Source organism: Pantoea trifolii (assembly GCF_024506435.1).
Classification (GTDB): domain Bacteria; phylum Pseudomonadota; class Gammaproteobacteria; order Enterobacterales; family Enterobacteriaceae; genus Pantoea; species Pantoea trifolii.
On sequence record NZ_JANIET010000001.1, the window covers coordinates 2,065,355 to 2,180,697 of the forward strand.

Annotated in this window: 102 protein-coding genes and 1 pseudogene (1 of these 103 cut by a window edge); 52 read left to right on the forward strand and 51 right to left on the reverse strand. The window is 55.2% G+C overall.

Annotated features, from left to right (window positions below):
• The first annotated feature begins 95 nt into the window (after positions 1-95).
• The 3 genes from NQH49_RS09610 (at position 96) to NQH49_RS09620 (ending at position 2,800) form a co-directional block, all read left to right on the forward strand.
• Positions 96-1,049, forward strand: coding sequence for a sugar-binding transcriptional regulator (locus NQH49_RS09610; RefSeq protein ID WP_256696468.1), 954 nt, complete (start codon positions 96-98; stop codon positions 1,047-1,049).
• Positions 1,050-1,203: 154 nt separating this feature from the next.
• A complete protein-coding gene (locus NQH49_RS09615; RefSeq protein WP_256696469.1) occupies positions 1,204-1,563 on the forward strand; it encodes a helix-turn-helix domain-containing protein in 360 nt (119 codons plus the stop codon).
• Positions 1,553-2,800, forward strand: coding sequence for a type II toxin-antitoxin system HipA family toxin (locus tag NQH49_RS09620; RefSeq protein ID WP_256696470.1), 1,248 nt, complete (start codon positions 1,553-1,555; stop codon positions 2,798-2,800). Before NQH49_RS09615 ends, NQH49_RS09620 begins: the two co-directional genes overlap by 11 nt.
• Positions 2,801-2,813: 13 nt before the next feature.
• On the opposite strand, the gene NQH49_RS09625 is transcribed toward NQH49_RS09620, so the two are convergent.
• Positions 2,814-3,554, reverse strand: coding sequence for a DeoR/GlpR family DNA-binding transcription regulator (locus NQH49_RS09625; protein ID WP_256696471.1), 741 nt, complete (start codon positions 3,552-3,554; stop codon positions 2,814-2,816).
• Between the two features lie 42 nt (positions 3,555-3,596).
• Positions 3,597-4,859, reverse strand: coding sequence for a DUF1479 domain-containing protein (locus tag NQH49_RS09630; RefSeq protein WP_256696472.1), 1,263 nt, complete (start codon positions 4,857-4,859; stop codon positions 3,597-3,599).
• Between the two features lie 467 nt (positions 4,860-5,326).
• On the opposite strand from NQH49_RS09630, the gene NQH49_RS09635 reads away from it, so the two are divergent.
• From NQH49_RS09635 to NQH49_RS09655, 5 genes are all read left to right on the forward strand, one after another.
• The gene (locus NQH49_RS09635; protein WP_256696473.1) at positions 5,327-7,081 is read left to right on the forward strand and encodes a glycerol-3-phosphate dehydrogenase/oxidase; all 1,755 of its coding nucleotides are present in this window, start codon (positions 5,327-5,329) and stop codon (positions 7,079-7,081) included.
• On the forward strand, positions 7,065-7,904 hold the full coding sequence (locus NQH49_RS09640) for a class I fructose-bisphosphate aldolase (protein ID WP_256696474.1): 840 nt from the start codon (positions 7,065-7,067) through the stop codon (positions 7,902-7,904). The genes NQH49_RS09635 and NQH49_RS09640 overlap by 17 nt, the downstream gene beginning before the upstream one ends.
• Before the next feature lie 60 nt (positions 7,905-7,964).
• A complete protein-coding gene (locus NQH49_RS09645; protein WP_256696475.1) occupies positions 7,965-9,449 on the forward strand; it encodes an FGGY-family carbohydrate kinase in 1,485 nt (494 codons plus the stop codon).
• Between the two features lie 98 nt (positions 9,450-9,547).
• Entirely contained in the window at positions 9,548-10,030 is a 483-nt protein-coding gene (locus NQH49_RS09650; protein WP_256696476.1) for an Xre family toxin-antitoxin system antitoxin, read from the forward strand.
• Entirely contained in the window at positions 10,030-10,530 is a 501-nt protein-coding gene (locus NQH49_RS09655) for an RES family NAD+ phosphorylase (protein ID WP_256696477.1), read from the forward strand. Before NQH49_RS09650 ends, NQH49_RS09655 begins: the two co-directional genes overlap by 1 nt.
• Before the next feature lie 64 nt (positions 10,531-10,594).
• Here the strand turns inward: NQH49_RS09655 and NQH49_RS09660 are convergent, their stop codons facing one another.
• Both NQH49_RS09660 and NQH49_RS09665 read right to left on the reverse strand, forming a co-directional pair.
• Positions 10,595-11,857: an acid phosphatase gene (locus NQH49_RS09660; RefSeq protein WP_256696478.1), complete on the reverse strand. Its 1,263-nt coding sequence runs from the start codon at positions 11,855-11,857 to the stop codon at positions 10,595-10,597.
• Positions 11,858-11,932: 75 nt separating this feature from the next.
• Complete coding sequence (locus NQH49_RS09665; protein WP_008104180.1) at positions 11,933-12,172, reverse strand: hypothetical protein; 240 nt, start codon at positions 12,170-12,172, stop codon at positions 11,933-11,935.
• 250 nt (positions 12,173-12,422) lie between these two features.
• Between NQH49_RS09665 and hpxO the strand changes: the two genes are divergently transcribed.
• Positions 12,423-13,580: an FAD-dependent urate hydroxylase HpxO gene (gene hpxO, locus NQH49_RS09670; RefSeq protein WP_256696479.1), complete on the forward strand. Its 1,158-nt coding sequence runs from the start codon at positions 12,423-12,425 to the stop codon at positions 13,578-13,580.
• Positions 13,581-13,604: 24 nt separating this feature from the next.
• Here the strand turns inward: hpxO and dcp are convergent, their stop codons facing one another.
• The 5 genes from dcp to guaD all read right to left on the reverse strand — a co-directional run bounded on the left by dcp (position 13,605) and on the right by guaD (position 21,618).
• Entirely contained in the window at positions 13,605-15,653 is a 2,049-nt protein-coding gene (dcp, locus tag NQH49_RS09675) for a peptidyl-dipeptidase Dcp (RefSeq protein WP_256696480.1), read from the reverse strand.
• Between the two features lie 72 nt (positions 15,654-15,725).
• Positions 15,726-16,508, reverse strand: a complete 783-nt coding sequence (xdhC, locus tag NQH49_RS09680) for a xanthine dehydrogenase accessory protein XdhC (RefSeq protein WP_256696481.1) — start codon at positions 16,506-16,508, stop codon at positions 15,726-15,728.
• Complete coding sequence (gene xdhB, locus NQH49_RS09685; RefSeq protein ID WP_256696482.1) at positions 16,495-18,861, reverse strand: xanthine dehydrogenase molybdopterin binding subunit; 2,367 nt, start codon at positions 18,859-18,861, stop codon at positions 16,495-16,497. The genes xdhC and xdhB overlap by 14 nt, the downstream gene beginning before the upstream one ends.
• Entirely contained in the window at positions 18,851-20,293 is a 1,443-nt protein-coding gene (gene xdhA / locus NQH49_RS09690) for a xanthine dehydrogenase small subunit (RefSeq protein WP_256696483.1), read from the reverse strand. Before xdhA ends, xdhB begins: the two co-directional genes overlap by 11 nt.
• On the reverse strand, positions 20,290-21,618 hold the full coding sequence (gene guaD, locus NQH49_RS09695) for a guanine deaminase (RefSeq protein ID WP_256696484.1): 1,329 nt from the start codon (positions 21,616-21,618) through the stop codon (positions 20,290-20,292). Before guaD ends, xdhA begins: the two co-directional genes overlap by 4 nt.
• A 384-nt stretch (positions 21,619-22,002) precedes the next feature.
• Here guaD and ydfG point away from each other — a divergent pair, with 384 nt between their 5' ends.
• Positions 22,003-22,749: a bifunctional NADP-dependent 3-hydroxy acid dehydrogenase/3-hydroxypropionate dehydrogenase YdfG gene (gene ydfG / locus NQH49_RS09700; RefSeq protein ID WP_008104194.1), complete on the forward strand. Its 747-nt coding sequence runs from the start codon at positions 22,003-22,005 to the stop codon at positions 22,747-22,749.
• 136 nt (positions 22,750-22,885) lie between these two features.
• Here the strand turns inward: ydfG and NQH49_RS09705 are convergent, their stop codons facing one another.
• Complete coding sequence (locus tag NQH49_RS09705) at positions 22,886-23,212, reverse strand: YnfA family protein (RefSeq protein ID WP_256698409.1); 327 nt, start codon at positions 23,210-23,212, stop codon at positions 22,886-22,888.
• A gap of 133 nt (positions 23,213-23,345) precedes the next feature.
• Here NQH49_RS09705 and NQH49_RS09710 point away from each other — a divergent pair, with 133 nt between their 5' ends.
• Entirely contained in the window at positions 23,346-23,681 is a 336-nt protein-coding gene (locus NQH49_RS09710; protein WP_256696485.1) for a DUF1283 family protein, read from the forward strand.
• A 52-nt stretch (positions 23,682-23,733) separates the two neighbouring features.
• Positions 23,734-24,030: a DUF1161 domain-containing protein gene (locus tag NQH49_RS09715; RefSeq protein ID WP_110866185.1), complete on the forward strand. Its 297-nt coding sequence runs from the start codon at positions 23,734-23,736 to the stop codon at positions 24,028-24,030.
• 31 nt (positions 24,031-24,061) lie between these two features.
• Here the strand turns inward: NQH49_RS09715 and NQH49_RS09720 are convergent, their stop codons facing one another.
• Positions 24,062-25,522, reverse strand: a complete 1,461-nt coding sequence (locus NQH49_RS09720; protein ID WP_256696486.1) for an MDR family MFS transporter — start codon at positions 25,520-25,522, stop codon at positions 24,062-24,064.
• A gap of 387 nt (positions 25,523-25,909) precedes the next feature.
• On the opposite strand from NQH49_RS09720, the gene NQH49_RS09725 reads away from it, so the two are divergent.
• The 4 genes from NQH49_RS09725 to osmV are packed head-to-tail and all read left to right on the forward strand — an operon-like array spanning position 25,910 to position 29,362.
• Complete coding sequence (locus NQH49_RS09725; RefSeq protein ID WP_256696487.1) at positions 25,910-26,626, forward strand: ABC transporter permease; 717 nt, start codon at positions 25,910-25,912, stop codon at positions 26,624-26,626.
• A gap of 16 nt (positions 26,627-26,642) precedes the next feature.
• Complete coding sequence (locus tag NQH49_RS09730) at positions 26,643-27,569, forward strand: glycine betaine ABC transporter substrate-binding protein (RefSeq protein WP_256696488.1); 927 nt, start codon at positions 26,643-26,645, stop codon at positions 27,567-27,569.
• A 9-nt stretch (positions 27,570-27,578) separates the two neighbouring features.
• Positions 27,579-28,226, forward strand: coding sequence for an osmoprotectant ABC transporter permease OsmW (gene osmW, locus NQH49_RS09735; RefSeq protein ID WP_008108902.1), 648 nt, complete (start codon positions 27,579-27,581; stop codon positions 28,224-28,226).
• Positions 28,226-29,362: an osmoprotectant ABC transporter ATP-binding protein OsmV gene (osmV, locus tag NQH49_RS09740; RefSeq protein ID WP_256696489.1), complete on the forward strand. Its 1,137-nt coding sequence runs from the start codon at positions 28,226-28,228 to the stop codon at positions 29,360-29,362. Before osmW ends, osmV begins: the two co-directional genes overlap by 1 nt.
• Before the next feature lie 144 nt (positions 29,363-29,506).
• On the opposite strand, the gene NQH49_RS09745 is transcribed toward osmV, so the two are convergent.
• The 4 genes from NQH49_RS09745 to NQH49_RS09760 all read right to left on the reverse strand — a co-directional run bounded on the left by NQH49_RS09745 (position 29,507) and on the right by NQH49_RS09760 (position 34,115).
• Positions 29,507-30,880, reverse strand: a complete 1,374-nt coding sequence (locus tag NQH49_RS09745; RefSeq protein ID WP_256696490.1) for a nucleobase:cation symporter-2 family protein — start codon at positions 30,878-30,880, stop codon at positions 29,507-29,509.
• Between the two features lie 179 nt (positions 30,881-31,059).
• Entirely contained in the window at positions 31,060-31,761 is a 702-nt protein-coding gene (gene bioD, locus NQH49_RS09750; RefSeq protein WP_256698410.1) for a dethiobiotin synthase, read from the reverse strand.
• Between the two features lie 105 nt (positions 31,762-31,866).
• Positions 31,867-33,084, reverse strand: coding sequence for a sugar metabolism global transcriptional regulator Mlc (mlc, locus tag NQH49_RS09755; protein WP_256696491.1), 1,218 nt, complete (start codon positions 33,082-33,084; stop codon positions 31,867-31,869).
• A gap of 134 nt (positions 33,085-33,218) precedes the next feature.
• Positions 33,219-34,115, reverse strand: a complete 897-nt coding sequence (locus NQH49_RS09760; protein ID WP_256696492.1) for a LysR family transcriptional regulator — start codon at positions 34,113-34,115, stop codon at positions 33,219-33,221.
• 94 nt (positions 34,116-34,209) lie between these two features.
• On the opposite strand from NQH49_RS09760, the gene NQH49_RS09765 reads away from it, so the two are divergent.
• From NQH49_RS09765 to NQH49_RS09775, 3 genes are all read left to right on the forward strand, one after another.
• On the forward strand, positions 34,210-35,466 hold the full coding sequence (locus tag NQH49_RS09765; RefSeq protein WP_256696493.1) for a multidrug efflux MFS transporter YnfM/SxtP(Kp): 1,257 nt from the start codon (positions 34,210-34,212) through the stop codon (positions 35,464-35,466).
• 168 nt (positions 35,467-35,634) lie between these two features.
• The gene (locus tag NQH49_RS09770) at positions 35,635-35,892 is read left to right on the forward strand and encodes a hypothetical protein (protein WP_154156201.1); all 258 of its coding nucleotides are present in this window, start codon (positions 35,635-35,637) and stop codon (positions 35,890-35,892) included.
• Positions 35,893-36,257: 365 nt separating this feature from the next.
• Positions 36,258-37,442: a sugar transporter gene (locus NQH49_RS09775; protein ID WP_256696494.1), complete on the forward strand. Its 1,185-nt coding sequence runs from the start codon at positions 36,258-36,260 to the stop codon at positions 37,440-37,442.
• A gap of 83 nt (positions 37,443-37,525) precedes the next feature.
• Here the strand turns inward: NQH49_RS09775 and bhsA are convergent, their stop codons facing one another.
• A complete protein-coding gene (bhsA, locus tag NQH49_RS09780) occupies positions 37,526-37,783 on the reverse strand; it encodes a multiple stress resistance protein BhsA (protein ID WP_256696495.1) in 258 nt (85 codons plus the stop codon).
• Positions 37,784-38,078: 295 nt separating this feature from the next.
• Between bhsA and NQH49_RS09785 the strand changes: the two genes are divergently transcribed.
• Positions 38,079-38,732, forward strand: a complete 654-nt coding sequence (locus NQH49_RS09785) for a TetR/AcrR family transcriptional regulator (RefSeq protein WP_256696496.1) — start codon at positions 38,079-38,081, stop codon at positions 38,730-38,732.
• Positions 38,733-38,800: 68 nt separating this feature from the next.
• On the opposite strand, the gene rhaM is transcribed toward NQH49_RS09785, so the two are convergent.
• The 4 genes from rhaM to rhaB are packed head-to-tail and all read right to left on the reverse strand — an operon-like array spanning position 38,801 to position 42,679.
• Positions 38,801-39,115: an L-rhamnose mutarotase gene (rhaM, locus tag NQH49_RS09790; RefSeq protein ID WP_008108878.1), complete on the reverse strand. Its 315-nt coding sequence runs from the start codon at positions 39,113-39,115 to the stop codon at positions 38,801-38,803.
• A complete protein-coding gene (gene rhaD / locus NQH49_RS09795) occupies positions 39,105-39,947 on the reverse strand; it encodes a rhamnulose-1-phosphate aldolase (RefSeq protein WP_256696497.1) in 843 nt (280 codons plus the stop codon). Before rhaD ends, rhaM begins: the two co-directional genes overlap by 11 nt.
• Positions 39,948-39,957: 10 nt before the next feature.
• On the reverse strand, positions 39,958-41,214 hold the full coding sequence (locus tag NQH49_RS09800; protein ID WP_008108874.1) for an L-rhamnose isomerase: 1,257 nt from the start codon (positions 41,212-41,214) through the stop codon (positions 39,958-39,960).
• A complete protein-coding gene (gene rhaB, locus NQH49_RS09805; protein ID WP_256696498.1) occupies positions 41,207-42,679 on the reverse strand; it encodes a rhamnulokinase in 1,473 nt (490 codons plus the stop codon). Before rhaB ends, NQH49_RS09800 begins: the two co-directional genes overlap by 8 nt.
• Positions 42,680-42,969: 290 nt before the next feature.
• On the opposite strand from rhaB, the gene rhaS reads away from it, so the two are divergent.
• Together rhaS and rhaR are read left to right on the forward strand one after the other, a co-directional pair.
• Entirely contained in the window at positions 42,970-43,791 is an 822-nt protein-coding gene (gene rhaS, locus NQH49_RS09810; RefSeq protein WP_256696499.1) for an HTH-type transcriptional activator RhaS, read from the forward strand.
• Between the two features lie 15 nt (positions 43,792-43,806).
• Complete coding sequence (gene rhaR / locus NQH49_RS09815) at positions 43,807-44,673, forward strand: HTH-type transcriptional activator RhaR (RefSeq protein WP_256696500.1); 867 nt, start codon at positions 43,807-43,809, stop codon at positions 44,671-44,673.
• A gap of 25 nt (positions 44,674-44,698) precedes the next feature.
• Here the strand turns inward: rhaR and rhaT are convergent, their stop codons facing one another.
• Positions 44,699-45,733 (reverse strand): L-rhamnose/proton symporter RhaT, encoded by a 1,035-nt coding sequence (rhaT, locus tag NQH49_RS09820; protein WP_008108866.1) that lies wholly within the window; start codon positions 45,731-45,733, stop codon positions 44,699-44,701.
• Positions 45,734-46,099: 366 nt separating this feature from the next.
• Here rhaT and NQH49_RS09825 point away from each other — a divergent pair, with 366 nt between their 5' ends.
• From NQH49_RS09825 to aldA, 3 genes are all read left to right on the forward strand, one after another.
• Positions 46,100-46,423, forward strand: coding sequence for a hypothetical protein (locus tag NQH49_RS09825; protein WP_008108864.1), 324 nt, complete (start codon positions 46,100-46,102; stop codon positions 46,421-46,423).
• A gap of 14 nt (positions 46,424-46,437) precedes the next feature.
• Positions 46,438-46,536, forward strand: coding sequence for a YoaK family small membrane protein (locus NQH49_RS09830; protein WP_008108862.1), 99 nt, complete (start codon positions 46,438-46,440; stop codon positions 46,534-46,536).
• A gap of 202 nt (positions 46,537-46,738) precedes the next feature.
• On the forward strand, positions 46,739-48,175 hold the full coding sequence (gene aldA / locus NQH49_RS09835) for an aldehyde dehydrogenase (protein ID WP_256696501.1): 1,437 nt from the start codon (positions 46,739-46,741) through the stop codon (positions 48,173-48,175).
• A gap of 370 nt (positions 48,176-48,545) precedes the next feature.
• Here the strand turns inward: aldA and NQH49_RS09840 are convergent, their stop codons facing one another.
• Positions 48,546-49,820, reverse strand: a complete 1,275-nt coding sequence (locus NQH49_RS09840; RefSeq protein ID WP_256696502.1) for an MFS transporter — start codon at positions 49,818-49,820, stop codon at positions 48,546-48,548.
• Positions 49,817-51,238: a M20 family metallopeptidase gene (locus NQH49_RS09845; protein WP_256696503.1), complete on the reverse strand. Its 1,422-nt coding sequence runs from the start codon at positions 51,236-51,238 to the stop codon at positions 49,817-49,819. Before NQH49_RS09845 ends, NQH49_RS09840 begins: the two co-directional genes overlap by 4 nt.
• A 148-nt stretch (positions 51,239-51,386) precedes the next feature.
• On the opposite strand from NQH49_RS09845, the gene NQH49_RS09850 reads away from it, so the two are divergent.
• Entirely contained in the window at positions 51,387-52,313 is a 927-nt protein-coding gene (locus NQH49_RS09850) for a LysR family transcriptional regulator (protein ID WP_008108854.1), read from the forward strand.
• Between the two features lies 1 nt (position 52,314).
• Here NQH49_RS09850 and NQH49_RS09855 read toward each other — a convergent pair whose 3' ends face one another.
• Positions 52,315-53,910, reverse strand: a complete 1,596-nt coding sequence (locus tag NQH49_RS09855) for an ABC transporter substrate-binding protein (RefSeq protein ID WP_256698411.1) — start codon at positions 53,908-53,910, stop codon at positions 52,315-52,317.
• Between the two features lie 126 nt (positions 53,911-54,036).
• Here NQH49_RS09855 and pepT point away from each other — a divergent pair, with 126 nt between their 5' ends.
• Positions 54,037-55,263 carry a peptidase T gene (gene pepT, locus NQH49_RS09860; protein ID WP_154156221.1) on the forward strand — a complete coding sequence of 409 codons (1,227 nt, stop codon included), beginning with the start codon at positions 54,037-54,039 and terminating at the stop codon, positions 55,261-55,263.
• Positions 55,264-55,335: 72 nt separating this feature from the next.
• Here pepT and NQH49_RS09865 read toward each other — a convergent pair whose 3' ends face one another.
• Entirely contained in the window at positions 55,336-56,115 is a 780-nt protein-coding gene (locus tag NQH49_RS09865; RefSeq protein WP_256696504.1) for a transporter substrate-binding domain-containing protein, read from the reverse strand.
• Between the two features lie 16 nt (positions 56,116-56,131).
• Positions 56,132-57,298, reverse strand: a complete 1,167-nt coding sequence (locus tag NQH49_RS09870) for a methionine aminotransferase (protein WP_256696505.1) — start codon at positions 57,296-57,298, stop codon at positions 56,132-56,134.
• A gap of 126 nt (positions 57,299-57,424) precedes the next feature.
• Between NQH49_RS09870 and NQH49_RS09875 the strand changes: the two genes are divergently transcribed.
• On the forward strand, positions 57,425-58,267 hold the full coding sequence (locus NQH49_RS09875; protein WP_256696506.1) for a LysR family transcriptional regulator: 843 nt from the start codon (positions 57,425-57,427) through the stop codon (positions 58,265-58,267).
• On the opposite strand, the pseudogene NQH49_RS09880 reads toward NQH49_RS09875, so the two are convergent.
• Positions 58,264-59,932, reverse strand: a pseudogene (locus NQH49_RS09880) (methyl-accepting chemotaxis protein). The gene NQH49_RS09875 and the pseudogene NQH49_RS09880 overlap by 4 nt on opposite strands.
• A 212-nt stretch (positions 59,933-60,144) precedes the next feature.
• The gene (locus tag NQH49_RS09890) at positions 60,145-61,662 is read right to left on the reverse strand and encodes a carboxylesterase/lipase family protein (RefSeq protein ID WP_256696508.1); all 1,518 of its coding nucleotides are present in this window, start codon (positions 61,660-61,662) and stop codon (positions 60,145-60,147) included.
• 192 nt (positions 61,663-61,854) lie between these two features.
• Here NQH49_RS09890 and NQH49_RS09895 point away from each other — a divergent pair, with 192 nt between their 5' ends.
• Entirely contained in the window at positions 61,855-62,289 is a 435-nt protein-coding gene (locus NQH49_RS09895; protein WP_256696509.1) for a DoxX family protein, read from the forward strand.
• Positions 62,290-62,340: 51 nt separating this feature from the next.
• Here NQH49_RS09895 and hglS read toward each other — a convergent pair whose 3' ends face one another.
• Together hglS and NQH49_RS09905 are read right to left on the reverse strand one after the other, a co-directional pair.
• Complete coding sequence (gene hglS, locus NQH49_RS09900) at positions 62,341-63,678, reverse strand: 2-oxoadipate dioxygenase/decarboxylase HglS (protein ID WP_256696510.1); 1,338 nt, start codon at positions 63,676-63,678, stop codon at positions 62,341-62,343.
• 88 nt (positions 63,679-63,766) lie between these two features.
• Positions 63,767-65,101: an MFS transporter gene (locus tag NQH49_RS09905; protein WP_256696511.1), complete on the reverse strand. Its 1,335-nt coding sequence runs from the start codon at positions 65,099-65,101 to the stop codon at positions 63,767-63,769.
• A gap of 322 nt (positions 65,102-65,423) precedes the next feature.
• On the opposite strand from NQH49_RS09905, the gene NQH49_RS09910 reads away from it, so the two are divergent.
• On the forward strand, positions 65,424-66,344 hold the full coding sequence (locus NQH49_RS09910) for a LysR substrate-binding domain-containing protein (protein WP_176971919.1): 921 nt from the start codon (positions 65,424-65,426) through the stop codon (positions 66,342-66,344).
• On the opposite strand, the gene smrA is transcribed toward NQH49_RS09910, so the two are convergent.
• Positions 66,341-66,907, reverse strand: coding sequence for a DNA endonuclease SmrA (gene smrA, locus NQH49_RS09915; protein ID WP_154156237.1), 567 nt, complete (start codon positions 66,905-66,907; stop codon positions 66,341-66,343). The genes NQH49_RS09910 and smrA overlap by 4 nt on opposite strands.
• 297 nt (positions 66,908-67,204) lie before the next feature.
• Between smrA and NQH49_RS09920 the strand changes: the two genes are divergently transcribed.
• Positions 67,205-67,957, forward strand: coding sequence for a fumarate/nitrate reduction transcriptional regulator Fnr (locus tag NQH49_RS09920; RefSeq protein ID WP_008106391.1), 753 nt, complete (start codon positions 67,205-67,207; stop codon positions 67,955-67,957).
• Between the two features lie 118 nt (positions 67,958-68,075).
• Positions 68,076-69,032: a universal stress protein UspE gene (uspE, locus tag NQH49_RS09925; RefSeq protein WP_008106394.1), complete on the forward strand. Its 957-nt coding sequence runs from the start codon at positions 68,076-68,078 to the stop codon at positions 69,030-69,032.
• Positions 69,033-69,109: 77 nt separating this feature from the next.
• Here uspE and pntB read toward each other — a convergent pair whose 3' ends face one another.
• Together pntB and pntA are read right to left on the reverse strand one after the other, a co-directional pair.
• Complete coding sequence (pntB, locus tag NQH49_RS09930; RefSeq protein WP_256696512.1) at positions 69,110-70,498, reverse strand: Re/Si-specific NAD(P)(+) transhydrogenase subunit beta; 1,389 nt, start codon at positions 70,496-70,498, stop codon at positions 69,110-69,112.
• Positions 70,499-70,509: 11 nt separating this feature from the next.
• Positions 70,510-72,039 carry a Re/Si-specific NAD(P)(+) transhydrogenase subunit alpha gene (gene pntA, locus NQH49_RS09935; protein WP_256696513.1) on the reverse strand — a complete coding sequence of 510 codons (1,530 nt, stop codon included), beginning with the start codon at positions 72,037-72,039 and terminating at the stop codon, positions 70,510-70,512.
• A gap of 539 nt (positions 72,040-72,578) precedes the next feature.
• On the opposite strand from pntA, the gene ydgH reads away from it, so the two are divergent.
• Together ydgH and NQH49_RS09945 are read left to right on the forward strand one after the other, a co-directional pair.
• Positions 72,579-73,535: a DUF1471 family protein YdgH gene (gene ydgH, locus NQH49_RS09940; protein ID WP_256696514.1), complete on the forward strand. Its 957-nt coding sequence runs from the start codon at positions 72,579-72,581 to the stop codon at positions 73,533-73,535.
• A 224-nt stretch (positions 73,536-73,759) separates the two neighbouring features.
• Entirely contained in the window at positions 73,760-75,151 is a 1,392-nt protein-coding gene (locus NQH49_RS09945) for an amino acid permease (protein ID WP_008106401.1), read from the forward strand.
• Here NQH49_RS09945 and NQH49_RS09950 read toward each other — a convergent pair.
• Complete coding sequence (locus NQH49_RS09950) at positions 75,148-75,561, reverse strand: hypothetical protein (protein WP_008106403.1); 414 nt, start codon at positions 75,559-75,561, stop codon at positions 75,148-75,150. The two genes, NQH49_RS09945 and NQH49_RS09950, sit on opposite strands and share 4 nt — an antisense overlap.
• Positions 75,562-75,737: 176 nt before the next feature.
• Here NQH49_RS09950 and rstA point away from each other — a divergent pair, with 176 nt between their 5' ends.
• The 6 genes from rstA to NQH49_RS09975 all read left to right on the forward strand — a co-directional run bounded on the left by rstA (position 75,738) and on the right by NQH49_RS09975 (position 80,998).
• Positions 75,738-76,463, forward strand: a complete 726-nt coding sequence (rstA, locus tag NQH49_RS09955; RefSeq protein ID WP_008106404.1) for a two-component system response regulator RstA — start codon at positions 75,738-75,740, stop codon at positions 76,461-76,463.
• Positions 76,460-77,770 carry a two-component system sensor histidine kinase RstB gene (gene rstB / locus NQH49_RS09960; RefSeq protein ID WP_008106406.1) on the forward strand — a complete coding sequence of 437 codons (1,311 nt, stop codon included), beginning with the start codon at positions 76,460-76,462 and terminating at the stop codon, positions 77,768-77,770. The genes rstA and rstB overlap by 4 nt, the downstream gene beginning before the upstream one ends.
• 12 nt (positions 77,771-77,782) lie before the next feature.
• A complete protein-coding gene (locus NQH49_RS09965) occupies positions 77,783-79,270 on the forward strand; it encodes a carboxypeptidase M32 (protein ID WP_256696515.1) in 1,488 nt (495 codons plus the stop codon).
• Positions 79,271-79,440: 170 nt separating this feature from the next.
• Positions 79,441-79,914 (forward strand): acid resistance repetitive basic protein Asr, encoded by a 474-nt coding sequence (asr, locus tag NQH49_RS09970; protein ID WP_256696516.1) that lies wholly within the window; start codon positions 79,441-79,443, stop codon positions 79,912-79,914.
• Positions 79,915-79,994: 80 nt separating this feature from the next.
• The gene (gene ydgU, locus NQH49_RS23565; protein WP_455843913.1) at positions 79,995-80,075 is read left to right on the forward strand and encodes a small membrane protein YdgU; all 81 of its coding nucleotides are present in this window, start codon (positions 79,995-79,997) and stop codon (positions 80,073-80,075) included.
• A gap of 116 nt (positions 80,076-80,191) precedes the next feature.
• On the forward strand, positions 80,192-80,998 hold the full coding sequence (locus NQH49_RS09975) for a trypsin-like serine peptidase (RefSeq protein ID WP_154193524.1): 807 nt from the start codon (positions 80,192-80,194) through the stop codon (positions 80,996-80,998).
• A 49-nt stretch (positions 80,999-81,047) separates the two neighbouring features.
• Here NQH49_RS09975 and hrpA read toward each other — a convergent pair whose 3' ends face one another.
• Positions 81,048-84,944, reverse strand: coding sequence for an ATP-dependent RNA helicase HrpA (hrpA, locus tag NQH49_RS09980; RefSeq protein WP_256696517.1), 3,897 nt, complete (start codon positions 84,942-84,944; stop codon positions 81,048-81,050).
• Positions 84,945-85,174: 230 nt separating this feature from the next.
• Here hrpA and NQH49_RS09985 point away from each other — a divergent pair, with 230 nt between their 5' ends.
• The 3 genes from NQH49_RS09985 to NQH49_RS09995 all read left to right on the forward strand — a co-directional run bounded on the left by NQH49_RS09985 (position 85,175) and on the right by NQH49_RS09995 (position 87,329).
• Positions 85,175-85,774, forward strand: coding sequence for an FMN-dependent NADH-azoreductase (locus NQH49_RS09985; RefSeq protein WP_222182197.1), 600 nt, complete (start codon positions 85,175-85,177; stop codon positions 85,772-85,774).
• A 110-nt stretch (positions 85,775-85,884) separates the two neighbouring features.
• Entirely contained in the window at positions 85,885-86,622 is a 738-nt protein-coding gene (locus NQH49_RS09990) for a GNAT family N-acetyltransferase (protein ID WP_305961183.1), read from the forward strand.
• 47 nt (positions 86,623-86,669) lie between these two features.
• On the forward strand, positions 86,670-87,329 hold the full coding sequence (locus NQH49_RS09995; protein WP_256696519.1) for an SDR family oxidoreductase: 660 nt from the start codon (positions 86,670-86,672) through the stop codon (positions 87,327-87,329).
• Between the two features lie 5 nt (positions 87,330-87,334).
• On the opposite strand, the gene NQH49_RS10000 is transcribed toward NQH49_RS09995, so the two are convergent.
• The 4 genes from NQH49_RS10000 to NQH49_RS10015 are packed head-to-tail and all read right to left on the reverse strand — an operon-like array spanning position 87,335 to position 91,821.
• Positions 87,335-88,648, reverse strand: a complete 1,314-nt coding sequence (locus NQH49_RS10000) for an MFS transporter (RefSeq protein ID WP_256696520.1) — start codon at positions 88,646-88,648, stop codon at positions 87,335-87,337.
• A gap of 37 nt (positions 88,649-88,685) precedes the next feature.
• On the reverse strand, positions 88,686-89,006 hold the full coding sequence (locus tag NQH49_RS10005) for a YdbL family probable chaperone protein (RefSeq protein WP_008106428.1): 321 nt from the start codon (positions 89,004-89,006) through the stop codon (positions 88,686-88,688).
• Positions 89,007-89,017: 11 nt separating this feature from the next.
• A complete protein-coding gene (locus NQH49_RS10010; protein WP_008106429.1) occupies positions 89,018-89,206 on the reverse strand; it encodes a YnbE family lipoprotein in 189 nt (62 codons plus the stop codon).
• Positions 89,203-91,821, reverse strand: a complete 2,619-nt coding sequence (locus NQH49_RS10015) for a YdbH family protein (protein WP_256696521.1) — start codon at positions 91,819-91,821, stop codon at positions 89,203-89,205. Before NQH49_RS10015 ends, NQH49_RS10010 begins: the two co-directional genes overlap by 4 nt.
• A gap of 171 nt (positions 91,822-91,992) precedes the next feature.
• Between NQH49_RS10015 and NQH49_RS10020 the strand changes: the two genes are divergently transcribed.
• The gene (locus NQH49_RS10020; protein WP_256696522.1) at positions 91,993-92,985 is read left to right on the forward strand and encodes a 2-hydroxyacid dehydrogenase; all 993 of its coding nucleotides are present in this window, start codon (positions 91,993-91,995) and stop codon (positions 92,983-92,985) included.
• Between the two features lie 16 nt (positions 92,986-93,001).
• Here NQH49_RS10020 and NQH49_RS10025 read toward each other — a convergent pair whose 3' ends face one another.
• Entirely contained in the window at positions 93,002-93,274 is a 273-nt protein-coding gene (locus tag NQH49_RS10025; RefSeq protein WP_061718809.1) for a putative hemolysin, read from the reverse strand.
• 189 nt (positions 93,275-93,463) lie between these two features.
• Here NQH49_RS10025 and NQH49_RS10030 point away from each other — a divergent pair, with 189 nt between their 5' ends.
• The 3 genes from NQH49_RS10030 (at position 93,464) to ttcA (ending at position 98,917) form a co-directional block, all read left to right on the forward strand.
• On the forward strand, positions 93,464-94,120 hold the full coding sequence (locus NQH49_RS10030) for an MgtC/SapB family protein (RefSeq protein ID WP_008106437.1): 657 nt from the start codon (positions 93,464-93,466) through the stop codon (positions 94,118-94,120).
• Positions 94,121-94,258: 138 nt separating this feature from the next.
• On the forward strand, positions 94,259-97,786 hold the full coding sequence (gene nifJ, locus NQH49_RS10035) for a pyruvate:ferredoxin (flavodoxin) oxidoreductase (protein WP_256696523.1): 3,528 nt from the start codon (positions 94,259-94,261) through the stop codon (positions 97,784-97,786).
• Between the two features lie 195 nt (positions 97,787-97,981).
• Positions 97,982-98,917: a tRNA 2-thiocytidine(32) synthetase TtcA gene (gene ttcA, locus NQH49_RS10040; RefSeq protein WP_008106443.1), complete on the forward strand. Its 936-nt coding sequence runs from the start codon at positions 97,982-97,984 to the stop codon at positions 98,915-98,917.
• Between the two features lie 51 nt (positions 98,918-98,968).
• Here ttcA and NQH49_RS10045 read toward each other — a convergent pair whose 3' ends face one another.
• The 3 genes from NQH49_RS10045 to NQH49_RS10055 all read right to left on the reverse strand — a co-directional run bounded on the left by NQH49_RS10045 (position 98,969) and on the right by NQH49_RS10055 (position 102,095).
• Positions 98,969-99,115 carry a hypothetical protein gene (locus NQH49_RS10045; protein WP_008106445.1) on the reverse strand — a complete coding sequence of 49 codons (147 nt, stop codon included), beginning with the start codon at positions 99,113-99,115 and terminating at the stop codon, positions 98,969-98,971.
• Positions 99,116-99,370: 255 nt separating this feature from the next.
• Positions 99,371-100,354: a zinc transporter ZntB gene (zntB, locus tag NQH49_RS10050; protein ID WP_256696524.1), complete on the reverse strand. Its 984-nt coding sequence runs from the start codon at positions 100,352-100,354 to the stop codon at positions 99,371-99,373.
• A 121-nt stretch (positions 100,355-100,475) separates the two neighbouring features.
• Positions 100,476-102,095, reverse strand: a complete 1,620-nt coding sequence (locus NQH49_RS10055; RefSeq protein WP_256696525.1) for a peptide ABC transporter substrate-binding protein — start codon at positions 102,093-102,095, stop codon at positions 100,476-100,478.
• 210 nt (positions 102,096-102,305) lie between these two features.
• On the opposite strand from NQH49_RS10055, the gene mpaA reads away from it, so the two are divergent.
• Complete coding sequence (gene mpaA, locus NQH49_RS10060; protein WP_256696526.1) at positions 102,306-103,019, forward strand: murein tripeptide amidase MpaA; 714 nt, start codon at positions 102,306-102,308, stop codon at positions 103,017-103,019.
• Here mpaA and ycjG read toward each other — a convergent pair.
• Positions 102,988-103,974, reverse strand: coding sequence for an L-Ala-D/L-Glu epimerase (gene ycjG, locus NQH49_RS10065; RefSeq protein ID WP_256696527.1), 987 nt, complete (start codon positions 103,972-103,974; stop codon positions 102,988-102,990). The genes mpaA and ycjG overlap by 32 nt on opposite strands.
• A 154-nt stretch (positions 103,975-104,128) precedes the next feature.
• On the opposite strand from ycjG, the gene tpx reads away from it, so the two are divergent.
• The 3 genes from tpx (at position 104,129) to NQH49_RS10080 (ending at position 108,330) form a co-directional block, all read left to right on the forward strand.
• Complete coding sequence (gene tpx, locus NQH49_RS10070) at positions 104,129-104,632, forward strand: thiol peroxidase (RefSeq protein WP_256696528.1); 504 nt, start codon at positions 104,129-104,131, stop codon at positions 104,630-104,632.
• A gap of 285 nt (positions 104,633-104,917) precedes the next feature.
• Positions 104,918-106,297, forward strand: coding sequence for a glycoside-pentoside-hexuronide (GPH):cation symporter (locus NQH49_RS10075; protein WP_256696529.1), 1,380 nt, complete (start codon positions 104,918-104,920; stop codon positions 106,295-106,297).
• On the forward strand, positions 106,294-108,330 hold the full coding sequence (locus NQH49_RS10080; RefSeq protein ID WP_256696530.1) for a glycoside hydrolase family 31 protein: 2,037 nt from the start codon (positions 106,294-106,296) through the stop codon (positions 108,328-108,330). The genes NQH49_RS10075 and NQH49_RS10080 overlap by 4 nt, the downstream gene beginning before the upstream one ends.
• A 146-nt stretch (positions 108,331-108,476) precedes the next feature.
• On the opposite strand, the gene tyrR is transcribed toward NQH49_RS10080, so the two are convergent.
• The 7 genes from tyrR to pspA form a co-directional block, all read right to left on the reverse strand.
• Positions 108,477-110,042 carry a transcriptional regulator TyrR gene (gene tyrR, locus NQH49_RS10085; RefSeq protein WP_256696531.1) on the reverse strand — a complete coding sequence of 522 codons (1,566 nt, stop codon included), beginning with the start codon at positions 110,040-110,042 and terminating at the stop codon, positions 108,477-108,479.
• Between the two features lie 213 nt (positions 110,043-110,255).
• Positions 110,256-111,329, reverse strand: coding sequence for a YcjF family protein (locus tag NQH49_RS10090; protein ID WP_256696532.1), 1,074 nt, complete (start codon positions 111,327-111,329; stop codon positions 110,256-110,258).
• Positions 111,326-112,723: a YcjX family GTP-binding protein gene (locus tag NQH49_RS10095; RefSeq protein ID WP_256696533.1), complete on the reverse strand. Its 1,398-nt coding sequence runs from the start codon at positions 112,721-112,723 to the stop codon at positions 111,326-111,328. Before NQH49_RS10095 ends, NQH49_RS10090 begins: the two co-directional genes overlap by 4 nt.
• On the reverse strand, positions 112,704-112,952 hold the full coding sequence (gene pspD, locus NQH49_RS10100) for a phage shock protein PspD (RefSeq protein WP_007888070.1): 249 nt from the start codon (positions 112,950-112,952) through the stop codon (positions 112,704-112,706). The genes NQH49_RS10095 and pspD overlap by 20 nt, the downstream gene beginning before the upstream one ends.
• A 47-nt stretch (positions 112,953-112,999) precedes the next feature.
• On the reverse strand, positions 113,000-113,347 hold the full coding sequence (gene pspC / locus NQH49_RS10105) for an envelope stress response membrane protein PspC (protein WP_256696534.1): 348 nt from the start codon (positions 113,345-113,347) through the stop codon (positions 113,000-113,002).
• On the reverse strand, positions 113,344-113,571 hold the full coding sequence (gene pspB / locus NQH49_RS10110) for an envelope stress response membrane protein PspB (protein WP_256696535.1): 228 nt from the start codon (positions 113,569-113,571) through the stop codon (positions 113,344-113,346). The genes pspC and pspB overlap by 4 nt, the downstream gene beginning before the upstream one ends.
• A 60-nt stretch (positions 113,572-113,631) precedes the next feature.
• On the reverse strand, positions 113,632-114,297 hold the full coding sequence (gene pspA / locus NQH49_RS10115) for a phage shock protein PspA (protein WP_256696536.1): 666 nt from the start codon (positions 114,295-114,297) through the stop codon (positions 113,632-113,634).
• 164 nt (positions 114,298-114,461) lie between these two features.
• On the opposite strand from pspA, the gene pspF reads away from it, so the two are divergent.
• Positions 114,462-115,343, forward strand: the 5' portion of a protein-coding gene (pspF, locus tag NQH49_RS10120; RefSeq protein WP_256696537.1) for a phage shock protein operon transcriptional activator. 117 nt of this gene lie beyond the right edge of the window; only the first 882 of its 999 coding nucleotides appear in the window; the start codon lies at positions 114,462-114,464; its stop codon lies beyond the right edge, outside the window.

A 115,343-nucleotide genomic window follows, 5' to 3' on the forward strand; every position in this document is an offset into this window, starting at 1 on the left:
TGTCCGCGCAGGCTGCTCGATCGGCTCCTTCTCCCGCCTGCGGGAGAAGGTTGGGATGAGGGCCAAAGTGCACATTTTAAACCAAAGGACAACCCATGAAACCGGCACCAACCTCGACTGAACGCGACGAATCTCTGGCGCTGCGCGCCGCCTGGCTTCATTACGTCGGCGGTTTGACGCAGGCGGAAGTGGCGAAACGACTCGGGCTGCCATCGGTGAAAACGCACCGCATGATTGCGCGCATGGTGGCGGAAGGCGCGGTGAAGGTGTCTATCGATGGCGATATTGTCGCCTGCGTCGCGTTAGAAGATCGGCTGCGGGCGAAATTCGCGCTTAACTTCTGTCATGTCGCGCCTGACCTTGGTGAAGAAGGTTTGCCGGTACGTGCGCTGGGCATGGCGGGCGCGGATTATCTGCGTAATCTGCTCACCGCGTCGCCTTCTACCACGCTAGGTCTGGGACACGGCCGCACCCTTTCCGCCGCCATCCACCAATTACCGCGTATCGATGCGCCGCACATGCGCTTTGTCTCGCTGCTCGGCTGTTTAACTCGCAACTACGCGCTCAATCCCCACGACGTCATGCATCGCATCGCCGAGAAAACCGGTGCGCAGGCTTACATGATGCCGGTGCCTTTCTTTGCGAATACTCAGGAAGATCGTGAAGTGTTGCTGGCGCAGCGTGGCGTGAGCGAGGTGTTTGCCATGGCGGCGCAGAGTGAAGTCAAACTGGTGGGCATTGGCACCGTGGAACCCGCTGCTCAGTTGGTTGAAGCCGGCATGATTGATGAAGCGGAGATCAATGATATCTCCTCATCCGGAGCGGTCGGTGAACTGCTGGGCCACTTCTTCGATGCCAATGGGCAGATGATTCACACCAACCTGACGGCACGCACCTTGTCGGTGGATCTCGATCTTTCGCATCGCGCAGAGATTGTCGCCCTGGCAGGCGGCGCCAGTAAAGTCGCGGCGATTCGCGCCGTGCTGGCCAGCGGTCTGGTGACCGGTTTGATCACGGATGAATTGACGGCGCAGGAATTGGTGGGTTAAAAAAAGAGTAGTAAGATGTTCTCTATATAGTACCAATGATGCTTATTGGTACTATATAGAGAACATCCACGCCAGCATGCAGCATTGGAAAAAACATACGCTTATGTTTAAAATGTTCCACATAGAGTACATATAACCCTTATTGGTACCATGCATGGAACAGATGATGACCTCTTTCACTTCACCTACCTCACGTTATGCGCAGGAAGCGATTGCCTTATTGGCTTCCTTGATTCGTGCTGAACGTATTGAGAAGCAAATTCCGGTATCCGAATTGGCTGAAAGAGCTGGCATTTCGCGTGGGACTTTACATCGTATTGAGCAAGGCGATGTGAAATGTCAGATTGGCAGTTATTTTGAGATTGCGGCCATCCTGGGTATTCCCCTGTTTGATACAGAGGTGAGTTTGCCCTCATTGGTCAGTCATCGAAATCGTGTTGAGGAAAAGCTAAAGCTGTTACCTAAACACACCAGCAAAATAAAGAGCAGCAGGAAGGTGAAGGATGACTTCTGAAGCGCGTTTAAGAGACGCTTACGTATGGATATGGCTTCCAGGTGAGATATCGCCAGTGGTGGCGGGCAGGATAGAGGCTGAAGGCGATACGCTGTTTTTCAACTATGGTCGTAGTTATCTACAGCGAGAAAACCGCATCCCGCTCAATCCCAATGAACTTCCTCTGCAGACTGGCGTTATACCGCCGCTGAATGGGTTAAAGATTGCGGGCTGTATTCGTGATAGCGCGCCTGATGCCTGGGGACGACGTGTCATTATCAACCGTCGAATGGGACGGAAAGGTGCCAACGTCGATACCGGAATACTCGATGAGCTAACGTATCTCATCGAGTCTGGTTCAGATCGCATTGGTGCCCTGGATTTCCAGCACTCGGCAACGGAGTACATTCCGCGATCGGCTGCGAATGTCACCCTTCATGAATTACTGGAGTCTGCTGATCGGGTCGAAAAAGGCGTGCCGTTAACACCTGAATTGGATCAGGCGCTTTTCCATGGGACGTCGATCGGTGGCGCGCGGCCCAAAGCGCTGATCGAGGCTGAGGGAAAAAAATACATTGCTAAATTTTCTGCCAGTGCGGATATCTGGAATGTAGTAAAAGGCGAATTCCTGGCGATGCGATTGGCGCAGTTGGCAGGTTTGCATGTCGCCCCGGTCAAGTTAGTCAAAGCAGCTGGACGCGATGTGATCATGATCGAGCGTTTCGACCGCGAACAAAAAGCTGATGGATGGACACGAAAAGTAATGCTTTCGGCGCTGACCTTGTTTGAACTCGACGATATGCTGGCGCGCTATGCCAGTTACGAAACACTCGCTGAAATTATTCGACAGCGATTTGCGTCGCCCAAAGAGACTTTGCTGGAACTGTATAAACGGCTTTGCTTCAATATTCTCTGCGGCAATACCGATGACCATGCCCGCAATCATGCTGCATTCTGGGATGGTAAAAGCTTCAGTCTTACGCCTGCTTATGATATTTGCCCGCAGGGCCGCGCTGGCAACGAAGCCTCGCAGGCGATGCTGATAAGCGGCAACAATAATTTAAGTCGCATGAGCAGCTGCCTGGATGCAGCTCACCACTTTGCTTTGAGCCGCACTGACGCGCATACGCATTTCATGATGTTAAAAACGGCTATCGAAACCTATTGGCATCATGTTTGTGATGAAGCCGAATTGAGCCAGGTGGATCGGGAAAGTCTGTGGAACAGGCAATTCATCAATCCTTTTTCACTTGAATAACTGATCGCGTAAATTAAACCAAACTTACTTCCACGCCCATCTCACGCAGCGTTTTTAGATAGCTCGCCTCCAGTTCGGCATCGGTGATCAGCTGCTTAAACGGCTGAAGCGGTGCCAGCGCAAACGGATGAATCTGGCCAAACTTTGAGGAATCCGTCAACGCGATGGTGTGCGTGGGTTTTTCCATGATGGCGTTGACCACGTCACAGCGCAACATATCGCGGCCGGTAAAGCCGGTGACGACATCCCAGCCATCAATGCCGATGAACGCCTTGTGGAAATTGAGGTGCTGAATACACAAACGCGTCAGCGGCCCCACCACCGATTCACTGCTTTTTTGAAACAGGCCGCCGAGGATGATCACATCGCCGCCCTTTTCACGCAGCAATCCGGCGATGTAATGGCTCACGGTAATGATGGTGATGTCGTTGCGTTCACTCAGTTCACGCGCCAGCAAGGCGTTGGTGCTGCCGCCTTCGATAAACACCGTTTCACCGCTGTTCACCAGCGACGCTGCGTATTCGGCCAGACGCTTTTTCACGCCGAAGCGGGTTTGCATACGTGCGCCGACGTCATCACTTTCTGGCGCCACGGCGGAACCGTGCACGCGGCGCAGAAAGCCGCCTTTCTCGAGGAGATTGAGATCCTGACGCACGGTCACTTCCGAGACGCCGGTGGTGTGCGCCAGCTCATTAACGCTGACGCTGCCGCGCTCGCTAACCAATTGGATAATCTGCTGATGACGTGCGTTCATAACATCCGCTGCCGTGAAATTTTTGCCAAGCTTACCAGAAATTTAGCCCAATCCCAGACTGCGGCGACCGTTGACATTGAGCGCATCAAGGGTAAAGCGATCGCGCCACTGCGATTCGTAATCCTCCTGCGGGAAATCGCCCGGTGATGCGCCAGTGGCCAGCGCTTGTGCCACTTTGTTCGCATAGGCGGCATTTTTCTCGCACAGCGGCGCGGCGGGAATGTACATCACATTGCCCCAGCCTTGCTGATCGTCTACTGGCGCAACCGAATGGATCACATCGCAGTGCCACCATACCGAATCGCCAGCCTGCAGCGCAGGAATCGAACACAAGCCGTCAATCAGTTCCGGATGCCACTGCGCCGATACCGGCAACACTTTGCCCGGCGCGACGCCGCACAACTCATCTTCCGGCACATCTTTCAGCAACGGACGCAGCAACAAATAGGCCATCGCTTCCGGCACAGGCACCACATGCAGCAAGCCCTGACCAATCTGCATATCCGACAGCGCAGTCCAGCCCTGAAAAGTCCGGAATACCGAGCACTTGGTGGTGGTGCCCGATTGATACTCATTCACTTCTGTGCGATGCGCCGCATCCCAGGGATCGTATTGATCAAACTGGTTGGTGAATATTTTGCTGAACACCTGCTGATACGCCGGCAATAACCAACGCTCCAGCGCGCCTGAATCGGTGTGCGCGCCGAGACCTTTGGAGGTGGTGCCCGGCAAGCGGCGACGAATGCGATCGGGATAAATAATGCTGACGTCAGGTTCAAACCAGCGTGTGCCGCGTGACTCAAAGGTCCACAAGCGATTGAGGAAAGATTGCGTCTGTGCCATGGCATCGCTTTGGCGCGCTGACATCTGCGCATCACTCCAGTAAATCGGATAGATTTCCGGACGGGACGCATCAAGGTTGCCGAAGAAGTTATCGCCCGGCCCCTTATAAACGTTGTCGAAATCGTTGTCATCAAGGTACTTGAGCATCGACTCATCCCAGGCCAGCGCTTGATCGCGCGGGAAAGTCTGCTTAACCACGACACAACCGCGTCGACGGATATGATCCTTCACCTCATCGCTAATACGTCCCGCTGCAATATCCTGCTGGCTGACCTGCGGCCACGCGCTGCCGTTTTGCGCCTCTTCCGCACGAGCGGCGGCAATTTCGCTGACGATTTTGCTTCTGACTTGTTCAAACAGACCTTCGACATCACCGATCTGCTCTCTCAGCACCCTTTTCATCACACGAACGTTTTGTTTGAAATCATCAGGTTGTTGCAATGAAGTGAAAGTATTATTCATGACATGCTCCGATTCATTAACTTGCGTATTTCATTCGAAACTAAATTACACTTCATTCATAACAAATGCGCAGCAATAAACAATGCCACAACCGCCGAATCCGGAAGTTGATCACATTAAGAATGAAAAATAGCTTTCAGGTGAAAGTGGCGACGAGTTGAACGCCACCACTCAACGATCAGGATTTTGACGTTTTCGGTAACGCTTGCAGAATGGCATCGACGCACTGCTGCGCCGAGAGCATTGCGCTATCCAAGTTGCCAGCCCTTAATCTCTCCTTACCGCTTCTCACCCTGTAATTGGATAACGCCTTCGCTTAATACAGATCCGTCAGTCTTCCAAAGACCAGTTAAGTGACCAGCCTCTCAACTCTTATTCCTTCTATTAACAATTCCTTCACCTTTCGTCCTCCAGCACAGCTCCAGCGACTACGATCTCATCCTGGCGTACTGGAACTGGAGCATCTCATGGATAACATTAAAACCCGCGAACAACGCCTGAGCGCTCTGCGCCTGCGGTCGTCGACACCGGTGTTGATTGTCGGCGGCGGCATCAACGGCATCAGTACATTTCGCGAACTGGCATTGCAGGGCATTCCGGCGATTCTGGTGGAAAAAGGCGACTGGTGCCAGGCGGCCAGCGGCGCGCTGTCGCGCATGATTCATGGCGGTTTGCGGTATCTGGAAACCGGTGAGTTCACGCTGGTCAAAGAGTCGGTCACCGAGCGCGACCGCCTGCTGAAAAATGCCTCGCATTATGTCTTCCCCTTACGCACGACGGTGCCGATCGATAATCTCGCTGGCGGCTTAGTCAATGCAACCCGCCGTTTTCTGCGCCTGAGCGATAAACCGACACGACGTGGTGCGTTGCTGATTAAAACCGGGCTCAGCCTGTATGACATCTACACCCGCCAATATGGATCGATGCCGAAGCATCAGGTGCGCAATGAAGCCGCCACGCGCGATCGCTGGCCGGGATTCGCGCCCTGGGTGAAATACAGCGCCAGCTATTACGATGCGTGGATCAGCGCGCCGGAACGGCTGGGGTTCGAGTTGATTGATGATGCTGAAAAAGCCTGCCCGGAGGCGCTGGCACTCAATTATCTGCTGCTGGTCAGCGCCGAGGGCGAAACCGTTATTTTGCAGGATGCGTTAAGCGGCGAGCGTTTTAGCCTGCAACCGCATGTGCTGGTCAATGCCGGTGGCGCATGGATCGACCAGCTTAACCAACGCATCACCGTCAGCCGCGATCTGCCCAAGCTGATTGGCGGCACCAAAGGATCGCACCTGATCCTCAATCACCCCGAATTGCTGCATATGCTGGATGGCGAAATGGTCTATTTCGAGAACCAGGAAGGCCGCGTTTGCATTATGTTCCCGTGGTTTGGCAAGGTGCTGGTGGGTTCCACCGATATCCGCGTGGACGATCCCGACGAGGCGGTGTGCGATGAGGAGGAAAAGGATTACATCCTCGAGTCACTGCGTTTCATCTTTCCGCATATCGAGGTACCGGATTCCGCCATCGTGTATACCTTCTGCGGCGTGCGTCCGCTGCCCGCCAGCGAGGCCAAACTTAACGGCCAAATCTCACGTAATCACTCGTTAGTGGTGTTGCCGGCTGACGCGAATCGCGCCTGGAGCACGCTCTGTTTAGTCGGCGGCAAATGGACTACTTTCCGCCAGTTCGGTGAAGAAGCGGCGGATCGCGTGCTGCGTCTGCTCGGCGAAAAACGTCAGGTATCAACCGGTGATGTGCCGATTGGCGGCGGGCGTGACTTCCCCAAACCTTCAGGACAAACCGCGTGGCTGGCGCAACTGGCGCAGCGTTATGGCGTGCCGCTGCCGCGCGTGATGCAGCTCGCCAAACGTTACGGCAGCCGCGCCCTGCCGCTGCTGGCGCTGATCCAGCAGCACGGCGAGCAAATGTTGCAGAATCACGCCGCCTACAGCGATGTCGAATTACGTTATCTGATTGAACATGAACAGGTTTGTCAGCTGGAGGATTTGTTGGTACGTCGCACCTCGCTGGCGATTTGCGGTGAACTTAGCGTGCCGCTGGTGCAGGAGATCGCCGAAATCATGGCTGCGACGCTCGGCTGGAGCGATAGCGAACGCGCGCAGCAGCTGCAGCGCTGCTGCGCCAATCTGGCGCGTTTGCACGGACTTACCGGCCTTTACCCCACGGTTTTTCAGGAGGAAACACAACATGTTAGTAACCAATAAAGTGCGCATGCAGCGCCTGTTTCAGCACGGCAAATGTCTGGATGTCGCCATCGATCACGGTATCGCCAACGAGCCTGATTTCCTCATCGGTCTGGAGAATATTGCAGATGTGATGGATAACCTGATCGCCGCACAGCCGGATGCGATTCAGGTCAACTATGGTCAGGCCGATCTGCTGCAGCGTGTGGCGGGACGTAAACCGGCGCTGGTGATGCGCACCGATGTGGGCAATGCCTACAACGCGGCGCGTCACCGGGAAATGTGGGCGGTGCTGCACAATCCTGATGAACCAATCCTTGCCGCGTTGCAGATGGACGCCGCCGCAGTGGTAGTTAATCTCTATCTGATCCCCGATGAACCGGGCATTTTCCGCATGTGCGTTGAAAACATTGGCCGCCTGCGTCAGGCCTGCGATCGCTACGCCATGCCGCTGATGATTGAACCACTTGTGATGGCCCCCGCCGGACAAGGCGCGGCTTACGGCTCGCTGGGTGATGTGGAGAAGATGGTGCCGCTGGTACGGCTGGCACGTGAGTTGGGTGCAGACATCATCAAAGCCGATCCCACTGAGAACGTGGAAGATTTTCATCGCGTGGTGGAAGCGGCGCGCTGTCCCACGCTGGTGCGCGGCGGCGGCAAAGGTGAACTGGCGGATGTGCTGACCAAAAGTGCCGCGCTGATGGCGCAAGGTGCCAGCGGCATGGTGTATGGCCGCAATGTTTATCAGCACGATAATCCGTCCCGCGTGGTGAAAGCGCTGATGGCGATTATTCATCAGGGCGCCAGCGGCCCGGACGCATTGGAAATCTATCAGCAGGGTTGAGCCTTACCTGCACCGGCGCTTATGCGGTGCGCCGTCTTCGCCAGTTGCACGGAGTCGGATATGAAGATAGTCGGTATTGATGCCGGAAACACCATGATCAAAGCGGTGCTGTTTGATCTCAGCGGGCGCGTATTGTCGGTGGCCGAGTGCGCGGGAGAAACCCATCGTCCGCAGGAAGGTTACGCCGAACGGCCGGTGGCGGATATCTGGCATGGCGTCAGTGATGCGGTGAGCCGTTGCCTGCAACAGGCGGGAACGCCAGCTAGCGATGTGATTGCGGTTGGCGCGACCGGTCACGGCAACGGTTTGTACGCGCTGGATAAGCATCAGCAGCCGCTGTTTGGTATTCAGTCTATCGATCATCGCGCTTGTGATACTGTGCACGCGCTGGAAATCAGCGGCGCGGATAAGCGCATCTACCCGATTTCGCTGCAAAAACCCTGGCCAGCGGCAACGCCAGTGTTGATCAGTTGGATCAAACAACATCAACCCGAACGCTGGGCGCAAATCGGCCATTTACTGTTAGCGAAAGACGTTATCGCCCATTTTCTCAGTGGCGCGATCAGCGCAGATTTCTCGGATGCCGCCGGAGCGGGTTTGATTGATTATCGTGCGCGCGGCTACAGCCGTGAATTGATGGCGCTGTACGGCATCGAAGAGGCGCTCGCCCTGCTGCCCGCACTGCGTGAATCCTGCGAGGTGGTTGGCCATGTCACACAACGTGCTGCCCAGCTCACTAGGTTACCCGCGGGCATTCCGGTAGTTGCGGGCATCTTTGATGTGGTGGCCAGCGCCGTCGGTTCTGGCGTGGTGAACACCGGCGAAGCCTCGATTGTCGCCGGGACGTGGAGCATCAATCAGGTGGTAGTGGATAAACCCGATTATCTGCGCCCGGTATTTATGAACTCCATTATTGAGTCCGACCGTTATATGGCGATTGAGGCCAGCGCCACCTCGGCGGCGAATCTCGACTGGTTCCTGCGCGAATTTGACGACGGTCGCGGCGGTCAAGGCGCGGCGCGCAGCAGCGATAGCGTGGCGCACGTGCAACCCAATGCCCAGCTACCGCTCTATCACCCTTACCTCTATTCCGGACGTAAATCAGAACCGGCCAAAGCCGGGTTTTATGGCTTAGGCGGCTGGCATACGCGCGCCGATATGCTGTTCGCGCTGTTTGAAGGCGTGACCTTTGCCCATCGGGCGCATATCGATCGCCTGCGTGCGGCGGGCATTCCTTTTACACAGGCCATTTTGTCGGGCGGCGCGGCGCGCAGTTGCGTCTGGCCGCAGATGTTTGCTGACGTGTTAGACATACCGATTCGCGTTGCGGAGTGCAAAGAAACCGGCGCGCTAGGCGCAGCATTGTGTGCCGGTGTGGGCGTCGGCGCGTGGCGTAATCTCGCCGAGGCCGCGCAGCGGGCGGTGCAGATCAATCCCGGCGCGCTGCTGCCGCGAGCGGATCGCGTTGCGTTTCACGATACGCGTTATCGGGTGTTTAAGAAGCTGGAGCTGGCGATGCGCGAGATGTGGCAGGAAGCCGGTTGATTTTACTGGCTTGATCGTACAAAAAATGACAACCTCTGCGCAGTGATGTACACTTGAACTATCAAAATGTTCAAATGAACATTACTCAGGAGGTTGTGATGACAACTGCATCCCCATTAAATCACGGCAATGCCGCACGCGTCTTCGACCCGACGCTGATTCAGCACGCTCGGAAATCTTTTATGGATCAAATGGGCTTGCCGCGTAATCCGCTGAAAGCACATCAGTTGATCACCGAAGGTCTGGACGTTGGCATCGTTGAACGCGCGGCCACGGTGCTAAAAGCAACACCATTGGATGTTGCCCAGATGGTCTCGATCGATCGCAATACCTATCGCCGCCGTGAGAAAGCTGGATCGCAACTCTCGGTGGAGCAAGGTGCGCGGGTGTATCAGGTGTTCGAAATTCTGGATGCCGTATTGCAATTATTTGCCGGTGACGTTGACGCTGCCATGCACTGGATGTATCAACCTGCGTTGGCACTGGACGATGCATTGCCAATGGAGATGCTGAGCACGCCTGCGGGCTGTGATGCGGTGTTAACGCTGATTGGTCGCCTGGAACACGGAGTGATTGTGTAATGACGCAACGGAAGGAACCGGATGCTCCCCATCGATTATTTTATCGTTTAGTGAAAGAAGAGTATGCCAGCGAGGCGTTTAGCGGCGCTGGCGCTGAAAAATGGGGCGGACGCTGGAATCCGCCCGGTATTAAGACGGTTTACCTCAGTAGCTCAAAGGCGCTCGCCACGCTGGAACTGGTGGTGCATGCCGGTAAAGCGATGCTGGAGAAGAGCCGATTTGTGATTTTTACCCTGCCGATCCCTGAGAGCGAAATCATGGCGCTGGACAGCAGTAAGCTGCCCAGCGATTGGCAAAAGTATCAGCAGCAGGAAGAGACGCAGGCGATCGGCGCCGCGTTCCTCGATTTGCAAGGCGGCTTACCTTTGCTGTTGACGGTACCCAGCATTTTGACCGGCGAAGACAACGCCATCCTCAATCCCGACCATCCCGCCGCCGCCGCCCTCTTTGCACAAGCCACTTCAGCGCCCTTCACGCTTGATCGCCGGATTAAAGCGTGACGAGCGTTTTCGTAGGGTGCGCAGTCATACCGTCATGCGCACCTGGTCACCATAAATGACGACCCTACAAAGTCGGTTTCGCTAAAGCAAACGCCGCCGTTAAATCAACACGTTGCCAGAATGACTGATCCGCACTGTTGCCGGACAGCGGATAACCGTTTGGCAGCGCGCTTTTCACCATCAGACGGCGAATCTGAGCATCAGACAGCTGCGGCAACGCGGTTTTCAGCAGGATCTCCGCGCCCTGCGGAACTTTGACAGGCGTGTTCTGCACATTGGCTTTTGGCAGGTTGTAACTCATGGTGAAACGATAGAACTGCTTCATTGCTGGTGAACGATAAGGATCATCCTTGCCATCGCTGCGCGCACACTCGGCCAGCGACGTGCCGCACTCTTTCTCCAGCGCGGCACGCAGTTGATCGCGCGCTTCACTAAACAGCGCCTGATAGCGCGCATCGTTGAGATAGTTTGCCACGTTGCGTTGCGCCACCATGCGCGAACCCATCACATCCAGCGGGTAATGCACGCCCAATACTAAACGCGAATAACCGTAGCGCGCGCCGCGCGTTACCAAGGCTTCAAAACGTTCTGGCACCATTTCGGCCAGCAACAAGGCATCGGTGTAACCGGTGTTGGTATGGCCGCTCGGGAAAGAACCGCCGTCGGCGGTGTAACGCACGTTGTCTGTTACCACCACATCGTCTGGCACCAGATGAATACTGTTGCCCTCACGCAGGAACGGTCGCGGATAGTTAAAGTGTTTCTTGGCTGCGCTGGTGCTGACTTCACTGGCTTTGATCAACGCCGCCGCTTTGCCGATCTCACCTTTATCGTAAGCCGCGAGGAAGGCTTTGCCGAGACGCGGGCCGAGCGCATCAGAGAGGAAATAGAGATAGCTGATCGCTTCCGCATCGGCCAGTGCCTGATGACGCACATTTTGCGTGGCGTTCAGGTTGATATTGGTAACGGTGGCCTGGCTGGCATCAAGCACGCTGGCGGGCAACGCGCTAAAGCCGGACAGCAGCGCAATTCCGGCCTGCTGGTTCTCTTTAGTTTTGAAATCGTAGCCGCTGTTTTTCAGCCACTGTTTGTCAGCCTGTTTCGCGGTCTGTTTGGCTTTTTCCAGTTGCTCACGCGTCAGCGTGCTGCTGTCGCCTTGCAGCGCCCGACGTTCAGCCTGTAAAGATTGCTGCTCGATATCGCTATAAGCGGAGGTGGAACCGGTGGAGGTTAAGCCTGCCAGCGCGGCCGCATCGGGCAGTGAAACCGCATGTGCCTGCTGTGCCAGCAGAAAAACCGTTGCAATCAGTGTGAAGCGGGTTTTCATTATTTTCCCCTGTTATCAAAATATTACCTTGCCGGGGAAACACGCTAGCACTCGATTATGACAGATTTATTTCACTTAACGACACTGACTGGCACAGTTTTGTACGCAAATTTGTGCTAACGAGCCGCAGCCGCCGTTATTGTCGTTTTTGCACTGTGATTGCTGCACATAGCAGTTCTGCTGACAGGCTGAAACATCGCACTTGGCGGCAATCGGCGTCAGTTGGACCACCGGCGCTTTTCGTTCCGGCTGCCATTGGGGTTGTGCCAGCACGCTAATGCTGAACAGCAAGGCTAATGCCATTATCCATTTCATGATTGAGTCCTCGCGGGAAGGGTGTAAAGAGTATGGCTGCTGCGGCGCCAATTACCATGCTGAAACAATCGATTCAACCTTTGTCACAAATTGCCCTTCTACAGTGCATAGATGTGCGCCACTGTAGTGCAGAACAGCAAAGCCAGATGCTGCTGTGCCAATGTAAAATCAAAGAGATAACCGCAAGTCGGCTTCCACGCGAATCTGGTACAAAAGTTGCAGTCCCTTATGCATAGCAAAGGAGACGGATATGAAAGCAATTGTGATTGGCGCGGGCATTGGCGGTATGAGTGCTGCGATTGCGCTGGAGAAAGCGGGTTTTGACACGGCGGTGTTTGAAGCAGTGAAAGAGATGAAGCCGGTGGGTGCGGCGATCTCCATCTGGCCCAACGGCGTAAAATGCATCAACGCGTTGGGTATGAAAGAGCCGCTGCGCGCGCTGGGTGGCAACATGGCGTTTATGGCCTACAACGATGCGCACAGCGGCAGCACACTCACCCGCTTCAGCATGGAACCGCTGGTGCAACAGGTGGGTGAATATCCTTATCCAGTGGCGCGCGCCGAATTGCAGGCGATGCTGATCGATACCTACGGACGTTCGCGCATTAGCTTTGGCAAACGCGTCACGCAGGTTGAACAAACTGAGCACGGCGTCACCGCCTGGTTTGATGACGGTAGCCAGGCCGAAGGTGATTTCCTGATCGCCGCCGATGGCACGCACTCGGTGATCCGCCACTATGTACTGGGCGAAAGCATCGAACGTCGTTACGCCGGTTACGTCAACTGGAACGGCCTGGTGACGATTGATGAGGCTATTGCGCCCGCCGATCAATGGACCACTTTTGTTGGCGAAGGCAAACGCGTGTCGCTGATGCCGGTCAGCGATAACCGCTTCTACTTCTTCTTTGATGTCCCATTGCCAAAAGGCTTGTCGGAGGATCGCGCCACGCTGAAAAGTGACCTTAAAGGCTACTTCAGCGGCTGGGCCGAACCGGTGCAGCGCCTGATAGAACGTCTTAACCCGGAAACCACCAATCGCGTGGAAATCCACGATATCGAACCCTTTAGCCGTTTTGTTAAAGGTCGCGTGGCGTTGCTGGGCGATGCCGCGCACAGCACTACGCCGGATATCGGGCAAGGCGGTTGTGCGGCGATGGAAGATGCAGTGGTGCTGGCGCAGACGCTGGCGTCACACTCTTTGGGGATTGAGGATGCGCTGTTGCGCTATGAAAGCCGTCGCGTGGAGCGCACCAAAGATTTGGTGTTGAAAGCCCGTAAGCGCTGTGATGTTACCCATGCGAAAGATGCGGAAGTGACGGCGGCATGGTATGCGGATTTGAAAAATGAAACCGGCGAGCGAGTGCTTGCCGGTATGTGCGATACGATTGAAGGCGGTCCGTTCGGTTGAACCAGGTCGCCATCAATGGCGACCCTACGACTCTAATCCACGGTTTTTCAGCATTGGGCCGATTTCCGGCTCTTTGCCGCGCCACGCCAGCCACAGATGCTGCAAATCGGTGCTGTTTCCGCGAGACAGAATATGCTCGCGGAACTGCTGACCGTTTTCTCGCGTTAATCCCCCGCGTTCGACAAAGGCTTGATAGCCGTCATCGGCCAGCATCTGCGTCCAGATATAGGCGTAATAGCCAGCTGCATAACCGCCGCCCCAGATATGACGGAAATAGCTGGAGCGATAGCGTGGTGGAACCGCCGCCAGCGCAATGTTTTCGGCCGCCAATGCCTGTAATTCAAAGTGGCTGACGTCCTGCGGATTGTCGTGCGTGGTCAGTGAATGCCACTGCAAATCCAGCAGCGCGGCGGCGAGCAGCTCGGTCATGTCGTAGCCTTTGTTGAACTTCGCGGCACGCACCATCTTGTCGCGCAGCTCAGCCGGCATCGCCTCACCGGTTTTGTAGTGGCGCGCATAGTTGGCAAACACCGCTTCGTTGCTGGCCCAATGCTCATTAATCTGCGACGGAAACTCGACAAAGTCGCGCGGCGTGGCGGTGCCCGATAAGCTCGGATAGCGTTGCGACGCGAACAAGCCGTGCAGCGCATGACCAAACTCATGGAACAGCGTGATCACCTCATCCCAGCTCAGCAGCGCCGGCTGACCTGCCTGCGGCTTGGTGTAGTTGCACACGTTGTAGATCACCGGTTTGGTGCCGAGCAGCGTGGTTTGGTCGACGAAATTACTCATCCACGCGCCGCCGCTTTTGTTATCACGTTTGAAGAAGTCGGTGTAGAACAGCGCCAGCGGCGTGTCGTCGGCATCGAAAATCTCGTAAACGTTGACGTCGGGATGATAAACCGGCAGATCGTGGCGTTGGCTAAAGCGGATGCCAAACAATTGGCTGGCCGACCAGAACACGCCCTTCTCCAGCACATTATTCAACTCAAAGTACGGGCGGATTTGGCTCTCATCCAGCGCGTATTGCGCTTTACGCACCTGCTCAGCGTAGAAATTCCAGTCCCAGACGCGCAGCGGGAAACTGTGATGTGAGGCTTCAATCGCCTGCTGAATATCGGCAGCTTCGCGTTCGGCGCGGGCCCGCGCGGCGGGTACGATATTGCGCATAAAGGCAAAAGCCGCCTCCGGCGTTTTCGCCATCTGATCCTGCATGCTCCACTCGGCATAGGTTTTGAAGCCGAGCAGACTCGCCTGCTGGGCGCGCAGTTGCGCCATACGTAACACGATGTCGCGCGTGTCGTTATCATCGCCCTGCTCGCTGCGCGTTAGCGCCTGCTGGAACAGCGCTTCACGCGTGGCGCGCACTTCAAGGGCTTGCAGCGCCGGTTGCTGCGTGGTGTTTTGCAGCGCAATCAGCCACTCGCCGTGCAAACCACGCGCTTCGGCCGCCGCTTTGGCGTGCGCCAGCTCTTCCTCGCTTAATCCCGCCAAGGCCGCCACATTGCTCACCACATAAGCACCGGCTTTGGTGGCTGCCAGCAACTTGTTGCCGAAACGGGTGCTGAGGCTTGCTAATTCCTGATGGCAGGCACGCAGCTGGGTTTTATCCGCGTCGTTCAGGCTGGCGCCTGCCAATTGGAAATGCTGCCAGGTGACTTCCGCCAGACGCATCGCTTCAGCATCCGGACACTGCGAGCCGCGATGCTGGTAAACGGTATCGAGGCGAGCAAATAGCTGGCTGTTCAGGTAGATTTCATCATTGAGCGCGGTGAGTTGCGGGGTAATCAGTTCATCGATTTCCTGCAGGCGATCGCTAGTGTTGGCGGAAGTCATGGCACCAAACACCAGATTCACGCGCTTCAGCAACTGGCCGCTGCGTTCCAGCGCCTCAAAGGTGTTGGCAAAGGTTGGCGCGTCAGGATTGCTGGCGATCGCCGCCACTTCGCGCCGTTTCTCTTCAATCCCCGCTTCCAGCGCCGGCAGAAAATCCTCTTCCTGAATCTGGTCAAATGGCGGGGTTTGATACGGCAAGGTGCTGGCGGTGAAAAACGGATTGGCTCGTGAATTCATTATCGCTCCTGATAATCAGCAACGCCGCACGGTGGCGGCGGGATGGTTCTATCCTGGCAGTTTCCTCGTCACTCAACAACTTATCGCCTGCTGCTGATAAACGCTGATGATTTCTCCCGCCACCGCCACGGCAATTTCCGCCGGTAACTTGCCCTTCACATCCGCCAAACCAATCGGGCAGCGCAAACGTGCGAGGGAATCTGCCGCAATGCCTTTGCCCTCTAAGCGATAGCGAAAGCGCTGGGCTTTAGTGGCAGAACCAATTACACCGGCATAGCGAAAATCGCCCCGGCGCAAGATCGCTTCGCTGAGCGCCAGATCGAGAGGATGATCGTGCGTCATCACCACAAAATAGCTGTCGGGCGCGGCTTCCTGCACGCAGTCAATCGGATCCTCAACCTGACGCACCGTCACGCCGGGCGGCACGGCGCGAAACTGCGCGGCGCGGCTGTCAATCCACGTGATGCGGCACGGCAAAGTGGCAAGCAGATTTACCAGCGCCTGGCCAACGTGACCTGCACCGTACACCTGGATTTCCGGCTGCTGCTGCATCAGCGGTTCAAACAGCAAAGTGGCGTGACCACCGCAGCATTGGCCGAGACGCGCAGCCAGCGCAAACTCTTCACTGCGCGGCTGGGTGCAGCGCTGCTGCAGCATCTCGCGCGCCTGCGCAATGCATTGATATTCGAGATGGCCGCCGCCAATGGTGAGAAAAGTGTCAGTGGCGCTGACCACCATTTTGCTACCGCGATCGCGCGGCACGGAGCCCCGCTCGCTGAGCACGGTAATCAGTACACAGCTTTCGCGTTTTTCCCGCAGGCTGTGCAATACGCCGATCCAGTCATGATAAATCATGTTCCGCTCCCGATAAGCGCTGAATCCCCCAGAATACCCGCTCCGGCGTGGCGGGTGCGTCCAGCTGCGGATGGCGACGATAGTTATCAACGCTGGCAACCGCATCCTGTAGCGCGCACCACACGGCGATGCCCAACATGAACGGCGGTTCGCCGACGGCTTTGGAGTGGAACACCGTGTCCTGCGGGTTTTTGCGGTTCTCAACCAGCGTGACGCGCAAATCACTCGGTACATCGCTGATCGCCGGGATTTTGTAGCTGGCCGGGCCATCGGTGAGCAATTTGCCCTTGTCGTTCCACACCAGTTCTTCGCAGGTGAGCCAGCCCATGCCCTGCACAAAACCGCCCTCAACCTGGCCGATATCAATGGCCGGATTCAGCGACGCGCCCACGTCATGCAAAATGTCGGCGCGCAGCAAACGGTATTCGCCGGTCAGCGTATCCACCAGCACTTCACAGCAGGCCGCGCCGTAGGAGAAGTAATAGAACGGTTTGCCGCGTCCGGCAGCGCGATCGTAATGAATGCCTGGCACTTTGTAGAAACCGGTGGCAGAAAGCGGCACCTGATTAAGCCAGGCTTGCTGCGCAACCTGAGCGAAGGTGAAGTGTTTCTCGCCGACGCGCACAATGCCGTTGCTGAAATGCACCGCTTCTGCCGCGCATTGATGTTGCTGACACAGCATCTCGGTTAAGCGATCGCGCAGGATTTGCGCCGCATTCTGCGCCGCTTTGCCGTTAAGATCGGCCCCGCTGGACGCCGCAGTTGGCGAGGTGTTGGGCACTTTGCCGGTATCGGTGGCAGTCACCTGAATCTGGCTGATATCAATCTGCAGCACTTCCGCCACAATCTGCGCCACCTTGGTGTTTAAGCCCTGACCCATTTCGGTGCCGCCGTGGTTGAGCTGCACCGTACCATCGGTGTAAATCAAAATCAGCGCACCGGCCTGATTGAGGAAGCTGGAGGTAAATGAGATGCCGAATTTTACCGGCGTCAGCGCCAGTCCGCGTTTCATAAAACGGTTGCTGGCGTTAAACGCGCTGATTTCACGACGCCGCGCGGCGTAATCGCTGCTGGTTTCTAGCTGCGCGGTCATCTCATCCAGCAGATTGTCTTCCACCTGCTGATGGTAATGGGTGATGTTGCGATCGGTTTTGCCGTAATAATTGCGTTTGCGCAGTTCGAGCGGATCTAATCCGAGCTCGCGTGCGACGTGATCCATGATCTGCTCAATCGCCACCATGCCTTGCGGCCCGCCGAAGCCACGATAGGCGGTGTTCGAAGCGGTATGCGTGCGGCAACGATAGCCGGTAATCAGCGCATCGCCGAGGTAATAGGCGTTATCGGCGTGGAACATCGCGCGATCGACTATCGATCCGCTGAGATCGAGCGAATAACCGCAGTTGCCGGCCAGATCGATCTTCACGCCACAGAAACGACTATCGTCATCGACGCCAACATCGTAGCGGACAAAAAACGGATGGCGTTTGCCGGTGATCTGCATGTCGTCGCGGCGCGCCAGGCGCATTTTTACCGGTTTACGCAGCTGACGCGCGGCAATGGCACACAAACACGCCACGCCCGCCGCCTGCGTCTCTTTACCGCCAAAGCCGCCGCCCATGCGCCGCATATCAATGGTGACTTTGTTCATAGTGATGCTCATCACTTCCGCGACCAGCTTCTGCACTTCGGTGGGGTTTTGCGTCGAGGAGAACACCTGCAAGCTGTCATCTTCGCCGGGGATCACCAGCGCCATCTGGGTTTCCAGATAGAAATGTTCCTGACCGCCGATGTGAAATTCGCCCTGAATACGACGTGATGCACGCGCCAGCGCGGCTTCGGCATCACCGCGTTGGTGAATGTGCGGCTGCTGCACAAAGAAGCGCTGTTCCAGCGCTTCACGCACGTCGAGCACCGCGGGCAGCGCTTCATACTCAACAATTGCCGCTGCGGCACCGGCACGCGCCGCTTCCGGAGATTCAGCCGCCACGGCTATCACGATCTGACCGAAATATTCGATTTTGTCCTGCGCCAGCAGCGGATCACCGGGTTCCAGCGGACCCACATCATTGAGGCCCGGCACATCGCGCCACGTCAGTACGCTGACCACGCCAGGCACCGCGTAACACGGCTGCACATCCAGTTTTTTGATGCGCGCATGCGCGTGCTCGCTCAGTCGTGGACAGAGATGCAGCAATCCCGGCAGATCGGGCTTGTCGTCGATATACAGCGCTTCACCGGAGACATGCTTGTCGGCACTTTCGTGTTTGTTACTGCGCCCCACGCCCGTTTGCATGCCGGTGGCGAACTGGGTTTTCAGCAGCGTTTCGTTCAGTTCCGGACGGTTATGAGACATAGCGCGATACCTCAGTAAGGGTCAGCTCGCCAGACGCTTGTGCGTAATAGCGGCGCAACAGATTGCGCGCCACCTGCAGGCGATAGTTGGCACTGGCGCGAAAGTCGCTCAGCGGCTGAAAATCCTCGCTCAATGCAGCGCAGGCTTTTTCAATGGCGCTAAGATTCAGCTGCTGACCCAGCAGTTGGGCTTCAGCCGCCAGCGCACGCTTCGGCGTGGCGGCCATGCCACCAAAAGCCAGTCGCGCTTCCACAATCACACCTTCCTCGACTTGCAGATTGATGGCGGCGAACACGGCGGAAATATCATCATCCAGCCGTTTCGCCACCTTCCACGCTGTAAAGTTGGGTGACACCGTCACTTTAGGGATGGAGATGCTGCGAATGAATTCCCCCGGCAGCAAGACCGTTTGGCGATAGGCAGTAAAGAATTGATCAAGCCGGACTTCTCGCTGCTTATCGCCCTGCTGCAAAACCAGACGCGCATTCAGTGCCAACAGCATCGGCGCGCAATCACCAATCGGCGATGCGTTACCAATGTTGCCGCCGAGCGTGCCCTGATTACGGATTTGCAACGAGGCAAAACGCTCTAGCATGCTGCTAAACGCCGGAATGTACTGCGCTAAAAACTGATAGCAATGATGCAATGAGGCGGCAGCGCCAAGATAAAGATGTGTTTCATCTTCGTGGCAGACCTTCAACTCATCAACCTGCTCCAGCGCAATCAGCAGCGGCAGACGCTTATATTGCTGGGTGATTTGCAGCGTCAGATCGGTGCCACCGGCCACCAAACGGGCATCGGGATATTGCTGATAAAGATCGGCGAGCTGCGCGAGCGTTTTTGGCAGATAGCAGCGGCTGCCTGCGGCTTCAATAATCTGGACTTCGGTGTTGCTGAGCGCCTGTAAACGCTGCACTAACGCGGGTGCATTGGCACTGAAGGCATCCGCAACAGGTTGTTCGCATGCCTGCTGCGCCGCATCCATGATCGGACGATAACCGGTACAGCGACACAAATTACCTGCCAGCGCCTGTTCCGCCTGATGACGATTCCAGCCAGCGCTGTTTTTCTGCAGGGTAAACAGCGACATCACGAAACCCGGCGTGCAGTAACCGCATTGCGACCCGTGGCAATCCACCATCGCTTGCTGCACGCTGTGCAGTTCGCGGCCCTGCTTGAGATCTTCCACCGTAATCAGCTGCTTGCCTTGCAGGCTGCTTACCAGCGTCAAACAGCTGTTGACCGCCTGATACTGCATCTCGCCATCCACCACTTTACCGAGCGTGACGGTGCAGGCACCGCAGTCGCCCGAGGCACAACCCTCTTTGGTGCCGCGACGCTGCTGCTGGCCGCGCAGGTAGTTAAGCACAGTGAGATTGGGATCGAGCTCGCGTTCGGTAATTAAACGATCGTTGAGTAAGAACTGGATCATGCGATTTGCTCCTCACTTTCGCGCTGCCAAACCGGCTTGCCGCTCACCCAGGTTTGCGCAATGTTGCGGTCGTCGCCAAGTGTCATCATCACAAATAGCCGCTCCCAGATATCTTTGCTGTTGGCGTTTCGCAGCTTTTGCAGCGGCGACATCGCCGGATCGAGCACCACAAAATCAGCCTCTTTACCGGGATTAAAGTTGCCGATGACGTCATCGAGGTCGAGCGCGTGTGCACCGCCCAAAGTGGCGTGATAGAACGCTTCGCAGGCGCTGAGTTTGTACTGCTGTAGCTGGCCGACTTTGTAGGCTTCGCCCAGCGTTTGCAGCAGATTAAAGGTGGTGCCAGCCCCCACGTCGGTGCCAATGCCCATGCGCACGCCCTGCTGCCAGCAGCGTTTGATGTTGAATAAGCCGCTGCCGAGGAACAGGTTTGACGTTGGACAAAAGGCGATCGATGAATCGGTGTCATGCAGGCATTGCCACTCTTGATCTTCCAGATGCAAACAGTGCGCAAACACGCTGCGTTTGCCGGTGAGTTGGTGGTGATGATAGACATCGAGATAGCCCGCCCGCTCCGGGAATAACGCTTTCACCCAGGCGATCTCCTGCTGGTTTTCACTTAAGTGCGTGTGCATCCAGACATCAGGGAACTCCTCACGCAGTTGGCGCACTTTGTCCAGCAGTTCGGGCGACGAGGTCGGCGCGAAACGTGGCGTGAGTGCGTAGCTCAGACGACCGCGTTGATGCCAGCGCTCAATCAGTTCACGCGTGTGCTGATAGCTCTCTTCCGGCGTTTCGGTCAGGTATTCCGGTGCGTTGCGATCCATCATCACTTTGCCAGCGATGAGCCGCATATTAAGCTGCTGTGCCGCGCTGAACAGGGAATCCACCGACTGCTTATGCACGGTGCCGAACACCAGCGCGGTGGTGGTACCGTTCGACAACAGCTGATGCAGGAAAAACGCCGACATTTTTGCCGCGTGGTCGGGACAGTGATATTGGCTCTCCACCGGGAAAGTGTATTGGTTGAGCCACTCCAGCAGCTGTTCGCCAAAGGCACCGATCATTTCGGTTTGCGGGTAATGGATATGGGTATCGATAAAACCGGGCACGATCAGTTTGCCGCGCAGATCGGTGACGCGCGTGTGATCGACGCGCCCTTCCGCGATTTGCCAGCTCTCAAGGCTGACCACTTTGCCGTCACGCAGCGTTAATAAGCCATCTTCGAGATAGCGCGCGTTGGCAGCGATGTCGTCTGGCTGCGCGGCCAGAGCGGTGAAATCAAAGAAGCTGGCGCGCAGCAGCGTTTCGGGTGCGTAAGGCATAATGGTTCCTTGGTGCTTTTTTATTAGTGCAGGTGATTGCCTTAAAGATAGTTTGCAAAGCGCATGCCAATGCAAAGAACAAAAAATACTGTTTACTTTCAATATAATAGATTGATTTGGCGGGTTTTCGTGTCAAGCCTGGCTAGCAAACGTATGCGCAACCGGTTGCCTGGGTTCGCAAACGGTTGCGATTTAACATTGCGCTAAGTTTTACCTGACATGGCGAGTTGATCGCCCGCAAACGTGCGCCTTTGTGGTGCGCTGATGCACTCGCGATGTGCAGGAAAGATCCTGCAACACGCTGCCTTTGGTTTTCATGAGCATGGGTTCGAGGTTAATGCTAAGGTGTGGCTGATAACCTGAAATCGTTTAAGGAACAGTGAGATGATTATTTTTGTTACTGGCGCAACCGCTGGTTTTGGTCAAAGTATCACCCGCCGCTTCATTGCTACAGGTCATAAAGTGATCGCCAGCGGACGTCGCGCTGAGCGCTTAAAAGAGTTGAAAGATGAGCTGGGCGATAATCTGTATACCGTTCAGCTGGACGTGCGTAATCGCGCCGCCATCGATGAAGTGATTGCCTCCCTGCCCGCTGAATGGCGCAATATTGATGTGCTGGTGAACAATGCTGGCCTGGCGCTGGGTGTGGAACCGGCGCACAAAGCCAATATCGAAGACTGGGAAAATATGATCGACACCAACAACAAAGGGTTGGTGTACATGACGCGTGCGGTGCTGCCTGCGATGGTGGAGCGCAACGTCGGTCATATCGTGAATATCGGTTCGATTGCGGGCAGCTGGCCCTATTTGGGTGGCAACGTGTATGGCGCGACCAAAGCGTTCGTGCGCCAGTTCAGCCTGAATCTGCGTACCGACCTGCACGGCACCGCGCTGCGCGTGACCGATATCGAGCCAGGTTTGGTGGGCGGCACCGAGTTCTCCAACGTGCGCTTCAAGGGCGATGATGATAAAGCGGGCCAGGTTTACGAAGGCACCACCGCGTTAACGGCGGAAGATGTGACCGAAGCGGTCTATTGGGTAACGACGCTGCCTAAGCACGTCAACATCAATACGCTGGAGATTATGCCGGTGACGCAAACCACTGCAGGATTGAAAGTGCATAAAGGTTAATCGCGGTTATACGCTGTTTGATCGAGATACCCGGGGATACCCGGGGCGACCATCCCGTGAGGCGCTCCGGCGGCTTTCGCCGCTACGACCTCATCGGGATGTTTCCCCTAATATCCAATGCCTGTGTTGCCGGTTATTACACCCGGCCCCAACCTGTCACGATAATCAACATGCCGCTAAAGGCGACCAGCGCACCGACCCAATCCCATGTACTGAGTTTTACGCCATCCACCACGCGCAGCCAGATCAGCGCGGTTAACACGTATACGCCGCCATAGGCTGCATAGACGCGCCCGCTCGCGGCGGGATGCAGCGTCAACAACCAAACAAACAGCGCCAGACTTGCTGCGGCGGGCACCAGCAGCCAGGCCGTCATGCCCTTCTTCAACCATAGCCACGGCAGGAAACAGCCAACAATTTCCGCTATCGCAGTGATAAAAAACAGCAAGGCGGTTTTTACCAGCATAGAAAATATCTCACTAAGCTAAACAAAGCGCTCACCGCTGGTGAGCAAAGAAGCAGCGATGATATACTAGCGCCCATGGTTGTTACAGCCGCGATCCCGGCTGTGCTGGTGTTAACTGAAGGAAATGACGATGAAAAAACTGTTATCCGCCCTGTTGGCGACCGTGGTGACGTCGAGCCTGTTAATGGCTGCGCCAATTGCGTGTGCCAAAACCGATCGCCTGATCATTGAAGATGGCAGCAGCGCCTCCAGCAATGAAGCCGCGCGCCAGAGCAAAGAGCAGTGGAACGATACTAAAAATCTGCGTAACAAGGTCAATACCCGCGTCGAGAAAGAGTTCGATAAAGCGGATAAAGCCTTTGATACCCGCGACTCCTGCGAAAAGAGCTACAACGTTAACGCCTATTGGGAACCGAATACGCTGCGTTGCCTTGACCGCCGCACCGGACGTCCAATTGCACCTTAATCGTTTATCACTGCTATAGTTTTGACAGGATTTCTGACCAAAGGAGTGAATGATGAAAAAACGTAATGCAGTACTGCTGATGGCGATGTTGTCGCTGCCGGTATTGGCGCAGGCGTCTTGTGAAAGCGTCAAAGCGGACATCAGCAAAAAAATCATTAACAACGGCGTCGCCGAATCGGACTTCACGCTGGATATCGTGGCCAATGATCAAGCCGATCAGGTCGGCGGCCAGGTTGTGGGTCATTGTGAGAACGACACACAGAAAATCGTCTACAAGAAAAATGGCCGTGATGGTGACAGCACCGTGCCAGACAGCGCGGGCAGCTCTCAGGATACGCCAGCGCAGTAAACTTTCGGGCGGCTCTCTGGCCGCCCTGCTTTTACTCCACTTCCGGCCTTTGCCGCGGCATTATCCACGCCACCCACAACGTTAGCAGCGCAATCAGCAACGACACTACAAACACCCAATGTAAAGAACTGGCGATTTGTCCGGTCCAGTCATGCAATGTCGCCTCCGACAGCGTCTGACGGCTTTCAGGCGCCATGATTTTCTGCATCGGATCGTCGGCCTGCGGCAGACGCAGCGACAAGTTGAGGTTCAGCACCGCGCCCAATAACGCGGTACCAATCGCCGAACCGATCATGCGGCTGAACATGATTGAGGCGGTGCAAATGCCGCGAATGTCGTAATGCGCATGGTTCTGTACCGATACCAGAAACGTGGTGCTGGTCATGCCCATGCCGGTACCAATCACAAAGGCGGTGAATCCGGCCTGCACGATTGAGCTGTCGCTGCGCAGTAGCAGCAGCAACGCGCTGCCAGCAATCAGCAGCAGCGCGCCCAACTGCGCGGTGAAGCGATAGGAGGTGATAAGCATCAACCTACCGCTCAATGTACTGGCCAGCGGCCAGCCAATCGACATCATCGCCAGCGCGCTGCCGGCCTGCAGCGGCGTGCCGCCGGTGATGCCCTGAATCCATGTCGGCAAAAACGCGCTGATGCCCATCATGCTGGCACCGATAATCAGGTTGCCGATGTTGCCAGCAACGATGAGCCGACTGCGCCAGATTTCCAGCGGAAACAGCGGTGCATCAGCACGCTGTTCATGATGTTTTAAACGCCAGGCGGCGATGACTGCTAGCAGCAGGAATGGCAGCAGCCAGAAGCCGAGCACTTCGGCCTGTAACAGCGCGACTAATAATGCCGTCACGCAGATCATCAGCCAACAGCTGCCGGTAAGATTGAGCGTGGTGGCCTGATTTTGCTCACGCGATGGAAGGAAGCGCGCCAGCAGCAACATGGCGATCGCGCCAATCGGTACGTTAACCCAGAAAATCACCGACCAGCTAAAGTGCTGTACCAGCCACGCGCCGCTCAGCGGGCCAATAATTGCCGCCACGCCCCAGACGCTGGAGAGCCAGCCTTGTACGTTGGCGCGTTCACGCGGCGAATAGACGTCAGCCACAATGGTGGAGGTCAGCGGCATAATCGCGCCGGCACCTAAACCCTGAAAAGCGCGAAACAAAATCAGCCACGTCATGCTGTGGGCGAATCCACACAGAATCGATCCCAGCAGGAACAGCGATACGCCTATAAACAGCAGCCGTTTGCGGCCCCACATGTCTGCTAATCGGCCATAGAGCGGCACGCTGACGGCTTGTGTCAGTAAATAGATGGAAAATACCCAGCCAAACTGCGAAAAGCCGCCAAGATCGGCAATGATGGTCGGCATCGCGGTGGCCACGATGGTGACTTCAATCGCCGCCATAAACATAGCGAGCATGCAGCCGATAAGAATCCAGTGGCGATGTTCCGTGTTCAATTCTGCAGTTTCAGTCATACGTCTCCCTAATTTCTAACAAGGCTAGCTGAAAATTCACCAGACCAGTTTCCTCTGCGTGCGCCCCATCTGTGACGAGGTCACTTATTTCGATGAAAATTTTTTATTGTCGTATGATGCCTTATTCCATGCGGGTTAGCTGCGGTTTTTGATTATTTCTATCTGACTGATTTTGCCGCAGAAACTGGCACTTATCGACAAGCATTGCTATAGGTCTAAGCGGTGCTTTCCAGTTATTCACTGAAAAAGCATCTGCTAATAGTCATTTTAACTGCAATTTAACGGGGTGAAGGATTTTCGTATGTGTGCGTTTTTGACACTGCGCCGCCATCCTGGGAATGACATCACCACATCGAACGATTTTTTTGAATCAGGGAGACACTGGCTATGCAAAATGCATCGCTCGCCCGCCGCGCTGGGCTGGCTCTGCTCGCGATTGTTGCGGTGATTGCCCTGCTGGTTTGGGGGCTGGGGCTGAACACGCTGCGCGACCGTCGGGAAGATTTGATCTATCTCGGGCAGCAGCATCTGTTTTTGGTGTTTTGGTCAATGTTCTTTGCGCTGCTGGTGGGCATCCCCAGCGGGATCTTGCTGAGTCGTCCGTTTGCCCGTCGCTGGGCAGAGTACGTGATGCAAATCTTCAACGTGGGTAACACGCTGCCACCACTGGCGGTATTGGCGCTGGCGATGGTGATTGTCGGTATCGGCGATCGTCCCGCGTTGATTGCCCTGTTCCTCGCCTCGCTGCTGCCGATTGTGCGTAATACTTTTGCCGGTTTAAGCGCGGTACCGCCGTCGCTAATCGAAGCCGCCAACGGTATAGGTATGACTAAGTTTCAGCGTTTGCGTCAGGTGGAAATTCCCAATGCGCTGCCGGTGATTCTGACAGGCGTGCGTATCGCCACGGCGATTAACGTCGGTACCGCGCCATTGGCGTTTCTGATCGGCGCCAGCAGCTTTGGCGAGCTGATCTTCCCTGGTATCTACCTCAACGACTTCCCTACGCTGATCCTCGGCGCTGTGGCCACCGCGCTGGTTGCGCTGTTGCTCGACATGCTGCTTGCAGCATTGGGACGTTATCTCAGCCCGCACTCTGCGGCTTAACACAAGGAGTTTTGTGATGGCCACTGCCAACAAGCTGGCGCGCTGGGTAAAACGTACTGCGCTGGCACTCACCGCGACGCTGGCAATCAGCCAAAGCGCCGCTGCTGCAACACCCATCACCATGGCAACCAAGAGTTTTACCGAGCAGCACATCCTCTCCGCGATGACGGTGATCTGGTTGCAGAAGAAAGGTTTTCAGGTGATCCCCAAGACCAATATCGCCACCACCATTGGTCGTAACGCGATGATCAACAAACAGATTGATATGACGTGGGAATACACCGGTACTTCGCTGATCATCTTTAACCACATCAATAAGCCGATGTCGACGGAAGACGCTTATAAAACGGTAAAACAGCTGGATGCGAAGTTGGGGCTGGTCTGGCTCAATCCTGCACCGATGAACAATACCTATGCGTTTGCTATGCAACGCGATCGCGCGGACAAAGAAGGCATTAACACCATGTCGCAACTGGTGGCGAAGCTGGAAGAGGTACGCAAGAACGATCCGGATCATAACTGGAAACTCGGTTTGGACCTGGAGTTCTCGGGCCGTTCCGATGGCCTGAAGCCGCTGCAGAAAGCCTACAACATGCCGCTCGATCGTCCGCAGATTCGCCAGATGGATCCCGGCTTAGTCTACAACGCGATTCGCGATGGTTTTGTTGACGCGGGTTTGATCTATACAACCGATGGCCGCGTGAAAGGTTTTGAACTCAAAGTGTTAGAAGATGATAAGCACTTCTTCCCGAGTTACAACGTCACGCCGGTAGTGCGTCAGGATGTGCTGGAGAGTCATCCAGGTCTGGATAAGGCGCTTAATCAGCTTTCCGCATTGATTAACGACGAAGCGATCACCGAGATGAACAAGCGAGTCGATATTGATCATCAGTCGCCGCAACAGGTGGCGCGTGATTTCCTTCAATCTAAGAACATGCTGTAAGGAGGCGCTGTGGATACCTTGCATTACATCATGAATAACTGGCACACCTTGATGTCGCTCACCTGGCAACATACCTGGCTGGTGCTGGTAGCGGTAGGTTTCGCCATTATCGTTGGCGTGCCGCTGGGCATTTTGATTGTGCGCTTTAAGTGGCTGGCCACGCCGGTGCTCGGCATCGCCACCATTGTGTTAACCATTCCTACCATTGCGTTGTTTGGTTTGATGATTCCATTGTTTTCTATGATCGGTCAGGGCATTGGCGCCCTGCCCGCGATTACTGCGGTGTTTCTCTACTCGCTGCTGCCGATTGTGCGTAACACCCACACCGCGCTGGAAAATCTGTCTCCCGGACTGCGCGAAGCTGGTCGTGGGATTGGCATGACTTTCTGGCAGCGTCTGCGCTGGGTGGAAATTCCGATGGCGCTGCCGGTGATTTTTGGCGGTATTCGTACGGCGGTGGTGATGAACGTTGGCGTAATGGCGATTGCCGCCGTGATTGGTGCAGGCGGTTTGGGCCTGCAACTGCTCGACGGTATCAGCGGCAGCGATGTGCGCATGCTGATTGCCGGTGCCTTGATGATTTGTTTGCTCGCGATTGTGCTTGATTGGCTGCTGCACCGTTTGCAGTCGGCGCTGACTCCTAAGGGGATTCGATAATGATAAAACTGGAAAACCTGACGAAAACCTTTACGCAAAAGAACGGCACGTCTCTCAATGCCGTGGATAACGTCAGCCTGGAAGTGCCTGCCGGGGAAATGTGTGTGCTGCTCGGCCCATCGGGTTGTGGCAAAACCACTACGCTGAAGATGATTAACCGCCTGATTCCTTCTTCAAGCGGCAGGATTTTGATCAATGGTGAAGACACCAGCGGACAAGATACCGTTACCCTGCGCCGCAATATTGGTTACGTGATCCAGCAGATTGGTCTGTTCCCGAACATGACCATCGAGGAGAACATTACCGTGGTGCCGCGCATGCTGGGCTGGGATAAGAAGCGCTGCCGCGAACGCGCCACGGAATTGATGAGCATGGTGGCGCTCGATCCGACCAAGTTCCTGCATCGCTATCCGCGTGAAATGTCCGGTGGTCAGCAGCAGCGTATCGGCGTGATTCGCGCACTGGCCGCTGATCCACCGGTTTTGCTGATGGATGAACCTTTCGGCGCGGTCGATCCGATCAACCGTGAAGTGATTCAGAACGAGTTCCTGGAAATGCAGCGTCAGTTGAAGAAGACCGTGATGCTGGTTAGCCATGATATTGATGAAGCGCTGAAGCTCGGCGACCGCATTGCCGTGTTTGGTCAGGGCAAAATTGTGCAGTGCGCCAGCCCGGATGAGCTGTTAGCCAAACCGGCGAACGACTTTGTGGGCTCCTTTGTCGGTCAGGACCGTACGCTGAAACGTTTGTTGCTGGTGCAGGCTGGCGATGTCACCGATCAGCAGCCCACCATCACCGTGCAGCGCACAACGCTATTGCAGGACGCTTTCGCTTCCATGGACGATAACGATATGCGCTCGGTGACGGTGGTTGATGAAGATGGCAAGCCGCTGGGATTTGTGAAGCGTCGTGAAGCGCGCGGATCCACGGGCCGCTGCGAAGAGATGCTGCATACTTTTAAAGTGACCGGCAAAGCAGAAGAGAACCTGCGCGTGGTGCTGTCGAAGTTGTATGAGCACAACACGGTATGGATGCCGATCGTCGATGAGGAAGGTCGTTATAGCGGTGAGATATCGCAGGATTACATTGCCGATTATCTCAGTTCTGGACGTACGCGCCGTCGTTTGAATCCATAAAACCGTAAGCAGTCGCCGAGGGGCATATGGCAGATCGTAAAGTCGCCATAAATCATCCCTGAGGCTCAGCCCGCGCCTTCCCTGGCGCGGGATGCTTTACTCCTCTGCCATATGCCCCTCGGCTATTTGACTCCGTGCGCTTTGTTAGCGTGATTCCTCAGCCGTTTTTGCCGCTACAGCTTCGCTGCGCTCTGAAGGCAGTACTACATTCAAAATAATCGCCAGCATCCCACCGGTGGTGACCGCGTGACCAAACAGGTTGCTAATCAGCGTGGGAAATTGTTTCAGCACATCAGGCACTGCTTCCACACCCAAACCGATACCAAACGATACGGCAACAATCAGCATCTCGCGACGGCCAAGCGGCGTTTGCGTCATCACGCGAATACCTGCCGCCACCACGCTACCAAACATCACAATGGTCGCGCCGCCCAACACCGGCGGTGGAATCTGCTGCAGCATATAGCCAATTGCCGGGAACATACCGAGCAGCACCAACATCACGCCGATCACCATGCCAACGTAACGGCTGGCGACGCCGGTCATCTGGATGACGCCGTTATTTTGCGCAAAGGTGGTGTTGGGAAAGGCCGAGAATACGGCGGCGAGCAAACAGCTGATGCCATCGGCAAAAATACCGCCCTGCATGCGGCGCTCAAACGCTTCGCCTTCAATCGGCTGCTGCGACAACATGCAGTTCGCCGTAAGATCGCCCACCGCTTCAATCACGGCAATCACCGATACCAGGGCGATGGGAATGAAGATGGTCCAGTCAAAGGCAAAACCAAAACGGAACAGTTCTGGCAGAACCAGCCACGGCGTATCGCCCATTGGTTTGAGGGTGAGATGACCGGTTAACGCTGCGGCGATACAGCCCGCTGCAATGCCAGCAACCACGGCAACCAGCCGCGTCCAGCGATTTTGCGAACGGTTAAGGACGATTATCACCAGCAGGGTCAAGGCGCCGAGCGCCAGATTACCCGGTGCGCCAAAATTGCTGGCGTTATGGCCACCAGCCCAATCGGTGATGCTGACTTTGATCAGGCTGATGCCAATCAATGTGATCACGGTACCGGTGACCACCGGCGTCAACACTTTGCGCAATGGCGCGATGCAGCGGCTGATTAGCATCGGAATCATCGCCGCCACCAGGTTGCAGCCAAAGATCATCGCCATGATCTCTTCCGGCGATCCACCGCGCGCTTTGACCATCAATCCGCCCGACAAAATCACGCCCAGAAAGGCAAAACTGGTGCCCTGCAGGCAGATCATGCCGGCGCCAATGCCCATAAAGCGGCGCGCCTGCAGGAATGTACCCAAACCGGAAACCAACAGCGACATGCTGATCAGATAAGGGATCCATGCCTGCAATCCCAAAACGGAACCAATAATCAGCGGCGGCGTAATTATGCCGACGACGCTGGCCAGCACATGTTGCAGTGCGGCACAAAATGCAGGCAATGGACCGATGCGGTCATTCAGCCCATACAACAAACCTTTCTCATCTGATTGCGACATACAGGTGCTCCGGCAAGATATTCATCAGAGCAGCTGATGCATGAATCACGCCAGAGAAGAGAATGCAATAAAATACAGGGAGTAAAGGATTGAATAATAGAGGAATTAATTCGTTAAAAAGGATGGCTGAATCTGAATCATTAGATTCAGCCATTGATAATTTGCGGCACTTTGTTTCATCAGGCCGCAGGCTTTGCACTGTTGTCGTGCGTAATATTGTCATCGAGCAGCGAAATATCCAGATAACCGCTCAGTTCCCGCTGCTCTGCACGCGGCAGGTAAGGCAACTCGCCTAATAAAGGTGCACCTAGCTTCTCGCTCAAAACATCAATAATTTCAGCGTAATGCGCCAGGCCGGGATTAATACGGTTTGCTACCCAACCCGCCAGTTGCAATCCATCCTGCGCAATGGCCTCGGCGGTCAGTAAAGCGTGGCTGATGCAACCTTCCTTAATGCCTACAACCAACACAACCGGCAAATGCTCCTGCCGCACCCAATCGGACAAAGGCTGCAAGTCGTTCATTAAACTGCGCCAACCGCCGGTGCCTTCCACCACCACGCGCGCGGCGCGCTGCTGCAAATCGTTCAAACTGCGAGTGAGTAACGGATAATCAATGCGCTGCGTCGGGCTGGTGCTGATTTCGTCCTCTTCCAGGGCGATAGGATTGACGGCGGAATATGTGAGAGTGAGGCCCGAAACTTGCTGTAACAGCAGTGCGTCTTTGTTACGTAAGCCTTCGGTTGTGCGCTGCGCACTTTTGGCGACAGGTTTGAAACCTGCGGCGCAGAGATCTGCCTTGGCAAAGCACTGCAATAACGCGCGGGATACCACGGTTTTACCCACCGCGGTGTCGGTACCGGTGACAAAAAGCGTTTTCACCATTCTCCTCCTTCATTAAAGCGATGTGTAACGTGCGAAGGAGGCAGTTTAAGGAAATGTTTTCGCAGGCAGATTGCGTTAGGACAAACTTAAGGCGAGCTGTCATTATCCCTGCAACAGTTTTACCAATAAATGGCCGCTATAGAGCGCGTCTTTTATCAGCGCTGCACCGCCAAAAGTACCGGGATCGCTGAACGCCGTTGGTGTGAGCTGGATTTCACTGCTGTAAGCGGGCAACGCCTGCTGACGAATGGTACTGCTCACCGCAGGGAACAGCACATCGGCGGCCTGATTAAGCGGCGAACCGATAAGGATTTGTTGAGGATTAAAGATGTTTACCATCATCGCCAGCATGCGGCCAATATGATGTCCGACGCCAGCAATCACATCACGCGCCAGACGATCGCCCTGCTGCGCGGCAGCGCATAAGCTCTCAATCGTCAGCGGTGCCTGATGCAGCAAACTGTCTGGCTGCGACGGCAAACGCTGGGCGGTGAGAGTAAGCAAGCTTCCGATGCTGGCGACGGTTTCCAGACAGCCATTATTGCCGCAATAACATTGCTGGCCGTAAGGATCGATTTGCGTATGACCAATCTCCACCAGCGTACGACCATTTTTATGCAGCAGTTGTCCGCCGCTGATCACGCCCGCACCGACGGTTTCATCGATCACAATCTGAATGACATGTTGTGCGCCGCTGGATGCGCCAAACAGTGATTCGGCTAACGTCCAGGCAGAAATATCATGCTGCACGAACACCGGCAAACCGGTGCGCTGCGCCAGCGTTTCTCCCAGCGGCATATCCTGCACGTCGTAACCCGGCATACGATGTACCACGCCAGAAGCCGCGTTGATCAATCCCGGCAAAGTAATGGCGATGGCGGTCAAACGCTCCAGCTTGCTTTGATGACGAATAAAGAAGTCATTTACCAAATCCAGCAAGGTTTGCAGCAGCGGTTTTTCGGCGCTGGCGTACAGCGGCAAGCGATCTTCCTGCAGCGCGCGGCTGCTGAGATCGCGCAGCGTTAGCGTAATGAATCCGGGCTGAATGCGTACGGCGAGATAGTGCCAGGCGAGCGTATCGAGGATCAAACCAATCGCTGGACGACCGCGACTGCCGGGTTCCTGAAACTCGGTTTCCTGTACCAGATGGGCATCGAGCATTTCACGCACGATTTTGGTAATGCTGGCGGGTGCTAACTGGGCACGTTTAGAAAGCTCAATACGCGAAATCGGGCCGTAAAGGTCAATCAGTCGGTAAACCACACCTGCGTTGGTCTGTTTTATCTGATCAATATGACCAGGTTGACTGTACAGATTCACGCCCTGCTCCCATTATTTTCGCGCTTCTAAATAAACAGCAGCTATGGTGATGCAGATTGACCAGCAGCGTCAAATATTTGATTAGAAATGTGATTTATCGCACATAAAGTTTATGTCCTGCTTCACCAACTGGTTCAATTCTCCGCGTTTTGTAGCATCAGCGACATCATGTTGGTCATTTGTGCCGTCGGTTCTCGGGTCGCCGACCAGACCAGCCAAACCTCAGAAATCGCGTCGTTCTCCTGCAAAGGGATCCACACCACATCGGCCAAACGTGCACGGCGGAACGACGCCGGCAGAATTGACACGCCAAGACCGGTTGCCACCAACCCCAGAATAGTCATCGCCTCGCCCACTTCCTGAGTAATAAACGGTTTGATTTGATAACGATGCAGCAGCGCCAGAATTTCACCGTACAACGCGGTGCCGCCTTGCGGATCGAAAAATACAAATGGCTCGTTAGCTAATGCCTGAATGGAAATCGACTCTGCATCGGCCAGCGGATGCGCCCAATGCACTACCGCGCATAGCGGCTCCCGCAGTAGCACGCGGTGCTGCAGATCGCTGGGCAGCGGCGTATTGCGCATCACACCGAGATCGAGCCGGTCGTCATGAAGTGGCGCAAGTTGCTGCCGCGTGTTGTTCTCCTGCATCTGAATGTGCACTTCTGGCCAACGCTGGCGGAATTGGTACAGCGCGTCAGAAACCAGACCGGTAAACGGCGCTGAGGAGGTAAAGCCGATACGCAACTCGCCCTCCTGCCCGCTATGCACGCGTGCGGCGCGGCGGGCGGCCTGCTCGACCTGTAACAAAATGGCACGCGCATCCTGCAAAAACAGCGCGCCAGCGGGCGTGATCTGCACGCTGCGGTTGGTGCGGGTAAACAGCTGCGCACCAATTTCCTGTTCCAGCTGCTGAATCTGCTGACTCAACGGCGGTTGTGAAATATTCAGGCGCTGCGCGGCACGACCAAAATGCAGCTCTTCAGCGACGGCAATGAAATAGCGTAGATGGCGCAATTCGACATTCATATTTTAAACGTCTCATTTAAGATTATTAATATATTGTACAACCTATTAACCCTTTCCTACAGTAACCCCATGATGGTTCTAACTAGGATGTTCCGTGAGTCGCTCTTCCCAGGCAGTGATACTCGATGAAGACGAGTTGTCCGTAAAGCCTGCTTCAACTGCAACCCCTTCAGAGTGGATTGAACGCGGATCGCCGCAGTTTATGCGTGTAACGCTGGCGTTGTTCTCCGCCGGTCTTGCCACTTTCGCTTTACTGTATTGCGTGCAGCCGATTCTGCCGGTGCTATCGCAGCAGTTTGGCGTTTCTCCGGCGCAAAGCAGTATTTCTCTCTCGCTCTCTACCGGCTTAATGGCGTTGGGATTGCTATTTACCGGGCCGCTATCGGATGCCATTGGGCGTAAATCGGTGATGGTTACCGCACTGTTGCTCGCCGCCATCTGCACTTTGATTTCCGCTACCATGAGTAGCTGGCAAGGCATTTTGCTGATGCGCGCGCTGATTGGCTTATCGCTGAGCGGCGTTGCGGCCGTTGGCATGACCTATCTGAGTGAAGAGATTCATCCACGCGTTATCGCCTTTTCCATGGGGCTGTATATCAGCGGTAACTCGATTGGTGGCATGAGTGGAAGATTGTTAACTGGCGTACTGACCGATTTCTTCTCCTGGCGCGTTGCGGTGGGCGTCATTGGGTGCTTCGCGTTGGCGGGTGCGCTGATGTTCTGGAAAATTCTGCCTGCATCCCGACATTTTCGTCCGGCGTCGCTGCGACCGCGCAGTTTATTGATCAACTTCCGTCTGCACTGGCGCGATAAAGGTTTGCCGCTGCTGTTCGCGGAGGGCTTCCTGCTGATGGGCGCGTTCGTCACGCTGTTCAACTACATCGGGTATCGCCTGTTAAGTGCGCCGTGGTCACTGAGTCAGGCGGTGGTTGGATTATTGTCGGTGGTGTATCTGACCGGTTCATGGAGTTCACCAAAAGCGGGCGCGATGACCAGCCGTTTTGGACGCGGTCCTGTGATGATTGGCGCGACTGCAATTATGCTGGCGGGATTGCTGCTGACGGCGTTTAACTCGCTGTGGCTGATTTTGCCCGGCATGATGCTGTTCACCGCCGGATTCTTTGCGGCACACTCGGTTGCCAGCGGCTGGATTGGCCCGCGCGCGCGTCGTGCTAAAGGCCAGGCATCGTCACTTTATCTGTTCAGTTATTACGTCGGTTCCAGCGTGGCCGGTACTTTAGGCGGCGTGTTCTGGCACAGCTACGGCTGGATGGGCGTAACGCTATTCATTAGCCTGCTATTATTAATGGCTTTGCTGGTTGGCTGGCGTTTGCAGTGCCGAAAACTGTAATACCTTTCATCTGTTAAACGGGGCGAATACGCCCCGTTCTCATCTCAAGTGGACGCCACACGGCGATCCCACAGTCCCAGATAAAACAAAATGGCTATTCGTCGCTATAATTCATTCCATTCCAACAATAGTTAGACTTTTTTTATTTCACAGCAATGAGGTCGTTAGATGGGACTCTATTATTACGTCGATAAGCACGCCGGCTATAACGACAACCATGTAGTACATGCAACGGGATGCCCGTTCTTACCCGCCGATGAGGCACGCCGTTTTCTTGGGACTTTCTACACGCCAAATGCCGCCATCCAGCAAGCACGTAAATTTTATGCCAGCGCGCTGGGCTGCGAGCATTGTTGTCCGGTTGGGGTAAAAAAAAACATGACGACTCAAAATAGCGTGGCACTAAAACACATGGTGAGACTCTGATAATCATGATTTGAGCGTGGTAGGGTAACCCCGCTGTTTTGTTAAGCACCGCTGAGGCGTTTCAAAATAACTATAATTTTACGTGTAATAATAACTGGACCTTAAGGCGTTCATTAGGGCGTCAGGTCCAGTCGCCTCTTCCCTCATTTCACCATTCCTGATTATTCTCGGCTTGATGCCAGAAAGCGTAATAACCTCAGGCTATTAACCACGCCTCCCAAGATAAAAAATAATCAGTAATAAAAGCCCGACAAACGGTTTCCCTTCGTTCATTAATGCTCCACAATAGCGGGAATTTGTGACCTCGGTCACTTTCTGGGGTGCCTTTTCGCCCTTTCACTCGCCGTCTGACAGATTTGAACTCCATGCAATCTACTACTGTTTCCCGTAAAACGGCCTGGCTACGCGTTGTATTGCTGGCTATTGCTGCTTTTGTCTTTAACACCACAGAATTCGTGCCTGTCGGTTTGCTGTCAGATATCGCTGCCAGCTATGACATGAAGACTGCCGATGTTGGCATCATGTTGACCATCTATGCGTGGGTCGTCGCACTATTGTCGCTGCCGTTGATGCTGTTAACGCGCAATATTGAGCGTCGGCTGCTGTTAGCCGTGCTGTTCATCGTGTTTGTCGCCAGTCATGTGCTCTCGTCCGTGGCATGGGATTTCACTTCGCTGGTTATCTCGCGCATCGGTATTGCCTTGGCGCACGCGGTGTTCTGGTCAATTACCGCTTCGCTGGCCATTCGCGTGGCGCCTGCGGGTAAGAAAACTCAGGCGTTAAGTATGCTGGCAACCGGTACCGCGCTGGCGATGGTGCTGGGCGTGCCGATTGGGCGTATCGTCGGTCAATATCTTGGCTGGCGTACCACCTTCGGCATGATCGGTTTGTCTGCATTGGTGTTGCTGATTTTGCTGATGCGCATCCTGCCGCGTCTGCCGAGCGAGCATACCGGTTCATTGAGCAGCGTACCGATGCTCTTCCGCCGTCCGGCGCTGGTAGCCATGTACATTCTGGTTACCGTGGTGGTGACGGCGCATTACACCGCTTATAGCTACATCGAACCCTTTATGCAGGTGGTCGCTAATGCGGATGACAATTTCACTACCCTGCTTTTATTGCTGTTTGGATCGGCGGGTATTATCGGCAGCGTGCTGTTCAGTACGCTGGGCAATAAATTCCCGTCAGCGATGCTGATCGCTGCTATCGCGATGATCACCTTAAGCATGGGCTTGCTGGTGTTTGCCGCAGTGCGTCCCGCTGCAATCACCGTGCTGTGCATCGTTTGGGGCATGGCAATGATGATGATTGGTCTGGCGATGCAGGTGCGCGTGCTGGCGCTGGCGCCGGATGCTACCGACGTCGCAATGTCGCTGTTCTCTGGTATCTACAACATCGGTATCGGCGCGGGTGCGCTGCTGGGAAATCAGGTCAGTTTGCATATGCAAATGTCGGACGTCGGTAACGTCGGCGGCATTATTGGCCTTGGAGCACTGTTCTGGTGTATCGCTATCTTCCGCCGCTATCCTCAACTGCGTTCTAACGGATAAGAAAAAAGGCTTCAGAAGGATTATCTTCTGAAGCCTTTTATTCACTTCTTACAGAATGCTTCATCGCACTCCGATCAACTCTCTTAGTTATAAATTACTGCTGTGCCATTTAGCTTGTTGTTGCCAGAGGTCGAAGTGATGCGGAATGACTTTGCTCCGGCAGCATTGGCCTTTTCCGCTAGCTGATTCTCCAGCGATGTCAGGTTGGTGCTACCTGATGCGCTAACCACACCAATTTGTTGTTGATTTAGCGGCGCTTCGTTTACTAAGTCTGCAGCCATGCTACCAAAAGCGATTGAGGACAATGCTACAGCAGCCAGGGTCAGTTTGATGCTTTTCATAATTTTGCTCTCTTAAACAGATGAATTAGGGTCGGTCGCGATTAAGTTAACAACCGTTAATTAAATGCTACTGCCGAAAGGGCGTGCTCGTCAATCATTTTATTAACGGTCATTATTTTAATCGAAAGTGGCGTGATTATGGGCTTCCCAGCCCTTTTCAACTTACCCATTTGGGTGCTTTGACCAGCGAAAAGCACAAACGGGCAAAGACGAACAGGCTCATTCCGGGCTGCGCTTGCATATTTATTTAATGATCGGTAATTTAATTGGGTGTTTCTACGCTTTGAGGTGCCCAATGACTGAAGTTATCGATGTGGTGAACAGGAAAACGCGCGGTCGCCCGAAAGTGTTTGACCGCAATGATGCCCTGGACAAGGCATTGATGTTGTTCTGGGCGCATGGTTATGAAGGCACGTCGTTGTCCGATTTGGTTAACGCTACCGGTGCGAAAGCCCCAACCCTTTATGCTGAATTTGAGAATAAAGAGGGTTTATTTCGTGCGGCGATGCAGCGATACATTGAAACCTTCAGCGCACAACGTAACGCAGTGCTGAACGATGATGCATCAGACGTGAAAACGGCAATTGAAGCCTATTTTCGGGCAACCGCCGCGTGCTTTACTGAATGTGATAAGCCAGCAGGCTGTTTCTTCATTTGTACGTCGAGCGCGCTCTCTTCCGGCTCGGAAGAAGTGGCGCAAATGCTGGCGCAGCAGCATCATGCGCAGGAATCAGCGTTAAAAGCATTCCTTGATACCCGGCAGCAGCGCGGTGAATTACCGCAATGTGCCAATAGTGCAACCCTGGCCAGCTATCTGGCGTGTTTACTGCAGGGAATGTCGGTACGTGCGCGTGAAGGGGCCAATCGAGAGGATCTTGACCAGATTGTGGATACGCAGATGGCAATCTGGCCCGCTCTGGCGGGATATTGTGAGTTGAGCACCAAATAAAATTTCAGACCGACTTCCCTGTCGGCCTGAAATTACTGCCTCTATTCGAGCGGTGAGGCGAGCGAGCGTTAAGGCAGGAAAAACATCGGTTTTAACGCCGCACTCACCGGACTGTTATCCGGATTGGATGGCATTAAATCCTTCATGGATGCCCACCAACGCTGACACACCTCCGTTTTTGCCACGGCTTCCCAGCGCGCTTCAGACTCAATTTCCACGCTGGCAAACAGCAGATTACGTTCAGCATCCAGCCAGATAGCGTAATTGTGCGCGCCATGCGCTTTTAACGTCTCGGCCAGCTCCGGCCAAATTGGCGTGTGACGGCGCAGATACTCATCGTGGCAGTGTGCATGCACCTGCATCACAAAGGCTTTACGCAACATCGCTGCGCTCCGCCTGCAGAGCGGCTTGCCACGGCTTAACGTTGAAGCGCTCACCCAGCGCGATCAGTTGCTCAGTGGTGATGCTTTGACGAATGCCACCCATCGACAGCGCTTTCACCACCACTTCGGAGGATTTCTCCGCAGTGTCGATCAGGCCAAAAGTCTCATCGAGGTTTGGACCGGCGCCAAAGATGCCATGGAACGGCCACATCACAATGCTGTGTTTTGCCATCGCGTCTGCTGTTGCCTGGCCGATTCCGTCAGTGCCTGGCACCATCCACGGCAGAATACCGACGCCATCCGGGAACACCACCAGACATTCGGTGCTGCCTTCCCACAGCAGGCGTGTGAAGCGTGCGGAATCCAGATCGACCACATAGCTCAGTGCCATAAAGTTGGTGGCGTGGCAGTGCATGATGACGCGATCAACGCCGTTTGAGACCTGCTTACGCACGCTGTGTGACTGGAAGTGAGCTGCCAGCTCTGACGTTGGCAGGCCGCCGTTACTCAAACCCCAGTGGATTTTGTATGACAAGCCTTTGTCATCGACCTGCAACAGCGCCAGACAATCAGCCGGGTCGATCTGTACGTTACGGAAAAACTTACCCGATCCGGTAACCAGGAACCAATCATTGGCCAGCGCTGGAGCAGGCTTGGTCAGCTCAATACAGCGCGGCTCAGCATAGAAATCACCGGCGAAATCTTTAACTTCTTCCGGCAGTAAACGTAAGCTGACGTTGCCGCCGTTACGCTCATCCCAGCCCTTCAACCACATGTCGCTGGTCGCTTTAACCATTCCCTGAACAAAAGCGGAAGAGAGAATATTTTGCATGGTGTGTCCCTTAACGTTGACGCAGTGTTTGTTGTTCATAATGACGGACTTCGCTCAGCCAGCTGGCATCAGCAGGGACATCGTGGCGCAGACACCAGGCTTCCCACACCGCTTGCCACGGCAACGATTTTTGCTCTTCCAGCATTGCCAGGCGACCGGTGTAATCCCCTTCGTTCTCTAGCTTGCGTAACTGATCGGTAGGTTCCAGCAGCGCGCGTAGCAGTGCTTTTTTGGCATTGCGTGTACCAATTACCCACGCCGCGATGCGGTTAATAGACGCATCAAAGAAGTCGAGACCGATATGCACCTTGTCGAACAGCTTGTGGCGCGCGATCTCGGTGGCGATGGCCTGGGTTTCATCATCAAGAATCACCACGTGGTCGCTGTCCCAGCGTACCGGACGGCTTACGTGCAGCAGCAGGCGCGGCACATAAAGCATCGCCGTGGAGATCTTGTCAGAAATAACTTCGGTTGGGTGGAAGTGGCCGGCATCCAGCGTTAGTGCGGTCTGGCGGCTGCTGGCATAGCCCAGGCAGAATTCATTGGAACCCACGGTGTAGCTTTCTGCACCGATACCAAACAGTTTGCTCTCTACCGCATCGATGTGGTGCGCGGGATTGAGTTTTTCACTGATCACTTCATCAAGCGCACTTGCCAGGCGTTGACGTGGTGCGAGGCGATCGACGGTGAGGTCTTTCATGCCGTCCGGCACCCAGATGTTCATGACGGATGCGGTACCCAGTTGCTCACCAAAGTGCGCCGAGATGCGACGGCTGGCCTTGCAGTGATCGATCCAGAACTGGCGAATCCCTTTGTCGGCGTGCGACAAGGTAAAGCCATCGGCGCTCAGTGGGTGGGAGAAGCAGCTTGGATTAAAGTCGAGGCCCAACTTGTGCGTCTTAGCCCATTCCACCCAGTTGCTGAAGTGTTTCGGTTCAATCGCATCACGATCAACCGGCTTATCGCTCTCCAGATAGATCGCATGCAGGTTAAGACGCTTGGCACCTGGAATGAGTGACATCGCTTTTTCAACATCAGAACGCAGCTCATCAGCATTACGCGCGCGGCCCGGATAGTTGCCGGTAGCCTGAATACCGCCGGTCAGTTCACCGTTCGGATTCTCGAAGCCGCGCACGTCATCACCTTGCCAGCAGTGCATCGAGACCGGAATGCCATCCAGCTGTGCCATTACCTGTTCCACATCTACACCGATGGCAGCGTAGCGTTGTTTGGCCAGTTCGAAGGCCTGTTCAATCAGCTTAGTCATATGCAAGTTCCTTAGCAGGTTGGCTGAGCGCGGCAAAGCGTGCCTGATGGGCAGCGAAGGCGCTGTTGTTCAACGGTTCAAATTTTTCTAACGGGAAGTTTTGGCTAATGCAGCGGCGTAAATCGCTGACGTCACGCAGTTCGCCTAAGGTAATGAGCTGGCAGCCGACGTTACCGAGCGTCGAAGCTTCAATCGGCCCGGCCAATACCGGCAGCTGGCAGGCATCGGCACACAATTGGTTTAACAGCGGATTCTGGCTGCCGCCGCCCACCACATGCAGCTGACGCAGCGGTGCAGCGCGTAATGTGCCGAGTTCACCAATCACCTGGCGATAGAGCAAGGCCAGACTGTCAAAGATGGTGCGGGCCAGCGCGGCAGGCGTCTGCGGAACGGGCATGTTCTGTTCGACGCAGGCGTTCTGAATCTCCTGAACCATGCTGTCTGGATTGATAAAACGACTGTGATTGGGGTTAACCAGCGCACGACAGGCAGGTTCTTTTTCAGCGTCTTTGATCAGCGAGCAGAGATCGGTGATGTGCAACTCGGTGCAGACACGTTGCAGCAGCCACAAACCCATAATGTTTTTCAGAACACGATAGCCTTCTGCTCCACCTTCATTGGTGATGTTGGCATTGAGCGCCGCCGTGCTGACACAAGGCTGCAAACTCTCAATCCCCATCAGCGACCAGGTTCCTGAGCTGAGATAAGCGGCATCATCCTGCATTAACGGTGTGGCCAAAACCGCACTCGCTGTATCGTGCGTCGCAACCGCGATCACCGGAATGTGGTTGCCGCTGGCGCTGGTCCAGTAACCAACGGTATTGCCTGGCGACGTTGGTTTGCCGAACCATTTAGCCGGCACGCCAGCCCAGGTGAGCAAATCGCTGTCCCATTCGCCGCTGTGAATATTTAGCAGTTGTGTGGTGGTGGCGTTGGTGTATTCCCAGTTCATCTGCCCGGTAAGGCGATAATGCAAATAGTCTGGAATCATCAGCGCATGCTGCACTTGTTCCTGCCAATCTGGCTGCTGCTGATGCAGTGCGTGCAGTTGATAGAGCGTGTTAAACGGCAAGAACTGAATACCGGTGCGCTGATAGATTACGCTTTTGCCGAGGTCATTAATGGCCTGAGCCATATGCCCTTCCGTGCGCTTGTCACGATAGCTTACCGCCTCGCCGACGCGCTCGCCGTTGGCATCCAGCAACACCAAATCAACGCCCCAGGTGTCGATTCCAATGCTGTCCGGCACGATGCCTTCATCATCTAGCTGAGCCAGTCCTAAACGAATCTCCTGCTCCAGTCGCTCCAAATCCCAACAATCATAATCTGCACGGCGCACACGCTGATTGGTGAAGCGACGAACTTCGCGCAGGCTGATTTGCTGATTCGCTGAACTCCATTGTGCGAGCATTACGCGCCCGCTGGATGCGCCTAAATCAATGGCAACAATGTTACGCATACTCATGGCGTGTTCTTCCTGTGATGAGATGACAACAGATTAGAAATCCCTGCTTTTTGCCACCTTCCCCTTACTGCCAGTGCGTAATAGTCACTGGCACGCTAACAAAGAAGTTCGTGAGAAAGCTCACAGAACCACACAAGAAGAGAGATGTGAGCCTTGCCGCATTTCCGTCAATCGCTGGTGAGATCTTGAAAAATTAGCCATTTTCCTGCGTCACTAAGGTGAAAATTCAAGGTAAGGTGCGGGGCGCCTGCGTAGACTCGGCAACAGTTGAACAAATAAAGAGGCGAATCATGACCGTTTTACATAGCGCAGATTTCTTCCCGGAAGGGAATTACGCCATCGCCATTGAGCCGCGCGTGCCACAGCAGGCATTTCCGGAGCATCATCATGATTTCCATGAAATTGTATTGGTGGAGCAAGGTTCTGGCATTCATGTGTTTAACGGTCAGCCACAGGCTTTATCCGCAGGGTGCGTGTGCTTCGTGCGCGATCACGATCGCCATCTTTATGAGCAAACGGAGAATTTATGTCTGACAAACGTGCTGTATCGCAGTCCGGCGGCATTCCGTTTTCTCTCGGGTTTGCAGGATCTTCTGCCGCGCGAAGAAGAGGACCACTACACATCGCACTGGCGCATCAATCACAAAGTGATGGCGCAGGCGCTGCAAATCGTTACGCAGATGAAGCAGCAAGATGCGTGGTCGCTGGAACGGCACGCACGTCAGGAACAACTTTTTCTGCAACTGTTGGTGTTGTTGCGCGAAGCGGCTCACAACGATCAATCACAGGATCAGGAAGCCCGCTTACATCGGTTGCTCGACTGGCTCAATGAGCACTACAGTGAAGAGATTGTGTGGGATGCCTTAGCCGATCGTTTTTCATTGTCGCTGCGTACCCTGCACCGCCAGATGAAGCAGCAAACCGGCAATACACCGCAGCGTTACCTGAATCGGCTTCGCCTGTTACAGGCGCGGCATTTACTGCGTCATAGTGATATGCGCATAACAGACATTGCCTACCAGTGCGGATTTGGTGACAGCAACCACTTCTCCACACTGTTCCGGCGAGAATTTGGCTGCGCGCCCAGAGCGGAGCGCCAGCAGATGTTATAACGGGAGCGTTTCCTCATGTCGCTAATCTTAACGCGCGAAGACTATTTTCCGGCCACCAATCTGCCGATTGCTGTGGCCGAGCGCATGCCACAGCCCTCCTTCCCTCCGCATCGTCATGAATTCAGTGAAATCGTTATCGTCTGGCGCGGCAACGGCCTGCATGTGTTGAACGATCGTCCATGGTTGATAACCTGCGGCGACGTTTTTTACATTCACGATAGCGACTGCCACAGCTACGACAGCGTCAACGACCTGGCGCTGGATAACATTCTTTACTGCCGCGATCGCTTTCGTCTTGGCCTCGACTGGAGTCAGTTGCTGCCGCCGCAAGAAGAAGATTCCCCGGGCTGCTGGCGTTTGACCACGCGCGGGATGGCGTTGGCGCGTGGCGTGATTAGCCAACTTGAGCGCGAGAGCCGCAAAAGTGATTCGCTATCGATTCAACTCTCCGAAGCGCTGTTTTTGCAACTCGCGCTGATTTTGCGTCGTCACGGTTATGCTGCCGATCGGCCCTGGGCATTGCCTGAAGGTGAGCAACTGGATCTGCTGATGTCGGCGCTGCAAGGTGCCATCAGCCGTCCATTCGATTTGGCGGTGTTTTGCCAGCAGAATCAGTTAAGCGAGCGCGCGTTAAAACAGCTGTTTCGCCAGCAAACCGGTATGACCGTGGGTCACTATTTGCGGCAGCTCCAACTGTGCCAGGCGAAGTATCTGCTGCGGACGCAGGATTGCTTAATCAGTGAAGTGGCCGCACGTTGCGGTTTCGATGACAGTAACTACTTTTCGGTGGTATTTACGCGGGAAACCGGTTTAACGCCGAGTGCGTGGCGGCAGCGCTTCCTGCCGCATCGTGAACTCTCATCTGAGAAAGTTAAAGCCTGACGCGAGGTGTGCGTCAGGCTTTTTATTAGTTTGCTAACCCTAATCCGACAATGTTGGCGGCAATGATGATCACCACACAACCCAGTGACAGCACGCGCACCGGACGTTGACCCGCTGATTTCCACTCTTTCAGCACCAGACCAACCAAGCCACCGCACAGCACGTAGAGACTCATATGCAGCATCCAGCTGACAAAGTCGTACTGTGCTGGGATTTTAGCGTGGCCCCAGGCGTAGAAGAAGAACTGCAGATACCACATGGTGCCGCCGAGCACGGCAAACGCGATATTGGCCAGCAGCATCGGTTTGGCGACGGAGAAATCACGGCGTACTGAGAGATCGGTTTTTACCGCCAGACGGATGAAGCAATAAGCCAGATTGACTAATGCACCGCCGCCCATGATCACCACATAGCTTGGCAAGGCCACATACAACGGATTGATACCCAGATTGGCTGCGGCTTCATGCATCGGCTTGGCGGCATCCATTGCAAACGACATGCCAGCCGAGAAGATGCCGCACATTACGGCCAGAATCAGCCCTTTCTTGAGGTTGAACTCTTCAGCGTTGATGCCCAGCGCCCGCTCTTTCAACAGGCCGGCACGTGAAACAATCGCCACACCAATCAACGCAACAAACACGCCGAGCAGCGTCATACGTCCACCGGTCGAGTTGAATAGCTCAACAAAGCGTCCCTGCAGCAGCGGCGTCATCAGGGTTCCCACCACTAAAGTGATACCGATAGCAATCCCAATGCCCATCGACATGCCGAGGTAGCGCATGGTCAACCCGTAGTTGATGTTTCCGATGCCCCACATAGCACCAAACAGAAACACCGGCATCAGTTGAGAGAAACTAAAGCTGCCGTAATACGCCCAGAAATTCGGCAGTAATACCGCACTCACCGCCCAGGGAAGAATCAGCCACGACATAATGCCGCCCACCGACCACATCGTTTCCCAGGACCACTTTTTCACCTGCTTAAATGGAGCATAAAAACAGGCGGCACTGGCGGCACCCACCAGATGCCAGAAAATACCTGCAATGATGGCACTGTTCATTGTTATTCCTTCGTAAGGTTGAGGCCAACAGGAAACCGGCGGTCTCCCGATTACCGGCAGTCTACGGTGGGCCGCTTTTCGTCAGCCTTTGGATGGCTGCCGGAAAGCGGATGTTGCTGGCAAAATTCGGTGGGTCGTCAACATAAGGATCACAAAATCGCATTTGCAGGCAGGCAATGAAGTGTTTTTTATAAGTGGCTTATTATTCAGCATATTTTTCTATTATGCTGTGTAGATCAGCACAGTTTTTGATTCACTGCCACTGCAACCGTTAACATGGCAGTCACACAAAGCCGCGCACCAGACTTTCCCCGCAGGCGTTTAATCCGTATAACGTTGGGAAAATCATCAGGACGAAGGATTGAGATGAATACCAAAAGATTGCGGCTACTGCTGTCACAATCGGTGAGCCGCGTGATGCTGGATGACATCCGCGCCATCGTGCCGGCGCAGGCGCTTAACGTCTTTATTAATGGATTAGATGAGACGCACTACGCCACGCTGGATTGCGTGCAGAGCGAAGAGAATTGCGCCCTGCTGGCGTCGGTGATTGTGGTCTGGCGCCAGCTGGGTCACATTCATGCGATTCATTATCAGAAAGGTGAGCATCTGCGTCAGGTCGATGACGCCACGCAATTCCAGCTGTTCAGTATGATGAAAACCCATCGCGCGATCGTGCAGATCGCTTAACTCACGGAATGACTATGAAAATCGGACTGCTTTTCCCTATTGCCATCATCATTGCTGGCGTCAGTTTTTTGGCGTGGTTTATTGCCAGCGGCGCGGCGATGCCGGGTTCCTGACATTTATTTAACATAGCTTGAATCGCTTCTAAGCCGCTGAAAGCGCGGCATTTCGCCAGGAATGCTGCGTCTGTCGTGCTGTTCTTCCCTTCTTTGCCATCCCTCAAGTCGCATTGGCAATAACAAAAAGGTGCCACACCGCGATCTGTTTCACTCTGCACTTCACAAATCTTTAACGAAACCGATCGCGGAGAACCTGCACATGACAACACACCATCAACATTACATTAATGGCGCGTTTGTTGCCGATCAGAACGACAAGTGGATAGAAGTGATTAACCCGGCAACCGAGGCGTTACTGTCGCGCGTGCCGGAAGGCAGTAAACACGATGCCGCGCAAGCCATCGACGCTGCTGAAGTGGCGCAGCCGGGTTGGGAAGCGCTTCCCGCGGTTGAACGCGGCAACTGGCTGCGCAAAATTGCCGTTGCGATTCGTCAGCGTGAGCCGGAACTGACCGCCACTATCGTCGCCGAAGGCGGAAAAACCCAGGGACTGGCGCAAACCGAAGTGCTGTTTACCGCCGATTACCTTGAGTACATGGCCGAATGGGCTCGCCGTTATGATGGCGAGATCATTAACAGCGATCGTCCCAACGAAAACATCTTTGTGTTCAAGAAAGCGATTGGCGTCACCACCGGCATTCTGCCGTGGAACTTCCCCTTCTTCCTGATTGCACGTAAAGCCGCGCCCGCGCTGGTAACCGGCAATACCATTGTTATCAAGCCAAGTGAGCTGACGCCTAACAATGCGGCGATTTTTGCGCAAATCATCCATGAAATTGGTCTGCCAAAAGGTGTGATCAACTTTGTTTATGGCTATGGCCCGGAGATTGGCCAGGAACTGGCAGGCAACCCGAAAGTCGGTCTGGTCAGTTTGACCGGCAGCGTCAACGCCGGTATCGCCACTATGGAAGCGGCGGCGAAAAACGTCACCAAAGTCTCGCTGGAGCTGGGCGGAAAAGCGCCGGCTATCGTCATGGATGATGCCGATCTCGATCTGGCGGTTAAAGCAATCGTCAGCTCCCGCGTAATCAATACCGGGCAAGTGTGTAACTGCGCAGAGCGCGTTTACGTGCAGGAAGGCATTTACGACCGCTTTATCAGCGCGCTGACTGCCGCCATGCAGCAGGTGAAGTTTGGTAACCCGGCTGAGCAAAATGATATTGATATGGGTCCGCTGATCACCGCGGCCGCGCTGGAGCGCGTTGAGCAGAAAGTGGCAAATGCGGTCGCGGATGGCGGCAAAGTGCTGCTGGGCGGCAAGCGAGCAGGCAGCAAAGGCTTCTATTTTGAACCAACTATCATCACGGGCGTGCGTCAGGATATGGAGATCATGCAGCAGGAGATTTTTGGTCCAGTGCTGCCAGTGATGACCTTTAAAACCCTTGATGAAGCCGTAGCGCTGGCAAATGACTGCGAATACGGTCTGACTTCATCGATTTACACCCAGAACCTCAACACCGCGATGGTGGCCCTGCGTAAGTTGAAGTTTGGAGAAACCTACATCAACCGCGAGAATTTCGAGGCGATGCAAGGTTTCCATGCGGGCTGGCGTAAATCGGGCATTGGCGGTGCCGATGGCCGTCATGGTTTGGAAGAGTTCTTGCAGACGCACGTGGCATATTTGCAGTTCTCGTAGCGCCATTCATGGCGTAATGCTTGTCAATTAAGCCAACGACGAGGGCGCAGGCCGGTGGCACTTTTGCCAGAGACTCTGGCGCGTCTGCTGCGGCAAAAGGGCTATCCGCAGCGCTGAGGCTTTTACGTTGGGCCAGGAGCCTCACGCATGGATGCGTGAGGCAGTTCGGGGCGGCCAGGACGGCCGATCCGCGAACGGTCCGTTGGCACGACGTGGAAGCCGAAGGCACCGCGTTAGCGGCGCGAGGACGGCCCATGACGCAGCAGATGTGTCAGAGCCCGCACCAGATTTAAAGCAAAATGGTTTCTTAACTGGCAAGTATGACGCCATTCATGCCGACCAGGTGCGCATCCTTGCGCACCTGAAACCTTTATGAAACGCGCTTCTGGCTGCGCAGCAGCGCCAGGCCGCTTAACACCGACATCGCCATCAGATAATAGCCGGGCGCCAGACTGGTGCCGGTCGCGCTAATCAGCAGTGTACAAATCAGCGGTGCAAAGCCACCAAATACGGTAACCGCCACGTTATAGCTGATCGCCATGCCGCTGGCGCGCGTACCAATCGGGAACAGATCCGCCATCACCGACGGCACTGTTGAGAAATAGATCGACTTCAGTAGCGCCATCCAGCACACCAGTAAAATCAGGGTAGTCGGCGTGGTGTGATCAACCACCAGCTTAAATGCCGGATAGATAGTCACGATCAGCAGAATCAACGATCCCCACATCAGCGGCACGCGCCCTACGCGCTCTGCCCATAACCCCATGATTGGCGTGACCACCGTCAGAATCACGCCCGCCAACAAGGTGGCGGTAAACGCTACGCTGCCTGACAAGTGCAGGTTTTTAGTGGCGTAAGTCGGCACGTAGTTGAGCATGTAGTTCACCGCAGTCGAGATCACCATCAGGCCAATTGCCAACAGCATCAACTCCTTCTGGCGGCCAAACAGACTTTTTAGCGGCGCGGCTTCCGGTTTGTGCTCAGCAAAGCTCGCCGGTTCATGTACGTGACGGCGGATATAGATCCCCAGCGGACCTATCAGCAGGCCGAAGGCGAAGGGAATACGCCATCCCCATTCCTGAATCTGGCTTTCGCTGAGAATCTGCGTCAATCCAAGGCCAAACGCCGACGCCATCAATGTACTGGCGCCCTGCGTGGCGAACTGCCAGCTGGCGATAAAGGCTTTACGCTCCGGGAAATGCTCAACCAGGAACGCCGTCGAGCTGCCAAATTCGCCGCCGGCAGAGAACCCCTGCACCAGACGCGCCAGCAAAATCAGCAGCGGTGCCATCAGCCCAATGCTGCTGTAGCTCGGCATAAAGGTGATGACCGCGCCGCCGAGCATCATCAGGTTAATCGATAACAGCAGCGCTTTTTTACGACCGTGACGATCGGCATAGTTGCCCAGCACAATCGCGCCCAGCGGACGAATCAGGAATGACACACCAAAGCTGCCAAAGGTCAGCAACATCGAGACCGACGGATCGCTGGTGGGAAAGAAGGCATGCGCAATATAGCTGGCAAAAAAGCCGTATACAGCGATATCAAACCACTCCAGCGCATTACCAATACAGGTGGCGAACAGCGTTTTGTGCAGATTGGGTTTTGCCGCGCTCAACGGCATCGCCGTATTCAATGTACTCATTGGCCACCTCCAACGTGCGCACGATGCTGCGCCACCAGTTCTGTTCCCTGCTCGCCCAGATCCCACAGCAGACGCGTCATAATCTGCAAACCCTCGCGGGCAATCGATTTCAACAGATGCTCGTTAACGCCATGCTGGCCGCAGGCCGGATACGAGTGCGGCACCCACAAGGTGGGCAAGCCGAGAATGTCCGAGAACACTTCATTGGGCAGCGAGCCGCCGAGATTAGGCAGCAGCGCCGGTTTCTTGCCGCTGGTTTCCGCCATGCTGGTCAGCACCCAATTGACCAGCGGATCGGTGGGATCAAGGCGTGTCGCGGGCGATCCGCGCATAAACTCCACGTCCACATAGTCAAAACCGTGCTGATGCAGATGGGTGCGCACATGCTGGGCGAGGTTTTCCCAATCGGTGCCCACCACAAAACGCAGCTGACAAACCGCCGTAGCGCTGCCCGGAATCGCATTCATTGGACGCGCCGGATTGCCGGTCAGGAATGACAACACTTCCAGCGTGTTCCAGCCATACAGGCGTTCGGTTGGCGTCAGTCCCGGTTCGCCCCAGTTCACGTCAATATCGGGATCGCCCGGCATGCCGCCGACCTCGATATCGCCGAGAATATCGCGTACCTGCGGCGTCAAAGAGTTGGGTTTTAGCGCCTCAACCTGCAACACGCCCTGCGCGTTGACCAGCGAGGCGATGGCGTTGGCCAACTGCGTACCCGGATTGCTCAACAATCCGCCCCAGTTGCCAGAGTGATAAGCGTTGTCACGCGCGTTGACAGTCAAACGGAAGTTAACCGCGCCGCGTGAGCCCAGGAACAGCGTGGGACGAATCGCGTTGAGGCGCGGACCGTCTGAGGCGATAAACAGATCGGCTTGCAGCAGCTCGCCATGCTGCTGGCATAACTGCGCCAATCCCGGCGAGCTGATCTCTTCGCCCATCTCGAACAGCATTTTGCAGTTGAAGCCCAGGCTTCCACCGCGCAACTGATACACCTGCTCCAGCGCCGCCAGATTGACGCAGTGCTGGCCCTTGTTATCCGCGCTACCGCGCGCATACCAGCGATCGCCCTCTTCAACCATCTGCCACGGCGATAAGCCGTCGCGCCAGTTTTCATCATCACCAAACACCACATCGCCGTGACCATAGCTGAGCAAGGTTGGCAGCATTGGGTCTTCGATGCGTACCGCCACGAGGAACGGTCGATTAGCGGCCTCCGGGTTGTCGATGAAATGCAAGGTAAAGCCCAGTGCAATCAGCTGCGGGCCGATCTCATCCTGCAAATAACGCTGTAGTTCGCTGTCACGATCCTCGCGCTGGCTTTCGGTGCGTTGCGCCACGCGACGCGCCAAAATACGTTGAAATTCCCCGCTGTCAAAATACGCGGTGGCCTGTTGAACCGCCTGTTGTGCTGTCATGTTTGCCCTGTCTTTTATTGTTTTGTCGTTGATTCATCTTTGCGGAAACGCTGCTTTGCCACAATTATCAATTTATCGAGTAAGATTTGCTTTTATGGCAAAGCTAGCCTGCCCAATTTCGAGGCATGCACCACCATGAGGCACCCGCATGTTAAGCAGTGAAATCCGCTATTTTCTCGCCGTGGCCAATACCGGCTCGCTCAGCGCCGCCAGCGAACAGCTGTTTGTGGCGGTGTCGGCGATCAGTCGGCAAATTCAGCGGCTGGAGAATCAGGTTGGCGTGCCGCTGTTTGCACGTCATGCGCGCGGCATGGTGTTGAATGAAGCGGGCGAGATTTTCGCGCATCACGTACGTAAGAACCTGCTGGATATGGAGTACGCGTTGGCGGAGATTAAGGGGCTGAAAGCGGTGCGCCGTACATTGATTCGCGTCGCCTGCACCGATGGGCTGGCGTTTACGCTGCTACCCCGTTTAATCGCGGATTTTCGCAATGATAATCCGGGCGTGCTGTTTGATGTGAAAGTCGCCAGCACCCAAGGCGTGGCGGAAGCGCTGCGCAACGGCGAGTGTGACGTAGCGCTGCAGTTTAGTCTGCACGCGGAACGCGGCGTCGAAGTGATGGGTTCGTGGCCGGCACCGGTATTAATCGTTATGCATCAAACGCATCCGCTGGCTACTGCGCCGCAGGTCACGCTCGCCGATCTCAGCCACTATCCGCTGGCCTTACCGCAGCAAAACACCACCGTGCGGCAACTGTTTGAGCTTGCCAGCCACATGAATGGCAGCCTGGTTGAGCCGGTGATGACCTGTGATACCTTCTCGATGCTGTTTCAATTCCTGCTGCGTACGCCGCAGGCGGTGACCATTTGTAGCGCCTTTACTGTGCTGCAGGAGGCTGAAACGCACGGTTTGATTTTGCGCTCAGTGGGCATCGATCAGCTGAGCCAGCGCACTTTGCAACTGCAGACGCAATCAGGGCGACCTCGCAGTGCCGCCCTGAATGTGTTTCTCTCTTTTTTGCTGCAACAGCTGGACGCGTTAGAGGAACCGCTGCGCCAGCGTTGGAAGCCGTAACTCAGTTCTTGATATCCACCGGATAGAAGATGTGTTTACCGAACGGATCGACCTGATAACCGCTCACCGACTTGCGTACCGGCTCAAAGATGGTTGAGTGCGCAATCATCACCGCGGGCATTTGGTCATGCATGATCTGCTGCGCTTGCTGGTACAGCACTACGCGTTTGTCGTGATTCTGCTCGGCACGCGCTTCGGTGATAATCTTCTCGAACGGCTGATAACACCATTTCGATGAGTTGGAGCCGCCATTCGCTGAAGTGCAGCTGTAGAGCGGGCCGAAGAAGTTATCCGGATCGCCGGTCGCGGTGGTCCAGCCCATCAGCGCCGCCTGATGTTCGCCGCCTTTCACGCGCTTAAGGTATTCGCCCCACTCATAGCTGACGATATTGGCTTTGATGCCCACTTTGGCCCAATCCGCCTGGATCATCTCTGCCATTCGTCGCGCATTCGGGTTATACGGTCGCTGAACCGGCATCGCCCACAAGGCGATTTCGGTGCCTGGCTTAATTCCAGCTTCCTGCAGCAGCGCTTTGGCTTTCTCAGGATCGTAGTCGTAATCCTTAAGATCTTTATCCGCACTCCACACGTCCGGCGGCAGGATGTTTTTCGCCACCGTGCCGGTGCCTTTAAAGATGGCATCGATAATAGCTTGCTTGTTGATCGCCATCGCCAGCGCCTGACGCACCTTCACGTTATCCAGCGGCGCTTTGGTAGTGTTGAACGACAGGAAACCGGTATTCAGGCCCGATTTCTGTTGCAGCGTTAAATCGGGATTGGTGCGCATCTTCTCCAGATCGGCCGGATTGGGGAACGGCATAATCTGGCATTCGTTTTTTTCCAGCTTGGCGTAACGCACCGAGGCGTCCGGCGTGATGGAGAAGACAATGCGATCGAGCTTCGCCTTGCCCTGCCAGTATTCCGGGAAGGCTTTGTAGAGGATGCGTGAATCTTTTTGATACTGCACCAGCTCAAACGGTCCGGTGCCAATCGGCTCCATATCGACCTTCTCCGGCGTGCCGGCTTTTAACATCTGGTCGGCGTATTCTGCCGAATGAATCGAGGCAAAATACCACGCCAAATCGGCGAGGAATGGCGCTTCAGCGTGAGCTAAGGTGATGCGCACAGTATTGTCATCGACTTTTTCAATGCTGGTGATCAGCTTGGCCAGCTCAAGGCTTTCAAAGTTGGTGTAGTTACCACCAGAGACATTGTGGTACGGGTTTTTGGGGTCCATCTGGCGCATAAACGAGAAGATCACGTCATCGGCATTAAAATCGCGCGATGGCTTAAACAGCTTGTTGCTCTGGAATTTCACCCCTTTGCGTAGATGGAAGGTGTAGACCTTGCCATCCGGGCTGATATCCCAGCTCTCAGCGAGGCTGGGCACCAGTTCGGTGGTGCCGGGCGTAAAGTCCACCAGGCGGTTAAATATCGGCACTGCGCTGGCATCGACGCTGGTTCCCGAGGTGTACAACTGCGGGTTGAAGTTCTCTGGCGATCCTTCAGAACAGTAAACCAACGTTTTTGCCGAAACCCCGCCCGCAACCGCCAAGCCGATTGCCGTGAGAGTGAGATTTGCCATCATTTTTTTCATCATGATCCTCGCTTTTTATTGACTTCCATGAGTCTGCTTCGTTATTTAATGTTCATCTGATTAATAAATAACATGATTTAACCAGCACGCGTACTACAGACGCCGCAATGCTAATAAGGAATTGTGATGACAGACCAACTTGCCAGCCAATTGACCCAGCGTTTCTACCGTTATCTGGCGGTTTCCAGCCAGAGCGATGCCAAATCAACTACGCTGCCGAGTACGCCGTCCCAACATGCGATGGCGGAGTTACTGGCAAAGGAGCTGGGCGAACTGGGATTGCAGGATATTGTGATTGACCAGCACGCTACGGTCACGGCGGTGAAACCCGGCAATCGTCCCGATGCGCCGCGTATCGGTTTTATCACCCATATCGATACCGTGGATGTTGGCCTCTCGCCGGATATCCATCCGCAAACTCTCACGTTCACCGGTGAAGATCTGTGCCTTAACAGCACGCAGGACATCTGGCTGCGCGTGGCGGAACATCCGGAAATCAAGCCCTATCTTGGTCAGGAGATTATCTTCAGCGACGGCACCAGCGTGCTGGGCGCCGACAACAAAGCCGCCGTCACGGTGGTGATGACGCTGCTGGAGAACCTGCGTGGCGATCACGGTGATATCGTGGTGGCATTTGTGCCCGATGAGGAGATTGGCCTGCGCGGCGCCAAAGCGCTCGATCTGGAGCAGCGCTTTAACGTCGATTTCGCGTGGACTATCGACTGCTGCGAGCTGGGTGAAGTAGTGTATGAAAACTTCAATGCCGCCGCCGCTGAGCTGGTGTTTACCGGCGTACCAGCGCATCCGATGTCGGGCAAAGGCGTGTTGGTCAATCCGCTGCTGATGGCGCATGACTTCATCTCGCGCTTTGATCGCTTAAAAACCCCTGAACATACCGAAGGCCGCGAAGGCTATATCTGGTTCAATGATATGAATGCCAACGCCAGCCGCGCGGTGTTGAAAGCCTCGATTCGTGATTTTGATTTGCAGGGCTTTGATGCGAAGAAACAGCAACTGGTGGAAGTGGCCGACGAAATTGCTGCGCGTTATCCCACCGGCCATGTCGCGCTGACGATTAACGATACTTACAGCAATATCAGTAATGCGATTGGCGAGGATCGTCGCGCGATTGATTTGATTTTTGCCGCGCTGCAGCAGGTGGGCGTGGAGCCGAAAGTGATCCCGATGCGCGGCGGCACCGACGGTGCTGCGCTGTCAGCCAAAGGATTACTGACGCCGAACTTCTTCACCGGCGCGCACAATTTTCATTCGCGCTTTGAATTTTTACCGGTTCCCTCGTTTGTGAAGTCGTATCAGGTGGCAGAAGCGTTGTGTTATTTAGCCGCGAAATAAAAGAAAAAGGTCGTCATAAATGACGACCTTACGGTTGGATTGGGGTCGCCAAACATGGCGACCTTTTTAACGTTATTTGCTGGCTGAAACATCAATCCCAGGGAAGAATTTCGCCGCCAGCTTGGTGACGGTGCCATCGGCTTGCACCTTGGTGATCGCCGCATCCAACTCTTGTTTCAGTTTGTCATCGCCTTTACGCAGGCCAAAACCGATACCGGTGCCGAGAATAGTGTCATCTTCTACCGGCTTGCCGGCAAAGGCGAAACCTTTACCCTGCGGCTTTTCGAGGAAGCCCGATTGACCGGCAGCTGACATCACCAGCGTGCCGTCAAGACGACCGGCAACCATGTCGTTGTAAACCTGGTTCTGATCCTGATAAGAGGTCACTGTAACGCCCTGCGCTTCCCAGTGCTTCTTGGCATAGGTTTCCTGGATCGAACCCTGCAGCACCCCGATGTTTTTGCCTTTCAGTGATTCGGCGGTTGGCAGCAGCTTCTCGCCCTCTTTCACGATCAGCATGGTCGGAATGCGGTAGATCGGTTTGGTGAAGTCGATGCTTTTTGCACGCGCTTCAGTGATGTTCATCGCTGAGTTGATAGCATCAAATTTTTTCGCCTGCAGAGCCGGAATCAGGGCATCAAAGCTGCTTTCCACCCATTTACAGTCGAAGTGACCTACCTGGCAAATCGCTTTACCCAGTTCGATATCGAAACCTTCCAGTTCGCCCTGCGCGTTGCGGCTCTCAAATGGCGGATACTGCGATTCCAGACCATAGCGTAAGGTTTCCTGCGCCAGCGCGTGCGCCGAGGTCAGCATGCCCAGAGCGACAAACAGTGCGTTCAATTTTTTCATTATATTTACCCCTAAGTTACCCTTTGACCTGGCAGAGCGCTTCTGCACCGGCCTGAAGTGTTGCGTCGTCTTTTGCGAATGACAGGCGAATTAATTTATTGTCAGTGCCGTCCATATAAAACGCCGACAACGGAATGGTGGCCACACCGTGATCGACGATGAGACGTTTTACCATTTCGCTATCACTTTCGTCACTGAAATGTCCGTAACTGGCCAATATAAAGAACGAACCGGCACTCGGTAGCAGCTTAAATGGCGAATCCTGCATCAACGTCAGCAGGCGATCGCGTTTTTCCTGATAGAACGGCGACAGCTGCAGATAGTTTTGCGGGTTTTGCAGATAGTGAGCAAAACCGACCTGCATCGGCGTATCGGCGGCGTACATCATGAACTGATGGACTTTGACGATCTCTTCCATCAGCGCTGCCGGTGCCAGCGCATAACCCACACGCCAACCGGTTACGTGGAAGGTTTTGCCGAAGGAGGAAACCACCACGCTGCGCTGCGCCAGTTCCGGATGCGTTGCCATGCCGCAGTGCTTACGGCCATCAAACAGAATATGTTCGTAGACTTCGTCAGACAGCACCACGATATCGGTGTTGCGCGTCAACGCGGCTAACTGATCCAGATCCGCCGCTGACAGCACTTGCGCGCTAGGATTGTGCGGCGTGTTGATGATGATCATGCGGGTGCGCGGCGTAATGGTGGCACGCAGTTCGTCCCAGTTGATGGCGAAATCAGGTACCTGCAACTTCAGACCAATCGGCGTAGCGCCTTGCAGACGGACCACCGGCGCGTAGCTGTCAAAAGCCGGTTCGAAGAAAATCACCTCATCACCCGCATGCACCAGTGCGGAAATCGCCATGTAAATGCCCTGGCTGGCACTGCCGGTGATCAGCACTTCGCTACCGGCATCATATTGCTGGCCATAAAGTGTGTGCACTTTCTGCGCCAGCGCTTCTCGCAGTGACGGCAGGCCGGTCATTGAGGCGTATTGGTTATGACCGTCGCGCATCGCCTTACTCACCAGCTCAACCAGGTGCGGATCGCACGGGAAGTTGGGTGCGCCCTGCGACAGGTTGATGGCTTTGTGTTGCGACGACAGCTGACCGATGACGCTAAAAATCGTCGTGCCGACATCGGGCTGTTTGGATGAGAGGTTAACACTGCTATTCAGGGTCATCGGTGCCTCGTGAGGTTGCATAACCACGTATCGAAAGTAGATTTCTATTCAACGGCGTGCGGCTTGAGTCGACAAGCGAATTGTTGTCATAATAGCCATGATTAAAAATCATAGCTTGAGGTTGTTATGTCCCGCTCTGCTCTGCCGCTCAATGCCATTCACGCGTTTCTGGTGACCGCGCGCCATCTCAACCTGACGCGAGCCGCCAGCGAACTGTGCATCACCCAAGGCGCAGTGAGTCGTAAAATCGCCACGCTAGAAAGCTGGCTGGGATTCGCGCTTTTTATCCGTCACGCTCGTGGCCTGCATCTCACCGAACAGGGCGCGGCGCTGTTGCCGGAATTGAAGCAAGGTTTTGCCATGCTGGTGAATGCCACAGAAAAAGCCAGCCGCAGTAACGCCGCCATTCGCCTGAAAGCGCCCACCTGCGCCATGCGCTGGCTGGTGCCGCGTCTGGTGGCGCTGGAACAGCAGCGTCCGGATATTCACGTGGCGTTGACCACCACGCTCGATCATGGCTCGCAGTTGGATAATTTTGACGCGGCGATTGTGTTTGGCCCAACGCCCGCCGGATCGATTTGCCTGTTTGAGGAGCGTTTAACGCCGGTGATGGCCAGCAGCGTCACGCCGCCGAGCCAGATTGGCGAACTGGCGAAGTTTACTTTTTTGCATCCAACGCAGGATTCACGCGACTGGCAGCTTTGGCTGGCCGAATTGGATGCCGCATTACCGATGGCGCGCAATCAGCATTTCGCTACCATGGATCTAGCCATTAGTGCCGCGATTCAGGGATTTGGCGTCACGGTGGCGGATGTGACTTTAGTGCAGAACGATGTGTTGAATGGCCGACTGATTGCGCCATTTGCCGCCAGTGTGGCCACCGGCGCGAGCTACAGCCTGTTACAGCAGGCAGAAAAAGATGCGCCACCGTTCCTGCCGGAACTGGTGGCGTGGTTATCAGAGGTTTAGAAAGAGACCCATTCGTCAGAGGCCGGTTTCGGCTGCGTAGGAACTGCGCCTGCCAACACCGGACGACGCAGCGCGGTTGGCGAAACCACGGCCTTGTTCACCGGCGCGCTGTCCGACAAGCGGAATTTCGCCACCGAAGCCTGCAGCTCCTGCGTTTGACGCTCCAGCGCGCTGGCGGCGGCAGAAACCTCTTCAACCAGCGAGGCGTTCTGTTGGGTGACGCTGTCCATTTCGGTGACGGCGGTGCCGACCTGCGAAATGCCTTTGCTCTGCTCTTCCGACGCTGCGGCAATGTGCTTCATGATCTCATTCACATCCTGCACCGACTTAAGAATGTTGTGCATGGTGCTGCCCGCGCTGCTCACCAGCTCCGACCCTTTTTCCACGCGCTGCACGGAATCCTCAATCAGTGTGGCGATCTCTTTCGCCGCACCGGCGCTGCGCTGTGCCAGATTGCGTACCTCGCTGGCTACCACGGCAAAACCACGGCCCTGTTCACCGGCGCGTGCGGCTTCCACCGCAGCGTTCAGCGCCAGGATGTTGGTCTGGAAGGCGATGCTATTAATCACGCTGGTGATTTCCGCGATCTTCTTCGAGCTGCCTGAGATGCCTTGCATGGTGGTAACCACCTCACCCACCAACTTGCCGCCCTGCTGCGCGGTGCCGGTGGCAGTTTCTGCCAGCGAACTGGCCTGACGCGCGTTGTCGGCGTTGAACTTCACGGTGGCGGTCAACTGCTCCATACTGGCCGCCGTTTGCTCCAGTGCGGCCGCCTGCTCTTCGGTGCGCGAAGAGAGATCGTTGTTGCCGGAGGAGATCTCCGCCGCGCCGCGATAAATGTTTTCGGTTCCACTGCGAATCGCGCTTACCGCTTCGCGCAGGCTGTCCTGCATGGCACGCAGCAGTGGCACCAGTTTGCCGACGCAGTTACGGCCAAACTCTTCCACCGGCTGGCTCAGATCGCCCTGCGCAATAATAGAGAAATGGTTGCGGATGCGTTCCAGCGGTTTCACCAGCATCGCCACCAGATAGCGATCGGTAAACAGCAGGATGAACAATCCAATCACTACCGCCACCAGAATGATCACTTTGGTGATGCTGGTGAGCTTATCAACAATGACGCGCGTCTCATCCAGCTTGCTACCAGCGGCTTTATTGAAGGCTTCAGCGCTGGCACCAAACGCGCGGCTCAGCGGCGGCGTGACGTTATTGGCTTGCGCGCCGATAGGCTTCAACCGTGCCCTGCTGCGCCAACGAAACCTGCGGGGCGATACCTTCATCCAGCAGTTTTTGCCAGTTGGCAATAACGCTATTGGCGGTCTCCGCGTCCATCGGACCCGGCGCCATGGCTTTAAACTGCGCCAGCAGGTTTTTCATATTGTCGAGCGCTTGCTGTACCGGCGCGAATGCATCAGCACTGACTGCATTGCCCGCAGCACGACCTTCCATCACACGCGACAGACGCGTAACCACACGAAAATATTGATCGTTTCCTTTGCTCAAAACCGTCATTTGATTAACCAGCTGGCGGTCAATCTCGTTGCCCTCGCCGAGGGCGTTCAGTGAGTGGACGCTAAACAGCCCAACGGCACACCACAGCAGGCAAAACAGCCCAAGAATGGTGAGCAATACGGCGCGGATGGTGAAATTTTTTAAGATACCCATACATAATCCCGTGGTGTGAAACGCGAAGGAGGCCCGAAAAATCGGGCATATTGCGTTTATCGGCATCGGATGGGGAAAATGTAACGGTTTTGTAAGCTAATTAATTGCTTACTGACGCAGGTGAGGAAAAGGCGCTTTTGTGATTAATCAGCAAGATAGGCGAGAATTTGGCTTATAAATTCATTTGCCTGCTTACACCATTAGCAGGCTCATCAAAGCTTAACGTGGCTGCGCATCATTAAACGGAACAAACGCAGCCGTCCACGCATAAACCGCGCCTTTACCACCGCCTGGGCTTTGCCCTGATCGCCTAACGCCAGCGTCAGATCGTTGCCCGGTCGCCAGACTGGCCAATCAACCTCGCCGGGCAAGTGCGCGCTGAACTCGCTGGCTTCCCGCGCGAAGGTGACCCAATAGGCGCTAACTGCGCCGGCGAACGCTTTATCCTGCTCGCTGTAGCTGCGTTCCGCTGACGGCGTTAGCGTATCCAGCGTGTTGAAGACATAGGGAATTTCATTGCCGTGCCAGGTACCGTGCGGATAGAGATCGCGCACATTTTCAGAGACGTAATCGAACCAGTAACGCCATGCGGGCATGCCGATATTGTGCTGCGCCTGAGCGACCATAAACGGTAACACCGTGAACGCCATATCGCGCGCCACCGCGCGTCCCAGCAGCGCATCATCATGAATGTCGTACAGCCACTTCATCAGACGATAACTGACGCGGTTCTTACTGCGCATCTGCCGCAACACCGCCGTGGCATCCACGCCAAAATAGTCCAGCACGCTGGCTTCATCACTGTTGCTGCCGATCATTAACGGGATGCGATGCTGCTTACCGCTCATGAAGGTGGTTAGCATCGGTTTTGGCAACACCGCATCGCCGCTGATGGGCACCGGGCCGAGCGCCAACGGGCGTTCTAACGGCCAGAATTGTTCGGCGGGTAGCTCGCGCAGCTGCTCGGCGCTGGCATCTTCGGGTAAAGAAAAATGCGCCGCCACCTGCAAACCGATTTGCTGTGCCTGCTTTTGCGGGATGTCGGGCAAGCTGTAGGCGCTTTGTACAATGCCTTTGTGAAACAACGCCTCGGAGAGTGGCGAGCAGCACAGCGATAACACGCTGCGCGCGCCGGAGGATTCACCAAATAGCGTCACGTTATTACGATCGCCGCCAAAGGCAGGAATGTTGCGCTGAATCCATTGCAAGGCGGCAATTTGATCGAGTAAGGCAAAGTTGTTGATCACGCGCCCGGCGGGATATTGCGCATCCAGCGCCGGATGAGAGAAGAAGCCGAAGTGGCCAAGGCGATAGTTGAGCGTTACGACGACGACGCCTTGCGCCGCCAGCGCTTTGCCACGATAGGGATCGAGATGGCCCGCGCCGATGGCAAAACCGCCGCCGTGCAACCAGACCATCACCGGCAACGGCCGCGATGGCTCGACATCCGGTGTCCAGATATTGAGGTAGAGACAATCTTCACTGAAGCGACCGGGATCGCCACCGCCAGCGGCCACGCAATAGTCACGGTTCTGCCAGCTTGCCGCGCCCCATTCAGTTGCATCTCGCACATCCTGCCACGGTTGCACCGGCTGCGGCGGTCGCCAGCGTAAAGCGCCTGTGGGTGCGGCTGCGTAAGGTATTCCTTTGAAGACAAAAAGATCTTCGTCCATCAGGCCTCTGAGTTCACCTTCTGCGGTCATGATCCTCAGACGTCGTTCATTTTTCATCTCGGGTTCCCTGATAATGCATCGTTCCATTATTTGCAGGCCTTGGACGAATGTCCATGTTCTCAAAGCATTTGCAGATTATGCCGAACCGTGGCGCGATTCTTTGAACAACTCCATCAAATATTTTGGCTAACCCCATTGAGACCAATTGTTTTAAGGTTGCAAGTTAACCTGGCGCGACGGAGAAACACCATGTTGGGTGGCATTAACCAGATGTTCAACCGGATGAGCGATCACCCGGATTTCGGCAAACTGCTGTTACGCCTGACGTTTGGCGGACTGCTGCTGTTTCATGGGGCGTTCAAGGTGGTGCATGGTGTGGGCTGGATAGCGCACATGCTCGCCGTCAAAGGGATGCCAGGTTTCATCGCTTACGGTGCTTGCATCGGGGAAATAGCGGCACCTGTAATGGTGATCATCGGATTACTGACGCGCCCTGCGGCGTTCATTATTGCGGTGAACATGATTGTTGCGACTCTGCTGGTAAAAATGGGCGCTGTCTGGCATCGCACAGATGTCGGAGCCTGGGCGCTGGAGACAGAAGCTCTTTACCTGCTGGGCGCGCTCGCCATTATGTTTTTGGGTGCCGGGAAGTACACGCTGGTGCGTGACGCGCGCTTGCAATAACCACAAGAAAAGCAGCCGGTCTGCTGAATTTCAGACCGGCTGTAACATTTCTTACGCTACGCCACAGCGCTCAAGACTGCGCTGCTGCATCTGCTGATACAACGCCATCTCATCCTGCACCGCTGTACCAAGCGCGCTTTCAAAATCCGCCCGGCTGGCATTACCTGCGCTGCGCGTTTGCGCCACATCGCCCAGATTTGACTGGAAAATCCCCGCTGCGCTCACCGGCAGGAAATCCTCGTAAACGATCGGTTCGGCGCTCAATCGCCCTTCTGCCAGCAACTGCGTCACGCTTTCGCCCGCGCGTGGCGGCAGATGCTCGCCTTTGTCGGTCAGGCGATAGCGGAACCAAGCCAATTGCTGTTCGCGCAAGGTCTCCTCGTCATCGGGGAAGTCACCAAACACCGCGCTGAGATGTTGCTGGTGATGTTGGTTATCGCTGCCGGTACCGGCTTCGGCCAGCAAACGATCGTAAAGTTCGCGCCCTTTCGGCGTGAGCGCTGCGCCGCGCTGTTCAATCTCACCAAAGCGCGCGGTATGCGTGCCCGGCGTGCCATCATTAAAGTGCACCGCTTCTTCCAGGGCTTTGAAGCTGGTCTGGCGCAGTAGAATCGGCACTTTGCGCTGCGGCGGGCCTTCAATCAGGGTTTTGGGATCGATACCGCGTGACGGCATCAGTGATTGCACGCGATCGATATCTAGCGTGCGCGGCGTTAAATGATTGATGTGGCAACCGCGGAAACACACCACATCGGCAATCAGACGATGCTGCTGGCTCAATGCGCGATAGGTGGCGCTGTCTACGGTGGTGTGCGCATGCCAGCGGAAAGTTTCCAGCGCTTCCTGCACGAAAGTCGCCGCATCCGCTGCGTTTAAACCGCCCTGCTGCTGATGCTTAGCGATCAAGGCACGGCAACCCGGCGTAAAGATATCGCGCGCGGCGAGAATCGTAGCGGCCTTCTCACGCAGCGCCGCATCATCAATCAGTTCGAGACGCAGCAGCGAGGTGAACACGCGGAACGGATTGTGGCGCAATGCGCGGTCGCTGACCGGACGAAACGCCGTGGAGTGCACCGGCACACCGGCTTGCGACAGGTCGTAATATCCCACCGCTTCCATGCCCATCACGGCAAACATCTGGCGCAACGTTCTGAGTTCATCGGCCTTGCCGACACGAATCGCACCGTGACGCTCGACGCTGAGGCGACTCAGCTCATCAGCAGCCGACAAGCGGTTTTTCAACTCGGGATTGGCTTCCAGCGTACGTTCATTAACGGCGGTGACCAACTGCGTCAGCGTGCCGTATTGCGGCACTTCCTGCTGATACATGGCCGACATTGCCTGCGAGAACAGCGTGCGGATGGCATCGCTGCTGAGAAAGTTTGGCATCATCATCACCTTGGGCTTACGGGTTGATGCTACTGTAGATCAACCCTTTAGCGGCGGGTAACAATTTCGTGGAACTGTGATCGCCTTGTCACTCAGTGAGGTTTGACTGGTCACCAAAACGACATTTCAGCACCAGCATGAGGGTGGTTAATACCGCAGGAATCGCCAGCAGCAGGAAGATCTGACTGAACGTCCAGCCGAGCGTTAACAACTCAGCTCCGACAAAGGCGCTGATGATGGCGCCGATGCGGCCTACGCCGTGCATCCAGCTCGAGCCGGTGGCTCGGGCGTGTGTGGGATAATAACTGGCGGAGAGCGCATTCATGCCGGTGTTGGCACCGTTGAAACAGAAGCCGCTGCAGAAAGCGATAGCGCTCATTAAGCCAACCTGCGCAGGAGAAAAACCCAGCGCCACAATGGCAATGCCGCCGCAGAAATAGATCACCGCCAGCGCCAGATTGGCGTTGATGCGATCCATCAACCAACCGGCAAACAGCGAGCCAATGGTTCCACCGGCCTGATACATCGCCGTGACAATCGCCGCTTCCGTCACCGACATGCCAAGCGTGCTGATCAGCGAAGGCATCCAGCTGCCAATCAGGTAAACGAGGAACAGCCCCATAAAGTAGCCGCCCCACAACATCAAACTGCCAAACAGATAGCGGCGCGACAACACGGTTGCCACGGAACCTTTACGCGCGGTGGGCAGCTCAGTGCTTTGGTAATGGCTACCCGGCTGCACGGTGCCGGGCAGCATACGTTCGAGGATGGCGTGAATATGTGCGGCAGGCGCACGACGGCTAATCAGGAAACGTACCGATTCCGGTAAGCCGCGCACTAAAAAAGGCAGCACCAGCAGCGGCAGCACGCCGCCCATCAGCATGACGGAGTGCCAGTCATAGCGCGGCAACAGCCACGAAGCGGCAAAGCCACCGGTTGCGGCTCCAAAGGTAAAGCCACAGAACACCACGGTAATAATGAAGGAGCGACGACGTTCGGGCGCGTATTCGGCCACCAAAGTGCCAACGTTAGGCATGGCGGCGCCAAGCCCTAAACCGGTGAGAAAGCGGAACAGCATCATCTGTTCGATGTTCTGCGCCATCGCCGTGGCCAGCGTCCACAGGCCGAAAAACAGTACGCTGATCAGGATCATCACGCGGCGACCATAACGATCGGCCAGCGGCCCGGCGACCATCGCGCCCAGCGCCAGACCAATCAACGCTGCGCTGATCACCAGGCCGAGTTGATGGTTAGTCACGCCCCAACTGGCTTTCAGCGTCGGCGCGATAAAGCCCATTAGCGCAATGTCCATGCCGTCCAGCGCCACTACCACGAAGCACAGCGCGATTAAGCGCTTCTGCCAGCTGCTAAGCGCACTCTTATTGATAAGCTGGCGAACATCTACTGCTTCAACGCTGGTCACGTAACGACTCCTGCACTTTTAACCGTTTAGGGCATCAGTTTTAGTAAAAAAAACGGCGCTTATCATAGCTCATCGTTAACAATAGCGGGCACTGTTTTTGGATGTAATTGAGAATTATTCAGCTTTTATCGAATTATGTTGTTGATTTTACGTAAGCTGAATATTCGACAAAAAGTGTCATTTGCAGCATTACGCTTAAATTCAGCAGGTTAGGCATAAAGGTTGTGTCGCGGCGTTTTTGTTAATATAAATTTGCAGGCAAGTTAACATAATTAACGTTTCCTCATTGCTGCTTCTCGTCATAACTCATTATGTTGGGCGTATGGACAAAAATATCCTTTTCAATCAGCGCATTCGCTTGCGTCATTTACATACCTTTGTGGCGGTAGCGCAGCAAGGCACGCTCGGTCGTGCCGCTGAAACGCTCAATCTGAGCCAGCCTGCTTTGTCGAAAACACTGAATGAGCTGGAAGAGCTGGCAGGCGCGCGGCTGTTTGAGCGCGGACGGCTCGGCGCGCAGCTCACCACGCTGGGCGAACAGTTTCTGATTCATGCGGTGAAAGTGCTGGATGCGCTCAATCATGCGGGTCAGAGCTTTAACGCACCGCAGCCTGGCCGGCCGGTGGTGATTCGACTCGGCGCGCTGACTACCGCTGCGATGGGCATGCTGCCGCAAATTCTTGATCGCTTCCATGAACAGCAACCTAACACCACGGTGCAGGTCGCAACGTTGCACAATAACGTGCTGTTGGCCGGTTTACGTGCGGGTGAGTTTGATGTTGGCATTGGTCGGATGGCGGACAGCGACATGATGGCCGGGTTAACCTATGAATTGCTGTTCCTGGAATCACTTAAACTAGTTGTGCGCCCGGATCATCCGCTGTTAAGCGAAAACGTTATGCTGTCGCGCGCGATGCAGTGGCCGGTGGTGATTTCTCCGGAAGGCACCGCGCCACGCCGTATCGCGCAGCATATGCTGAATGAGCAAGGTTGTACCTTGCCAGCAAACTGCGTCGAAACCTCATCGACATCGCTGGCGCGCCAGCTGGCGCTGCGTTACGACTATGTGTGGTTTGTGCCTTCCGGCGCCATTAAAGAAGATTTAAATCACGATGCGCTGTGTGCGCTACCGATTGCCTCGCCGGGGCCAGGCGAACCGGTTGGCATTATTACGCGCAGCGGCAGTCCGCTAAGCCTGAGCGCCGAAGTGTTGATGGCGACCATCCGCAAATTCCACAGCTAGCGACTGTGTTTCGCATGACGTTCACGGTTCTCGAGGCGCGCCTGTTCGGTTTTACGTAAGCCGACATAGAGCGCGCCCGCCCCGCCATCTTTCGGCTGCGCCGTGCAAAAGGTCTGCACTTCTGCAAACTCCTGCAACCATCGCGCCACATAGCTGCGCACAATATTGGCGTGCGACTCATCGTCACGACCTTTGCCATGAATGATCAGCAGATTGCGCAATCCATGTTTGTTGGCTTGTTGCATAAAGCTGAACAGCGCCTGACGACAGGTTTCAACCGGTTGACGCAGCAGATTAAGGCTGGCTTCCGGCGGATATTTGCCTAGCCGCAGCTTATCCAGCACGCCTTGCTGTACGCCCTCAACCTTAAATTCCAGCGGTGTTGTCAGTGGAACGATGTCGAGAAAGCCACGCGTAAGGAAATTTTCCTGCTCGTCACTTTCCTGCGGCGCGCGTGGCGCTTTAGGCGAAGGGGCGCGTAGCCATTGGGTGTTAGCGCAGTTTTTTAATGGTGTTACATCACCCATGGCATCGCGGAAAAGGTCTTCATCATCAAGGTTCATGGTGTTTCCTCTCGCCTGGTGTTTACCTGAGCGTCCAAATCGACGCCAAAGCAAAAGAGTAGCAAAGGATTATTTGCAAAACATCTGTCACTTTTTGCGCTGTATTAAGCCATGTCTAACTGTAAACCTGGCAACAAAACGTTCCAGATCAATAAATGCCCTTAGGTCAGACCAGCGCAAACCCTGTAATACCTGACATTTGTGGGGTTTTAAGGACATTTACTGCTCGGATGAGTTCCCTTCGCTTCGAAAAATGTTAAAATTGACCGCAGTCAATAATCATCGAGCGTAACTAATATGATCCAGGAAAAACGCAGCATTCGACGTATTCAGTCTGGCGGTTGTGCCATCCATTGTCAGGATTGCAGTATCAGCCAATTGTGTATTCCCTTCACGCTGAACGAGCACGAACTGGATCAGCTGGATAACATCATTGAGCGCAAAAAGCCGATTCAAAAAGGCCAGACGCTGTTCAAAGCCGGTGATGAACTGAAATCGCTCTACGCAATCCGCTCCGGCACCATCAAAAGCTACACCATCACTGAACAAGGCGACGAGCAAATTACTGGCTTCCATCTGGCAGGCGATTTGGTTGGTTTTGACGCCATTGTCGGTGCAAAACATCCAAGCTTTGCGCAAGCGCTGGAAACCGCAATGGTGTGCGAAATCCCGTTTGAAACCCTCGACGATCTCTCTGGTAAAATGCCAGCGCTACGTCAGCAGATGATGCGTTTGATGAGCGGTGAAATCAAAGGCGATCAGGATATGATTCTGCTGCTGTCGAAGAAAAATGCCGAAGAGCGTCTGGCGGCGTTTGTCTGGAATCTGTCGCGCCGTTTCGGCCAGCGCGGTTTCTCACAGCGTGAATTCCGTCTGACCATGACGCGCGGCGATATTGGTAACTATTTGGGACTAACCGTAGAAACCATCAGCCGTTTGCTGGGTCGCTTCCAGAAAAGTGGCATGCTGGCGGTTAAAGGCAAATATATCACCATCGAGAACCACGCTTTGCTGGCAGAATTAGCTGGCCAGACCGAACAAGCCGCGTGATTTTGTGCCGGGTTAATAAAAGTTATTTTATTGATCCGGCAACAACTTTTCCGCTTCTGCCCTGTCCAAACTTAGGCTATCTTTAATCCAACTTGCTTTGGTTTTAGGAGATCGGCCTATGTCCCGGTACCAAAATATTCTGGTGGCTATTGATGCCCAGCAGGACGATCAGCCCGCGCTGCGTCGTGCGGTTTATCTCAATCAACGTATCGGCGGAAAAATCAAAGCTTTCCTGCCTATTTACGACTTCTCATATGAAATGACCACGCTGCTGTCGCCCGATGAGCGCTCCAATATGCGCAAAGGGGTGATCAGCCAACGTACCGAATGGATTCGCCAACAGGCCCAGGCATATATTGAGGCTGGCGTTGAAATTGAAATCAAAGTGGTTTGGCATAACCGTCCGTATGAAGCCATCATTCAGGAAATTATGGCGCATCAGCATGATTTAGTGCTGAAAATGGCACACCAGCACGATCGCCTGGAAGCAGTAATCTTCACCCCGACGGATTGGCACCTGCTGCGGAAATGCCCTTGCCCAGTGTGGATGGTGAAAGATCAGGCGTGGCCTGAGGGCGGCAAAGCGGTGGTGGCGGTCAATCTCGCCAGCGAAGAGCCGCATCACGATGAGCTTAACCAGAAGTTGATTCGTGAAACTACGCTGCTGGCCGAGATGGTGAATCACACCGAAGTGCATTTGGTCGGCGCTTATCCCATCACACCCATCAACATTGCTATCGAACTGCCGGACTTTGATCCTAGCGTCTACAACGACGCGATTCGCGGACAGCATTTAGTGGCGATGAAAGCGCTGCGACAAAAATTCTCAATCGGTGAAGAGTTCACCCATGTGGCGAAAGGTTTGCCTGAGGAAGTGATTCCGGATATCGCTTCGCATCTGGACGCCGGCATTGTGGTGCTCGGCACCATCGGCCGTACCGGTTTGTCAGCAGCGTTTCTGGGTAACACTGCGGAACAAGTGATCGATCATCTGCGCTGCGATTTACTGGCGATCAAGCCAGATGATTTCAAATCGCCGATTGATTACGATGACGAAGAAGATGAAGACGATTGATTAAAAAAGGGCGGCTCGCAATGGCCGCCCTTTCACTATCTACTCAGGGCGGTGAGTCACATCACCGCCCTGCTTTTTTACAGCGCGCGCAGAATGCCTTCCACGCTCGCTTTCGCATCACCAAACAGCATCTGCGTATTGCCTTTAAAGAACAGCGGATTTTGGACGCCTGCATATCCGGTGCTCATCGAGCGTTTAAACACAATCACGTTCTGCGCTTTCCACACTTCCAGCACCGGCATGCCAGCGATTGGACTGCGCGGATCTTCCAGTGCGGCTGGGTTAACGGTGTCATTCGCGCCGATCACCAACACGGTATCGGTATCGCTGAAGTCATCGTTAATTTCGTCCATTTCCAGCACCACATCGTAAGGTACTTTCGCTTCCGCCAGCAGCACGTTCATGTGGCCCGGCAGACGACCGGCAACCGGGTGAATACCAAAGCGAACTTTAATACCGCGTGCGCGCAGCTTTTCGGTAATCTCAGCCACCGGATACTGCGCCTGCGCCACCGCCATGCCATAACCCGGCGTGATCACCACAGAAGATGAGGCTTTCAGCATTTCTGCTGTTTCTTCCGCCGTAATTTCACGGTGCTCGCCGACTTCATCGCTTTCGCCGCCCACGCTTACGTCGGTACCAAAACCACCGGCGATCACGCTGATAAAGGAGCGATTCATCGCTTTACACATGATGTAAGAGAGGATGGCACCGGAAGAACCGACCAGCGCGCCGGTAACAATCAGCAAGTCATTACTCAGCATGAAGCCCGCCGCCGCGGCGGCCCAACCGGAGTAAGAGTTCAGCATCGAAACCACAACCGGCATATCCGCACCGCCGATCGACGCCACCAGATGCCAGCCAAACACCAACGCAATGATGGTCATCAGCAGCAGCGCAAACACCTGCGCGCCAGTGCTATCGGTTTGCACGAACCACAGCATCAGCAGGAAGGAAACCACCAGCGCCGCAAGGTTCATCTTATGACGATGCGGCAGCATCAGCGCTGAAGAGGAGATCTTGCCGCGCAGTTTGCCAAATGCCACCAGTGAACCGGTGAAGGTCACCGCACCGATAAAGATGCCGAGGAACACTTCGGTCAGATGGATATTTTCCATCACCGGCGCGAGGCCTGGCGCGTGGTCGATGTAACTGTTGAAACCCACTAACACCGCCGCCAAACCGACAAAGCTGTGCAGAATGGCAACCAGCTCTGGCATTTCGGTCATTTCGACTTTCTTCGCCAGGCGCAAGCCAATCGCACCACCAATCACCATCGCCACCAAAATCCAGGCAACGTTACCGGTATTCGGGCCAAAAATGGTGGCCAGCAGCGCAATGGCCATGCCGCTCATGCCAAAAATATTACCCTGCTTCGAGGTCTCGTGTTTCGAGAGACCAGCAAGGCTGCAAATAAACAGAATCGCGGCAACAATATATGCTGCAGTAACTAATCCGCCAGACATGTTGCTACCCCTTAATTCTTACGAAACATTTTCAGCATGCGCTGGGTGACGGTGAAACCACCGAAGATATTGATGCTGGCGATCAGCACGGCGATAAACGACAGAATCGTTACCCAACCGCCGTGGCCCATTTGCAGCACCGCACCCACCACAATAATGCCGGAAATGGCGTTGGTGACGGCCATCAACGGCGTGTGCAATGCGTGACTCACGTTCCACACCACGTAATAGCCGACCACGCAAGAGAGCGCGAAGACGGTGAAGTGCGACAGGAAGTCCGCTGGCGCCACGTTCGCCAGGCAGGCAAACAGTACCACTGCCAACGCCAGTAGCAGATACTTACGCCACGGCGAAACCGGCTTGGCTTCGGCCTTCGGCAGCGGCTGGGCTGCGGGTTGCGCTTTCGGCGCGGCGGAAACCTGAATCGGCGGCGCTGGCCATGTCACTTCGCCATCACGAATTACCGTCACGCCACGCACTACCACGTCTTCGAAATCAACGGTGATTTCGCCGTTTTTCTCTTTGCACAACAGTTTCAGCAGGTTGACGAGGTTGGTACCGTAAAGCTGTGAGGATTGCGTAGGCAAGCGGCTTGGCAAATCGGTGTAGCCGATAATCTTCACGCCGTTGGGGGTTAAGGTCACCTGATCGGCAACCGTCAATTCGCAGTTACCGCCGGTTTGCGCCGCCAGATCGACGATCACGCTGCCCGGCTTCATGCTGGCAACCATCTCGGCAGTAATCAGCTTCGGTGCCGGACGGCCTGGAATCAGCGCGGTGGTGACAATAATGTCGACGTCTTTTGCCTGCGCGGCAAACAGCTCCATTTCCGCCTTGATAAAGGCTTCAGACATCACTTTGGCATACCCATCGCCACTGCCCGCTTCTTCTTCGAAGTCCAGCTCAAGGAACTCGGCGCCCATACTCTGCACCTGCTCTTTCACTTCCGGACGCGTATCGAAAGCACGCACGATGGCACCTAAACTGCCTGCCGCACCGATGGCTGCTAATCCCGCGACGCCCGCTCCAATCACCATCACTTTGGCTGGCGGTACTTTACCGGCAGCGGTGATTTGACCGGTGAAGAAGCGACCGAACTCGTGCGCGGCTTCAACGATGGCACGATAACCCGCGATATTCGCCATTGAGCTCAACGCATCCAGCGCCTGGGCACGAGAAATGCGCGGCACCGAATCCATCGCCATCACGGTGACGTTGCGTGCTGCCAGTTTCTCCAGCAACGCTGGATTCTGTGCAGGCCAGATAAAGCTCACCAGCGTGCTACCGGCGCGCGTCAGTTCGATCTCTTGGTCGTCAGGCGCATTCACTTTTAACACGATGTCAGACTGCCACACATCTTGGGTGTTGCTGATGGTGGCGCCGACGGCGATAAAGCTCTCATCATCGAAGCTGGCGCGAAGTCCTGCGCTCTGTTCAACGGTGACGCTAAATCCCAGCTTGATCAGCTGCTCAACGGTCTTTGGCGTGGCGGCCACGCGCGACTCATTGGCTAACCGTTCTTTGGGTATCCCAATTAACATACTGTTTCCCTTCAACAATTAAAGGATGAGGTTCTGTGAGTGGCAAAAAGCTCAAAAGCCGAAACCGTGTTTCAGCTTTTTATGAGCAAAATGCACAATGTAACAAAGTCTTTATAACCTACTGAAAATATGAAGAGTGATCCACAGCGATAACGCCTGGTTATGACATTCACACAAATATTCAGACGCAAAGATTGAATGCCACGTTTTGCTACTGCATTTGATGTTTATTAAAAAATATTCTGCTGCGCAAAATCGTGTCATGTCGAATTAAGTATTATCAAAAACCTTTATTTAACAATGCGATAACTATTATGGCATTAAGTGTTACCAGAATAAGTGGTTATCTGTGCAAAAAAGAGCCGTAACAGGAGTCAATGACAGGCCGATGAATAAATGGCAGAGATTGTCAATGTTATGCGCTTAAATTGGCTGAGACAGGCCGATTATTACATGCAATAATCAGCGGCTAATCTGTTATACATCAAGAGTCCAGCACGTTTTCGTACTCATTTTGCGTAAGGCGAAGGATCATTTTTATGAAGCTGAAGAACACCATTCTGGCGTCAACCTTGTTATCACTGCTGGCGGCAAATGCGTTTGCTGCTAAAGAGTTAACGCCAGAGCAAGCGGCCGCGTTGAAACCATTCGAACGTATTAATATCAGCGGCCGTTTCAATGCGATTGGCGATGCAACTGATGCCATCTCTAAAGAGGCTGATGCGAAAGGCGCTGACTCTTTCTATGTACAGGGCATCAATGATACCAACGGCAACGGCGGTAACTGGCGCGTAACGGCGGACTTGTATAAAGCCAACGCACCAAAAGCAGATGACTCCACTAAATACCGCACCTTCTCCGGCGTGAAAGAGTTGCCGAAAGCAGAAGCGTATCGCCTTGAGCCGTACGATACCGTATCGGTGAATGGTTTCTTCTCAAGCCAGCCAGATGTTAATGAAGCGATTGCCAAGGCAGCCAAAAATAAAGGCGCGGCATCCTTCTTTATCGTGCGTCAGGTGGATGCCAACAACGGCGGCAACCAGTACGTCACCGCTTACATCTATAAAGCTGATGCACCAGAGCGCAAAGTTCAGAACACCTCTGATTCGATCCCAGCGGATTCTGAAGCCGGTAAAGCAGCACTGGCCGCTGGCGGCGCCGCCGCCACTAAAGTAGCGATTCCTGGCGTGGCCTCTTCCGATACGCCAAGCCGTAACGTTGGTCGTTTCTTCGAAACCCAGAGCTCAACTGGCCAACGTTACACGGTTAAAACCGCCGATGGCCGTAGCGTGCAGGAAGTGAATGCGATTACGGCTGCGCAGATGCAACCGTTTGATACCATCACTTTCTCCGATCACTTCGGTACTCCAACCGAAGTCTCTGAAGCGGTTGGCAAACGTGCCGTAGAAAAAGGCGCTAAGTACTATCACATCACGCGTCAATGGCAGAACCAGAGCGGCGGCAACCTGACCGTCACTGCCGATCTGTTCAAGTAATTCCGATTAAGGGCGGCGTCCGTCGCCCTTTCCAAAATCTCCTTCATACTGACTGCATAATCTGTGCGCAGATTTGCATAGTCTTGCATTGCCTTCCCCCTTTGCACTCCGTAAAATCTGCCGCCTGTTTTTAGGGGATTCCGTTTCAAAATTGGCTAACTGCCACGCGAGACTCCAGCGGAATCGTCACCACCCAGCATACTCTGCTGCTTAGGATGGGCGTTTTGGATAAAAAATTAGGTCTTAGTGCGCTCACCGCGTTGGTGCTCAGCTCAATGCTGGGCGCTGGCGTGTTCAGCCTGCCGCAAAACATGGCGGCGGTTGCCGGCCCGGCGGCGCTGCTGATCGGCTGGCTGATCACCGGCGTTGGCATCATCTTCCTGTCACTTGCCATGCTGTTACTGACGCGGCTTAAACCCGAGTTGGATGGCGGCATCTTTACCTATGCGCGCGCCGGCTTTGGTGAGCTGATGGGCTTCTGCTCGGCGTGGGGATATTGGCTTTGTGCGGTTATCGCCAACGTCTCTTATCTGGTGATTGTCTTCTCGGCGTTGAGCTTCTTTACCGACACGCCGGATCGCGTGGTGTTTGGCGATGGCAATACGTGGCAGGCGATGCTCGGCGCATCGGTGCTGCTGTGGCTGGTGCATTGCCTGGTGCTGCGCGGCGTGCAAACGGCGGCCAGCATTAATTTGCTGGCAACGCTGGGCAAGCTGGTGCCGCTGCTGCTGTTTGTGGTGCTGGCGCTGCTGGCGTTCAACTACGATCGCTTCCGCTTTGATTTCAGCGGTGTCGAACTCGGTCAGCCGCTGTGGCAGCAGGTGAAGCAAACCATGCTGATCACCTTGTGGGTGTTTATTGGTGTGGAAGGCGCGGTGGTGGTTTCTGCGCGTGCGCGAAATAAGCAAGATGTCGGACGCGCCACGCTGATGGCGGTGCTGGCCGCGCTGCTGGTCTATTTGCTGGTTACGCTGCTGTCGTTAGGCGTGATTCCGCGTGCCGAACTGGCGCAGATGCGCAATCCTTCCATGGCCGGTTTGATGAAGCATCTGCTGGGTCATTGGGGCGATGCGGTGATTGCGGTTGGGTTGATTATTTCGGTGTGCGGCGCCTATCTGAGCTGGACAATTATGGCCGCTGAAGTGCCGTTCCTCGCTGCGCAACAAGGTGCCTTCCCACGCAGCATTGCGCGCCAGAATCGCCACAACTCCCCTTCGGCCTCGTTGTGGCTGACCAACGGCAGCGTACAGGTTTGCCTGATCTTGATCGCCTTGACCGGCGCGGATTACAACACGCTGCTGACCATCGCCTCAGAAATGATTTTGGTGCCCTATCTGCTGGTTGGTCTGTATCTGATTAAGGTGGTGCGCGGGCAAAACAAACCCTGGGCGATGTTTACCGGCATCGGCGCCAGCGCGTATGGCATTTGGCTGCTGTATGCGTCCGGTCCCTTGCATCTGCTGCTTTCAGTGGTGCTTTATGCGCCTGGATTGCTGCTGTTCCTGTACGCACGACGCGGCGGCCGTGGCGACAAGATGTTGTCACAGCTGGAGCGCATCGCGATTGTGTTGTTGATGGCGGCGTCACTGCCAGCCTTGTGGCAGCTAACGAATTAGTGCGGCTGAACGGGAATGGAAACGCACAGCAGGTCATCCTGCTGTGTCAGATTGAGCGGCTTTCGGTATTCCTGATGAATAGCGTCAAGCTGCTCGGCTGACAGCGGATATGGCAGCTGAATATCAAAGCGACTGATGTGCTGTTGCTCGGCCAACGTGATGAGGCGCGCGATATTAATCTCGTCGCTCACCTGCGTTGAAATGATTTGTAATGCTAATTCTTTGAGATGATCGTCGCTGGCCTGAAGGTTATGCGCCGATTTACGCGTCACCATGCCAAAAATAGGCATCACGCCATAAATGGCATCGACAAAACTCCAGCGTTTTTTGCAGGAAGCGGAGAGAAAATCACTGTAATTGAAGCAGATGCGATCACTGTATCCGGCTGAAGCCAGCTCTTTATCAGACACTCTCGCACTCCTCCTGTTTTTCGTTACGGTTCCGAACCTTGCGCTACAACGCGCCGCTAATGATGGCACATTTCACGGTATACATACCAGTAACGCAGGGATATTTCGTGCGGTAACGTAGAGCTCAGGACCAGGAAAAGCTATGCTGCTGGCATTCTCATCCGTCACAGTGAATTATGAACAAAATCGTCTATGTGGAAGATGAGCCAGAAGTAGGCGAATTGATCGCCGCTTACCTTGGCCGCCACGATATTGAAGTTATTGTTGAAACGCGCGGTGACCGCGCCGAAGCCACCATCGCCCTGCACGATCCCGATTTAGTGATGCTGGATATCATGTTACCCGGCAAGGATGGCATGACATTGTGCCGCGATCTGCGTGCCAGCTGGCAAGGTCCGATTGTCTTGCTCACCTCACTCGACAGCGACATGAACCACATTCTGTCGCTGGAAATGGGCGCTAACGATTACATCCTCAAAACCACGCCGCCAGCGGTGTTGCTGGCGCGCCTGCGTTTGCATCTGCGTCAGGCGCATGTTGGGCAGCCGGAAGTGACGCCCGCTATTCAAAGCTCGCAGCGCGTGTTGCGTTTCGGTTCACTGACCATCGACTCGCTCAATCGTCAGGTGACGCTGTTTGAGGAGAATATTGTACTGTCCACCGCCGATTTCGATCTGCTGTGGGAGCTGGCGAATCATGCCGGGCAAATCCTCAATCGCGATGCGCTGCTGAAAACCCTGCGCGGCGTCACCTACGATGGCATGGACCGCAGCATTGATGTGGCGATTTCTCGGCTGCGTAAAAAATTGTACGACAGCGCTACCGAGCCGTTTCGCATCAAAACCATCCGCAACAAAGGCTATCTGTTCGCGCCGCAGGCCTGGGATACCCGTTCCGCATGAGAAAGCTCTTTATTCAGTTCTATTTGCTGCTGTTCGTCTGTTTTCTGGTGATGACATTGCTGGTTGGGTTGGTGTACAAATTCACCGCCGAACGCGCCGGACGCCAGTCAATGAACGATTTGATGGCCAGTTCGCTGTTTTTGATGCGCAGCGAACTGCGCGAGATCCCGCCGCGCGACTGGAGCAAAACCATTCGCAGCCTCGATCTCGATCTGTCGTTTGATCTGAATATTGAGCCGATGAGCAAATATCAGCTGGGTGATGCCGACATGAAGCGCCTGCGCGCTGGCGAAATCGTGGCCATTGACGATCAGTACACCTTCTTACAGCACATTCCGCGCAGCCATTACGTGCTTTCCGTCGGCCCAATCCCTTACCTTTTCTATCTGCACCAGATGCGCATTTTGGATATCGCGCTGCTGGCGTTTATTGGTATGTCGCTGGCGCTGCCGGTATTTATCTGGCTGCGTCCACACTGGCAAGAGATGCAGCGGCTGGAGAAAGCCGCCGAACGTTTTGGTCGCGGCGAACTCGACGTGCGCACTCATTTTGAAAGCACCTCCAGCCTGCACAGTCTTGGCGTGGCGTTTAATCAGATGGCGGAGAACATCAACACGCTGGTTGCCAGTAAGAAACAGCTGATTGACGGCATCGCGCACGAGTTGCGCACGCCGCTGGTGCGGCTGCGTTACCGGCTGGAGATGAGCGATAACCTCACCGATGCGGAATCCGCCGCGCTAAACCGCGATGTGGGTCAGCTGGAGAGTTTGATTGAGGAGTTGCTGACGTATGCGCGCCTCGATCGCCCACGCGTTGATCTCCATCTGCAATCCTTCGATCTGGCGCAATGGCTGCGTGTGCATATCGAAGATGTGCAAACCATGAACCCGCAGACGCAGATTGCGCTGGATATCCCGCAGCTGGAGAACGTTGGCAGTGCCGATACACGCCTGATGGAGCGCGTGCTGGATAATTTGGTGAATAACGCCCTGCGCTATGCGCAACAGCGTTTGCGCGTCAGCTTATGGTTTGATGGCGCGCTGGGCTGTTTGCAGGTGGAAGACGACGGTCCGGGCATTCCGCAGGAAGAGCGCGCACGCGTGTTTGAACCTTTTGTCCGCCTCGATCCGAGCCGCGATCGCGCCACCGGCGGCTGTGGTTTGGGTCTGGCGATCGTGCACTCTATTGCGCTGGCGATGCAGGGAAATGTCTCGATTGAGAGCAGCCCGCTCGGCGGCGCCAGCGTTCGCTTTTGCTGGCCGGTTGATCTACCCTTGCGGGACATTGCGCCACGCTTACCGTCATAAGGAGCTTTTTACGTGACTTCAGCTTATCAAGAACTTAGCCGCACTTTTCAGCGTCTCTCCCGCTTTGGTCATTTAGGTGCCATTGCCGGTGTCGATATGCAAACCACCATGCCGCCGGGCGGCAGCCAGGCACGCGGTGAAGCGATGGCCGAACTGAGCGTGTTCATACACGAAGTGCTGACCGATAAACGCCTCGGCGGGCTGTTTGATGCCGCGCAGCAGGAATCTCTGAATGATGTCGAGCAGGTTAACCTGAGCGAGATGCAGCGCGCCTGGCAACAAGCCACGTTGTTGCCAGCGTCACTGGTGGAAGCCAAGTCGCTGGCCGGTTCGCGCTGTGAGCACGCCTGGCGTCAGCAGCGTCCGGCAAATGACTGGCAAGGTTTCTCCGCCAATCTGAAAGAAGTGGTGAAGCTGAGCCGTGAAGAGGCGCAGCTGCGTGCCGATGCGCTCGGCGTTTCGCGTTACGATGCGTTGCTGGATGTATTCGAACCCGGCATGACCAGCGCCCAATTGGACCAAACCTTTGGCGATTTGAAAAGCTGGCTGCCCGACCTATTGCAACAAGCCGTGGCGAAGCAGCAGCAAACGCCGATCGCGCAGCCGGTGGGTCCGTTTGCTATCGAATCACAGAAGCAGCTCGGCCTGAGCGTGATGAAAACGCTGGGCTTCGATTTCAATCACGGCCGGTTAGATGTGAGTGCGCATCCATTCTGTGGCGGCGTGCCGGAAGATGTGCGCATTACCACGCGTTACAACGAGAACGACTTCCTCAGCGCCATGATGGGCGTGATTCATGAAACCGGCCATGCGCGTTACGAGCAGAATTTGCCAAAACAGTGGCGCGGTCAGCCAGTGGCGCAGGCGCGTTCTACCGCGATTCATGAATCTCAAAGCCTGTTTATGGAAATGCAACTGGGGCGCAGTAAAGCCTTCCTGCAGCATATCCATCCACAGGTGGTGGCGCTGATGGGCGATCAGCCTGCGCTGGCGTTAAACAATTTCATCCGTCAGACGCAGCGCGTGAAGCCGGGCTTTATTCGCGTCGACGCCGATGAGTTGAGCTATCCGGCGCACGTGATCTTACGTTACGAGATCGAGCGCGCGCTGATTGAGGGCGAGATTGAAGTGGATGATATCCCTGCGTTGTGGGACGAGAAGATGCAGCAATCGTTGGGCATTGATACACGCGGTAATTACCGCGACGGCTGCATGCAGGATATTCACTGGACCGACGGCGCGTTTGGCTATTTCCCAACCTACACCTTGGGTGCGATGTACGCGGCCCAGCTGTTCCAGGCGGTTAAGCGTGCGATTCCACAGATCGAAACGCTGATCCAACAAGGCGATTTGCAGCCGGTGTTTGACTGGTTACAGCAGAACATCTGGCAGCACGGTAGCCGTTTCCCGACGCAGCAACTGCTGATCAATGCCACCGGCGAAGCGCTGAATCCGCACTATTTCCGTCAGCACCTTGAACAACGTTATCTGTCTGAGTAAACTGCGCGGCGGCCCATGCGGCCGCCCTTTTCACTTCCTTTACCCCACTTTGTACAATCCGTTACACGCCGATACCAATGCCTCACGGAAAGCCTGAATTGTTTTTCATATAGTGTTTTCACCGGCCCCGCAGTGGGCTACACATGAAAAAATAGTTCGAGGATTTTGCAATGAAAAAATTATTTGCACTGGTGATCGCCGCTGCTATGGGTATGTCTTCTGTTGCTTTCGCTGCTGAAACAACTGCTGCTCCAGCCGCTGCTGCAACCACAACTGCTGCGCCAGTTAAACACAAAATGGCTCACCACAAAAAACCAGCTGCTCAAAAAGCGCAGGCTGCTAAGAAACACAAGAAAGTAGAGAAGAAAGCGCCAGCTGCACAGAAAGCTCAGGCCGCTAAAAAGCATCACAAAAAAGCAACCAAGCCAGCTGCACAGAAAGCCCAGGCTGCTAAAAAGCACCACAAAGCAACCAAGCCAGCTGCACAGAAAGCCCAGGCTGCTAAAAAGCACCACAAAGCAACCAAGCCAGCTGCACAGAAAGCTCAGGCTGCTAAAAAGCACCACAAAAAAGTAACCAAACCCGCTGCGCAGAAAGCTCAGGCAGCTAAAAAGCATCACAAAGTGAAAAAAGCAGCTAAATAAGATTCGCTTAGCGCCAACACCGTATTGATGATTGAAAACACCCGGTTATGCCGGGTGTTTATTTACTGGAGTAGCGAAAAATGGTGCGTCGCTATCGCTTCGAAATTATTCTGATTGTGATGATCCTCTGTGGCATAGTTGCAGCCAGCTTTTTTATCTAGTCGTTGTAGCGTGCTGATTACTCCAATATTTCTCCCTTTTTCACCGCTCACCGACTATAGTTATCGCTCAAGCGTGATGACAACAACTTCTACTTATTCTCGCCATTGAGAGAACTATGCGCCTGGCTATCCTGTTACTTGTTGGTCTTTTCAGTTTTAACCACACAGCACATGCCGATGATGAAGATGGGCCTAGCCCGGAAGACATCAAAACGTTGTTCTTTGGCAAAGATCATCGCCAGGCGATTAGCGACGTGAGCGCCGCGCCCTGGGATGCCATCGGTCAGTTAGAGACCGAAAGCGGTAATCTCTGCACTGCCACCCTGATTTCTGCTCATCTGGCGTTGACCGCCGGACACTGTTTATTGGCTCCGCCCGGCAAGTTTGATAAGCCAGTGGCGCTGCGTTTTATGGCCAGCGCCAAAGGCTGGCGTTACGAGATTCATGATATTGATGCGCGCGTTGAACCCTCTTTAGCGCGCCGGTTGCAGGCGGACGGCGAAGGCTGGATCGTGCCGCCGGGCGCCGCGCCCTACGATTATGGGCTGGTTATCTTGCATAATCCGCCGTCCGGTATTGTGCCGATTCCGTTGTTTGAGGGGTCGCGTGGCGATTTAACCGCCGCCTTGAAAACCACCCAACGCAAAGTAACGCAGGCAGGTTATCCGGCCGATCATCTGGATACGCTCTATTCGCACAGCGATTGTTTAGTGACCGGTTGGGCGCAGCGCGCAGTGCTGTCGCACCAGTGCGATACCTTGCCAGGCGACAGCGGTTCGCCGCTGCTGTTGAAGAACGGTGATGAGTGGCAGCTGATTGCGGTGCAGAGTTCGGCGCCCGCGCCGGCCGATCGTTATCGTGCCGATAACCGCGCGATTGCGGTGCCGTCCTTTAAAGATAAGCTGGAAGAGTTAGCGCAATAATCACGTAGGGTCGCCATTCATGGCGACCTCCATCACATCACACTTTTGATTAACTCAACTGCTCCATCGCCTGCAAAATACGCTTATCCGAAATCGGATAAGGCGTGCCCAGCTGCTGCGCGAAATAGCTAATCCGCAGCTCTTCCAGCATCCAGCGAATCGCCTGTACTTCGGCATCATCCTGACGCTGCGGCGGCAATTTATTCCGCCACGTCTGCCAGGCCTGCTCCACCGCTTGCACTTTCAGCATGCGCGCACGATCGCTGTGTGGATCCACCGGCAGCTTCTCGAGGCGGCGTTCAATACCTTGCAGATAGCGCAGCGTATCACCGAGACGCGACCAGCCGTTGCCGGTGACGAAGCCGCGATACACCAAGCCATTCAGCTGCGCTTTGATATCGCCTAACGCCAACGCCAGCGACATATCTACGCGTCCCTTAAGGAACTTGTTGATATTGAACACGCAGGTCAGAATCTGTTCGACCTGCTTGGCGATGGTGACCACGGTTTCATTCAAATCAGCACGCACTTTGTCGCGCAGCTGTTCGAAGTTCTCCTGTTGCCATGCCGGACCGCCGGCATCCGCCATCAGCTTATCCACGCCGCAGGCGATGCAGTCATCGATCAGTTCCAGCACTTTGCCGTACGGATTGAAGTACAAACCGAGTTTGGCTTTGTTTGGCAGCTTCTCGTGCAGATACTTGGTCGGCGACGGAATGTTGAGCAGCAGCAGGCGGCGCTGGCCGCGCCACATCATTTTCTGCTGTTCCACTTCGTTATCGAACAGCCGAATCGCTACGCTGTCCTTTTCATCCACCAGCGCCGGCCAGGCTTTGACCTGATAGCTGCCGCGCTTCTGCTCGTAGCTTTGCGGCAAATCGCCAAAGCTCCAGATGTGCAAACCGCTCTGCTCGAGGCCATCGTCCGCCACTTTCGACAGCGTTTCCTGCACTTTGCCTTTCAGCAGCAGCCGCAGCTGATGCAGATTTTTGCCTTCCTGCAGCTTACGGTTGTGTTCGTCTACCACACGGAAAGTCATTTTCAGGTGATCGGGCACCTGATCCCACTGCCAGGCTTCACGGTCAATGGTGACGCCGGTCATGCGGCGGAATTCCCGTTCCAGCGCATCCAGCAACGGCAGTTCCATTGCGGTAACGCGTCCGAGAAACGCTTCGGCGTAGTTCGGCGCGGGCACCAGATTGCGGCGCACCGGCTTGGGCAGTGATTTGATCAGTGCGATAACCAGTTCGCGACGCACGCCAGGAATTTGCCACTCGAAACCGGTCTCTTCGATTTGATTCAGCAGCGGCAGCGGAATATGCACCGTTACGCCATCGGCATCCGCGCCCGGTTCAAACTGATAGCTCAGCTTGAGTTTCAGGTTGCCCTGATGCCAGAAGTTGGGGTAATCGAGCTGGCTGACTTTGTCCGCGCCATCTTTGATCAGCATCTGCTTATCAAAACTCAGCAGATCCGGATTCTCTTTACTGGCCTGCTTCCACCACGCATCGAAATGGCGCGCTGAGACCACATCGCTGCCGATGCGGCGATCGTAGAAAGCGAACAGTGTTTCGTCATCGACCAGAATGTCGCGACGACGCGATTTGTGTTCCAGATCTTCAATTTCGTTACGCAGTTTCAGGTTGTTGCGGAAGAACGCGTGACGCGTCTGCCAATCGCCCTCCACCAGCGCATGACGGATAAACAGCTCGCGGCTCAGCTGAGGATCGATGCGGCTGTAATTGACCTTACGCGCCTGCACAATCGCCAGGCCGTACAGCGTCACTTTTTCCGTCGCCATCACCGCGCCCTGCGCTTTTTCCCAGTGCGGTTCGCTGTAGCTGCGTTTAATCAGATGCTGCGCCAGCGGTTCGATCCATTCCGGATCGATGCGCGCGGCAACGCGGCCCCACAAACGGCTGGTTTCCACCAGCTCCGCCACCATGGTCCACTTCGGCGGCTTCTTAAACAGGCCGGAACCGGGGAAGATGGAGAAGCGCGCGTTGCGAGCGCCGGTAAATTCCTGCTTGTCGTTATCTTTCTGGCCAATGTGCGACAGCAAGGCGGTAAGCAAAGCGCAGTGTACTTCACGATACGGCGCAGGTTCGCTGTTGACCGGCATACCTTGTTCCCGCACCACCTGACGCAGCTGGGTGTAGATATCCTGCCATTCACGCACGCGCAGATAGTTAAGAAATTCGGTTTTACACAGGCGGCGGAAGTGATTGCTGGAGAGCGCTTTTTGCTGCTCCTGCAGGTAATTCCACAGATTCACGAAGGCGAGGAAATCAGACTCTTTATCCTCAAAACGACGATGTTTTTCGTCAGATGCCTGCTTTTTATCAGCGGGACGCTCGCGTGGATCCTGAATCGATAGCGCAGCAGTGATGATCATCGCTTCGCGCACGCAGCCAAATTTTTGCGCTTCCAGCACCATGCGCGCCATACGCGGATCGACCGGCAGCTGGGCGAGCTGGCGACCCGAAGGCGTCAGCTTGTAGGTTTCATCTTCACTCAGCGTGATGGCACCAAGCTCTTCCAGCAGGCGCACGCCATCCTGAATATTGCGCTTGTCCGGCGCTTCGACAAACGGGAAGGCAGCAATATCGCCCAGCCCCAGCGCGGTCATCTGCAGAATCACCGAGGCAAGGTTTGTACGCAGAATTTCGGGATCGGTAAATTCCGGGCGGCTGAGGAAATCGTCCTCGGAATAGAGGCGAATACAGATACCTTCCGAAACGCGCCCGCACCGCCCTTTACGTTGATTGGCGGACGCCTGCGAAATCGGCTCAATCGGCAGGCGCTGCACTTTGGTGCGGAAGCTGTAGCGGCTGATACGCGCGGTGCCGGGATCGATAACGTATTTGATGCCAGGCACGGTCAGCGAGGTTTCTGCTACGTTGGTTGCCAGCACGATGCGGCGTCCGCTGTGCGACTGGAAAACGCGGTTTTGCTCGGCGTTCGACAGGCGCGCATACAGCGGCAGAATCTCGGTGTGCGCAATATCACGCTTCATCAGCGCATCGGCGGTATCGCGGATTTCGCGCTCGCCGCTCATAAAGATTAGAATGTCGCCGCGACTCTCTTGTCCCAGCTCATCGACCGCATCAAAAATCGCCTGCAGCTGATCGCGATCGGTATCGTCAGCGTCTTCCACCATCGGGCGATAACGCACTTCCACCGGATAAGTACGGCCCGAAACTTCAATCACCGGCGCATTGTGGAAATGGCGTGAGAAGCGCTGCGGATCGATGGTGGCTGACGTAATGATGACTTTTAAGTCGGGACGACGTGGCAACAGTTCGCGCAGATAACCAAGCAGGAAATCGATATTCAGGCTGCGTTCGTGCGCTTCATCAATAATGATGGTGTCGTACTGCAGCAACAGGCGATCCTGCTGGATTTCCGCCAGCAGGATACCGTCGGTCATCAGCTTAACCTGGGTGGTTTCGCTCACCTGATCGTTGAAGCGCACCTTGTAACCGATGGTGCCGCCAAGCGAGGTTTCCAGCTCATCGGCAATGCGGTTCGCCACGGTGCGCGCCGCCAGACGACGCGGCTGCGTGTGACCAATCAGCCCTTTTACCCCGCGGCCCAGCGCCAGACAGATTTTTGGCAGCTGTGTGGTTTTACCCGATCCGGTTTCCCCCGCGACGATCACCACCTGATGCTGACTGATCGCATCGGCAATGTCCTGCTGCTTCTGACTGACCGGCAGGTTGTCCGGGAAAGTGATGCGTGGTGTCGCCGCCGTGCGCTGCGCAAGGCGCTGCTCCGCCGCGACAAATTCCGGCTCCAGTTCAGCCATAATGCCCTGCTGCGCCGCAGGATTTTTCACCTTGGCAGCGCCCAGCAATCGACGCCGCAGACGTTGACTGTCGCGCAGCGTCAGATTATCGAGCCGCGGCCAAAGGGAGGCTAAAGGTGAAGAGTCGGATGATGACATAGCGATGCGTACCTGTTGTTGCAGCGGGCAGAGGGTTTCCCGGCGGATTCAAGCAATTAATGGTCGGCATCATAGCACATTTTGGAACACCTGCCTGAACGGGACGTGCGAGGTTATTCAATTATTTCGAACATAGATCTCGAAATATTGCGCTTTTACCTCGCGGGCTAACTCCGTACAGTGTAAAGCATTGAGCGGTAAGCCAACCGCGTAACGCACAGGAAAATACCATGAGCAAAGTTTTAGTTCTGAAATCAAGCATCCTCGCTGGTTACTCTCAGTCAAATCAACTGGCTGACTTCTACGCTGACGAAGCACGCGCTAAAGGTGACTCGGTTACCGTGCGTGATTTAGCCGCGCAGCCGATTCCGGTGCTGGATGGTGAGCTGGTTGGCGCACTGCGTCCATCTGACGCACCGCTCTCTCCGCGCCAGCAGGAAGCGCTGTCTCTCTCCGATGAGCTGATTGCTGAACTGCAAGCCCATGACACCGTGGTTATCGCCGCGCCAATGTACAACTTCAACATCCCAACTCAGTTGAAAAACTACTTCGACCTGATTGCCCGCGCTGGCGTGACTTTCCGTTACACCGAAGCAGGCCCGGAAGGTCTGGTAACCGGCAAACGTGCGGTGATTCTCTCCAGCCGTGGCGGCATCCACAAAGATACGGCCAGCGATCTGCTGACGCCATACGTGAAACTGTTCCTCGGCTTCATCGGTATCACTGACGTGGACTTTGTGTTCGCCGAAGGCATCGCTTATGGTCCAGAAGTGGCGACCAAAGCGGCTAACGATGCAAAAGACGCCATCAAGCAAATTGTTGCTGCGTAATCATTTTTCACTATGATGCATGCCCGTCAGGCTTATCTGACGGGCATTTTTTTTGCTGTTGTTTTCTAAGCGCTCCCAGCTCCATACTGCACTTCTTTGCCAGCCCCTGAATGGTCGATTTCAGCCCAGTAAAAGGAGATGAAGTGATACACCACAATCAATACGGTCAACCCATCGGTTTTGCGTTACCGGACTGGCAGCCCGCCACCTTCCCGCCCGCCATCATTCTCACTGGTCGTTTTTGCCATCTCACACCGCTTCAACTCAGCCATGCCCCCGCCCTGTTTGCCGCCTTTTCACTGGCAGCCGACGATCGCGACTGGACCTGGCTCGGCGCATCGCAGCCGCAATCGTTAGCCGAAATGACCGACTGGGTCGCCAACAAAATCGGCGACAGTGGATTAATCAGTTATGCGGTGATCGATCAGGTTAAGCAGCAAGCGGTTGGCGCGGTCTGTTTCGCCAATATCGAGATGCAGAATGGCGCGATTGAGATTGGTCATGTCACCTGGTCGCCGCTGATGCAGCGCAACGTGTTGGGCAGTGAAGCAATATATCTGCTGTTGCAGCAGGCTTTCACGCTTGGTTATCGCCGCGTGGCGTGGCGTTGTGATTCCCTGAATCTGGCTTCACGACGCGCAGCAGAGCGTATCGGCTTTACCTTTGAAGGCCGTTTTCGTCAGGCGATGACGCGCAAACAGCGCAATCGCGATACCGATTGGTTATCGATCATTGATAGCGAATGGCCAGCGATTCAGCAGGCGTTACGCCAATGGCTGGCGGCGGAGAATATGGATCAGCACGGGCGCGAAAGGCAAAAGCTGCGCAGCTTTTTCCCGGCGGATTGACGTTGTCTATACTGACTTGCTTTTATCAACAAATTGCAGAGGTACTCATGTCCAACGTATTTATTATCGGCGGCGCAGGCAACATTGGCCGTCGTCTGGCATCACTGCTGGCCGCAAACGGGCACGTCGCGCGCCCACTGTTTCGCAAAGCGGAACAGGAGCAGCCTTTGCGTGAAGTGGGTGCTGAGCCGGTTAATGGCGATTTAGCCGCGCTCGACGCTAAATCCCTCGCCGCGTTGATGACGGGCAGCGATGTGGTGGTGTTTACCGCTGGTGCCGGTGGCAAAGGCGGTGAAGAGATGACGAACGCCATTGATGGCAAAGGATTAACCACCGCCGTTGCTGCCGCGCAACAGGCTGGCATTTCACGCTTCTTGCTGGTCTCGGCGTTTCCCGAAGCGGGCAGAAATAAAAACCTCTCCGCCACCTTTGAAAACTACATGCGCGTGAAGAAAGCAGCCGATGTGGAGCTGGCGCAAAGCGATCTGGATTGGGTGATTTTACGCCCCGGCACGCTGACGGATGAGAAAGGCCATGGCAAGGTGCGTGCTGGTTTGGCCATCCCGTATGGCGATATTCCTCGCGATGACGTGGCGGCGACGCTGGCTGAACTCATCGCACAACCGGCTGTCAGCCGCGTGATCATTGAGTTGACCAGCGGAGAAATGCCGGTGCACGACGCGATTAAACCATTGGCATCACGCTAGCGCCTTCAACTTTCGGCTTCATCCAATGAGCGCAGGTGGTCTTTTTTATTCAGCGTCATCAGCGCCGGAATACTGATCGCAGCCGTCACCATGATGTACCAGGCGGGGATATCGAGATTCCCCGTTTGCTTAATCAGGGAGGTGATGATCAATCCGGCACACCCCGAAAAAACCGCGTTAGAGAGTGAATAAGCCAGGCCCAGCCCGGTATAGCGAACGCGCGTGGGGAACATTTCAGCTAACATTGCCGGGCCTGGTCCTGCCAGCAACCCGACAATGCCACCCGCAACAAACACCACCAGCGCCTTGACCAGCAGCGTTGAAGAGTCGGCCTGCAACACGTTCAGTAACGGTAATGCCAGCACCAGCAACAAGCATGCCGCGAGAACCATTACGCTGCGGCGTCCAATTTTATCGCTAAGAATGCCAGCTGGGATAATGGTCGCAGCAAACCCTAGGTTGGAAATCACCGCAATCAACAGCGCCTGGTTGAAGCCGGTGTGCAGCGAAGATTGCAGATAGGTTGGCATGATCACCAGATAGGTATAACCCGCCGCTGACCACACCATCACGCGGCTGATCGCCAGCAAAATAATCCTAATCGTTGTGCCAAAACTGGCGCTCACCGCTGCCGGTTGTTGCGCGTTTTGCGTTTGTTGCTGACGCACAAAACTGGGCGTTTCTTCCATGCTGTAGCGCAGCCACAGCGCCACCATCCCCATCGGCAAGGCGAGGAAGAAAGGAACGCGCCAGCCCCAACTGTGCATCTGGTCTGCACTCAGCACCGCCGACAGCAACGCGACAATGCCAGCACCCGCCAGCAGGCCCAATGCCACGGTAAATGACTGCCAGGCACCGTAACGCCCACGCTGCCCTTTGGGGGCAAATTCCGTCATCAGTGACACCGCACCGCCGTATTCACCTCCGGCAAACAAGCCCTGCAAAATGCGCAGCCCGGTGATGATCAGCGGCGCCGCCACGCCAATGCTGGCATAGGTGGGAATAATGCCGATCGCAGTCGTCACCAGCGTCATCATGATCAAGACAAAAATCAGCGTAGGCTTGCGCCCAATACGATCGCCCATGCGGCCAAAAAATATCGCGCCCAGCGGACGGAAGAAAAAGGCGATGGCGAAGGAGGCGTAGGTCAGAATAATGCCGGTGAGCTCGGCTTCACCCTGCAGGCGAAAGAAGTTCTGCGCGATCACCGTCGCGAGGAAGCCATACACCGCAAACTCGTACCATTCAATGAAATTGCCCACTGAACCGGCGATTAAGGCGCGTTTCTGTGCTTCCGTTGTAGTTTGAGGCATTGGCATTTAACGCTCCCAGAAAAGAATTATCCGCTGATAAACCTTATTTACGCAGCCACTGTCCATTGATACCGCGCACATACTCGCCGCTACCCGCGCGATTCACCAGCTTCTCGCCGGCAATACGCGCCACTTCGCTGGCACTCAAATTATTTTGCTGTGCCACACGCTGATATTGCTGCAGGCGGCCATCGTTGATGCGTTTGACCAGCGCCAGCGTTTCTTCATCCTGTTGACGCGCCGCCACATAGCCGCTGAGCGTTTCACCTACGCGCCCTTGTTGACGCGCCTCATCCAGCGTGAGCGCCCAGGCAGAAGGCATCAGCAGCAGCGCCGCAAGCAGCGCGATCCCCTTGCGTTTCATCATGCTTCTCCTCAAAACAGTCCGCTCTGATTCTTCAGCAGCGCTTCCACATCTTTATCCACCTTGATGTGAATCTCATGCTCAATTTTGACGTTCATATTGATGGTGATGGGCTCTTTCGGCGCCGCAACTTCAATGCGCGGCACGCAGCCAATCAGCGGCAGCCAGGCTGCCAGCACCAGTAATGCCCTGAGGCTCATGGTTGGGGATCCTTCTTCGAGGGTAAGGTGGCATTTTGCTCCACCCAGGATTGCAAATTATCGCCAAAGCGCAGACTGCGCCACAGCTGGAACAGATTTTCCTGATGCCGGTAGTTCAGATTGACGGTCTGACGGCGGTTGCTGAACTGGCTGACGCCTTTCACTTCCGACTGCATGATCAGATTGCCGAAGTTATCCAGATCGATAGTGGCCCATGAACGCGAGATCTCCATATAGCGCAGCCAATCCAGTGCTGCTCCGGCCGCAAAGTTATTGCTGACAATGGCATCCGCCATGTCTTTATCCAGCCGGAAGGTCAGCGGGCCGCTGTTGGCGATCCAGCCCTTTTCAATCAGCCATTGCGGATTGTTCACCCACAGCGGCAACTCGCCATTAACCTTGCCAGACATGGCAAACTGCTTGGGTTTAATCGCGCTAACCAGCTTGCTGAGATTGATCTCTTTCAGCGAGACGCGCGCCGCTTCATGCTGCGGCATACGCAGCTCGGGCATGCTAACGTGACCGCCTAACAGATCAAGGTTGACGTTGCTGAGCGTTAACGGCTGGCGCTCCTGCCACGGATAGTGACCTTGCAAATCAGCGGTGATGTTTTGCAGCGAGAACTGATTTTTCACTTCGGCGATCCGCAGTGAAACCGGACCGCGCCGTCCAAGCTGCCATTGATGATCCTTCAGGCGAAACGGCAGCGAGAAATCGATACCGTTGATTTCACTGTCCGGCATCCACAGGCTGCCGTTTTTCACCGTCCAGTGACCGCCCGCTTCAAAGCCCTGCTCGCTGGCGGCCGAGAATGCCACCTGCGCGCGCAGTTCACCCGACTGAATACGCATTTTTAAATCGCTGCTGAGCAGCGGCTGGAACACCGTCAACGACTGCGCTGGCCACCATGCTTCGCCACGCAGACGTTCGCCGTCCCAGCGGCCATGTACGCGCACCGGGCCAATATCCTGCGCCGTCAGCTGACCGCGCCAGATAAACTGGCTGGGATCGCTGCCTTTGGCTTCAAAATTGAGTTCTGATGGCGGCAGCCAGCCGCCGTAGCTAAACTGGGTTTGACCGGATTTTAGCGTGAAGCCACCGTTAAACGCCGGATGCGAGGGATCGCGCTGCCAGCGCACCGGCGCATTGAGCGTCAGTCGCGGTTTAGCCACTTGCACCATGCCGTACGCCAGCTGATCGAAACCGGTATTCAGTGTGTCGAGGCTGATCAAGGTGTCCTGCCAACTGCCGGTGCCCTTCACGTCCCATTTGGCAGAGAGCGGCTCGATCTGACCGTCCCCCCAATAACGCCAGTTCCACACGCCGCTGTCCGGCCAGAAATCGCTGGCGCGTCCATCAAGATGCAACCTGAAACGACCAAAACTGGGATCGTGTGCCTTGAGGATCGCCTGCAGGCGGCCATTGATGCCACGCGACGCCACCGTCACGCCCGCCAACGGCCAGCGCGCTTCGTCTACTTCCAGCGTTGAGAGCAAGCGACCGCGCAAACGCAGCAGCGCACCCTGTTTCAGGCTCAACTGCGGATCGGTCAACACGCCATGCAGCAAGCCGGGCATGCTGCCAAATAGCTGCAGATCGGCGAATTTGCTTTCGCCGGTCAACTGGAACGGCAAGGCGCTGTCAACCATGCTCAGCTTGCCGGGGCCAACGCTTAAAACCAGATTGCCTTTGCCGCCGCGCCCTTGCGTCAGCAGGTTGAATCGCCCGCTGACCAGCGTGTTTTCCATTCCTTGCTGCCAGTTTTCCAGCGTCACGGCCATGCCGCCCGATAGCGGCTGATCGGCCTGCGGCCAGCGCCATTGACCTTGCGTAATGCGAATCTGCCGCTCGTCGACCTGCCACGGCAGCTGCAGCAGCGGCTGATCGTCATCCTGCTGTTTCACCGTCATTGTGCCTTGCTGTTGCTGCCAGTTGAGCGTCAGTGCTAACGGCTGCGGCCACTGCACAACATTGAGGTCAGCACTGAGTTCGCCCGCCACTGGCAAGCCATCAGCAAAGGTTGGCAAAGTGACATCGCCATGCAGATTGAGCGGTTTGGGGAGCAGAGGATGACTGAGTTGCAGCTGGGCAATCTGCAGCAACTGGCCTTGCAAACGCGCATCCACATTGAGGTTGTCGCCCTGATAATGCAGCTGCTGCACCTCTTTATCTAAGGTGAGATCGAAACGACCGGCGTATTGCTGCCACGGCAGAATGGTGATTTTTTGCAGATGCACATCGGCGCCAGGCAACATCTTCTGCCAGTCGGCCAGGCTGCGCGGCGCACCGCTGACTTCGCTGTGCGGCAGCGATTGCAGGCAGTCGCTGTTAAGTTGCACGTTATACGCGCTGAGCTGCCAGCGCTTTTGCTGCCAGCCTAGCGCCGCATCGCTGACGTTTGCTAATTCACAATCGCCCGCCAGATAACGCACCGCCGGGAAATGCAGCGCACCTTGCTGCCAGCGCGGCGTGCCGTTGAGTTCCACGCGGGTATTTTCGGGCAACCAGATACCGGCCAGACGCGGCAACCATTGCGTCAGCGTCAGCAGCAATCCCAATAGCAACAGTATCAGCGCCAGCAGCGCAGCAAGTGTTCGGCGAAGGCCACGCGTCATGGCAGTTAACGTTCCTGTTCTTTACACAATCCTGACGAGGAGCCAAATGATGGCATGTTACGTCCGGCAAATGAAGATGTTAGCGACATAGTCTGGCTGAAGAACAGCAAAATGACGCGGAAAACGTTATCCTGTTGTGATACCGACGTTGCATTTTTCAGGAGCGAAACAATGAAAGTTGCGGTTTACAGCACCAAGCATTACGACCAGAAATACCTTGAACACGTCAACGGCAGCTACGGATTTGAGCTGCAGTTTTTTGACTTCCTGCTGACACCGGCGACGGCGAAAAACGCTGCGGGCTGTGATGCGGTGTGTATTTTCGTCAACGATGATGCCAGCAAAGAGGTGCTGGAAGAGTTGGCGACGCTGGGCGTGAAGCACATTGCGCTGCGCTGTGCCGGTTTCAATAACGTCGATCTGGCGGCGGCGAAAGCGCTGGGCTTAAACGTAGTGCGCGTTCCGGCGTATTCGCCGGAAGCGGTGGCCGAACATGCGGTTGGCCTGATGATGACGCTGAATCGTCGTATTCACCGCGCCTATCAACGCACGCGCGATGCTAACTTCTCGCTGGATGGTTTAACCGGCTTTAACATGCACAACAAAACTGCGGGCGTAGTTGGGACCGGCAAGATTGGTATCGCGGCGATGCGAATTCTTAAGGGATTTGGCATGCGCCTGTTGGCATTCGATCCCTATCCAAGCCAGGCGGCGCTGGAGCTGGGTGCGGAGTATGTTGATCTCAAAACGCTGTTCGCTGAAGCCGATGTGATTACGCTGCACTGTCCGCTTACGCCGGAAAATCACCATCTGCTTAACGCGCAGGCGTTCAGCCAAATGAAAGATGGTGTGATGATCATCAATACCAGCCGCGGCGGTTTGATTGATTCACAGGCAGCCATTGACGCGCTTAAGCAGCAGAAGATTGGTTCGTTGGGGATGGATGTGTATGAAAACGAGCGCGATCTGTTCTTTGAAGACAAATCGAATGACGTGATTCAGGATGATGTGTTCCGTCGTCTCTCGGCCTGCCACAACGTGCTGTTCACCGGCCATCAGGCTTTCCTGACCGCTGAAGCGCTGACAGCAATTTCAGAAACCACCCTCAGCAACTTGCAGCAGCTGGAGCGCGGCGAAACCAGCCCGAATCAGGTCACTGCTTAACCCTTCTGCGCCTGCGTTAGCGGGCGCAGCTTCCCCCCATCAGCGCCTGTTCGTCACAACGACGACCATTAGCCAACTGGCACATACCTATGCGTGAACCGTCTAACTGACGTGAAAACGCCAGCGATCCCCCGGCATTACTACAATTCACTTCAGCCATTGATGACATCACAACGCGCGGTTGTACGTGGGCGGCAGTAGCTTGTTGCGGCGGTTCGTTATCACTGTTGCTGCTGCAGGCAGAAAGTAACAAGGTGGCGCCAGCCAGCAGGAAGAGAGCGGCTTTCATCGATGGGGCTCCGGGGATTGAGCGAAAAAGTCGCACCAGAATATGTCAGGTGCGCTGAGGGATCGATAGGCGACACAGCTTTTTACAAAATTTAATTTCATTGTTTACAAGCAGAATTATCCTGTTTGAGATATTTCCGCCCTTTTCACCCGGCGGACTGTTTGTTTATCAACCACTAAGGAGAGATCGATGTTGACGGATATGCTGATTCGCATCGCGCTGGCCGGGATTCTCGGCGGGCTGATCGGCCTGGAAAGGCAATTGCGCGCCAAAGAAGCCGGTTTGCGCACCCATATTCTGGTCGGTATCGGCAGCGCGATGTTTATGCTGGTATCGAAATATGGCTTTGCCGACATGTTAGTCAGCGATCATGTGGCGCTCGATCCCAGCCGTATTGCGGCGCAGGTGGTGAGCGGCATGGGCTTTCTCGGCGCCGGTACCATCATTATTCAGAAGCAAGTGGTGAAAGGTCTCACCACCGCCGCCGGTTTATGGGTTACTGCGGCGATTGGTCTGGTGATCGGTAGTGGCATGTATGAAATCGGTATTTACGGCACGGTGCTGGCGCTGGTGGTGCTGGAGACGTTCCGTCGCATCAGTCACTGGCTGATTGGCCGTCATCATACGTTGCTGGTGCATCTCAAACCGAAAAGCGTGCCGCTGGTGTTACTGGTGCTGCAACGCGAGAATGTGCGCTACGGCCATATCGCCGTGGTGAATCGTGATGAAGAAATTGGCCTGTGCGAATTGAGCGTCGAGGTGACATTGTCACGACGCACGCCAATGCACAACATCTATGACAAAGTGATGGAAATCAAAGGCGTTCAGTCGCTGGAGATGATGTAAAAATCAGCAATGTTAGATTCCGGTGCGCTGCCATCTCGCAAGCACACAGACGAAAAAGTCGCGCCAAAGCCCTTTGCTAAACTGAACTGATAACCCCCGTAAATTCTACGGGTTTCTCAGCGTAGCAAAGGACGATTTATGATTACCGTCGACGGTAACGGTGCAGTGGCTTCGGTCGCCTTCCGCACCAGCGAAGTGATTGCCATTTATCCCATCACGCCCAGCTCGACCATGGCCGAGCTGGCGGATAGCTGGTCAGGCGAAGGCCGCCGGAATATCTGGGGCGATGTGCCGCGCGTGGTTGAGATGCAATCGGAAGGCGGCGCGATCGCCACCGTGCACGGCGCGCTGCAAACCGGCGCACTCTCTACTACATTCACCTCTTCGCAGGGATTGCTGTTGATGATCCCGACACTCTACAAACTGGCGGGCCAGCTGACGCCATTTGTTCTGCACGTCGCGGCGCGTACCGTGGCAACGCACGCGCTGTCTATTTTTGGCGATCACTCCGATGTCATGGCGGTGCGTCAAACCGGCTGTGCGCAACTCTGCGCCTCCAGCGTGCAGGAAGCACAGGATTTTGCCCTGATTGCACAAATCGCCTCGCTGAATAGCCGCATCCCTTTTATCCACTTCTTCGATGGCTTCCGCACCTCGCATGAAATCAACAAGATCGTGCCGATCAGCAATGAAACCTTGCAGACGCTGATGCCCGCCGAGGCGATTAATGCCCATCGTGCCCGCGCGTTAACGCCGGATCGCCCGACGATTCGCGGGACATCCGCCAATCCTGATACCTATTTCCAGTCACGTGAAGCCACTAACCGCTGGTACGACGATTGCACCCAGCATGTAGAAGACGCAATGAACGCGTTTGGCGTAAATACCGGCCGCCATTATCAGCCGTTTGAGTTTTACGGCCATCCACAGGCCGAACGCGTGATTGTAATGATGGGCTCCGGCTGCGGCACCGCCGAAGAGGCGATTAATGTGATGCTGCAGCGCGGCGAGAAAGTCGGGCTGGTGAAAGTGCGCCTTTATCGCCCGTTTTCGGCGGCGCATTTGCTGCAAAAGATCCCCGCTTCCGCCCAACGCATTGCGGTGCTCGATCGCACCAAGGAGCCCGGCGCGCTGGGCGAACCGCTGTTCCTGGATGTGATGACCGCGCTGGCTGAAGCCTACAGCCGTGGCGAGCGCGCATCGCTGCCGAAGGTGATTGGCGGTCGCTATGGTTTGTCGTCGAAAGAGTTCGCACCCGATGCGGTGCTGGCAGTGTTCCGCGCCTTGCAGCGCGATCAACCGCCAGCGCGTTTTACCGTCGGCATTTACGACGACGTCACCCATCTATCGCTACCGATGGAAGCCAATATCGTACCGAATCGCGCGCGGCTTGAAGCGCTGTTTTATGGTTTGGGCAGCGACGGCAGCGTCAGCGCCAGCAAAAACAACCTAAAGATAATCGGCAACGCCACGCCGTGGCACGTGCAGGGTTATTTCGTCTATGACTCAAAGAAAGCTGGCGGCCTGACAGTTTCCCATCTGCGCGTCAGTGAGTATCCGATTCAATCCGCCTATCTGATTCAGCAAGCTGACTTCATTGGTTGCCATCAGCTGCAGTTTATCGATAAATATTCGATGCTCGATCAGCTTAAACCGGGCGGGATTTTTCTGCTCAATACGCCCTACAGCGCTGAGGACGTGTGGTCGCGCCTGCCGCAGGAAGTGCAGAGCCAACTCAACGATAAACAGGCGCGATTCTATGTGATCAACGCGGCGCGTATTGCCCGCGAATGCCAGCTGGGCGCGCGCATCAACACCGTGATGCAGATGGCCTTTTTCCAGCTGACCCAGATTTTGCCGGGCGATAGCGCGTTAACTGAACTGCAAAACGCCATTGCGCGCAGCTATAGCAGCAAAGGTGAAGAGCTGGTGCAGCGTAACTGGCAAGCGCTAGCGATGGCACAACAAGCGCTGCAGCCAGTGCCGCTAAAGCCGGTAGACGATCGCAGCCCACATCGCCCGCCAGTGGTAGCTGATAGCGCACCCGATTTTGTCAAAACCGTCACTGCAGCGATGCTGGCCGGCCTTGGCGATAAATTGCCGGTTTCGGCGCTACCGCCGGATGGAACCTGGCCGGTTGGCACCACTAAGTGGGAAAAACGTAATATCGCTGAAGCCGTGCCGATCTGGCAGCCCGATCTCTGTACCCAGTGCAACCATTGCGTCGCCGCCTGCCCGCACTCCGCGATTCGCGCCAAAGTGGTTGATCCTGCAGCGCTGGCAGATGCGCCAGCTTCGCTCGCTTCACTGGATGTGAAATCGCGCGATATGCGCGGACAGAAATACGTGTTGCAAGTGGCACCGGAAGATTGCACCGGCTGTAATCTGTGCGTCGAAGTGTGCCCGGCCAGCGATCGCCAGCATCCGGAAATCAAAGCCATCAACATGAAATCACGCCTCGAGCATGTTGAGACGGAAAAGGCCAATTACGCTGCTTTCCTCGCGCTGCCTGAGATCACCGCCGAGCAGCTGGAACGTATTGATATCCGCACCTCGCAGCTGATCACGCCGCTGTTTGAATATTCCGGTGCCTGTTCGGGCTGCGGTGAAACGCCCTATATCAAACTGTTAACGCAGCTGTATGGCGATCGTCTGCTGATTGCCAATGCCACCGGCTGCTCCTCCATTTACGGCGGCAATCTGCCTTCCACGCCATACACCACCAATGCCGAAGGTCGCGGTCCGGCGTGGGCGAATTCGCTGTTTGAAGATAACGCCGAATTTGGTTTGGGCTTCCGCTTGAGCGTCGATCAGCAGAAACAGCGCGCGCTCAGATTACTGAATCAATGCGCGGCGCAGTTACCGGCGGAATTGGTTGATGCACTAAAAGGTGACAATGTCACCATATCGCAACGACGCGAGCAAATTGAACAGCTGCGCGCCCTGCTTGCTGCGTCATCGCAGCCGGAAGCCAAAGCCTTACATGATGCAGCCGATGCGCTGGTAGAAAAATCAGTTTGGTTGATAGGTGGTGATGGCTGGGCGTACGACATTGGTTACGGCGGCCTCGATCACGTGATGAGCCTGAGCGAAAACGTCAACGTGCTAGTGCTGGATACGCAGTGCTACTCGAATACCGGCGGACAGGCATCAAAAGCGACGCCGCTCGGCGCGGTGACTAAGTTTGGCGAACAAGGCAAACGCAAGGCGCGTAAAGATCTCGGCATGTCGACGCTGCTGTATGGGCATGTGTATGTGGCGCAGATTTCACTGGGCGCGCAGCTCAATCAAACCGTGAAAGCGATTCAGGAAGCGGAAGCCTGGCCGGGACCGTCGCTGATCATCGCTTACAGCCCGTGTGAAGAACATGGCTATGATCTTGCCTACAGCCACGAGCAGATGCGCCTGCTGACCACCAGCGGTTTCTGGCCGCTGTATCGCTTTGATCCACGACGCGCGGAGCAAGGGAAAGCCGCGCTGGCGCTGGATTCGCGTCCGCCGACCTCCGAACTGGAACAGGCATTAATGAACGAGCAGCGTTTCCGCCAGTTGCAAACCCAGCGGCCTGAAGAAGCGTCACAGTTGTGGCGCGATGCAACGGAAGCCGCCAGTCAGCGTTATCAGCGGCTGGCGGAGTTAGCAGGGAAAACCGAGAAAAGCGAGTAGATGAAAAAGCCCGGTGCCCTGCGCCGGGTGTTACTCTAATCGTGCAATGACGCTATCATCAGAAAAGAGATCACTTCAGGCTAGCATTCGCGCCCGCAATCCGTACCATACGCAGTCATGTTTATAGGGTTTATTGCCGCTGAAGATTGCTTCAGCCGCTAACGGCCCTCGCCTTCACTCTCAAGCGTGAAAATAATGTCAGAAAATCAAGAAGTAACAAAAAAAGAGCAGTACAACCTCAATAAACTGCAGAAGCGTTTGCGTCGCAACGTGGGCGAAGCCATTGCTGACTTCAACATGATTGAAGAAGGCGATCGCATCATGGTTTGTCTGTCTGGTGGTAAAGACAGCTACACCATGCTGGAAATCCTGCGTAATTTGCAGCAGAGCGCGCCGGTGAACTTCTCGCTGGTGGCGGTGAATCTCGACCAGAAACAGCCCGGTTTCCCGGAGCATATTCTGCCGGCCTATCTGGAACAACAGGGCGTTGAGTATCACATCGTTAACGAAGACACCTATTCCATCGTTAAAGATAAAATTCCTGAAGGCAAAACCACCTGCTCGCTCTGTTCACGTCTGCGCCGCGGTATTCTGTATCGCACCGCCACCGAGTTGGGTTGTACCAAGATCGCCTTAGGTCACCATCGCGACGATATCCTGCAGACCATGTTCTTAAACATGTTCTACGGCGGCAAGATGAAAGGCATGCCACCCAAACTGATGAGCGACGACGGTAAACATATCGTGATTCGCCCGCTGGCTTATTGCCGCGAGAAAGACATCATTCGTTTTGCCGAAGCGCGCCAGTTCCCGATCATTCCGTGCAACCTGTGCGGTTCGCAGCCGAATCTGCAACGTCAGGTGGTTGCCGATATGCTGCGCGACTGGGATAAACGTTATCCAGGCCGTATCGAAACCATGTTTACCGCGATGCAGAATGTGGTGCCATCACATATGGCCGACATCAATCTGTTCGATTTCAAAGGCATCAAACACGGTGATGCCGTGGTAGATGGCGGTGATTTGGCGTTTGATCGTGAAAGCTTGCCGGTGCAGCCTGCGGGATGGCAGCCAGAAGAGGACGACGCGCCCAATCTCAGCGTACGTCTTGATGTGCTGGAAATTAAATAACCGGTTTTGCTGTTAAATAAGGCGCGTCGCTTCGACTACGCGCCTTTTTTATTAGCGGTGCGGTGGTGGATCCTGGATCGGCGGAAATTCGGGATCGTACGGAGGTTGTGCGGGTGGTATCGGCTGCGGTTGTGGAATCGGTTCGGGAATCGGTGGTGGATCGGTAGGAATTGGTTCGCTGGCAATGATCGCTTGCATGCCCTTCTCCTTGTCTCTGAATGTCCTTTAAGCATAGGAAAGGATGCGTATTCAAGCCAAGCGGGCAAAAAAAAGCCGGCGGATGGGCCGGCGTCGTACGAATCAAATGTGCTATGCAGTAATTCAAAAAAGGAAGTAAGACAATATGGAGCGCAACGCCCATCGCTTGACGTTGCATTCACCTGCGGGAAAGAGTTTGCCCCGATTGCCTTGGTGGGATATTGATATCGATCAGGTTTAATCCGCTTTTCTGCCTTACAACCATTTCCGCCGTTTCAGCCATATCGCCACACCGCCCACCATCACCAGCAGCAGCACGCAGAAGGCGGTGAAACCCAGCGCCCAATTGCCGCCAGGAATGCCGCCGAGGTTGACGCCGAATAAACCGGTGAGGAAGGTGGCTGGCAGGAAGATCATCGCCATCAACGACATGGTATAAGTGCGACGGTTCATCGATTCCGCAAGGATTGACGCCACTTCATCTGCCAGAATCGAGGTTCGCGCCACGCCCGCATTGAGATCGTCCAGTCCACGGCCCAGACGATCGGCGACCTCTTGCATGCGGCGGCGATCGTCATCGTTCATCCACGCCATCTTCTCGATGGCCAGCCGCGCGTAGACATCGCGCTGCGGTGCCATATAACGACGCATCACAATCAGCTGTTTACGCAGCAGCGCCAAATCGCCGCGCGCAGGTACTTCCTGATTCATTAACGCATCTTCCAGTTCGATAATTTTATCGTGCATCTCTTCGATAAATTCACTGGCGTGATCGGTTAACGCATCGCACACATCCACCAGCCAGCTGCCGCCGTCAACCGGACCATTACCGTTTTGCAGATCGGTCAGCACGGCATCAATGGCGTACACCTTGCGACGGCGCGTCGAGACAATCAGCTTATCGTTGATAAACACGCGCATTGCCACCAGCTGATCGGGACGCGAATCAGCATTGTGGTTCACGCTACGCAGCACAATCATGAATCCGTCGCCAAGGCGCGTGACGCGCGGACGCATGCTGTCGCCCGCCAGCGCGTCACGCACAGAATCGGGGATCAGTGGCGTGTTTTGCAGCCATTCCGCACTTTGCCGTTGGGTGTAATTGAGGTGCAACCAGCAGGGACGTTCGCAGTTGATGACGTCTTTATCTTCGATGGGGATCATGCCGCCTGCGCCGTCCAGCTGACATGACACAATGGCATCGGATACTTGTAACGCTTTTCCTTCAATGACGTTCACGCACTCGCCTCACTATCAAAATCAATACGATACAGTCTAGCGTGGCGCAGACCAGTTGCAATCATCAGGCTGTGAGCAAAGATGACAGGCGGTCACAATCACCGCCTGCGGATGTGCGGGATTAATGTTTCTCAATCCACAGCTCGCGGCTGTACGCCACGTCTTCTGGATTGGTGATCGGATAACCTTTCACCCACGGCTTGATTAAGCGGCCATTGGTATATTGGTAGATCGGTGCGATCGGAGCCTGATCGGCGATGATCTGCTCGGCTTTGTTGTAATCGGTGTTACGCGCCGCCACGCTGGTTTCGGTGCTGGCTTTGTTGATCACCGCATCGTAATCGGCACTGCGGAAACGCGCGATATTGCCGCTGTGCGTCGAGGTCAGCAGACTAAGGAAGGTTGACGGCTCATTATAATCACCGATCCACGAGGCGCGGATCACATCGAAATTGCCGCTGTTACGGCTGTCGATATAGGTTTTCCACTCCTGATTTTGCAACGTGACATCCACGCCGAGATTCTTCTTCCACATTGAAGCCACCGCGATAGCGATTTTTTGATGGCTTTCTGAGGTGTTGTAGAGCAGCGTCAAATGCAGCGGTTTGCCGGGTCCATAACCTGCCGCCGTCAGCAACGCTTTTGCCTGCGCGTTCAGCTCCTGTTGGCTATGTTGCTGCAGATAGCTTTTCATCGGGGTGAAACCGGCGGTAACGTCCGGTGTAAAGTGCCAGGCCGGTTTCTCACCGGTGCCCAAAACCTTCTCCGCGATAATGCGACGATCGATGCTCCAAGACAGCGCTTTACGCACGCGTACATCGGCGGTTGGCCCTTTCTCGGTATTGAAGGCGTAGTAATAGGTGCCAAGCTGATCCGGGGTATACACCTGGCCCGGCAACTCTTTCTTCAGCAGCGCGTACATGTTTTTCGGGAAGGATTCGGTGATATCGATGTCATTGGCGCGGTAACGCTTAGTGGCGCTGGATTCTTCATTAATCGGGATAAAGGTGACTTTAGTCAGCACCGATTTTTTGTCATCCCAATAGTTGGCGTTGCGCACCAGCACGATTTTTTCGTTTACTACGCGATCCTGAAGCTGATAAGCGCCATTGCCGACCAGCTTGCCCGGTGACGTCCAGCTATCACCCTCTTTTTCAATCACTTTCTGCGATACCGGATACATCGCGGCATTAGCAACCATACTCGGGAACCACGGCACAGGGCGTGACAACGTCACCTTAAGATGGTTCGCATCGGTCGCCGTCACCCCGAGATTATCGGCGCTCATCTGTCCTTTGGTGATCGCTTCCGCGTTCTCAATGCCGCTCAGCGCGGCAAACCAGGCAAATGGCGAACTGTTCTTTGGTTCAACTAAACGTTGCCAGCTGTAGACAAAATCCTGCGCGGTAACCGGCTCGCCATTTGACCAGCGCGCATCTTTGCGCAGGGTAAATATCCAGGTTTTGTTGTCGTTGCTGCTCCAGCTTTGCGCCACGCCCGGAACGATCTTTCCGTGGGCATCCTGGTTGGTCAGCCCTTCAAACAGATCGCGCATCACCTGAATTTCCGGCAGGCCAACCGCCTTCATCGGATCGAGTGAAGCGGGTTCATCTTTAATATGGCGAACGATTTCCTGGGTGCTGGCCAGCTGTGCGCCCGACGGCACGTTGGCGGCGAATGCGGGTGAGACTGCACTGGCTACAATTAACGCAGTCAGCGTCTTGCGGAACGTTAGTTTCATCACCACTCCTTTACGCGAAAAAAATGGCGACCGCGAAGAGATTGTGTCGCCAGCAACGTTTGGCACTTTATCGCAAATTGCTGATTGATATATAGCTATTTCCCCGCAGGCTATTTACCGTTATGTTGAGGCTGGATTCCCGGTCACATTTTTTACCTTGAACGCCAGAAGGCTTTTGGCGGTGTTGGAAGCATTTCATAGAGGAACGTTATGTCGTCATACCATCCACGTCCGCTACGCGGCAAGCTGGACGCTGTCTGGCAACAATACGGGCAATCGGTGCTGGGCGCGCCACTGCTGTGGTTTCCGGCACCCGCCGCCGATGCCGAAAGCGGGCTGATTATCGCTGGCACGCACGGCGATGAGAATGCCGCGATTGCCACATTATCCGGTGCGATGCGTACCTTGCCGGGAGCGCTGCGGCGTCATCACGTTGTTCTGGCGGTCAATCCCGATGGTTGTCAGTTGGGGTTGCGCGCCAACGCCAACGGCGTCGATCTCAACCGTAACTTCCCCGCCGCTAACTGGCAGCATGGCGACACGGTATATCGCTGGAACAGTGAAGCGGATGAACGTGATGTGGTGCTTTCAACCGGATCAGGTCCCTCTTCCGAACCGGAAACCCGCGCGCTGTGCCAGCTCATTCATCAGATTAAACCGCGCTGGGTGGTTTCGTGGCATGAACCGCTGGCCTGCATTGACGATCCGCACCACAGCGATTTAGCAAAGTGGCTGGCGCAGCAGACCGCGCTGCCGGTGGTGAGTAGCGTGGGTTATGCCACGCCGGGTTCGTTTGGCAGCTGGTGCGACGATCTCGGCCTGTTGTGTATTACCGCCGAGATGCCGCCGATTTCGGTGGACGAAGCCACCGAAGTCTATCTGGAAGCGATGATCAATCTGCTGCGCTGGCAGCCAGCGGCTTAAGTACGCCGTGAGAGAAGTGCAGCGACGGTTCTACATCGGCCGCAAGCCAGGTTGGACCGTCGAGATCCGCGAACGTCGCGCGCGCCGTCAGCGGTAATGCCGCACGAATCGCCCGTGAGGTGCAGAGCATGCAGCCGAGCATAATGGCGAATCCCTGTTGCTGCGCCGCCTCTGCCAGCGCTAACGCTTCGGTTAATCCACCGGTTTTATCCAGCTTGATATTCACCATCTCATAGCGCCCTTTCAGCTGCGGCAGGCTTTCACGCGTGTGGCAGCTTTCATCGGCGCAGATTGGCAGCGGATGGATAAAGTTGCCCAGCGCGCTGTCTTCTGCGGCCGGCAGCGGCTGTTCCAGCATCGCGACATTGAGATCGGCCAGCAGCTGACAGCGTGCCGCCAGGCCTTCGGCATGCCAGGATTCGTTGGCATCGACAATCAAAGTCGCGTCCGGTACCGCGCTGCGTATCGCCACTAAACGTTCGCTAATAAGGTGATCGTCCATTTTGATTTTCAATAAACGCGCGCCATGTTGCCACAACGCCTGCGCGCTGCTGGCCATCGCATCTGGCGTATCGATGCTGATGGTATGTGCGGTGACAATCTCGTCGGCCAGTTGCACCGCGCACAATTGCACCAGACTTTTGCCCTGCTGCTGTCGCGCTAAATCCCACAGTGCGCAGTCGATGGCGTTACGTGCCGCGCCCGCCGGTAACGCCTGTTGCAGCGCTTCACGTGTCATCCCACTTTGCAACGCACTAAACTGCGAGGCGATCTGCTTGAGCACCGACGCCTCGCTTTCACCGTAGCGCGCGTACGGCGTCGCTTCCCCGACGCCTTTAACGCCATCCTGCTCGATCTCCACCACCACAACATGCGCCTCGGTGCGACTGCCGCGTGAAATAACAAACGGCGAATGTAACGGCCAGGCTTCCGGATAACTCTTCACTGTTCTCATTATTTCTCCTTAAATCCGTCGCTTAAATGCGAGCCGGCTCGATTATCGCCAGGAAATGCGCTCGTAAACCCTTAAAAATTATGTCATAAACAAGCGCTATACCTGTTCTGACGTTCCAAAAGTCAGATATTTCATCGTTAAAAAAGGAAATCGCATGTCTCAGACTGTTCACTTTCAGGGCAATCCGGTGCCGATTGCAGGCCAGTTCCCACAAGTTGGCGAGCAAGCTAAACCTTTCAGCCTGGTCGCCAAAGATCTTGCTGACGTATCCCTGGCTAATTATGCAGGCAAACGCAAAGTTCTGAACATTTTCCCAAGCATTGATACTGGCGTGTGTGCGGCTTCGGTGCGTAAGTTTAACGAGCGTTCAGGTGAAGCAGACAACACGGTCGTGCTGTGCATCTCTTCCGACCTGCCTTTTGCTCAGTCACGCTTCTGTGGCGCTGAGAACGTCAACAACGTGATCACGCTCTCTTCTCTGCGTGGCGCTGAGTTCAAAGAAAACTATGGCGTGGCGATTGCGGATGGCCCGCTGAAAGGCCTGACCGCGCGTGCCGTGGTGGTGCTGGATGAAAACGATAAAGTGATTTACAGCGAGCTGGTGAATGAAATCACCGAAGAGCCAAACTACGATGCGGCGCTGGCTGCGCTGAAGTAACGTTAGTCCGCTGTTAAGGCGAAACAGAAGCACCGAATGATTAATTCTTCGGTGCTTTTTTATGCCCGCCTTCAACTCAGATCCCTATTCAACCCATTGATTTATCGTGATACGTAGCACTTCGTCCTGCCCTGTTGCATTTTTACTGTGATTCTTGTTACCCGTATCACATTAATCAAAAAACATAAAACCCGTAACAGATCCCGCAATTGTTCCCGTCCGCTTCGCTACCTATAACTAAGCGTCAATTGCCCTTAAGCGATTCAAAGACAGGCGGGAATCTTTATGCAAGCAAGCTTATCCATTAAAGAAAAGTTCAGTTACGGCCTCGGCGATATGGCCAGCCATATCGCCATTGATAACGTTATTATTTTTCTCACCTTTTACTACACCGATGTGGTGGGCCTGCCCGCGATCTTTGTCGGCACGCTGTTTTTACTGGCGCGCGTCGCCGATGCGGTGATCGATCCGGCGATGGGGATGGTGGCTGACCGAACCCGTTCACGCTGGGGCAAATTCCGTCCCTGGCTATTGATGCTCGCGGTACCGTTCGGCGTCAGTTGTATGCTGATTTATGCGGTGCCGGAAAGCCTGTCGCTCATCGGAAAGATGATTTACGCCGCCGTGACTTACAGCCTGATGATGCTGATGTATACCGCCATCAATATTCCTTACTGCTCGATGGGGGCGATTATCACTGCCGATGATAATCAGCGCATCTCCCTGCAATCATGGCGTTTCTTCCTTGCCACGCTGGGCGGCGCAATGTCCACTTTCCTGATGATCCCCCTCGCCACCTGGCTGGGCGGCGGTAACAAACTGGACGGTTACTTCGCGGCGATGTCGATTATGGCGACGCTGGCAACCTTGCTGTTCTTTATCTGCTTCCTCAACACCCGCGAACGTATCAATGCGCCCGCCAACCACGGCAACTTTCTCGCCGATTTACGCGATTTACTGCGTAACGATCAGTGGCGCGTGGTCGCATTGCTGGTGTTCTGCAATATCTCGTTCGGCGTGGTTAGACTCGGCGCGATGATGTACTACGTCACCTATTTTCTGGGTAATGCCAGCCTCTTCATGTGGCTGCTGGCCGCGCATATCGTCGGCAAGAGCGTTGGTAGCGTGCTGGCAAAACTGCTAACGCGGCGCCTAAACAAGATCACCGCCTTTACCCTCAGCGCCATCACTGCCGGCGTGTTGAGTATCAGTATCGTGTTCCTGCCGGGATCGCTGGCGCTGTTAGTCGGCATGACGTTCATCGTCTCGAGCTTCTATCAGGTCACGACCACGCTGATGTGGGTGATGATGGCTGACGTAGTGGATTACGGTGAATATCGTCAGGGCAAGCGCCTCGATGGCACCGTCTTCTCCACGCTGCTCGCCGTATTGAAAATGGGCATGGCGGTTAGCGGCGCAATTGTCGGCTGGACGCTGGGTCTGAGCGGTTACGTTGCTCAGGCACCGCTTCAGCAACCCGCCGCCATGATGGCCATCGTCGCGCTGTTTTCGGTGGTTCCCGGCCTGCTGTCGCTGTTAAGCGCACTGGCGATGCGCGGCTACAAACTTAACGATGTCACCATGCGCACCATCAATCAGAACAAAGTGTCAGCCCAACCGGCTGCAACGGCTTCCACCCTTTTACAACCACAGGAGTTGTCATGAGTGAATTACGCGCCGAATCGCAGCGTATTATCTGGACATTTGACCGTCAGACCCTGGTTATCGAACCCTGGGGCGCGCATAGCCTGCGAGTACGAGCCACCTGTCAGCCTGAACTGATCGACCATGACTGGGCGTTGTTATCGCCTGCGGCTTGCGAGGTGGAGATCAAGCAGGAGCATGAATCCCTCAGCCTGTGCAACGGGAATATCACCGCCACGTTGAATATTCGCGGCCAACTGGCTTTTTACAATCAGTACGGAGAACTGCTGCTGGAAGAGTTCTGGCGTCAGCGCAGCACCGTGGGCATCGGCGCCAGCGAAAAGAGTCAGGACAAATACATCAGCGCGCTGAAGCTGGATGCGCGCGCCTTTCGACCGATTCCGGGAGGGAAATATCAGCTCAGCGTGCGCTTTGAGGCGCGAGCGGAGGAGAAAATTTATGGCATGGGCCAGTATCAGCAGGATTGTCTCGATCTGAAAGGCTGCACGCTGGAGCTTGCGCAACGCAACTCGCAGGCCAGCGTGCCGTTTATGGTATCCAATCTCGGCTACGGTTTGCTGTGGCATAACCCGGCCATCGGCGAAGTGACTTTTGGTAAAAACGGCACACGCTGGCAGGCCGAAGTTACCGATCAGATGGATTACTGGATCACTGCAGGCGACACACCGGCTGAGATCGTGCGTCAATATGGCCGCGCCACCGGCACAGCACCGATGATGCCCAGCTTTGCTACCGGCTTCTGGCAATGCAAACTGCGCTATCGCACTCAGCAGGAAGTATTAGAAGTAGCGCGCGAATATCGCCGCCTGCATCTGCCGCTCTCGGTAATTGTCATCGACTTTTTTCACTGGCCAAATCAGGGAACCTGGTGTTTCGATGCGCGGGACTGGCCGGATCCGCGCGCCATGGTGCAGGAACTGAAGGAGATGGGCATCGAAACCATGGTGTCGGTGTGGCCCACGGTGGACAGCCGCAGTGATTACTATCGTCTGATGAAATCCAAAGGCTTGCTGGTCAACAGTGAGCGCGGCGTATCGGTGAATCTCGATTTTATGGGCAACACCACCTTTTTCGACGCCACGCATCCCGCCGCCCGCGAGTTCGTCTGGCAGGAAGTTAAGCGCAACTATTATGACCACGGCATTCGCACCTTCTGGCTCGATGAAGCGGAACCGGAATATCGCGCGTACGATTTTGATAACTACCGCTATCATCTCGGTCCGGTTCAGGAAGTGGGCAATATCTATCCGCAACTGTTTGCCCGCGGATTTTATGAAGGTCTGCAGCAACAGGGCGAGAGCGAGATCGTCAATCTGGTGCGCTGCGCCTGGGCGGGCAGCCAGCGTTACGGCGTGCTTGCCTGGTCGGGCGACGTTCACTCCTCGTTCCATGCTTTACGCAATCAGTTCACTGCCGGGCTAAACATGGCGATGGCGGGAATTCCTTGGTGGACCACCGACATCGGCGGTTTTCAGGGCGGGAACATTCATGATCCGGCGTTTCATGAACTGTTGATCCGTTGGTTCCAGTGGGCGGTATTCTGTCCGGTGATGCGTTTACACGGTTACCGCGAGCCGCAAATTGCTCCTGAAGAAGCCTGGCGCGACGGCATTGCGCAGTGCAACAGCGGCTCACCAAATGAGGTTTGGAGTTACGGTGAGGAGAATTACGCGCTGATGAAAAGCTGCCTGCTGCAACGTGAGCAGATTCGCCCTTATGTTGATGGCCTGATGCGCGAAGCGCATGAGCTGGGCGATCCGGTGATGCGCCCGCTGTTCTATCACTACCCGCAGCAGCCAGAGAGCTGGCAAGTGGAAGACCAGTATCTGCTGGGCCGTGACCTGCTGGTGGCGCCGGTGCTGCACGCCGGGCAGCGTGAACGTGAAGTGTGGTTACCTGCTGGCGAGCAATGGATTGCACGTAACGGCGAGTGCTATCAAGGCGGGCAACGCATCAACATCGTCGCGCCATTGAGTGAAATTCCGGTGTTTAAGCGGGAAGGAAGTCAGGTAGATATTCGCGCACCCGGCTAAAACCAGCTAAATAAACGTAGGATCGCCATTCATGGCGACCAATGACAAAGACATCTGCTTGCCAAGGTTGATGCACTTTTGCGAGCCAGGTCGCCATGAATGGCGACCCTACGGGCGGAACGACGTTACGGGATGCACGCGCCTTATTACTCGCTCTCGTTACGCTTCTGTCCTAACCCATATTCACGCAGCTTATTGGCAATGGCGGTATGCGAAACACCGAGGCGTTTCGCCAGTTTGCGCGTGCTGGGATAAGAAAGATAAAGACGCGTCAGCACCGAACGTTCGAAGCGGCTAGTAATATCATCCAGCGAACCTTCCATTGCCTCTTCCCCCAATGACACATCCAGCGCCTGCTCTGGCAACACAATATCTTGTGGTCCCAGCTCATAACCTTCCAGCTGCGTCAGCGCACGGTACAGCGCATTCTTCAGCTGGCGCACGTTACCCGGCCAGTTGTAGCGCGTCAGGAACGGCGTCAGTTGCGATGAGAGTCGCGGACGCGGCAAGCCTTGTTCGTCGGCGAAACGGGCGACAAACATTTCGGTCAGCGGCAGAATATCCAGTGGACGTTCGCGCAGCGGCGGCAGATTAAGCGTCAACACATTCAGCCGATAAAACAGATCTTCACGGAATTCACCGCGCTGTACCAGCTCAATCAAATTCTTCTGCGTAGCGCAAATCACGCGCACATCAACGTGCACTTCATGCTCTTCACCCACACGGCGGAACGTGCCGTCATTGAGGAAGCGCAGCAGTTTGGTCTGCATGCGTGGTGACATTTCGCCAATCTCATCCAGCAGTACCGAGCCGCCGTTAGCCTGCTCGAAGAAGCCTTTTTTGCCTTCCAGCGCATTGGGATAAGCGCCAGCGGCGTGACCAAACAGTTCGCTTTCGGCCACATCATCCGGCAGTGAGGCGCAGTTCAGCGCCAGGAACGGTTTTTTGCCGCGCGCGCTACGCAGATGACAGGCGCGCGCCAGCATATCTTTGCCGGTGCCGGTATCGCCGACAATCAACAGCGGCGCGTCGTGCATCGCCAGCTTGCGCGCCTGATCGATCACCTGACGCATTTTCGGTGTAACCGCCACGATGTGATCGAACTCCGAATCATCGGTGACGGTGAGATTCTGCAGCTGTCGGCCCATTCGCGCCGTCGATTTCAGAGTGATCATCGCGCCAACCGGCAGATCGCTCTGGCCCTCTTCTTCTGCCAGATAAATCGGTCGCGCTTCCATCAGGAAATCGCGCCCCTGAATCACCACATGCTGCGCCTGCGCGTCAACGCGATCATTCTCCAGCCAGCGCTGGAAATTAAAGCCGGTGATTAAAGTGCCAACGTTTTGGTTGCGCAGCTTCTGTTCATCAAGGGTAAACAGATTTTGAGCCGCCGGATTGGCCAACTCGACCTTGCATTTCAGATCGATGGATAATACCGGTTCCGGCATCGCCACCAGCAGCGCACTCAATGCGCGATGCTCGCGTTCAGAGGGCATAAACGAAACGGTACGCACATCTGTCACGCCAGGTGTACGGCGGATTTCCGCCATCAGATTGCTGAAGGGTTCAAACTCCAGCGCGGTGAAATTGAGGTAAATGCGACCGAGTGGCGCAATTTCGATGCCGCGCAGGTCGATATTGCGGGCAACCAGCAGGTCGAGCAACTCGCGCGCCAGACCGATTCGGTCCTGGCAGAAAACTTCCAAACGCATTGCGATGAGCCTTAGTCAGGTTTTGATTTTAGTGATAATACGCTAACTTGCAGCGCCTCAGAAGAGGCCTGTCAGGAAAAGTTGACAGCCAGAGGCAGGTGATATGGGGAAGTGTAGCGGAGCGACCAACAAAAATCCCGCCGAATATACGAGGTAACACAGATAATTTTACCTTTCACGCCAGTTGTAGCGTGAAAGGTAAGCAAGTGCTGATTATTTAGCAGCCTGCCCTGCTTTATCCCCATTTTTTACCAGGGATTCTTTCAGCTGACCGATTAACTCGCGACGGAAATCACCGAGACGCGGTTTATCATCTTCCAGCCACGGCAATGGACGACACAATTCCATGGCTTTAATGCCGAGACGCGCGGTGAGCAAACCAGCACCGATCCCTTGCGCGGCGCGCGTTGACAGGCGCGCGGCAAGATCCTGCGACATCCAATCCATCCCGACTTCACGCACCAGTTCGGAAGCACCGGCAAACGCCATGTTGAGCAGCACTAAACGGAACAAGCGGATGCGGCTAAAGTAGCCCAGCTCAATGCCATAAATCGCTGCGATGCGATTCACCAGCCGCAGATTGCGCCAGGCGATAAACGCCATGTCCACCAAAGCCAGCGGGCTGACGGCGATCATCAGCGTCGATTCGGCGGCGTGACGGCTGATTTCCCGGCGCGCCTGACGATCCAGCACCGGCTGCACCAGTTGGGCATACAAAGTTACGATTTCACGATCGTTGTGAGTTTCATGCAGCGCCGCATGCCAGCGCTGCAGTGCAGGATGCGCCTGATCGAGCTGGGCCTGCTGCGCCAGCTTTTCACAGAACGCGCGACCTTTCCCCACGCCGTGACTGTGCAGCAACTCGCGGCCAATATCGCGCTCTTCGGCACGCTGACGCAGACGATATAAACGCCGCCATTCGCCAATCAGCGCGCCTGCGCCCGCAGCGACAATCAATGTGCCGGCCACGCCAGTGCCGAGGGTAAACCAGTCGCGCACCATCCATGCATCGTGCAGCGTCTGCGCGCCCTGCGCCACCACGCTGACGCCGAAAATAGCCAGGCCAACACCCACCATTTTGCGCCACAGGCTGCGTTTTGGCCGCAGCGCGGCTTCCACCACTTTTTCGCCTTCGCCCTCTTCCAGCGGTTCGGTTTCTGCCGTGGCGAGAAAGGCCTTCTCACTGTCCGCGCTAAAGGTTTGCGCGGCGCGCAGTGGTTTTTCCGCTTCTACCGTCAGCGGACGGGCAAAATCAATGCGTCCTTTTAAAGGTGTTTCGTCGCTCATCGCAATTTATCTCCCAGTAAAAATTCCAGTGCGGCATCCATGCGAATATGCGGCAGCGGACGGTCGACATCCAGCTGCTGCGGCCGGAACTGTTCAAACTGAAATCCCTGCTGCTGCCAGAAATTGTGGCCCGGCAAGCGCGGCGGCACTTCGCCGGGATAGAACGTCAGCGCTTCGTTATCGGCTAAACGATGACCGCGTAACGCCGGTAACTTCTCGCCGCGATGATCCACCAGCCCGCTTTCCGTGGCCTGCACCGAGGCCAAACCGAGGCAATCCATGTTGATGCCTTCAAACGCCGCGTTCTGCCACGCGTCCTGCACCAACTGCTGCAACAGCGACACCATATTGGCATGCTGATCGGAAGTCACATGATCGGCCTTAGTGGCAGCAAACAACAGCTTATCGATGACCGGAGAAAACAGGCGGCGGAACAGCGTGCGCTGACCGTAATGGAAACTCTGCATCAGTTGCGTCAACGCGAGGCGCATATCGTTGAACGCTTGCGGCCCGCTGTTCAGTGGTTGCAGACAATCGACCAGCACGATTTGGCGATCGAAGCGCAGGAAATGATTTTTATAGAATCCTTTCACCACGTGCTGGCAGTAATAGTTAAAACGCTGCATCAGCATGGCGAAGTTGCTGCCCGCTGGCGCTTGCGCCAGCTTGCTAACCTGCATCTCGTCGACCTGTGGCCACGGGAAGAACTGCAGCGCCGGCGCGCCAGCCATATCGCCTGGCAACACAAAGCGGCCCGGCTGGATAAAGTGCAAGCCTTCACTTTTGCATTGGTGCAGGTAATCGGTCCAGGCCGCAGCAATCGCTGCCAGACGATTTTCATCGGCGGGCGCAAAAGGATCGAGATCGGCGCACAAGCTGCGCCATTGCGCTGACCACTCGGCGCGATCGCCCTGCAGCAAGCCCACCATCTGACGTGACCAGCTGAGATAATCCTGCGCCAGCATCGGCAGATCCAGCAGCCATTCGCCGGGATAATCGACGATTTCGAGGTAGAGCGTGGCGGTATCTTTGAAATGGCGCAGCAGCGATTCATCCGGACGATAGCGCAGCGCCAGCCGCATTTCGCTTACGCCACGCGTCGGCGTCGGCCACATTGGCGGCGTGCCGTACAGCTGCGCCAGACCTTCATCGTAGGTGAAGCGCGGCGTGCCGAGTTCGCGCTGCGGTACGCGTTTAACGCCCAGCAGGCGATCTTCGCGCACCACGGAAAACAGCGGCAAACGGGCGCCGCTGTGGACATTGAGAAGCTGGTTAACCAGCGATGTGATAAACGCGGTTTTGCCGCTGCGGCTCAAACCGGTTACAGCCAGGCGCAGATGGCGGTCAACACCGCGGTTCATCAACGCCACGAATTCATTTTGCAGTCTTTTCATCGTTCTCCCTGATGAATCGTGCCGATAAGCGTTTAAACGCTTTGCTCAGCAACGGTTCCAGGGCGGCCGCCAGCAACAGGCGCAGCGGACGGCGCGCCACCGATTTCACTGCCCAGCCAGCGATACCGCCGGGCCCGTAAGTTACTGCACTAATAATGATAAATTTCCCCGCCGACATCAACGCAGGTGTCGCGCGACGGCGCAGAGCAGTAAAACGTTGAGTTTGCATAGAGCCTCTTATCACAATAGAAGAAGTGGGCCCGAAAGCCCGGGAATTTAGATCTGGCGGAAGCGGCTGCGTACGCTGAACGTTTCTGAAGTGACATAGCGTTCTACTTCACGCACTTTTTGCTCATCGCTTTGCAGCGTTGTTTCCAGCTCGTCGAGCAGTTCACGTGCGCTAGGTTGATGTTCGTTGCTCGCATTAGCGGGTTTTTCATCCAGCACGTAACCTAAAATGAAATAAGCCACAACGGTGAACATAAACAGTCCAAGGAACAGCGACAGCACCACAATCACGCGCAGCAAGCGCACCGGGATATCGAGGTACTCAGCAATACCCGCGCATACGCCGCGCACTTTGCCCTGCTGCGGAATGCGCCACAGTTTACGGCCATTCATCATGGTTGCCTCCAGTTTGGATGTTCGGCATCCAAAATGGCTTCCAGCGCTTCAACACGCTCACGCATGCGGCGCGCATCCTGAGTAATTAGTTGCAAACGCTGCAGGTCACTCGACGATAAATCGGCGCCGCCGTTGCGTTTGTTGCTGTAATGCAGCCATAACCAGATTGGTGCGACAAACAGCACGAAAATCGTTAAGGGTATGGCTAAAAAAAGTGCGCTCATTGACTCTCCTTAATCACTAACACCATTTTTAACTCGGGCCCGCAATCAGGCCCGTGGCGATCACTCAGGGCGATTCATCTTAGCTTTCAGCGCGGCCAGCTGCTGGCTGATTTCATCATCGGCTTTCAGCTCGGCGAACTCCTGATCCAGACCTTTTGGCTTACCAAAACGCTGGCTTTCTGCTTCTGCTTCCATGTGATCGATGCGACGTTCAAAGGATTCGAAACGTGCCATCGCATCATCAATCTTGCCGCTGTCGAGCTGACGACGCACATCACGTGATGACGATGCCGCCTGATGACGCAGCGTTAATGCCTGCTGACGCGCACGGGTTTCAGTGAGTTTTTTCTCCAGCTCACCAATCTCACCTTTCATGCGCTCCAGCGTCTCTTCAACCTGGGTCGATTCCTGCTGCAGCGCAGCAATCAAATCAGTCAGTTTCTGCTTCTCAATTAAAGCAGCACGCGCCAGGTCTTCTTTACCTTTATTGATTGCCAGCTCCGCTTTTTCCTGCCATTCGGCCTGCTGAATTTCAGCCTGCTCGCTACGGCGCAGCAGCTGTTTCTTTTCTGCCAGCGCGCGGGCTGAGGTTGAACGGACTTCTACCAGCGTGTCTTCCATTTCCTGAATCATCAGGCGTACCAGTTTCTGCGGATCTTCGGCGCGCTCCAGCAGAGAGTTGATGTTAGCGTTCACGATGTCGGCGAAACGAGAAAAAATACCCATAATGATGTTCCTCAAATTTTGTATGTAGGTGCGCGAGGCGCTCTTCACTAATACAATTCGCGTGCCAACTTTTAATTTATTGATTTTACGCCATTTGTTTATTTTACATCCGCCAGAACATCCCTTAAGGTAGTGAAATTGATTAATCAGTGGCGAATTTCATCATGGCGAATAGTTCAGACAACCTTTTAGGCGAATCGAATAACTTTCTGGAGGTACTGGAACAGGTTTCGCGCCTGGCGCCGCTGGAAAAACCGGTGCTGGTGATTGGTGAACGCGGGACAGGCAAAGAGCTGATCGCCAGCCGCCTGCATTATCTGTCGAACCGTTGGGAAGGCCCGTTTGTTTCACTGAACTGCGCCGCGCTGAATGAAAACCTGCTCGATTCCGAACTGTTCGGCCATGAAGCCGGCGCGTTTACCGGGGCGCAAAAACGCCATCTGGGACGCTTCGAGCGCGCCGATGGCGGCACGCTATTCCTGGATGAACTCGCCACCGCACCGATGCTGGTGCAGGAGAAATTGCTGCGCGTGATTGAATATGGTCAGCTGGAACGCGTGGGCGGCAATCAATCTTTGCAGGTCAATGTGCGCCTCGTATGCGCCACCAATGAAGATCTGCCCGCGCTGGCCGCCGCCGGAAAATTCCGCGCCGACCTGCTCGATCGCCTCGCCTTTGATGTGGTGCAGCTGCCGCCGCTGCGTGAACGCCGCAGCGACATCCTGGTGATGGCCAACCATTTCGCGATTCAAATGTGCCGCGAGCTAGGCTTGCCGCTGTTCCCTGGCTTCAGCGATCGCGCCCAGTTGGCGCTACTGAATCACAGCTGGCCCGGCAACGTGCGCGAGCTGAAAAACGTGGTTGAGCGTTCGGTCTATCGCCATCACAGCGCCAACGATGAGCTGGATAACATCATCATCAACCCTTTTGCACCGCGTACGCCGCCCGCCAACGTTGTCGCTTCACCCGAAACCTCTGCTTTGCCTTCCCTGCCGCTGGATTTACGTCAGTGGCAAAATCAGCAGGAACGCGAGTTGGTAGAAGCG

Excerpts from the sequence above, each read along its gene's own strand:
- NQH49_RS09610 (WP_256696468.1), top strand. The coding sequence starts at position 96 with ATGAAACCGGCACCAACCTCGACTGAACGCGACGAATCTCTGGCGCTG.
- NQH49_RS09615 (WP_256696469.1), top strand. The coding sequence starts at position 1,204 with ATGGAACAGATGATGACCTCTTTCACTTCACCTACCTCACGTTATGCG.
- NQH49_RS09620 (WP_256696470.1), top strand. The coding sequence starts at position 1,553 with ATGACTTCTGAAGCGCGTTTAAGAGACGCTTACGTATGGATATGGCTT.
- NQH49_RS09625 (WP_256696471.1), bottom strand. The coding sequence starts at position 3,554 with ATGAACGCACGTCATCAGCAGATTATCCAATTGGTTAGCGAGCGCGGC.
- NQH49_RS09630 (WP_256696472.1), bottom strand. The coding sequence starts at position 4,859 with ATGAATAATACTTTCACTTCATTGCAACAACCTGATGATTTCAAACAA.
- NQH49_RS09635 (WP_256696473.1), top strand. The coding sequence starts at position 5,327 with ATGGATAACATTAAAACCCGCGAACAACGCCTGAGCGCTCTGCGCCTG.
- NQH49_RS09640 (WP_256696474.1), top strand. The coding sequence starts at position 7,065 with ATGTTAGTAACCAATAAAGTGCGCATGCAGCGCCTGTTTCAGCACGGC.
- NQH49_RS09645 (WP_256696475.1), top strand. The coding sequence starts at position 7,965 with ATGAAGATAGTCGGTATTGATGCCGGAAACACCATGATCAAAGCGGTG.
- NQH49_RS09650 (WP_256696476.1), top strand. The coding sequence starts at position 9,548 with ATGACAACTGCATCCCCATTAAATCACGGCAATGCCGCACGCGTCTTC.
- NQH49_RS09655 (WP_256696477.1), top strand. The coding sequence starts at position 10,030 with ATGACGCAACGGAAGGAACCGGATGCTCCCCATCGATTATTTTATCGT.
- NQH49_RS09660 (WP_256696478.1), bottom strand. The coding sequence starts at position 11,857 with ATGAAAACCCGCTTCACACTGATTGCAACGGTTTTTCTGCTGGCACAG.
- NQH49_RS09665 (WP_008104180.1), bottom strand. The coding sequence starts at position 12,172 with ATGAAATGGATAATGGCATTAGCCTTGCTGTTCAGCATTAGCGTGCTG.
- hpxO (WP_256696479.1), top strand. The coding sequence starts at position 12,423 with ATGAAAGCAATTGTGATTGGCGCGGGCATTGGCGGTATGAGTGCTGCG.
- dcp (WP_256696480.1), bottom strand. The coding sequence starts at position 15,653 with ATGAATTCACGAGCCAATCCGTTTTTCACCGCCAGCACCTTGCCGTAT.
- xdhC (WP_256696481.1), bottom strand. The coding sequence starts at position 16,508 with ATGATTTATCATGACTGGATCGGCGTATTGCACAGCCTGCGGGAAAAA.
- xdhB (WP_256696482.1), bottom strand. The coding sequence starts at position 18,861 with ATGTCTCATAACCGTCCGGAACTGAACGAAACGCTGCTGAAAACCCAG.
- xdhA (WP_256696483.1), bottom strand. The coding sequence starts at position 20,293 with ATGATCCAGTTCTTACTCAACGATCGTTTAATTACCGAACGCGAGCTC.
- guaD (WP_256696484.1), bottom strand. The coding sequence starts at position 21,618 with ATGCCTTACGCACCCGAAACGCTGCTGCGCGCCAGCTTCTTTGATTTC.
- ydfG (WP_008104194.1), top strand. The coding sequence starts at position 22,003 with ATGATTATTTTTGTTACTGGCGCAACCGCTGGTTTTGGTCAAAGTATC.
- NQH49_RS09710 (WP_256696485.1), top strand. The coding sequence starts at position 23,346 with ATGAAAAAACTGTTATCCGCCCTGTTGGCGACCGTGGTGACGTCGAGC.
- NQH49_RS09715 (WP_110866185.1), top strand. The coding sequence starts at position 23,734 with ATGAAAAAACGTAATGCAGTACTGCTGATGGCGATGTTGTCGCTGCCG.
- NQH49_RS09720 (WP_256696486.1), bottom strand. The coding sequence starts at position 25,522 with ATGACTGAAACTGCAGAATTGAACACGGAACATCGCCACTGGATTCTT.
- NQH49_RS09725 (WP_256696487.1), top strand. The coding sequence starts at position 25,910 with ATGCAAAATGCATCGCTCGCCCGCCGCGCTGGGCTGGCTCTGCTCGCG.
- NQH49_RS09730 (WP_256696488.1), top strand. The coding sequence starts at position 26,643 with ATGGCCACTGCCAACAAGCTGGCGCGCTGGGTAAAACGTACTGCGCTG.
- osmV (WP_256696489.1), top strand. The coding sequence starts at position 28,226 with ATGATAAAACTGGAAAACCTGACGAAAACCTTTACGCAAAAGAACGGC.
- NQH49_RS09745 (WP_256696490.1), bottom strand. The coding sequence starts at position 30,880 with ATGTCGCAATCAGATGAGAAAGGTTTGTTGTATGGGCTGAATGACCGC.
- NQH49_RS09760 (WP_256696492.1), bottom strand. The coding sequence starts at position 34,115 with ATGAATGTCGAATTGCGCCATCTACGCTATTTCATTGCCGTCGCTGAA.
- NQH49_RS09770 (WP_154156201.1), top strand. The coding sequence starts at position 35,635 with ATGGGACTCTATTATTACGTCGATAAGCACGCCGGCTATAACGACAAC.
- NQH49_RS09775 (WP_256696494.1), top strand. The coding sequence starts at position 36,258 with ATGCAATCTACTACTGTTTCCCGTAAAACGGCCTGGCTACGCGTTGTA.
- bhsA (WP_256696495.1), bottom strand. The coding sequence starts at position 37,783 with ATGAAAAGCATCAAACTGACCCTGGCTGCTGTAGCATTGTCCTCAATC.
- NQH49_RS09785 (WP_256696496.1), top strand. The coding sequence starts at position 38,079 with ATGACTGAAGTTATCGATGTGGTGAACAGGAAAACGCGCGGTCGCCCG.
- rhaM (WP_008108878.1), bottom strand. The coding sequence starts at position 39,115 with ATGTTGCGTAAAGCCTTTGTGATGCAGGTGCATGCACACTGCCACGAT.
- rhaD (WP_256696497.1), bottom strand. The coding sequence starts at position 39,947 with ATGCAAAATATTCTCTCTTCCGCTTTTGTTCAGGGAATGGTTAAAGCG.
- NQH49_RS09800 (WP_008108874.1), bottom strand. The coding sequence starts at position 41,214 with ATGACTAAGCTGATTGAACAGGCCTTCGAACTGGCCAAACAACGCTAC.
- rhaB (WP_256696498.1), bottom strand. The coding sequence starts at position 42,679 with ATGAGTATGCGTAACATTGTTGCCATTGATTTAGGCGCATCCAGCGGG.
- rhaS (WP_256696499.1), top strand. The coding sequence starts at position 42,970 with ATGACCGTTTTACATAGCGCAGATTTCTTCCCGGAAGGGAATTACGCC.
- rhaR (WP_256696500.1), top strand. The coding sequence starts at position 43,807 with ATGTCGCTAATCTTAACGCGCGAAGACTATTTTCCGGCCACCAATCTG.
- rhaT (WP_008108866.1), bottom strand. The coding sequence starts at position 45,733 with ATGAACAGTGCCATCATTGCAGGTATTTTCTGGCATCTGGTGGGTGCC.
- NQH49_RS09825 (WP_008108864.1), top strand. The coding sequence starts at position 46,100 with ATGAATACCAAAAGATTGCGGCTACTGCTGTCACAATCGGTGAGCCGC.
- NQH49_RS09830 (WP_008108862.1), top strand. The coding sequence starts at position 46,438 with ATGAAAATCGGACTGCTTTTCCCTATTGCCATCATCATTGCTGGCGTC.
- aldA (WP_256696501.1), top strand. The coding sequence starts at position 46,739 with ATGACAACACACCATCAACATTACATTAATGGCGCGTTTGTTGCCGAT.
- NQH49_RS09840 (WP_256696502.1), bottom strand. The coding sequence starts at position 49,820 with ATGAGTACATTGAATACGGCGATGCCGTTGAGCGCGGCAAAACCCAAT.
- NQH49_RS09845 (WP_256696503.1), bottom strand. The coding sequence starts at position 51,238 with ATGACAGCACAACAGGCGGTTCAACAGGCCACCGCGTATTTTGACAGC.
- NQH49_RS09850 (WP_008108854.1), top strand. The coding sequence starts at position 51,387 with ATGTTAAGCAGTGAAATCCGCTATTTTCTCGCCGTGGCCAATACCGGC.
- NQH49_RS09855 (WP_256698411.1), bottom strand. The coding sequence starts at position 53,910 with ATGAAAAAAATGATGGCAAATCTCACTCTCACGGCAATCGGCTTGGCG.
- pepT (WP_154156221.1), top strand. The coding sequence starts at position 54,037 with ATGACAGACCAACTTGCCAGCCAATTGACCCAGCGTTTCTACCGTTAT.
- NQH49_RS09865 (WP_256696504.1), bottom strand. The coding sequence starts at position 56,115 with ATGAAAAAATTGAACGCACTGTTTGTCGCTCTGGGCATGCTGACCTCG.
- NQH49_RS09870 (WP_256696505.1), bottom strand. The coding sequence starts at position 57,298 with ATGACCCTGAATAGCAGTGTTAACCTCTCATCCAAACAGCCCGATGTC.
- NQH49_RS09875 (WP_256696506.1), top strand. The coding sequence starts at position 57,425 with ATGTCCCGCTCTGCTCTGCCGCTCAATGCCATTCACGCGTTTCTGGTG.
- NQH49_RS09890 (WP_256696508.1), bottom strand. The coding sequence starts at position 61,662 with ATGAAAAATGAACGACGTCTGAGGATCATGACCGCAGAAGGTGAACTC.
- NQH49_RS09895 (WP_256696509.1), top strand. The coding sequence starts at position 61,855 with ATGTTGGGTGGCATTAACCAGATGTTCAACCGGATGAGCGATCACCCG.
- hglS (WP_256696510.1), bottom strand. The coding sequence starts at position 63,678 with ATGCCAAACTTTCTCAGCAGCGATGCCATCCGCACGCTGTTCTCGCAG.
- NQH49_RS09910 (WP_176971919.1), top strand. The coding sequence starts at position 65,424 with ATGGACAAAAATATCCTTTTCAATCAGCGCATTCGCTTGCGTCATTTA.
- smrA (WP_154156237.1), bottom strand. The coding sequence starts at position 66,907 with ATGAACCTTGATGATGAAGACCTTTTCCGCGATGCCATGGGTGATGTA.
- NQH49_RS09920 (WP_008106391.1), top strand. The coding sequence starts at position 67,205 with ATGATCCAGGAAAAACGCAGCATTCGACGTATTCAGTCTGGCGGTTGT.
- uspE (WP_008106394.1), top strand. The coding sequence starts at position 68,076 with ATGTCCCGGTACCAAAATATTCTGGTGGCTATTGATGCCCAGCAGGAC.
- pntB (WP_256696512.1), bottom strand. The coding sequence starts at position 70,498 with ATGTCTGGCGGATTAGTTACTGCAGCATATATTGTTGCCGCGATTCTG.
- pntA (WP_256696513.1), bottom strand. The coding sequence starts at position 72,039 with ATGTTAATTGGGATACCCAAAGAACGGTTAGCCAATGAGTCGCGCGTG.
- ydgH (WP_256696514.1), top strand. The coding sequence starts at position 72,579 with ATGAAGCTGAAGAACACCATTCTGGCGTCAACCTTGTTATCACTGCTG.
- rstA (WP_008106404.1), top strand. The coding sequence starts at position 75,738 with ATGAACAAAATCGTCTATGTGGAAGATGAGCCAGAAGTAGGCGAATTG.
- rstB (WP_008106406.1), top strand. The coding sequence starts at position 76,460 with ATGAGAAAGCTCTTTATTCAGTTCTATTTGCTGCTGTTCGTCTGTTTT.
- asr (WP_256696516.1), top strand. The coding sequence starts at position 79,441 with ATGAAAAAATTATTTGCACTGGTGATCGCCGCTGCTATGGGTATGTCT.
- ydgU (WP_455843913.1), top strand. The coding sequence starts at position 79,995 with ATGGTGCGTCGCTATCGCTTCGAAATTATTCTGATTGTGATGATCCTC.
- NQH49_RS09975 (WP_154193524.1), top strand. The coding sequence starts at position 80,192 with ATGCGCCTGGCTATCCTGTTACTTGTTGGTCTTTTCAGTTTTAACCAC.
- hrpA (WP_256696517.1), bottom strand. The coding sequence starts at position 84,944 with ATGTCATCATCCGACTCTTCACCTTTAGCCTCCCTTTGGCCGCGGCTC.
- NQH49_RS09985 (WP_222182197.1), top strand. The coding sequence starts at position 85,175 with ATGAGCAAAGTTTTAGTTCTGAAATCAAGCATCCTCGCTGGTTACTCT.
- NQH49_RS09990 (WP_305961183.1), top strand. The coding sequence starts at position 85,885 with ATGGTCGATTTCAGCCCAGTAAAAGGAGATGAAGTGATACACCACAAT.
- NQH49_RS09995 (WP_256696519.1), top strand. The coding sequence starts at position 86,670 with ATGTCCAACGTATTTATTATCGGCGGCGCAGGCAACATTGGCCGTCGT.
- NQH49_RS10000 (WP_256696520.1), bottom strand. The coding sequence starts at position 88,648 with ATGCCAATGCCTCAAACTACAACGGAAGCACAGAAACGCGCCTTAATC.
- NQH49_RS10005 (WP_008106428.1), bottom strand. The coding sequence starts at position 89,006 with ATGAAACGCAAGGGGATCGCGCTGCTTGCGGCGCTGCTGCTGATGCCT.
- NQH49_RS10010 (WP_008106429.1), bottom strand. The coding sequence starts at position 89,206 with ATGAGCCTCAGGGCATTACTGGTGCTGGCAGCCTGGCTGCCGCTGATT.
- NQH49_RS10015 (WP_256696521.1), bottom strand. The coding sequence starts at position 91,821 with ATGACGCGTGGCCTTCGCCGAACACTTGCTGCGCTGCTGGCGCTGATA.
- NQH49_RS10020 (WP_256696522.1), top strand. The coding sequence starts at position 91,993 with ATGAAAGTTGCGGTTTACAGCACCAAGCATTACGACCAGAAATACCTT.
- NQH49_RS10025 (WP_061718809.1), bottom strand. The coding sequence starts at position 93,274 with ATGAAAGCCGCTCTCTTCCTGCTGGCTGGCGCCACCTTGTTACTTTCT.
- NQH49_RS10030 (WP_008106437.1), top strand. The coding sequence starts at position 93,464 with ATGTTGACGGATATGCTGATTCGCATCGCGCTGGCCGGGATTCTCGGC.
- nifJ (WP_256696523.1), top strand. The coding sequence starts at position 94,259 with ATGATTACCGTCGACGGTAACGGTGCAGTGGCTTCGGTCGCCTTCCGC.
- ttcA (WP_008106443.1), top strand. The coding sequence starts at position 97,982 with ATGTCAGAAAATCAAGAAGTAACAAAAAAAGAGCAGTACAACCTCAAT.
- NQH49_RS10045 (WP_008106445.1), bottom strand. The coding sequence starts at position 99,115 with ATGCAAGCGATCATTGCCAGCGAACCAATTCCTACCGATCCACCACCG.
- NQH49_RS10055 (WP_256696525.1), bottom strand. The coding sequence starts at position 102,095 with ATGAAACTAACGTTCCGCAAGACGCTGACTGCGTTAATTGTAGCCAGT.
- mpaA (WP_256696526.1), top strand. The coding sequence starts at position 102,306 with ATGTCGTCATACCATCCACGTCCGCTACGCGGCAAGCTGGACGCTGTC.
- ycjG (WP_256696527.1), bottom strand. The coding sequence starts at position 103,974 with ATGAGAACAGTGAAGAGTTATCCGGAAGCCTGGCCGTTACATTCGCCG.
- tpx (WP_256696528.1), top strand. The coding sequence starts at position 104,129 with ATGTCTCAGACTGTTCACTTTCAGGGCAATCCGGTGCCGATTGCAGGC.
- NQH49_RS10075 (WP_256696529.1), top strand. The coding sequence starts at position 104,918 with ATGCAAGCAAGCTTATCCATTAAAGAAAAGTTCAGTTACGGCCTCGGC.
- NQH49_RS10080 (WP_256696530.1), top strand. The coding sequence starts at position 106,294 with ATGAGTGAATTACGCGCCGAATCGCAGCGTATTATCTGGACATTTGAC.
- tyrR (WP_256696531.1), bottom strand. The coding sequence starts at position 110,042 with ATGCGTTTGGAAGTTTTCTGCCAGGACCGAATCGGTCTGGCGCGCGAG.
- NQH49_RS10090 (WP_256696532.1), bottom strand. The coding sequence starts at position 111,329 with ATGAGCGACGAAACACCTTTAAAAGGACGCATTGATTTTGCCCGTCCG.
- NQH49_RS10095 (WP_256696533.1), bottom strand. The coding sequence starts at position 112,723 with ATGAAAAGACTGCAAAATGAATTCGTGGCGTTGATGAACCGCGGTGTT.
- pspD (WP_007888070.1), bottom strand. The coding sequence starts at position 112,952 with ATGCAAACTCAACGTTTTACTGCTCTGCGCCGTCGCGCGACACCTGCG.
- pspC (WP_256696534.1), bottom strand. The coding sequence starts at position 113,347 with ATGATGAATGGCCGTAAACTGTGGCGCATTCCGCAGCAGGGCAAAGTG.
- pspB (WP_256696535.1), bottom strand. The coding sequence starts at position 113,571 with ATGAGCGCACTTTTTTTAGCCATACCCTTAACGATTTTCGTGCTGTTT.
- pspA (WP_256696536.1), bottom strand. The coding sequence starts at position 114,297 with ATGGGTATTTTTTCTCGTTTCGCCGACATCGTGAACGCTAACATCAAC.